The 113,247-nt window shown below is 66.5% G+C and carries 110 protein-coding genes and 2 pseudogenes (1 of these 112 running past the window's edge); 43 read left to right on the top strand and 69 right to left on the bottom strand.

Annotation, left to right across the window (positions count from 1 at the left end; all coding sequences use genetic code 11):
- Positions 1-53: 53 nt before the first annotated feature.
- A complete protein-coding gene (locus ACNQS7_RS02185; RefSeq protein WP_418011234.1) occupies positions 54-977 on the bottom strand; it encodes a class I SAM-dependent methyltransferase in 924 nt (307 codons plus the stop codon).
- Between the two features lie 107 nt (positions 978-1,084).
- On the opposite strand from ACNQS7_RS02185, the gene ACNQS7_RS02180 reads away from it, so the two are divergent.
- Positions 1,085-1,969, top strand: coding sequence for an HpcH/HpaI aldolase/citrate lyase family protein (locus ACNQS7_RS02180; protein WP_418011233.1), 885 nt, complete (start codon positions 1,085-1,087; stop codon positions 1,967-1,969).
- Here ACNQS7_RS02180 and ACNQS7_RS02175 read toward each other — a convergent pair.
- On the bottom strand, positions 1,959-4,241 hold the full coding sequence (locus tag ACNQS7_RS02175; protein ID WP_418011232.1) for a PPE domain-containing protein: 2,283 nt from the start codon (positions 4,239-4,241) through the stop codon (positions 1,959-1,961). The two genes, ACNQS7_RS02180 and ACNQS7_RS02175, sit on opposite strands and share 11 nt — an antisense overlap.
- A 211-nt stretch (positions 4,242-4,452) precedes the next feature.
- Between ACNQS7_RS02175 and ACNQS7_RS02170 the strand changes: the two genes are divergently transcribed.
- The gene (locus ACNQS7_RS02170; protein ID WP_055576672.1) at positions 4,453-4,683 is read left to right on the top strand and encodes a DUF167 domain-containing protein; all 231 of its coding nucleotides are present in this window, start codon (positions 4,453-4,455) and stop codon (positions 4,681-4,683) included.
- Positions 4,684-4,689: 6 nt separating this feature from the next.
- Here ACNQS7_RS02170 and ACNQS7_RS02165 read toward each other — a convergent pair whose 3' ends face one another.
- Together ACNQS7_RS02165 and ACNQS7_RS02160 are read right to left on the bottom strand one after the other, a co-directional pair.
- Positions 4,690-5,406, bottom strand: coding sequence for a GGDEF domain-containing protein (locus tag ACNQS7_RS02165; RefSeq protein WP_418011231.1), 717 nt, complete (start codon positions 5,404-5,406; stop codon positions 4,690-4,692).
- A 250-nt stretch (positions 5,407-5,656) separates the two neighbouring features.
- Positions 5,657-6,274 carry a cyclic nucleotide-binding domain-containing protein gene (locus ACNQS7_RS02160; RefSeq protein ID WP_418011230.1) on the bottom strand — a complete coding sequence of 206 codons (618 nt, stop codon included), beginning with the start codon at positions 6,272-6,274 and terminating at the stop codon, positions 5,657-5,659.
- 57 nt (positions 6,275-6,331) lie between these two features.
- Here ACNQS7_RS02160 and ACNQS7_RS02155 point away from each other — a divergent pair.
- The 4 genes and pseudogenes from ACNQS7_RS02155 to ACNQS7_RS02140 all read left to right on the top strand — a co-directional run.
- Positions 6,332-7,183: pseudogene (locus tag ACNQS7_RS02155) on the top strand (BadF/BadG/BcrA/BcrD ATPase family protein); the annotation flags it as partial.
- Positions 7,184-7,291: 108 nt separating this feature from the next.
- On the top strand, positions 7,292-8,182 hold the full coding sequence (gene murQ / locus ACNQS7_RS02150) for an N-acetylmuramic acid 6-phosphate etherase (RefSeq protein WP_418015851.1): 891 nt from the start codon (positions 7,292-7,294) through the stop codon (positions 8,180-8,182).
- A gap of 25 nt (positions 8,183-8,207) precedes the next feature.
- On the top strand, positions 8,208-8,465 hold the full coding sequence (locus ACNQS7_RS02145; RefSeq protein ID WP_418011229.1) for a hypothetical protein: 258 nt from the start codon (positions 8,208-8,210) through the stop codon (positions 8,463-8,465).
- Positions 8,466-8,551: 86 nt separating this feature from the next.
- A complete protein-coding gene (locus ACNQS7_RS02140) occupies positions 8,552-9,019 on the top strand; it encodes a glucose-6-phosphate dehydrogenase (protein WP_055576675.1) in 468 nt (155 codons plus the stop codon).
- Here ACNQS7_RS02140 and ACNQS7_RS02135 read toward each other — a convergent pair.
- From ACNQS7_RS02135 to ACNQS7_RS02110, 6 genes are read right to left on the bottom strand one after another with little or no spacing between them, the layout of a single operon-like run.
- Positions 9,016-9,648 (bottom strand): FKBP-type peptidyl-prolyl cis-trans isomerase, encoded by a 633-nt coding sequence (locus tag ACNQS7_RS02135; protein ID WP_418011228.1) that lies wholly within the window; start codon positions 9,646-9,648, stop codon positions 9,016-9,018. The two genes, ACNQS7_RS02140 and ACNQS7_RS02135, sit on opposite strands and share 4 nt — an antisense overlap.
- Before the next feature lie 32 nt (positions 9,649-9,680).
- The gene (locus ACNQS7_RS02130) at positions 9,681-10,280 is read right to left on the bottom strand and encodes a class I SAM-dependent methyltransferase (RefSeq protein WP_418011227.1); all 600 of its coding nucleotides are present in this window, start codon (positions 10,278-10,280) and stop codon (positions 9,681-9,683) included.
- A gap of 40 nt (positions 10,281-10,320) precedes the next feature.
- Positions 10,321-11,076, bottom strand: a complete 756-nt coding sequence (locus ACNQS7_RS02125) for a HugZ family protein (RefSeq protein WP_418011226.1) — start codon at positions 11,074-11,076, stop codon at positions 10,321-10,323.
- Between the two features lie 39 nt (positions 11,077-11,115).
- Positions 11,116-11,706 (bottom strand): zeta toxin family protein, encoded by a 591-nt coding sequence (locus ACNQS7_RS02120; protein WP_418011225.1) that lies wholly within the window; start codon positions 11,704-11,706, stop codon positions 11,116-11,118.
- Complete coding sequence (locus ACNQS7_RS02115; RefSeq protein WP_418011224.1) at positions 11,703-12,089, bottom strand: TA system antitoxin ParD family protein; 387 nt, start codon at positions 12,087-12,089, stop codon at positions 11,703-11,705. Before ACNQS7_RS02115 ends, ACNQS7_RS02120 begins: the two co-directional genes overlap by 4 nt.
- A gap of 47 nt (positions 12,090-12,136) precedes the next feature.
- A complete protein-coding gene (locus ACNQS7_RS02110; RefSeq protein WP_418011223.1) occupies positions 12,137-12,709 on the bottom strand; it encodes a hypothetical protein in 573 nt (190 codons plus the stop codon).
- A 208-nt stretch (positions 12,710-12,917) separates the two neighbouring features.
- Here ACNQS7_RS02110 and ACNQS7_RS02105 point away from each other — a divergent pair, with 208 nt between their 5' ends.
- Entirely contained in the window at positions 12,918-13,346 is a 429-nt protein-coding gene (locus ACNQS7_RS02105; protein WP_418015850.1) for a cellulose-binding domain-containing protein, read from the top strand.
- Between the two features lie 216 nt (positions 13,347-13,562).
- Positions 13,563-16,358 (top strand): PE family protein, encoded by a 2,796-nt coding sequence (locus ACNQS7_RS02100; protein ID WP_418011222.1) that lies wholly within the window; start codon positions 13,563-13,565, stop codon positions 16,356-16,358.
- 74 nt (positions 16,359-16,432) lie between these two features.
- On the opposite strand, the gene ACNQS7_RS02095 is transcribed toward ACNQS7_RS02100, so the two are convergent.
- Both ACNQS7_RS02095 and ACNQS7_RS02090 read right to left on the bottom strand, forming a co-directional pair.
- Positions 16,433-17,203: an NlpC/P60 family protein gene (locus tag ACNQS7_RS02095; RefSeq protein WP_418011221.1), complete on the bottom strand. Its 771-nt coding sequence runs from the start codon at positions 17,201-17,203 to the stop codon at positions 16,433-16,435.
- A 192-nt stretch (positions 17,204-17,395) separates the two neighbouring features.
- Entirely contained in the window at positions 17,396-18,658 is a 1,263-nt protein-coding gene (locus tag ACNQS7_RS02090; protein WP_418011220.1) for a L,D-transpeptidase, read from the bottom strand.
- A 51-nt stretch (positions 18,659-18,709) separates the two neighbouring features.
- Here ACNQS7_RS02090 and ACNQS7_RS02085 point away from each other — a divergent pair, with 51 nt between their 5' ends.
- From ACNQS7_RS02085 to ACNQS7_RS02075, 3 genes are all read left to right on the top strand, one after another.
- On the top strand, positions 18,710-19,531 hold the full coding sequence (locus ACNQS7_RS02085) for a hypothetical protein (RefSeq protein ID WP_418011219.1): 822 nt from the start codon (positions 18,710-18,712) through the stop codon (positions 19,529-19,531).
- A 111-nt stretch (positions 19,532-19,642) separates the two neighbouring features.
- Complete coding sequence (locus tag ACNQS7_RS02080; RefSeq protein ID WP_418015849.1) at positions 19,643-20,467, top strand: PE domain-containing protein; 825 nt, start codon at positions 19,643-19,645, stop codon at positions 20,465-20,467.
- A 100-nt stretch (positions 20,468-20,567) separates the two neighbouring features.
- Positions 20,568-21,431 carry a bestrophin family protein gene (locus ACNQS7_RS02075; RefSeq protein ID WP_055576685.1) on the top strand — a complete coding sequence of 288 codons (864 nt, stop codon included), beginning with the start codon at positions 20,568-20,570 and terminating at the stop codon, positions 21,429-21,431.
- Positions 21,432-21,557: 126 nt separating this feature from the next.
- Here ACNQS7_RS02075 and ACNQS7_RS02070 read toward each other — a convergent pair whose 3' ends face one another.
- The gene (locus ACNQS7_RS02070) at positions 21,558-22,649 is read right to left on the bottom strand and encodes a DUF2804 family protein (protein WP_418011218.1); all 1,092 of its coding nucleotides are present in this window, start codon (positions 22,647-22,649) and stop codon (positions 21,558-21,560) included.
- A 203-nt stretch (positions 22,650-22,852) separates the two neighbouring features.
- Here ACNQS7_RS02070 and ACNQS7_RS02065 point away from each other — a divergent pair, with 203 nt between their 5' ends.
- Positions 22,853-23,098 (top strand): hypothetical protein, encoded by a 246-nt coding sequence (locus tag ACNQS7_RS02065; protein WP_418011217.1) that lies wholly within the window; start codon positions 22,853-22,855, stop codon positions 23,096-23,098.
- Positions 23,099-23,379: 281 nt separating this feature from the next.
- On the opposite strand, the gene ACNQS7_RS02060 is transcribed toward ACNQS7_RS02065, so the two are convergent.
- The 5 genes from ACNQS7_RS02060 to ACNQS7_RS02040 all read right to left on the bottom strand — a co-directional run bounded on the left by ACNQS7_RS02060 (position 23,380) and on the right by ACNQS7_RS02040 (position 25,980).
- Positions 23,380-23,589 (bottom strand): hypothetical protein, encoded by a 210-nt coding sequence (locus ACNQS7_RS02060; RefSeq protein ID WP_418011216.1) that lies wholly within the window; start codon positions 23,587-23,589, stop codon positions 23,380-23,382.
- A gap of 261 nt (positions 23,590-23,850) precedes the next feature.
- A complete protein-coding gene (locus ACNQS7_RS02055; protein WP_418011215.1) occupies positions 23,851-24,189 on the bottom strand; it encodes a hypothetical protein in 339 nt (112 codons plus the stop codon).
- 696 nt (positions 24,190-24,885) lie between these two features.
- A complete protein-coding gene (locus tag ACNQS7_RS02050; protein WP_418011214.1) occupies positions 24,886-25,281 on the bottom strand; it encodes a PIN domain-containing protein in 396 nt (131 codons plus the stop codon).
- Complete coding sequence (locus tag ACNQS7_RS02045) at positions 25,278-25,568, bottom strand: type II toxin-antitoxin system Phd/YefM family antitoxin (protein ID WP_418011213.1); 291 nt, start codon at positions 25,566-25,568, stop codon at positions 25,278-25,280. The genes ACNQS7_RS02050 and ACNQS7_RS02045 overlap by 4 nt, the downstream gene beginning before the upstream one ends.
- A gap of 220 nt (positions 25,569-25,788) precedes the next feature.
- Complete coding sequence (locus ACNQS7_RS02040; RefSeq protein WP_418011212.1) at positions 25,789-25,980, bottom strand: hypothetical protein; 192 nt, start codon at positions 25,978-25,980, stop codon at positions 25,789-25,791.
- Positions 25,981-26,703: 723 nt separating this feature from the next.
- On the opposite strand from ACNQS7_RS02040, the gene ACNQS7_RS02035 reads away from it, so the two are divergent.
- The 4 genes from ACNQS7_RS02035 to ACNQS7_RS02020 all read left to right on the top strand — a co-directional run bounded on the left by ACNQS7_RS02035 (position 26,704) and on the right by ACNQS7_RS02020 (position 31,392).
- Complete coding sequence (locus ACNQS7_RS02035) at positions 26,704-27,444, top strand: TnsA-like heteromeric transposase endonuclease subunit (protein ID WP_011894084.1); 741 nt, start codon at positions 26,704-26,706, stop codon at positions 27,442-27,444.
- 123 nt (positions 27,445-27,567) lie between these two features.
- The gene (locus ACNQS7_RS02030) at positions 27,568-29,532 is read left to right on the top strand and encodes a Mu transposase C-terminal domain-containing protein (protein WP_005148662.1); all 1,965 of its coding nucleotides are present in this window, start codon (positions 27,568-27,570) and stop codon (positions 29,530-29,532) included.
- Positions 29,520-30,548 carry an ATP-binding protein gene (locus tag ACNQS7_RS02025; protein WP_005148661.1) on the top strand — a complete coding sequence of 343 codons (1,029 nt, stop codon included), beginning with the start codon at positions 29,520-29,522 and terminating at the stop codon, positions 30,546-30,548. Before ACNQS7_RS02030 ends, ACNQS7_RS02025 begins: the two co-directional genes overlap by 13 nt.
- Before the next feature lie 412 nt (positions 30,549-30,960).
- Entirely contained in the window at positions 30,961-31,392 is a 432-nt protein-coding gene (locus ACNQS7_RS02020) for a hypothetical protein (protein WP_225503056.1), read from the top strand.
- Between the two features lie 136 nt (positions 31,393-31,528).
- Here the strand turns inward: ACNQS7_RS02020 and ACNQS7_RS02015 are convergent, their stop codons facing one another.
- The 5 genes from ACNQS7_RS02015 to merA are packed head-to-tail and all read right to left on the bottom strand — an operon-like array spanning position 31,529 to position 35,315.
- Complete coding sequence (locus ACNQS7_RS02015; protein WP_005148659.1) at positions 31,529-32,377, bottom strand: cytochrome c biogenesis CcdA family protein; 849 nt, start codon at positions 32,375-32,377, stop codon at positions 31,529-31,531.
- Positions 32,374-32,928: a TlpA family protein disulfide reductase gene (locus ACNQS7_RS02010; RefSeq protein ID WP_005148658.1), complete on the bottom strand. Its 555-nt coding sequence runs from the start codon at positions 32,926-32,928 to the stop codon at positions 32,374-32,376. Before ACNQS7_RS02010 ends, ACNQS7_RS02015 begins: the two co-directional genes overlap by 4 nt.
- On the bottom strand, positions 32,921-33,211 hold the full coding sequence (locus ACNQS7_RS02005) for a hypothetical protein (RefSeq protein WP_005148657.1): 291 nt from the start codon (positions 33,209-33,211) through the stop codon (positions 32,921-32,923). The genes ACNQS7_RS02010 and ACNQS7_RS02005 overlap by 8 nt, the downstream gene beginning before the upstream one ends.
- Before the next feature lie 32 nt (positions 33,212-33,243).
- Positions 33,244-33,885, bottom strand: coding sequence for an organomercurial lyase MerB (merB, locus tag ACNQS7_RS02000; protein ID WP_005148656.1), 642 nt, complete (start codon positions 33,883-33,885; stop codon positions 33,244-33,246).
- 26 nt (positions 33,886-33,911) lie between these two features.
- On the bottom strand, positions 33,912-35,315 hold the full coding sequence (gene merA, locus ACNQS7_RS01995) for a mercury(II) reductase (protein ID WP_005148655.1): 1,404 nt from the start codon (positions 35,313-35,315) through the stop codon (positions 33,912-33,914).
- Between the two features lie 56 nt (positions 35,316-35,371).
- Here merA and ACNQS7_RS01990 point away from each other — a divergent pair, with 56 nt between their 5' ends.
- On the top strand, positions 35,372-35,761 hold the full coding sequence (locus ACNQS7_RS01990) for a heavy metal-responsive transcriptional regulator (RefSeq protein ID WP_005148625.1): 390 nt from the start codon (positions 35,372-35,374) through the stop codon (positions 35,759-35,761).
- A 138-nt stretch (positions 35,762-35,899) separates the two neighbouring features.
- Positions 35,900-36,541, top strand: coding sequence for a cadmium resistance transporter (locus ACNQS7_RS01985; RefSeq protein WP_079481877.1), 642 nt, complete (start codon positions 35,900-35,902; stop codon positions 36,539-36,541).
- Between the two features lie 372 nt (positions 36,542-36,913).
- On the opposite strand, the gene ACNQS7_RS01980 is transcribed toward ACNQS7_RS01985, so the two are convergent.
- Together ACNQS7_RS01980 and ACNQS7_RS01975 are read right to left on the bottom strand one after the other, a co-directional pair.
- Positions 36,914-37,351, bottom strand: a complete 438-nt coding sequence (locus tag ACNQS7_RS01980) for a type II toxin-antitoxin system VapC family toxin (RefSeq protein ID WP_418011211.1) — start codon at positions 37,349-37,351, stop codon at positions 36,914-36,916.
- Positions 37,338-37,583, bottom strand: a complete 246-nt coding sequence (locus ACNQS7_RS01975; protein WP_065137461.1) for a hypothetical protein — start codon at positions 37,581-37,583, stop codon at positions 37,338-37,340. The genes ACNQS7_RS01980 and ACNQS7_RS01975 overlap by 14 nt, the downstream gene beginning before the upstream one ends.
- Before the next feature lie 310 nt (positions 37,584-37,893).
- On the opposite strand from ACNQS7_RS01975, the gene ACNQS7_RS01970 reads away from it, so the two are divergent.
- Positions 37,894-38,442 carry a nuclear transport factor 2 family protein gene (locus ACNQS7_RS01970; protein ID WP_418011210.1) on the top strand — a complete coding sequence of 183 codons (549 nt, stop codon included), beginning with the start codon at positions 37,894-37,896 and terminating at the stop codon, positions 38,440-38,442.
- 1 nt (position 38,443) lies between these two features.
- Here the strand turns inward: ACNQS7_RS01970 and ACNQS7_RS01965 are convergent, their stop codons facing one another.
- Together ACNQS7_RS01965 and ACNQS7_RS01960 are read right to left on the bottom strand one after the other, a co-directional pair.
- A complete protein-coding gene (locus tag ACNQS7_RS01965) occupies positions 38,444-39,022 on the bottom strand; it encodes a carboxymuconolactone decarboxylase family protein (protein ID WP_418011209.1) in 579 nt (192 codons plus the stop codon).
- A 133-nt stretch (positions 39,023-39,155) separates the two neighbouring features.
- Positions 39,156-39,518, bottom strand: coding sequence for a hypothetical protein (locus tag ACNQS7_RS01960; RefSeq protein WP_418011208.1), 363 nt, complete (start codon positions 39,516-39,518; stop codon positions 39,156-39,158).
- A 103-nt stretch (positions 39,519-39,621) separates the two neighbouring features.
- Here ACNQS7_RS01960 and ACNQS7_RS01955 point away from each other — a divergent pair, with 103 nt between their 5' ends.
- Both ACNQS7_RS01955 and ACNQS7_RS01950 read left to right on the top strand, forming a co-directional pair.
- The gene (locus ACNQS7_RS01955; RefSeq protein WP_418011207.1) at positions 39,622-40,482 is read left to right on the top strand and encodes a hypothetical protein; all 861 of its coding nucleotides are present in this window, start codon (positions 39,622-39,624) and stop codon (positions 40,480-40,482) included.
- Positions 40,483-41,379, top strand: a complete 897-nt coding sequence (locus ACNQS7_RS01950; protein ID WP_418011206.1) for a hypothetical protein — start codon at positions 40,483-40,485, stop codon at positions 41,377-41,379.
- Here ACNQS7_RS01950 and ACNQS7_RS01945 read toward each other — a convergent pair.
- Positions 41,376-42,203: an acyl-CoA thioesterase gene (locus tag ACNQS7_RS01945; protein WP_418011205.1), complete on the bottom strand. Its 828-nt coding sequence runs from the start codon at positions 42,201-42,203 to the stop codon at positions 41,376-41,378. The genes ACNQS7_RS01950 and ACNQS7_RS01945 overlap by 4 nt on opposite strands.
- Before the next feature lie 36 nt (positions 42,204-42,239).
- Positions 42,240-43,253, bottom strand: a complete 1,014-nt coding sequence (locus ACNQS7_RS01940) for a CobW family GTP-binding protein (RefSeq protein ID WP_418011204.1) — start codon at positions 43,251-43,253, stop codon at positions 42,240-42,242.
- A 173-nt stretch (positions 43,254-43,426) separates the two neighbouring features.
- On the opposite strand from ACNQS7_RS01940, the gene ACNQS7_RS01935 reads away from it, so the two are divergent.
- From ACNQS7_RS01935 to ACNQS7_RS01905, 7 genes are all read left to right on the top strand, one after another.
- A complete protein-coding gene (locus ACNQS7_RS01935; protein WP_418011203.1) occupies positions 43,427-44,962 on the top strand; it encodes a Re/Si-specific NAD(P)(+) transhydrogenase subunit alpha in 1,536 nt (511 codons plus the stop codon).
- A gap of 29 nt (positions 44,963-44,991) precedes the next feature.
- The gene (gene pntB / locus ACNQS7_RS01930) at positions 44,992-46,413 is read left to right on the top strand and encodes a Re/Si-specific NAD(P)(+) transhydrogenase subunit beta (protein WP_055576698.1); all 1,422 of its coding nucleotides are present in this window, start codon (positions 44,992-44,994) and stop codon (positions 46,411-46,413) included.
- A gap of 468 nt (positions 46,414-46,881) precedes the next feature.
- Positions 46,882-48,534, top strand: a complete 1,653-nt coding sequence (locus ACNQS7_RS01925; RefSeq protein ID WP_418011202.1) for a PecA family PE domain-processing aspartic protease — start codon at positions 46,882-46,884, stop codon at positions 48,532-48,534.
- A 68-nt stretch (positions 48,535-48,602) separates the two neighbouring features.
- Positions 48,603-49,751, top strand: coding sequence for an AAA family ATPase (locus tag ACNQS7_RS01920; RefSeq protein WP_418011201.1), 1,149 nt, complete (start codon positions 48,603-48,605; stop codon positions 49,749-49,751).
- A gap of 61 nt (positions 49,752-49,812) precedes the next feature.
- A complete protein-coding gene (locus ACNQS7_RS01915; protein WP_418011200.1) occupies positions 49,813-50,421 on the top strand; it encodes a TetR family transcriptional regulator in 609 nt (202 codons plus the stop codon).
- A gap of 228 nt (positions 50,422-50,649) precedes the next feature.
- Positions 50,650-51,078 (top strand): MmpS family transport accessory protein, encoded by a 429-nt coding sequence (locus tag ACNQS7_RS01910; protein WP_055576702.1) that lies wholly within the window; start codon positions 50,650-50,652, stop codon positions 51,076-51,078.
- Positions 51,075-54,002, top strand: coding sequence for an RND family transporter (locus ACNQS7_RS01905; RefSeq protein ID WP_418011199.1), 2,928 nt, complete (start codon positions 51,075-51,077; stop codon positions 54,000-54,002). The genes ACNQS7_RS01910 and ACNQS7_RS01905 overlap by 4 nt, the downstream gene beginning before the upstream one ends.
- A 68-nt stretch (positions 54,003-54,070) precedes the next feature.
- On the opposite strand, the gene ACNQS7_RS01900 is transcribed toward ACNQS7_RS01905, so the two are convergent.
- Together ACNQS7_RS01900 and ACNQS7_RS01895 are read right to left on the bottom strand one after the other, a co-directional pair.
- A complete protein-coding gene (locus ACNQS7_RS01900) occupies positions 54,071-54,937 on the bottom strand; it encodes a hypothetical protein (protein ID WP_418011198.1) in 867 nt (288 codons plus the stop codon).
- Positions 54,934-55,332: a DUF1801 domain-containing protein gene (locus ACNQS7_RS01895; RefSeq protein WP_418011197.1), complete on the bottom strand. Its 399-nt coding sequence runs from the start codon at positions 55,330-55,332 to the stop codon at positions 54,934-54,936. The genes ACNQS7_RS01900 and ACNQS7_RS01895 overlap by 4 nt, the downstream gene beginning before the upstream one ends.
- Before the next feature lie 54 nt (positions 55,333-55,386).
- Here ACNQS7_RS01895 and ACNQS7_RS01890 point away from each other — a divergent pair, with 54 nt between their 5' ends.
- Positions 55,387-57,630 carry a molybdopterin-containing oxidoreductase family protein gene (locus ACNQS7_RS01890; protein WP_418011196.1) on the top strand — a complete coding sequence of 748 codons (2,244 nt, stop codon included), beginning with the start codon at positions 55,387-55,389 and terminating at the stop codon, positions 57,628-57,630.
- Here the strand turns inward: ACNQS7_RS01890 and ACNQS7_RS01885 are convergent.
- From ACNQS7_RS01885 to ACNQS7_RS01860, 6 genes are read right to left on the bottom strand one after another with little or no spacing between them, the layout of a single operon-like run.
- Positions 57,543-58,061: a cupin domain-containing protein gene (locus ACNQS7_RS01885; protein ID WP_418011195.1), complete on the bottom strand. Its 519-nt coding sequence runs from the start codon at positions 58,059-58,061 to the stop codon at positions 57,543-57,545. The genes ACNQS7_RS01890 and ACNQS7_RS01885 overlap by 88 nt on opposite strands.
- Positions 58,062-58,087: 26 nt before the next feature.
- Positions 58,088-58,954, bottom strand: coding sequence for a glyoxalase III HchA (hchA, locus tag ACNQS7_RS01880; RefSeq protein ID WP_418011194.1), 867 nt, complete (start codon positions 58,952-58,954; stop codon positions 58,088-58,090).
- A gap of 30 nt (positions 58,955-58,984) precedes the next feature.
- Positions 58,985-60,622, bottom strand: a complete 1,638-nt coding sequence (locus tag ACNQS7_RS01875) for a tetratricopeptide repeat protein (protein ID WP_418011193.1) — start codon at positions 60,620-60,622, stop codon at positions 58,985-58,987.
- The gene (locus tag ACNQS7_RS01870; protein WP_418011192.1) at positions 60,619-61,638 is read right to left on the bottom strand and encodes a zinc-dependent alcohol dehydrogenase family protein; all 1,020 of its coding nucleotides are present in this window, start codon (positions 61,636-61,638) and stop codon (positions 60,619-60,621) included. The genes ACNQS7_RS01875 and ACNQS7_RS01870 overlap by 4 nt, the downstream gene beginning before the upstream one ends.
- Before the next feature lie 7 nt (positions 61,639-61,645).
- Positions 61,646-62,545 carry an alpha/beta hydrolase gene (locus ACNQS7_RS01865; protein WP_418011191.1) on the bottom strand — a complete coding sequence of 300 codons (900 nt, stop codon included), beginning with the start codon at positions 62,543-62,545 and terminating at the stop codon, positions 61,646-61,648.
- Positions 62,542-63,345, bottom strand: coding sequence for an enoyl-CoA hydratase/isomerase family protein (locus ACNQS7_RS01860; RefSeq protein WP_418011190.1), 804 nt, complete (start codon positions 63,343-63,345; stop codon positions 62,542-62,544). The genes ACNQS7_RS01865 and ACNQS7_RS01860 overlap by 4 nt, the downstream gene beginning before the upstream one ends.
- 73 nt (positions 63,346-63,418) lie before the next feature.
- On the opposite strand from ACNQS7_RS01860, the gene ACNQS7_RS01855 reads away from it, so the two are divergent.
- Together ACNQS7_RS01855 and ACNQS7_RS01850 are read left to right on the top strand one after the other, a co-directional pair.
- A complete protein-coding gene (locus ACNQS7_RS01855) occupies positions 63,419-64,810 on the top strand; it encodes an NAD(P)-binding protein (protein WP_418011189.1) in 1,392 nt (463 codons plus the stop codon).
- Positions 64,811-64,822: 12 nt separating this feature from the next.
- On the top strand, positions 64,823-65,578 hold the full coding sequence (locus ACNQS7_RS01850; protein WP_418011188.1) for an acyl-[acyl-carrier-protein] thioesterase: 756 nt from the start codon (positions 64,823-64,825) through the stop codon (positions 65,576-65,578).
- On the opposite strand, the gene ACNQS7_RS01845 is transcribed toward ACNQS7_RS01850, so the two are convergent.
- Positions 65,575-66,549, bottom strand: a complete 975-nt coding sequence (locus tag ACNQS7_RS01845) for an aldo/keto reductase (protein WP_418011187.1) — start codon at positions 66,547-66,549, stop codon at positions 65,575-65,577. The two genes, ACNQS7_RS01850 and ACNQS7_RS01845, sit on opposite strands and share 4 nt — an antisense overlap.
- Before the next feature lie 30 nt (positions 66,550-66,579).
- On the opposite strand from ACNQS7_RS01845, the gene ACNQS7_RS01840 reads away from it, so the two are divergent.
- Both ACNQS7_RS01840 and ACNQS7_RS01835 read left to right on the top strand, forming a co-directional pair.
- Positions 66,580-67,881 (top strand): acyltransferase family protein, encoded by a 1,302-nt coding sequence (locus ACNQS7_RS01840; protein ID WP_418011186.1) that lies wholly within the window; start codon positions 66,580-66,582, stop codon positions 67,879-67,881.
- Between the two features lie 66 nt (positions 67,882-67,947).
- Positions 67,948-68,706 carry a universal stress protein gene (locus ACNQS7_RS01835; RefSeq protein ID WP_418011185.1) on the top strand — a complete coding sequence of 253 codons (759 nt, stop codon included), beginning with the start codon at positions 67,948-67,950 and terminating at the stop codon, positions 68,704-68,706.
- Between the two features lie 55 nt (positions 68,707-68,761).
- Here the strand turns inward: ACNQS7_RS01835 and ACNQS7_RS01830 are convergent, their stop codons facing one another.
- The gene (locus ACNQS7_RS01830; RefSeq protein WP_082658897.1) at positions 68,762-69,394 is read right to left on the bottom strand and encodes a TetR/AcrR family transcriptional regulator; all 633 of its coding nucleotides are present in this window, start codon (positions 69,392-69,394) and stop codon (positions 68,762-68,764) included.
- A 105-nt stretch (positions 69,395-69,499) separates the two neighbouring features.
- Here ACNQS7_RS01830 and ACNQS7_RS01825 point away from each other — a divergent pair, with 105 nt between their 5' ends.
- The 4 genes from ACNQS7_RS01825 to ACNQS7_RS01810 all read left to right on the top strand — a co-directional run bounded on the left by ACNQS7_RS01825 (position 69,500) and on the right by ACNQS7_RS01810 (position 73,678).
- The gene (locus ACNQS7_RS01825; RefSeq protein ID WP_418015848.1) at positions 69,500-70,639 is read left to right on the top strand and encodes a VOC family protein; all 1,140 of its coding nucleotides are present in this window, start codon (positions 69,500-69,502) and stop codon (positions 70,637-70,639) included.
- The gene (locus ACNQS7_RS01820; RefSeq protein WP_418011184.1) at positions 70,636-71,574 is read left to right on the top strand and encodes a fumarylacetoacetate hydrolase family protein; all 939 of its coding nucleotides are present in this window, start codon (positions 70,636-70,638) and stop codon (positions 71,572-71,574) included. Before ACNQS7_RS01825 ends, ACNQS7_RS01820 begins: the two co-directional genes overlap by 4 nt.
- A complete protein-coding gene (locus tag ACNQS7_RS01815) occupies positions 71,571-73,106 on the top strand; it encodes a bifunctional 3-(3-hydroxy-phenyl)propionate/3-hydroxycinnamic acid hydroxylase (protein WP_418011183.1) in 1,536 nt (511 codons plus the stop codon). Before ACNQS7_RS01820 ends, ACNQS7_RS01815 begins: the two co-directional genes overlap by 4 nt.
- 338 nt (positions 73,107-73,444) lie before the next feature.
- Entirely contained in the window at positions 73,445-73,678 is a 234-nt protein-coding gene (locus ACNQS7_RS01810; RefSeq protein WP_055580950.1) for a general stress protein CsbD, read from the top strand.
- 81 nt (positions 73,679-73,759) lie between these two features.
- Here the strand turns inward: ACNQS7_RS01810 and ACNQS7_RS01805 are convergent, their stop codons facing one another.
- From ACNQS7_RS01805 to ACNQS7_RS01780, 6 genes are read right to left on the bottom strand one after another with little or no spacing between them, the layout of a single operon-like run.
- Positions 73,760-74,443: an HAD family hydrolase gene (locus tag ACNQS7_RS01805; protein WP_418011182.1), complete on the bottom strand. Its 684-nt coding sequence runs from the start codon at positions 74,441-74,443 to the stop codon at positions 73,760-73,762.
- Positions 74,444-74,445: 2 nt separating this feature from the next.
- Complete coding sequence (locus ACNQS7_RS01800) at positions 74,446-74,823, bottom strand: hypothetical protein (protein ID WP_418011181.1); 378 nt, start codon at positions 74,821-74,823, stop codon at positions 74,446-74,448.
- A 9-nt stretch (positions 74,824-74,832) separates the two neighbouring features.
- Entirely contained in the window at positions 74,833-75,510 is a 678-nt protein-coding gene (locus tag ACNQS7_RS01795; RefSeq protein ID WP_418011180.1) for a UdgX family uracil-DNA binding protein, read from the bottom strand.
- Positions 75,494-75,907 (bottom strand): ChaB family protein, encoded by a 414-nt coding sequence (locus ACNQS7_RS01790; protein ID WP_418011179.1) that lies wholly within the window; start codon positions 75,905-75,907, stop codon positions 75,494-75,496. The genes ACNQS7_RS01795 and ACNQS7_RS01790 overlap by 17 nt, the downstream gene beginning before the upstream one ends.
- A 17-nt stretch (positions 75,908-75,924) precedes the next feature.
- Positions 75,925-76,479 carry a DUF1360 domain-containing protein gene (locus ACNQS7_RS01785; protein WP_418011178.1) on the bottom strand — a complete coding sequence of 185 codons (555 nt, stop codon included), beginning with the start codon at positions 76,477-76,479 and terminating at the stop codon, positions 75,925-75,927.
- A 23-nt stretch (positions 76,480-76,502) separates the two neighbouring features.
- Positions 76,503-77,123, bottom strand: coding sequence for a flavodoxin family protein (locus ACNQS7_RS01780; protein WP_418011177.1), 621 nt, complete (start codon positions 77,121-77,123; stop codon positions 76,503-76,505).
- A 50-nt stretch (positions 77,124-77,173) separates the two neighbouring features.
- Here ACNQS7_RS01780 and ACNQS7_RS01775 point away from each other — a divergent pair, with 50 nt between their 5' ends.
- Positions 77,174-78,634: an aminotransferase class I/II-fold pyridoxal phosphate-dependent enzyme gene (locus ACNQS7_RS01775; RefSeq protein WP_418011176.1), complete on the top strand. Its 1,461-nt coding sequence runs from the start codon at positions 77,174-77,176 to the stop codon at positions 78,632-78,634.
- On the opposite strand, the gene ACNQS7_RS01770 is transcribed toward ACNQS7_RS01775, so the two are convergent.
- Entirely contained in the window at positions 78,631-79,020 is a 390-nt protein-coding gene (locus ACNQS7_RS01770; protein WP_418011175.1) for a MerR family transcriptional regulator, read from the bottom strand. The genes ACNQS7_RS01775 and ACNQS7_RS01770 overlap by 4 nt on opposite strands.
- 140 nt (positions 79,021-79,160) lie before the next feature.
- Between ACNQS7_RS01770 and ACNQS7_RS01765 the strand changes: the two genes are divergently transcribed.
- Positions 79,161-79,580 carry an Hsp20/alpha crystallin family protein gene (locus ACNQS7_RS01765; RefSeq protein WP_418011174.1) on the top strand — a complete coding sequence of 140 codons (420 nt, stop codon included), beginning with the start codon at positions 79,161-79,163 and terminating at the stop codon, positions 79,578-79,580.
- Positions 79,581-79,684: 104 nt separating this feature from the next.
- Positions 79,685-80,347: a PAS and ANTAR domain-containing protein gene (locus tag ACNQS7_RS01760; RefSeq protein WP_418011173.1), complete on the top strand. Its 663-nt coding sequence runs from the start codon at positions 79,685-79,687 to the stop codon at positions 80,345-80,347.
- On the opposite strand, the gene ACNQS7_RS01755 is transcribed toward ACNQS7_RS01760, so the two are convergent.
- From ACNQS7_RS01755 to ACNQS7_RS01685, 15 genes and pseudogenes are all read right to left on the bottom strand, one after another.
- Positions 80,344-80,532, bottom strand: coding sequence for a hypothetical protein (locus tag ACNQS7_RS01755; protein ID WP_055580927.1), 189 nt, complete (start codon positions 80,530-80,532; stop codon positions 80,344-80,346). The two genes, ACNQS7_RS01760 and ACNQS7_RS01755, sit on opposite strands and share 4 nt — an antisense overlap.
- A gap of 39 nt (positions 80,533-80,571) precedes the next feature.
- On the bottom strand, positions 80,572-81,468 hold the full coding sequence (locus tag ACNQS7_RS01750) for a universal stress protein (protein ID WP_418011172.1): 897 nt from the start codon (positions 81,466-81,468) through the stop codon (positions 80,572-80,574).
- A 16-nt stretch (positions 81,469-81,484) separates the two neighbouring features.
- Positions 81,485-81,829: a ferredoxin gene (gene fdxA, locus ACNQS7_RS01745; RefSeq protein ID WP_418011171.1), complete on the bottom strand. Its 345-nt coding sequence runs from the start codon at positions 81,827-81,829 to the stop codon at positions 81,485-81,487.
- Positions 81,830-81,909: 80 nt separating this feature from the next.
- Positions 81,910-82,791: a universal stress protein gene (locus tag ACNQS7_RS01740; protein WP_418011170.1), complete on the bottom strand. Its 882-nt coding sequence runs from the start codon at positions 82,789-82,791 to the stop codon at positions 81,910-81,912.
- A gap of 163 nt (positions 82,792-82,954) precedes the next feature.
- Positions 82,955-84,498, bottom strand: a pseudogene (locus ACNQS7_RS01735) (DUF222 domain-containing protein).
- A 320-nt stretch (positions 84,499-84,818) separates the two neighbouring features.
- Positions 84,819-85,085 carry a hypothetical protein gene (locus tag ACNQS7_RS01730; RefSeq protein ID WP_418011169.1) on the bottom strand — a complete coding sequence of 89 codons (267 nt, stop codon included), beginning with the start codon at positions 85,083-85,085 and terminating at the stop codon, positions 84,819-84,821.
- Positions 85,082-85,702, bottom strand: coding sequence for an RNA polymerase sigma factor (locus ACNQS7_RS01725; RefSeq protein WP_418011168.1), 621 nt, complete (start codon positions 85,700-85,702; stop codon positions 85,082-85,084). Before ACNQS7_RS01725 ends, ACNQS7_RS01730 begins: the two co-directional genes overlap by 4 nt.
- Positions 85,693-86,760 carry an acyl-CoA dehydrogenase gene (locus ACNQS7_RS01720; protein ID WP_418011167.1) on the bottom strand — a complete coding sequence of 356 codons (1,068 nt, stop codon included), beginning with the start codon at positions 86,758-86,760 and terminating at the stop codon, positions 85,693-85,695. The genes ACNQS7_RS01725 and ACNQS7_RS01720 overlap by 10 nt, the downstream gene beginning before the upstream one ends.
- 10 nt (positions 86,761-86,770) lie before the next feature.
- Positions 86,771-87,295, bottom strand: a complete 525-nt coding sequence (locus tag ACNQS7_RS01715) for an OsmC family protein (protein WP_418011166.1) — start codon at positions 87,293-87,295, stop codon at positions 86,771-86,773.
- A gap of 72 nt (positions 87,296-87,367) precedes the next feature.
- Positions 87,368-88,204 (bottom strand): DUF3097 domain-containing protein, encoded by an 837-nt coding sequence (locus ACNQS7_RS01710; RefSeq protein ID WP_418011165.1) that lies wholly within the window; start codon positions 88,202-88,204, stop codon positions 87,368-87,370.
- 75 nt (positions 88,205-88,279) lie between these two features.
- Positions 88,280-89,350: an ABC transporter ATP-binding protein gene (locus ACNQS7_RS01705; protein ID WP_418011164.1), complete on the bottom strand. Its 1,071-nt coding sequence runs from the start codon at positions 89,348-89,350 to the stop codon at positions 88,280-88,282.
- 4 nt (positions 89,351-89,354) lie between these two features.
- Complete coding sequence (locus ACNQS7_RS01700; protein WP_418011163.1) at positions 89,355-90,185, bottom strand: carbohydrate ABC transporter permease; 831 nt, start codon at positions 90,183-90,185, stop codon at positions 89,355-89,357.
- Positions 90,172-91,104, bottom strand: coding sequence for a carbohydrate ABC transporter permease (locus ACNQS7_RS01695; protein ID WP_055580939.1), 933 nt, complete (start codon positions 91,102-91,104; stop codon positions 90,172-90,174). The genes ACNQS7_RS01700 and ACNQS7_RS01695 overlap by 14 nt, the downstream gene beginning before the upstream one ends.
- Positions 91,101-92,411 carry an ABC transporter substrate-binding protein gene (locus ACNQS7_RS01690; protein ID WP_418011162.1) on the bottom strand — a complete coding sequence of 437 codons (1,311 nt, stop codon included), beginning with the start codon at positions 92,409-92,411 and terminating at the stop codon, positions 91,101-91,103. Before ACNQS7_RS01690 ends, ACNQS7_RS01695 begins: the two co-directional genes overlap by 4 nt.
- 106 nt (positions 92,412-92,517) lie before the next feature.
- On the bottom strand, positions 92,518-93,408 hold the full coding sequence (locus ACNQS7_RS01685) for a sigma-70 family RNA polymerase sigma factor (protein WP_418011161.1): 891 nt from the start codon (positions 93,406-93,408) through the stop codon (positions 92,518-92,520).
- Between the two features lie 83 nt (positions 93,409-93,491).
- On the opposite strand from ACNQS7_RS01685, the gene ACNQS7_RS01680 reads away from it, so the two are divergent.
- A complete protein-coding gene (locus ACNQS7_RS01680) occupies positions 93,492-93,842 on the top strand; it encodes a DoxX family protein (RefSeq protein ID WP_418015847.1) in 351 nt (116 codons plus the stop codon).
- Here the strand turns inward: ACNQS7_RS01680 and ACNQS7_RS01675 are convergent, their stop codons facing one another.
- Both ACNQS7_RS01675 and ACNQS7_RS01670 read right to left on the bottom strand, forming a co-directional pair.
- Positions 93,843-94,637: a ketosteroid isomerase family protein gene (locus tag ACNQS7_RS01675; protein ID WP_418011160.1), complete on the bottom strand. Its 795-nt coding sequence runs from the start codon at positions 94,635-94,637 to the stop codon at positions 93,843-93,845. It lies immediately after the preceding gene.
- Positions 94,634-95,209 carry an isochorismatase family protein gene (locus ACNQS7_RS01670; RefSeq protein ID WP_418011159.1) on the bottom strand — a complete coding sequence of 192 codons (576 nt, stop codon included), beginning with the start codon at positions 95,207-95,209 and terminating at the stop codon, positions 94,634-94,636. Before ACNQS7_RS01670 ends, ACNQS7_RS01675 begins: the two co-directional genes overlap by 4 nt.
- A gap of 62 nt (positions 95,210-95,271) precedes the next feature.
- Here ACNQS7_RS01670 and ACNQS7_RS01665 point away from each other — a divergent pair, with 62 nt between their 5' ends.
- Entirely contained in the window at positions 95,272-96,264 is a 993-nt protein-coding gene (locus ACNQS7_RS01665) for a DoxX family membrane protein (protein WP_418011158.1), read from the top strand.
- Here the strand turns inward: ACNQS7_RS01665 and ACNQS7_RS01660 are convergent.
- The 3 genes from ACNQS7_RS01660 to ACNQS7_RS01650 are packed head-to-tail and all read right to left on the bottom strand — an operon-like array spanning position 96,261 to position 100,291.
- Entirely contained in the window at positions 96,261-96,761 is a 501-nt protein-coding gene (locus ACNQS7_RS01660) for a gluconokinase (RefSeq protein WP_418011157.1), read from the bottom strand. The genes ACNQS7_RS01665 and ACNQS7_RS01660 overlap by 4 nt on opposite strands.
- Entirely contained in the window at positions 96,758-98,767 is a 2,010-nt protein-coding gene (locus tag ACNQS7_RS01655) for a phosphotransferase (protein WP_418011156.1), read from the bottom strand. Before ACNQS7_RS01655 ends, ACNQS7_RS01660 begins: the two co-directional genes overlap by 4 nt.
- 18 nt (positions 98,768-98,785) lie before the next feature.
- The gene (locus ACNQS7_RS01650) at positions 98,786-100,291 is read right to left on the bottom strand and encodes a carboxylesterase/lipase family protein (RefSeq protein ID WP_418011155.1); all 1,506 of its coding nucleotides are present in this window, start codon (positions 100,289-100,291) and stop codon (positions 98,786-98,788) included.
- A gap of 78 nt (positions 100,292-100,369) precedes the next feature.
- Between ACNQS7_RS01650 and ACNQS7_RS01645 the strand changes: the two genes are divergently transcribed.
- Positions 100,370-100,993: a hypothetical protein gene (locus ACNQS7_RS01645; RefSeq protein ID WP_418011154.1), complete on the top strand. Its 624-nt coding sequence runs from the start codon at positions 100,370-100,372 to the stop codon at positions 100,991-100,993.
- Between the two features lie 57 nt (positions 100,994-101,050).
- Here the strand turns inward: ACNQS7_RS01645 and ACNQS7_RS01640 are convergent, their stop codons facing one another.
- The 3 genes in view from ACNQS7_RS01640 to ACNQS7_RS01630 are tightly spaced (at most 49 nt apart) and all read right to left on the bottom strand, a layout consistent with a single transcriptional unit that may run on beyond the window.
- Entirely contained in the window at positions 101,051-102,634 is a 1,584-nt protein-coding gene (locus ACNQS7_RS01640; protein WP_418011153.1) for a PE family protein, read from the bottom strand.
- A gap of 49 nt (positions 102,635-102,683) precedes the next feature.
- Entirely contained in the window at positions 102,684-105,224 is a 2,541-nt protein-coding gene (locus ACNQS7_RS01635; protein WP_418011152.1) for a PEP-utilizing enzyme, read from the bottom strand.
- On the bottom strand, positions 105,221-113,247 hold the 3' portion of the coding sequence (locus tag ACNQS7_RS01630) for a type I polyketide synthase (RefSeq protein WP_418011151.1). It continues 4,399 nt past the right edge of the window; 8,027 of the gene's 12,426 nt are visible here — the last part of the coding sequence; its start codon lies beyond the right edge, outside the window; the stop codon is at positions 105,221-105,223. Before ACNQS7_RS01630 ends, ACNQS7_RS01635 begins: the two co-directional genes overlap by 4 nt.

Raw genomic sequence — 113,247 nt, 5'->3', positions numbered from 1 at the left:
ATGCCCACTTCTGGCCGGAACTCAACACCGCGGGAGAGAGATGTGGTTTGCAGTCAGCTCAGTTCGGCGCTGATATAGCTGACGGTGTCGCGAAACCGCGCCAGAATCTCATTGTCCGGCAGCGCAAACCCGTACTGGGCGTACACCTGCTCGGTCGGGTAACGGGTGACTGACCAGCCGGCGGCGGTCAGGTAGTCCGCGGCCTGCTGACGCTCGCCCATCCATACCAGCTCGGCGACGTCGATATCCAGCCCGTGCTTGCGCCAGCCGGCACGCATGTTCCGGGCACGTTCGTCGGTGAAGACGCTCATGTCGCTGATGTTCTCCGTCGCCAGCCGGCTGCCCCGTGCACTGAGTGCGGTGATGTTGTCCAGCAACCGGTCCTGGGCTTCGGGCGGGAGATAGGGGAGCAGCCCTTCGGCGATCCACGCGGTCGGTTCAGTGGTGTCGAACATGTTGTCGCACAAGGCCTTCGGCCAGTCCTCGCGGAGGTCGATGCCAACCGGACGCCGCTCGGCGGCCGGTTCTTCGCCGATCTGGGCCAGGGTCAGGCTCTTGAAGGTGATGACCTCGGGCTGGTCGACCTCGAAAACCACCGTGCCCTCCGGCCAGGACAAGCGGTAGGCCCGCGCGTCGAGTCCGGCGGCCAAAATCACCGCCTGGCGTATGCCATCCCTGGTTGCGGCGGTGAAGAAGTCGTCGAAGAAGCGCGTGCGCACCGTCATCTGCTCGCGCCGCTGTTGATACGTCATCGGCATTTCGTCGTCTTCGAGCGGTATTTCGCCGTCCAGCATGCGGGTGAAGAACGGATGCCCGACGGCGCGCACCAGCGGTTCGGCGAATCGATCGTTCAGCAGGGGATCCGGTTCCCGGGAGGCCAGCGCCCGGGCGGCCGCGACCATGGTCGCGGTGGCCCCGACGCTGGAGGCGAGGTCCCAACTGTCCCCATCGGCGCGCGCCGAACCAAACGATGACATCCGCTGCTCCCGTCCCGGCCGGCCGTGTCGATACCCCGCTCAGCGTAGCCGCGGTGTGCCGACCTGGCAGTCCACTAGCGATGCCGGATGAAATGATGGACCGCACCATGGCACCGACACTGCGACCCCGCCGATCCGTTCTCTACTTGCCCGGCAACAAGAGCAGGGCCTTGGAGAAGGGGCGAACGCTGCCGGCGGACGTGTTGATCCTCGACCTCGAGGACGCCGTCGGCCCCGACGCGAAGACGCAGTCCAGGACCGCCGTGTGTGAGGCCGTCTTGTCCGGAGGTTACGAACCCCGCGAAGTTGTGGTGCGCATCAACGGTTTGGACACCGACTGGCACGATGACGACCTGGCCGCCGTGGCGCGCACCAATGCCGATGGGGTCTTGGTGCCGAAAGTCGAGTCACGCCAACAGGTTCACGATCTAGTCACCGCGTTGGGCACCCTGGGGGCGCCGGAATCGCTGCAGCTTTGGGTAATGGTCGAAACACCCAGGGCTTTCCTGCGGATCGAGGAAATCGCCTCGGCGAGCGATCGCTTGGCGGCCCTGGTAGTCGGCACCAACGACCTCGTGAACGAGTTGCACGGCCTGCACGTACCCGGTCGCGGTCCCGTACTGCCGGCATTGTCAATGGCTGTACTCGGTGCCCGAGCAGCCGGAAAGGTCGTCCTGGACGGAGTGTTCAACGACATCACCGACGAGGACGGCTTCGCGACGGAGGCTCGGCAGGGGCGGGAGATGGGCTTCGACGGGAAAACGTTGATCCACCCGTCACAGATCGCCCCGGCCAATGACGCGTTCGGCCCGTCGGAGAAGGAGCTGGCGCACGCCCGCAAAGTCGTGTCAGCCTACGAGGAGGCCCGGTCCGCTGGACGCAGCGTCATCACGGTTGACGGTCGCATGATCGAAAACCTGCACGTGCGCGACGCCCAGCGGATCCTCGCTCTGGCCGATCTGATCTCCGAGCTGCAGGCGACTAACGGCTGATGTGCAGCGGCCCGATCCCGATCAGGTGATCACCGGTCAATCCGATCCCGATGTTGTAGTTTCCGGTGTTGAACAACCCGGCGTTCCAGTTGCCGTTGTTGCCCACCCCGAGCAGGCCCAACAACGGCACCGGCAATCCACTGTTACCGGTCCCGACGTTGGCTATTCCAACGTTCTGCATCCCGTTGTTGGCGATTCCGAAGGAGCCGAAGGTACTCAACGGGTCGCTCGGGGTGAAGTGCGGACTCACATTGCCAATCCCGATATTTACACTGCCGGTGTTGAATGCCCCGAGATTGTCCAGGCCATTGTTGCCGATGCCGATCCCACCAAACAGGGTGATCGGATCGGTCGGGGTGAAGTGCGGGCTCACATTGCCGAACCCGACGTTCAGCGTGCCGTCATTGAAGAACCCGAAATTGCCCTGCCCGACATTGCCGTAGCCATAGTTCGGCAACGCCGCCGCCGCAGCCGCCGGCAAAGCACTGCTGCTGATATGCAGCGGCCCGATACCGATCAGGTGATCCCCGCGCAGCCCGATCCCGATGTTGTAGTCACCGGTGTTGAGCAGGCCCTGGTTGAAGTTGCCCTCGTTGCCGATCCCCAACAACTGCAACGGCCCCAAGGGCAGACCACTGTTGCCGATGCCCTGGTTGACCAGACCCAGGTTCAGTGAGCCGCTGTTCCAGGCCCCGACGTTCTGAAAGCCGGTGTTGGACAACCCGACATTCTCGATGCCCTCATTGGCGATCCCGAACCCCCCGAAGGTGCTGATCGGATCGGTCGGAGTGAAGTGCGGGCTCACATTGCCGAACCCCAAATTCAACGTCCCGGTGTTGAGTACCCCGATATTGCCCTCACCGACATTGGCGTACCCGAAATTCGGCAACGCCGCCGCCGCAGCCGCCGGCAAAGCACTGCTGCTGATATGCAGCGGCCCGATACCGATCAGGTGATCCCCGCGCAGCCCGATCCCGATGTTGTAGTCACCGGTGTTGAGCAGGCCCTGGTTGAAGTTGCCCTCGTTGCCGATCCCCAACAACTGCAACGGCCCCAAGGGCAGACCACTGTTGCCGATGCCCTGGTTGACCAGACCCAGGTTCAGTGAGCCGCTGTTCCAGGCCCCGACGTTCTGAAAGCCGGTGTTGGACAACCCGACATTCTCGATGCCGTCATTAGCGATCCCGAACCCACCGAAGGTGCTGATCGGATCGGTCGGAGTGAAGTGCGGGCTCACATTGCCGAACCCCAAATTCAACGTCCCGGTGTTGAGCACCCCGATATTGCCCTCGCCGACATTGGCGTACCCGAAGTTCGGCAACGCCGCCGCCGCAGCCGGCAACAGACCACCGGTCCTCGGTAGGTGCAACGGCCCGACGCCGATCAGGTTGTCGCCGGTCAGCCCGATCCCGATGTTGTAGTTGCCGGTGTTGAGCAGGCCCTGGTTGAAGCTGCCCGCATTGCCGATCCCGAACAACTGCAACGGACCCACGGGCAGACCGGAGTTGCCGACGCCGGTGTTGGCCAGACCCAGATTCAGCCTGCCGTTGTTCCAGGCGCCCACGTTCTGCGAACCGGTGTTGGCCAACCCCACGTTCTCTAACCCGCGGTTGCCGATCCCGAACCCGCCGAAAGTGCTGATCGGATCGGTCGGGGTGAAGTGCGGGCTCACGTTGCCGATCCCGAGGTTCAGCGTCCCCTCGTTGAAGAACCCGATATTGCCTTCGCCGACATTGCCGTACCCGAAGCTGGGCAGCGCCGCAGCGGCCGGCGACACCAGTTGCGCCACCGCCGCCGACGCTTCTGCGTGGTAGCCGACCATCGCTGCGACGTCTTGAGCCCACATCTCCTCGTACAGGCTCTCGACCGCCGCGATCGCCGGCGCGTTCTGGCCGAAGATGTTGGACAGGACCAGATTCACCAGTCCGGAACGGTTGGCAGCTACCGCCGCCGGATGCACTGTCGCCGCCAGGGCAGCCTCGAAAGAGCCCGCCACCGCCTGTGCCTGCGCCGCAGTGCCCGCCGCCTGCTCTGCCGCGGCGCTCAACCAACCCGCATACGGGGCGGCGGTTGCCATCATCGCCTGAGCCGCGGGGCCCTGCCAGGCATCCGCCGTCAAAGCCGACGTCAGAGACGAAAAGGACGATGCGGCGGAGTCGAGCTCCGAGGCCAGGGCGCTCCATGCGGCCCCAGCTTCCAGCATCGGAGTGGAACCAGCGCCCGTGAACATGCGCCACGAGTTGACCTCGGGGGGCAACACCGAAAAGTTCATCTACCTGTGCCTTTCTCGCCACTATCGGCCAGTCCGCGAGGCCGCTTTCGCTTGTGATGCGCGAATCTATCCGATGGCGAAACGCCTTACATGCGTTTTCGTATGCGATTTACCGATACATACGATCTGCTCACGTAGCCGTAAGGTTCCTCTCAGGTGCTCTAAGCTTTCTCTCAGATATGAGCCCTCCCGAGGACGGAGCTTTACGCGGATGACCGAGTCCGTGGTCGTCAAGGTCAAGCCCGGTAGCCGTAAAGGACCCCGCGTCGAAGTCGGGGCGGATGGGCAACTGACTATCTACGTCCGGGAGCAGGCGGTGGACGGCAAGGCCAACGACGCGGTCACTCGCGTGCTGGCCGCTTACCTTGACGTGCCGCGGAGCCGAATCGAGCTGGCCTCCGGAGCAACCTCCCGGCTGAAGCGATTCCGTGTCACCAGGTGAGGCCGGTCAGTCGGACGGCAGACCGCGAGCCCTCTTCGCCGCATACATGTGTTCATCTGCCAGACGCAGCAAATCGTCCTCACCTGCGGCGATACCAGCGCTGAACCCTACCGAGCCGCCGCGGTCGGCCCAGTAACGGCGAAGGCGCTCGACGACGTGTTCGGCCACGGTGCGATCGGCGCCAATCAGCATGAGCAGGAATTCGTCGCCGCCGATGCGGAAGACAATGTCGTCCTTGCGGACCGACCAACGCAGCGCATCCGCGAAGTCGACCAGAAGTTCGTCACCGGCTTCGTGCCCATGGCGGTCGTTGTAACGCTTGAACTGGTCAAGGTCGAGCAACACCACAGCCGATTCACTGGCGTGCATCGACAGCCGCGGCCCGAGTGTGCTCCGGTCGAGGAGTTGGGTCAGGGCATCGGTCTGTGCGATCTTCTGGAGCAGGGCGCTCTGCGCTTCGAGCCTGGCGATGAGCCAAGCAGGGACCTCCGCGACCAGTACCCACATGATCGCGGTCAGAACGACTTTCGGCAGGTCGGCCGGAAGATGCTTCGAGCCACCGATCACAAAAGCCACCACGCCCAGCGGGACGAGCGCAAGCGAACACCAGCGCCTGCAGGTGAGTCCGATGAAAGCGAAGGCAATGGTGATCGTTCCGGGGAAGTCGCGGGTGGCGTGCGAATCGATCACACCGGCCAGCACCGTGACAATCAGCGACGCCACCGACCATCCGAGGAGCAACCCGCGTCGTTCCCGCCCACCAAGCAACCACCCGGCCAACAGGGCAAGACCCCCGAGCACGGCCGCGCCGGCGAGCCACCAACGCAGCCGAGTACCAGCGCCGGCGGCGTAGATGGCCAGCATGGCGAGGTATCCCGCCAGACCGATGACATGCCAGCGCCCCGCTGACGGCTGAGGGTCCACCTGCCAGGGCACCTGCCAAGAATAAGTGCGGCGACGGCGCCGTACCCGACTATGCCTTGCTGTGCCGTTCGACCCATTGGGACAGTGCGTCCTCCGTCGCCGCCGGAACTCCGACGCCGGCAGCCTCGGCAGCCTGCTCGAACCGCTCGAGCACGTCGGCCGAAACGGTAACGTTCAGTTTCGAATGCGTCGGCCTGGGCTTGGCCGGCGGAGCCTCCGCCACGTGCCGCGCCGCCGTCGCGTCCATCGTTTCCTTCAGCGCGGGCAACTCTTTGACGAGACGCGCGAGATCGTCGCGGTCGATCCGCAACACCTCGGAGGGGCCGATTGTGGTGACGGTCGCAGAACGCAATTGCCCACGGCGAAGGACAGATTCGCCGATCACCTCACCAGGGCCCACCACCGCGACGCGGTCCTGACCGACATACACGCCGGCCTCACCGCTGAGCAGGATGAAGCAGGCGTCCGACGGCGTCTTCTCACGGATCAAGGGCCAGGGGTTGGACTGCGACGTGTGGCGTGCCGACCGGACCAGACGCTCCAGATCAGCATCGGAGAACTTCTCGAACGTACTGAATTCGCGCAGACGCCGGACATCTCGCTCGATGTCGCGCTGCAGTTCCTCGTCCTCGTCCTTCATTGCCGGCTCCTGATCGACGGTGATCATGACGTGGTGGAGCCTAACGCGATTTCGGCGCAATTCCGCCGAAGATGATCAGGAAAGATGGCCGAAAATAGGCAAGCGGCGGATCACAGTTTGAGCCGGCTGACGATCCGCCGCGTCCTATGGTCGAATTCCTCTGCGGTGGTGTGGGATTCGCCCTCAGCCCAAACCAAGGCAGGGAGGCACGTGAGGCAGCAACCGAATGGCGCGGTGATCCTCGCCGTTGACCTCGGCAAGACATCGTGCCGAGCTGCCGTTCGCGGCCGCACTGCCGTCGGGCCCGGCGCACCGGGGCTTTCGGCACCCGGCGGGGTGCGGGCCGCAGAGTCCGCGATCCTGGCGGTCGCTCGCGAACTGAGTCCGGTCGACGAGGTGGTAGTGGGTGCGGCCGGGGCGCTGACGGCACCAGATGCCGCACGGGCGTTGGCTTCCGCACTGCTGACCTCAATATCGGCGAAGCGCGTCACGGTCACCAGCGACGCCGTGCTCGCCCATGCCGGCGCGCTGAACGGCGCGCCGGGCGTCGTGCTGGTCGTCGGCACCGGTGCCGTGGCACTCTCCATCAGCGCCGACGGTACGCTGCGGACCGCTGACGGTTGGGGTCCGTGGTTGGGCGACGAGGGCGGTGGCGCGTGGATCGGCGCGGCCGGCCTACGGGCTGCGCTGCGCGCCCACGACGGTCGCGGACCGGCAACCATCCTGCTCGACGCCGCCCGCGCAAGGTTCGGCGCACCGCAGTCCTGGCCCGCGCAGCTCAACGACGCTGCAAGCCTGGCGTCCTTCGCGCCTGATGTTCTCGCCGCCCGCAGCGACGACGCCACCGCACTGGCGATTGTCAGCGCCGCGGCCGAAGCCCTCGCCGCGACCGCCCGCGCGGTCGGCGAGGGGCCGGTAGCGATGGTCGGGGGACTTGCCGGGTTCGAGTCATTGCGCGACGGGCTCGATCTTCAACCAGCCGCCGGTGACGCGCTCGACGGTGCACTGCGACTGGGCAAGATCCACGAACCGCATCTGGTCTCGATGCAGGCGGCCAGCGTCCGGCATACGCTCGACACGCTCAGCACCGAGGCTGCACAGCCTGGCCTGGACGACCTCGACACTCGGCCGATCGGCGAGGTCGTCGCGCTGCTCATCCACTCCGAAGGCGAGGCCCACAGCGCGGTCGAAGCCGCAGTCCCGCAGATCTCGGCGGCCGCCGAGATGATCGCCGCACGGCTGGAGAAGGGCGGCCGGCTGTTCTACACCGGCGCGGGGACACCCGGGCGGCTCGGTGTGCTGGACGCGGCAGAATGCGGACCGACGTTCGGCACCGACCTCGTGCGTGGCGTAATTGCCGGCGGGCCAAGGGCTTTGACGGACGCGATCGAGGGCGCCGAGGACACCTTCGATCCGGCCGATCTCGCCGCGCTGACAGCCGCCGACGCCCTCGTCGGGATCACTGCCTCCGGTCGCACGCCGTACGTGCTGGGCGCGCTCGGGTACGCGCGATCGCTTGGTGCGCTGACTGTCGCGGTGGTCAACAATCCGGGCGCCCAGGCGTCTGCCGACCTGATGATCGAAGTGCTCACCGGCCCGGAGGTGCTGGCGGGCTCCACGCGGCTGACCGCTGGAACTGCACAGAAGGTGGTGCTGAACGCGCTGTCGACGAGTGTGATGATCGCGCTTGGCAAGGCCTACGGACCGCGGATGGTCGATGTGCGGGTGACCAACGAGAAGGTGCGACGCCGTGCGGTACGAATGGTCCGCGACGCGGCCGGGGTCGACGAGGATGTCGCAGCGGTCGCCTTGGAGGCCGCCGGAGGTCACGCCAAGACCGCGATCGTCGCGCTATTGGCCGGCGTCGGCGCGGCCGAGGCGTCCATCCGGCTGAACCGGGCGGGTGGCCGTCTGCGCGATGCGCTCCGGAATTGAGACGAGGCTGGATAGAGTTACCGCCGTGAACAAGCTCACGGTTGCATTCCTGGCCACCGCCACCGCTGCGGCGCTGCAGTTGGCGGTCGCGCCCTCGGCTAGCGCGAACATCTGCCCCGCCGCCGAAAACGGTGCCTCGGTCAATCTTGCCGACTGCCCGATCGGCAGCATCGCTGCGGCGGACGCGTTGGACGAGGCGCGACAGCGCTGGCAGGGTCGGCCGCCGTGCTACACCCGTGAGGGTGTGCCGTACTACACACCTGGCGACGCACCCTGCGCCTGACGCGGTCAGCCCATCCCGACCGAACCCTGTACCCAGCTGAAACTTCGGCGCACAATTGGGGTGTCCGTTTGATCTGGGGAGCCGCGATGAGCGAGCCACTGTACGACTTTTTCGGCGAAATCTTCCGCCGGTATTTCATCCCCGCCATCGACACGTATCCGCGGAAGGGACGCGCCCTCGTCGGGAAGTTATTGTCGCTGACTGACGACGTCCCGGACCGGCTGGCGCAGAGCCGCTGCGCCGCAGTTGCGTGGGGGAGGGCCGAGACCCCTAACGCCAGAATCGCCTCAGAACTGTTCGTCACCACCCAGCACGGACTGATGTACGCTGCCCGGCTGACCGAGTCGCGGCGGGCGCTGTATTACCTGGCAACACCGCACGGGCTGTTCGATTCGTTCGTCGACCAGGTCGACACTGCCGAATTGCCATCAGAAACAACGGTTTTGGTGGACAACCGGATGGAGCGCGACCTCGCGTCGGCTCATCCGATGGACGCGGCACTGCGCCGGATCCTCGACGAGCACCTGGCCCTGCGGGTGGATCTGCCGGTCTAGCTCGAGGCGCTGAGGATCTTGATGGCGAAGATGAGCGTGTCGCCGGGCCGTATGCCGGCACTGGGCTGACCGTCCGGATAGCCGTCCGCCGACGTCATGGCGACGGCGACCGTCGAACCGACCTTCTGGCCCGCGATGGCCTTCTGGAAGCCGGGCACGACACCGGTGAGCGGGAAGTCAACCGGGGCACCGCGTTCGTACGTCGTGTCGAACACCGACCCGTCGCGCCCGTTGACGCCCATGTAGCAGACCGAAACCCGAGCCGTATTGGAGACCACCGGACCATCTCCGGCGCGCAGGGTGTGCACCTGCGTCTGAGCGACACTGAACGGCGCCGTGACGGTCACCCGCGGTGCGGTCGCATCCGTAGAACCGGTCACCGCGACGCTGCCGGTGGTGCCGGCCAACGTCCACTCGGGCGTGCCGCCATTCTGCGGCGCGACCGTCGGGCAGGCGCCGACGTTCGCCGCTGTGGCGGGCGCGGAGGGGCGCGTGTACAAGTCGGAGATCGACGCCGTACTCGACGACGAAGACGACGTGTTCGTGGGGGAGCCGCACGCGGTGACCGTCAGAAGTGAAGCGGCGCAGGCGGCGAACGCGAGGGTCGGAGACACCCGAGAAAGATTCACCGCTGCCACGGTACAGAAGTCGCCTTGAACGCTCACCGAAGGATCGCGACGAGGAAGTCCGAATCCTCGCCGAACGGTCGCAGGTCCCAGGTGGACAGCAACAGGTCCGGCGTCAATCCAGCTTCCTGCGCGTCGTCGAGGAATTCGCCGAACTCGTAGTTGCGACCGGCGCCGAAGCCGATCACCGCTCGCCCGCCACCTGCCAGATGCGCACGTAAGCGGGCCAGTACACGGACCCGGGTACTCGGTGCGAGAAAGGTCATGACATTGCCCGCGGAGACGATCACGTCAAACTTTTCGGTGATGCCGCGTGCGGGCAGATCGAGTTCGGCCAGGTCGGCCACCAGCCAGCGCGGCCCGGGATGGTCCTGTTGGGCAGCCTCGACGAGCACCGGGTCGACGTCGACACCGACGACGTCGTGTCCTAGCGAAGCCAGATACCCGCCGATGCGTCCCGGGCCGCACCCGGCGTCGAGGATGCGCGCGCCGCGCGGTGCAAGAGCATCGACGAGGCGAGCCTCACCGACCAGGTCATCGCCGGCGCGCGCCATGGACCGGAAGCGTTCGACGTACCAGTGCGAGTGCCCGGGGTCGGCCGCGACCTTCTGCATCCAGAGACTCTGATCCGTCATGCAGTCATTGTCTCAAGCGTCATCGGGGAACCGCCGGCGATCACCTGACTTGCGCGGCCCGCGCCAAGTCTGCTGTCGCCGAACGCAATTCATCAGGGGAGTTCAGTGGCGACGGAAATTCCACCCGAGCGCGCGCCTCTCCGCGCGCCGTGTGCACCCGCAGGTGCAGGCCGTAGCGGTCGATGCTGACGCACTCCGCGGATTCGGTGTCCGGATAGCCGCCGAAAGCTTGGGCCATGTGGACCAGGGCGTCTGCATGGTCGGCATTGAGATGCGCGATGGCACGCGCCGATCCGAGCGTTACCGGATCTGGCGAGGCAGCATCATATTGCTCGCCGGTGACCGACTCCATACGGCCGTATCCACCCACCCACCGCGCACGCTGGACTTTGAGCAGCCACAGCGTGAAATCGGTGAAGTCCACATAGGAGTCGGCGCCCGGCACCGCATCCAGGTATGCCTGGCGAGCCGCGTCCACTTCCGGAGCCGCGGGACGCGTGACCGTGCCGGCCAAGGTGACGCGGGCGCCGGCCAACGGGTCGTTGTCGCCGGTCGGCGCCACGATCGACAGGCTTGCCCTGGGGTCGGCGGCGAGATTGCGGCCGTGCTCGGCGAGGTCCGACACGCAGAGAACCGGTGTCCCCCCGAGTAGTCCATAGGCCACCAATGACGCCCACGGGTCGCCACCGGCGGTCAAGGTAGCCAGCGTCGCGGCGTTCGTGGCGGCGGCGATGGTGCGCGCTGCTTCCGCCGCCGACGGAGCACGTCCGGAGTCACCCAGCCCTCGAACGGTCACGGATGTGAGGTTACGCGTTCGAGCTCGCCGGCCGTCGGGTCATCGTTTGCCCTCCACCGGCCAACGGGCCAACAGATCCGGCGGTGCCCACCCGGGCCAGGTCGGGGCGCCGACGATGAACCCACCCGCCAGTTGTGCCACGATGCGCGGCCCCCGAATACCGCTGTTGTCGTAAAACGTCGCCGAGTCCGCGCGGGCCGCCGCCTGGGCGACCAGCGTCCAAAGTCGCTGATAGCGCTGACGAATCTTGACTTCGGGCACCGTGTGTCCGCCCGCTGCGACGCGGTGGTGTACCCGAAGTACGGCAAGTTCCTCGGGGATCAGCACCGCATGAACAACAACCGTATAGCCGCCGGCATGTGCGGCGTCGATCAGTTCGAGCTTGGATGGGTGCGAGAAGACGGTCTCAGCAATGAACGAGACGCCTTGTTTGATCAACAGCGCCCGCGTTCGTGCCGCGATCCGTGCGGCCTCATAGGCATGACCGGCTGCATCATCGGGCCAGCGCTGCTTGGCGATCTCATCCGCATTGACGACGACGCCGCCCGGCAGCAGGGGCGCCAGCGTCAGCTCGACGAAGGTGGACTTGCCGGCACCGTTGCACCCGACGACCAGGTCAAGTCGATTCACCGAGCGTGCAGCACCGTCGAAGTGCCATCGGGATGGTACTGCAGCAGCTCCCCGTCATCATTGAGCGCCACGGTGGTGATCCCGCGCGCCGCAAGCGTTTTGCCGTAATCGGTGCTTGCCAGATTCTCCTCGATGGCGGCCGCGATCTCGGCGTTGAACACCACGCCTTCTTCGGGGGTCAGGTCGCGCAACGGCGTATCACCGGCCAGCGCGGACTCCACCTTGCGGCGGGCCGCCGTCTGCTGAGCGGACACGGCTCGGCCGACGCGGGCCCAGTGATCGAGCTGCTGCTTGGCCGAACGGCTTTGACGCGCGCCCTCTGCTGCGGCGCTGTCCATCAGGTCGGCGGCAAAGCGCGTAACCCGGTCTGCGGAGTTAACCATGGCGGCACCTCACTCGTGTAGCAGTATGCAACTACCGTAGCAAATTGCTACCCCGCCGGTCGCACCGAGCGGCGGTCAGGCAACACCAGGAGAGCGGCCAGCAAGAAGCACAGCGCACCGACGAAGGTGCCGATGTTGGCCAGCCAGGCGTCCTCGGTGACACCCTTCTTGGTGATGAAGGCGCCGACTGCTGAGATGCCGAACGCGATCGAGCCGACCATGTTTGTCCACTCTGCCCACCATTCGCGCGACTTCGGTCGAAGAAATCCCATCGAAAGAGTTATCGCCGCAACGCCCAAGACGCCGCTTACCAGGAAGGCCACCGACCCCGCCGCATCGGGCCCCCAGACGAAGTGCCGGCGGGAGGGGAGTCGATGCGCCCACAACGCTGCCGCCGTGCTGACGTTGAAGCACAGGGTGCCCACGAACTGTGTTGCCGCCGAGAGCCATTCAGCTCGTATGGTCGGCGTCGCCCATGTCCGGCCCGCGGACGGTCGGCTGAGCCACAGTTGGATGAGCGCCGCGCTAGTGAAGAACCACGCGCCGACGAAACACAGCAGGTTGGTGGCTCCGGCGCCGCCCACCAGGGCGAATCCAGGTGCCGTGCCGATCGCGAACAAGGCCGAACCGATCGCGAACAACCAGCACTGGCTTCGCAGCAACTCAGACTTCACTGTGTTCCCGTTCGCACTCGTCGGCGGACTTCGCAACGGCTCCGCGCTGGCCTATCGAGGCGAAGATTTCATGACGGTTTCAGTTGAGCAAAGGTACCGCAGCTTACCCCGTGGCGAGGGCCGGCAAGGACCGGCGGGCTTTAGCGTTGACAGCATGGCCGGATTGGGCAATCGCGTGAAGCGTTGGCGCGCAGCGCTGCACGTGACCGTGTCAGCGCTGATGGTTGCCGTCGCGGCACTCGCGGTCGCCCCGACAGCTCATGCGGCCGCGGCCATGGCCACGCTGAGGGTGACATCGACGTGGCAGACCGGTTTCATCGCCAGCTTCACCATCACAAACATGAGCATGGCGCCGCTCTCCGACTGGAGGCTCGATTTCGACATGCCGGCGGGGCAGTCCGTCATCCACACGTGGAACAGTTCCGCTGCGCAATCCGGCACGCACTGGATTATCACCCCAGCAAACTGGAATCGCGTGATCGCACCCGGCGGTACGGCCACCGGCGGTATGCGAGGTGTGTTGAGCGGTACTTACACGGCGCCGTCGAATTGTGTTCTCAATGGCCAATTACCTTGCACCTGAGGCAACTTCCTACGGGGGGTAAGGCCGCCGGAAGCAACTTCATCTGGTTGTAGTGAGAAACAGGTTGGCCGGCGCCAGTGCGTCCGCGCGACAACTGTACGCGGGACCGACCGCCGCCAGACGACGTCCGATTAAGTAGCCGATTACTGAGGCCGGCCGCGCCGCACGGGCGGATGCTGGGTTGCGCTGGTCTCGCTACTCGATGGAAGGACGGTCATGCCGTACGTGCTGGCGGTTCCCGAGGTCGTGGCGACGACGGCCGCGGACCTGGCGACTATCGGTTCGACTCTCGAGGCGGCGCAACGAGCCGCGGCCGCGCCGACCTTAAGCGTGCTGCCCGCAGCCGGCGATGAGGTGTCCGCGAGCATCGCGCAACTGTTCTCTCGTTACGCGGAGGAATATCACCAGTTGGCGGAGCGAGCGGCGGCCTATCACGCCCAGTTCGCCCGCGGGTTGAGCGCAGCCGGCTCGGCGTACGCGGCCGCGGAGGCGGCCAATGCCTCGCCATTACAGTTCCTCGAGGACGCCATTGTCGGTGCGATCAACGCGCCCGCCAATTTGTTGCTAGGACGGCCCCTGATCGGCGCCGGTACCAACGGGGCGCCGGGTACAGGACAGGCCGGCGGACCCGGCGGGATCCTGTGGGGCGACGGTGGTAACGGCGGGTCGGGGGCGCCCGGACAGCCGGGCGGCCGCGGCGGAGATGCCGGGTGGTGGGGCAACGGTGGAATCGGCGGGGCCGGCGGGGCGGGCGCACCCGGGATGGCGGGTGGGGCAGGCGGCAGCGGTGGGAACGGCGCGAACTCCCCGTTTCTCACACTTCTCGGCCAATCTTTTGTGGGCGGCGCTGGTGGGGCAGGCGGGGCCGGAGGCAGCGGCGTCGGCTTTGGCATGGCCGGTGGCGCAGGTGGCACCGGTGGGACCGGCGGTGCGGGCAGGATTGGCGGGGCCGGCGGTCCGGGCGGGCTCGGCGGCGGCGGTGATGTCGGGACTGCCGCAGGGGCGCCCGGCGGGGTCGGCGGTGTGGGCTATGCAGGGGGTGCCGGGGGCGCCGGCGGGGTCGGTGGTGTCGGTACCGTCGCGGGCGGGGCCGGTGGTGCAGCCGGCCACGGCGGCAACGGTGGCGCCGGAGGTGCTGGTGGTTCCGGGGTGGGATTCGGCGTTGCGGGCGGGGACGGCGGCGCCGGCGGCGCCGGCGGCGACGCGGGTGTCGCCGGCCGCGGCGGCCAGGGACCAGATGCATCTATCGCGTTCCGCGTTAACGCCACGTATGGGCCGTCGGGCATGCCCTCCGCCGGCGGCGACGGCGGCACCGGCGGCACCGGCGGCGCCGGTGATCACGGCGCCAACGGCGGCGCCAGCATCAACGGCGGTCCCGGATTCGCCGGAGGACGCGGCGGCGACGGCGGTGCGGGTGGCGGCGCCGGACCTGTCCCAGACGAAGTTCCGGCAGTCCCGTCCGGAACGCCGGGTAACGGCGGGGTCGGTGGTACCGGCGGCGCCGGCGGTAGGGGCGGTAGTGGGGGCGCCGGTGATACCAGTGGCGGAATCGGGGGCAGCGGCGGCACGGGCGGGGACGGCGGGGACGCCGGTCTGGGCCACTATTATCGCTCGAGCCCTCACGCGATAGCCGGCAGCGGCGGCGACGGCGGCAATGGCGGTAGCGGCGGCACTGGCAGCGGCAGCGGACGCGGTGGTGATGGCGGCAACGCGGGCGCCGGTGGCACCGGTGGCGGCGGCGGTGACCGCTACTTCAACGCCGGCGAGGGAGGCACCGGCGGCGAGGGCGGCACCGGCGGCGAGGGCGGCACGGGGGGCATCACCGGTAACGGCGGCTCCGGCGGCGCCGGCGGCACCGGTGGCCACGGGGGCACCGGTGGTGACGCCTCGTTCGGCGCGGGCGGTGTCGGCGGCAGCGGCGGCGACGCCGGCCGTGGTGGCGATGCCGGCAGTGGTGTCAGCTGGGGCGACGGCGGCAGCGGCGGCACCGGCGGCACCGGCGGTGACGGCGGCAGCAGTGCCGACACCGGTGGTGCAGCCGGCGCAGGCGGCCGCGGCGGCACGGGCGGTAACTCCGGCGCCGGCGGAGTCAACGGCGCAAGCGGCGCTGGCGGCAACGGCGGGAACGGCGGCGACGCCACCTACTTCCAGGGCGGCACCGGGGGCAATGGTGGCGCCGGCGGCAATGCCGGCACGGCGGGCGCCGGGGGCACTTTCCTGAGCCCCGTCGGCGGTACCGGCGGGAAAGGCGGCAACGGCGGCCACGGCGGTGCGGGCGGAAACTACGCCAGTCCCTATAACGGCGATGAGAGCACTCGGTTAGCCGGGCCCGGCGGCGCCGGTGGCAATGGCGGCGACGGCGGTGACGGAGGGTCCGGCGACCTGGTCGCGACTGGGGGAGCCGGCGGCAGTGGGGGGAACGGGGGGACTGGCGGTCACTACAGTTCGGCCGGCGGCGGAGCTGGCGGTGCCGGTGGCATCGGCGGTACCGGCGGTTCCAGCACTGGTGCCGTCATGCTGAATACCGGGGGAGCCGGCGGCGGCGGCGGATTGGGCGGCGACGGCGGCGCAGGCTCTGACGGTACCGATTGGGCCGCAGCCCGTGGCGGCGGTGCGGGTGGGTCCGGAGGCCTCGGCGGGACCGGAGGCGCTGCGGGCGGCGCCGGGCCGACGGGTGGCGACGGGGGCATCGGTGGCACAGGCGGTCGCGGCGGAACCGGCGGCGACGCTGTATTCGGCTCCGTCGCCACCGCCGCTGTGGGCGGCACCGGCGGGCACGGCGGAACCGGCGGTGGTGGAGGCGACAGTACCGGCGGCGGCACCGGCGGCAGTGGAGCTGCCGGCGGCCAAGGCGGAGACGGCGGTAACGGCGGCACCGGACCTGCCGGCGGCGCCGGCGGACCCGGCGGCACCGGTACCACCGGCAACGCCGGCGACGGACCCAGCGGCCCCGCAGGCGGCGCCGGCGGCGACGGCGGCGACGGCGGCATCAGCGGCGCTCCGGGCTTATAGAGCCGTCCACGGGAGAAATATGGCCACCGTTGCGCGCCGGTTCGAGCCGTGTTTCGAGGACGTCGCGGGTGTCGTCAGCCGATCGGTCGCCATGCGCCGACAACCGCTTCCCGGTACCAGCCCGCCCGATCGCGGACCTGGACCCCGATCCGGTTTTGCGCGTTGACCCGGCTGTCAAGGATGTGTTGATCATCGATGTAGATCACCGTGTGCGAGGCATGGCCGGCATCTCCGTTGGGGTGCAGATATAGCAAATCCCCGGGCACAAACGGGCCCTCTTTGGGGATGCGGCGACCCATCGGGCCAGCCGTCCCGTCCGCCTGCCGGTGAACGTCACCGCCGAACTTGATACCGAGGCCGTAGTTGTAGACCCACGCGGTGAAATTCGAGCAGTCCAAGCCTTTTCCGGCATCCCACGCCGTTGGCCCGTGCGGGTCATCGGTGTCGGGATTGTCCGCGGCCGCACCGGTATACGTCGAAGCCGACGGGTCCCAACCGGGGATGTGATGGTGACGGTACTGCAGGCCCAGTGGGTTGCCGGGTGTGTAGATGTAGCGCATGGCGACGGCGAGAATTCGTTCCTGCTTCCACGTTGTGGAACCGCACTGCGCGCCTTCGGGGATTGCCGGTGTGGGCAAGGTGTCGGCTGCTGGTCCCCACCCGTGATTCAGGTAGTGGCCCTCGGCGTCGGTCCGATACCACTCGGCAGCAGGCTCGTGAGACTGGGGAAGTCCGTCTCGGGCGGCGAAATCTGCCGTCAATGAGGTCCACGTGCAGGAGAACGGGTATGACCACTCGCCGCCTCGGGCCAGGCCTGCGGGCAGACAGATTGCGGTCGCTGACATCGCGACACAAAGCGCAGCCCGTATCGAGAAGAAGAGTTTTCTCCGATGCTTCAACGGACCCTCTGCTTTGTCGAGCGATCACCTGACGAGCCAGATGCTAACGCGCAAAGCGATCCGCGCCTACGCGATTGCGGCTGCGTGAGGTTGGCGGCGCGCATTAGCCTTGCTGAATGAAGGCGAAAGGCGTGCGAACTACGACGATCGCGGCAGCGCGCTACCTTTGCGCCACTCGTCCCAGCTGAGCGTCCAGTCGCCGTTCTGCTCGATCTCCAGCGGCGGCCCACCCGTGTTGTGCACTTCCACGACGTCGCCCGGCACAGAGAAGCCGTAAAACCATTTGGCGTTGTCGCCGTTGAGGTTCAAGCAGCCGTGAGAAGTGTCGGTCTTGCCTTGAGCCCAGACCGTCGAATCGAGCTGATGCAGATAGATACCGTCAATACTGATCCTGGTGGCGTAATTGATCGTCTCGCGGTATCCGAGCCGGGAATTTCTCGGCAGACCGAACGTCGAGGAATCCATCACCACCGGATTTCCTTTGTCGAGCACGGTGTAGACACCAGGGGGAGTCCAGAACGACAAAGTCCGCCCACCGACGGTCTCGGTGCCGCCCATCCCCATGGAGGTGGGCATGGTCCGAACCAGTTTCCCGTTGTCGAATACGCTCACCAGCTTGGTCGCGTCGTCGGCAATAGAGACGTGCGCATCGCCGATGCGAAATGAAACCCGGCTGTCCTCCTGCCCAAATATGCCACCGCCCAGCGCAATACCGTAAATCTTGGCGTCGGCCGTCACCGTGGTGCCGGGCGCGTAGTAGTGTTCGGGCCGCCAGTGGGCATTTTGGGAGTTGACCCAGAACCAGGATCCCGGCACGGGGGGATTGGTGGTCACCGCCAGCTGACGTTCGGCGGCGGCCCGATCAGCGATCTGCTCATCGAAGTGCGCGACGAGGACTGTTCCGACCCCGTAGGTGCCGCCATCCCGCAACGTAGCCTCTGAGGTCGTCGTGAACGAGACCTTGGTCTGGTTGGACGGCCGTAACGTGGAGAAGGACGAAACTTGGGAGTTCTCAACGTTGTTGGTCCCGCGGCTGGTGACATTGAGGGTGTAGGTGTGGGCGTAGCCGAGCGGGCCCGTCGGTTTCCATACCGTGTTATCTGGCGTCATGACGCCGTCGACCGGCTTGCCCGCATCGTTGACCATGCGTACCGCGACCAACGTTCCCGTGTCGGCCTTGACCTGCACCGGCGTGGTCGGCTGGACATCATGCGCATCCGGACCCGGCGTGATCGTCACCTGCGCCGGCCCCTTCGGCGCGTCGCCCAGTGGATGGCGCGCAGAGCAGGCCGGCGCCGCGACGCCGAGCACTCCAAGCACGACGAGCACGGAAAGCAAGTGGCGCCGCCGCCGGCCAGGAAACATGTTGGCTGTCACCGCAAATGAATTAGCCAGCGGCATGGGGCTTCAAACCGTTGCGTAACTCACCCGAAGGCGAGGGATCATGGGCTGGTGCCCGACGACGAGCTGGAAAACCTGTACTGGGTCCCCCCGGATCAGTTCACTGCCGAACGCACAAAGTTGTCCGCAGCGGCTAAACAGCGGGGCGACGCCGCTGCGCGCAAACGGATCTCAGCGGCCCGCAAACCCACCACAGCGGCGTGGATTGTCAACCGGTTGATCATCGGAAGTCGGGAGGCACGGCTCCGCCTGGCCGAGCTGGGTGACAGTCTGCGCACCGCGCATGCCGCGATGGACGGCGGGCACATCAGGGAGCTGTCCGCCCAGCAACACCATCTCATCAACGAATTGACCGAAGCCGCCTTCGATGCGGCAGAGGTGACAAACGTGTCGTCGACGGTGCGTGACGACGTCGCGGGCACGCTGCAAGCCGCGATCGCCGACCCTGAGGTGAGGGCGCGCCTGGGCCGCCTGGTCAAGGCCGAACGTTGGTCAGGTTTCGGCGACGTCGGCGACAGTGCGGCGGTGTCAGCGACCGCCGGACCTAAGCGGACCGCGCCGGCGGCCAAACCATCCCTGTCGAAGACGCCGCAGCGCGACCAGCGAGCCGAGGCTGTCAGGCGGGAGCGGGAGAAGTTGACGGCAGCGGTAGCTGCCGCTGAGCGGGCAGCGACGCAAGCCGACAGTGTGGTCTCCGACCGGCGAGCCGAACGTGAGGCGGCCCGCACGCGCCGTGACGAAGCTGCGGCAGCCCTGAACAAGGCGGAGCGCGCGGTGGCCGACGCTGAGAGGAACTACGAAAAGGCCCGCCGGGCCGGCCACGAGGCATCGCAGGCGCTGAAAGAGGTCAAGGCCCAGTTGAAGCGGACGTAGCGCTCGCGTCGGTGCGATGCGCCTACTCAAAGCACGAACAGTCCGCGGTGGCCTCCACTACCCTGAGGGGTCATATCGGGCTGATCGATGGCAGGGGAGAAGTCATTGTCTGTGGTGAACCCGTCCCTCAATGTCGCGCCCGAAGTGGTGGCGGCCGCGGCCCAGGATGTGGCGGGCGTCGGCGCGGCGCTCGACCAGGTGTACGCGGCGGTGGCGCCGGCGACCACATCGGTGCTAGCCGCGGCACAGGACGAAGTGTCCGCGGCGATCGCCGAGTTCTTCTCCGGGCACGGGCAGGCCTTCGCGGCGCTCGGCGCGAAGGCTGCGTCGTTTCAGAACCTGTTCGTGCAGGCGCTGACCAACGCCAGCCAGCAGTACACGGCCGCCGAGACCGCGATCGTCGGCCACCTGCAGGCGGCCACCGCCGCGCTGCACCTACCACCGATCTTCGGCCCGCGGCCGGTGCCCTCCTCGGTGCCGGTCGACCCCTCGCTGTTCGCCGGCACCTACTACGAGCAGGGCAGTGTCAAGCAGTTCTTCTCGCTGGGCCTCGTCAACACGAAAGCGACGTACAGCCTCAACCCGGACGGCACGATCCGTGTCCAGAACTCGGGCAACTACTTCTTCAACGGCGGCCCGCTGTCGGCGATTACCGGGTCCGCGGTGCCGCTCAACGCAACCAACACGGCGCTGGACGTCAGCTTCCTGCCGTTCAAACTGCCGTTCAGTCTCAGCGCGCCGACGGGCAACTACATCATCGTCGCGCGCGCCCCGGACTACAGCTGGGTCCTGGTCAGCGATCCCACGGGATTCAGCGGTTACGTGCTGACGCGCAGCCAGTTCATTCCGGCCCCGCAGTACGAGCAACTGGTAGGGGAGTTGGTCTCCCACGGCGTATGGGGACCGATCACCCCGACGAACCAGTACGCATCCTGAGCGTCCGGCGTGTCACAGGTCAGGGAGCTCATCGTCCTGTGTCAAATTAACGCCGGAGATCGCCAACGAAACCACTAATCCCAACTACGCGAAATTGATTATGATTCAATACGATTCGCACAAATGGCTGGACCACTTTTTTGACATCCGCGGTTCGCTGGTCCGGGAGATCATCGGTCGAGTCTCCCTCTGCGTCGCCTGGTCGGCGGCGGTCGTCGCCTTTCACAACTATGTCGCACCAGTCGGCATGCCCATCCAGCTGCACACACTGATGGGCCTCGCCCTTGGTCTCCTTCTCGTTTTCCGCACCAGCTCCAGCTACGACCGATTCTGGGAGGGGCGCAAACTATGGGGGGGCATCGTGAATGAAACACGGAACCTCGTCCGCAGCGCCAGCGTATACATCACGGCGGATCCAGCGCTGGTCGCTCGACTCACCCGATGGACAGCCGCCTTTCCGTGGGCGGCCATGCACAGACTGCGCGGTACCGAAGGCCTCGGGCCACAGATCAACGAGCTTCCGCCCGCCGAGGCACAGGCGGCGATGGATGCACAGCATCCCGCTCTCGCTGTCGCCGCCAACATGTCCGGTTGCCTGCGGGAGGCGCGCGAGCGCGGCCTGATCTCTGACATCATGCTCACGTCGATGGACCAGAACGTTCAGCTTCTGGTCGACTATCTGGGCGGCTGCGAACGAATTCACAAAACGCCGATGCCCTTCGCTTACGCCGTTCACCTGCGCCGAGCGCTTGTGCTCTATTGCTTTACCCTCCCTTTCGCCATGGTCGATACCTTCGGTTGGACGACCATTGTCGACGTCCTGATCATCGCTTACACATTCTTCGGCATCGAAGAAATCGGCGTCGAGATCGAAAGCCCGTTCGGGGACGATGCGAACGACCTCCCCCTCGAGGACATCTGCGAGACGATCCACAAAAACGTTTACGCCCAGGCGGGCATCTGATCGCGGCGGAAGCATCCGGGCCCACGAACTATTCGCACCCGGCCAGCACCGCTGACTACGGCCTCCGAAGCGCCGTTGGACTCAAGCCACGTGCAGCGGTGGCGCCCACTCCCGCGCTGCCTTCATTCAAACGCGGATGAACTTCTGTTCGCCCATGCCGAACATGCCATCGACCGAAAGGTCGACATCGTCGGTGTGGATGCGTCCCTCGTACCAGCCGAAAGGGCCGTAATACTCGGCGAGCGAGCGGCGCGGGCCGGCGTGCAGCTCGGAGCGGACAGTCGGCGTGAACCGCACCTCGACCTGCCCCGACCTGTCGGAATCCCGCACCACCCAGGTACCCCAGGGCCCGTCGGGCCGCTCTACGTGGACGGCGGGCAGGCGGTGGACCCGGTCGCCGAGCCAGACCGCGTTCTCGTTGTAGCGCTGGGGGTCGCACACCTGGTTGTCGGTCAGGTTGAAACCCTCGATCCGGCCCTCATCGCTGCGGCGCACTGCGGTCACCCAGTCGTAACGCATAGGCGAGGGGTAGTCCCCGTGATGGTCGTCGAGGATCATGAACGAACGGTTGGGGTCGAGAACTGTCTGCTCGGCGCCGACGCGGAGCGTGCCGGCGAACGGCATCATCGTTTTGTGCGAGTACAGCGCACGATCGTCGGCGAAGGGGTGACAGATCACCAGGTGGCCCGCCTCTCCCGGTCCACAGCGCCCGGCGCCGTGCAGTTCCAGCGGCGGCAGCGCACCGCGCCCAGGGTGGCTGGCGTCCACCGCGACTAGGCCCGCGTCCATCTCGTTGGACACCTGCAGCGAGAAGCGTCCGACGTGACCGTGGGACCGGGTGTGGTCCAGGCCGCGAGCGACGTGCACCATCGAGGTCGGCACCTTCTGTTCCCACCGACGGATCGTGGCCGCCTGCTTGTCGACGACCAGCACTTGCAGCAGCGAGATCGACTTCGTGTCGTACACGGCGCCAAGCACGAATATCGAGTCGTCACCGAGCTGGAATGCCTCCCACTCCTTGAGGCGGGCGCTGCGCGCGGCGCGCTGCAGGCGACCAAGAGCACCGGTGGCCGTGACCACGTCCAGTGGGTTGATCCGTGCGATCCGGCCGTTGTAGGTGCCGAAACGGTAGCGACCGTCGAGCACCAACTGGTCGGGCGGCGGCTCGAACGTGCGCACCAGGCCGGACGGGTCGGTCGGCAGGGTCTCGTTGTCCACCGCCGGAGCGTACCGGAGGGCAAGCCCGCAGGATGCGTGGATCTGCCAGCCGATTATCGGTGGTCAGGGCGCACGACTCTGTGCTGTGACCGTTAGGGATCGTTACCGCAATCGCGACTTCGCGCTCTTATCTTTGGACATACGAGGAGCGCTCGACCCACCATCACGCCTATCGGCATCCGCAAGCCTGGGGGGCTGGAATTATGACCACCGCAATCGGCACGTACGACCCAATCGGGAAATACACGGCCTACGAGCATGAAGATTTCATCTCGGCGGTCGCAAGCATCAACGCAATTGGCTGTGAAGGGGACACCGTTCCCGCCGAACCGAAGCCGCGCTGGCGACTTACCGAAGAAGAGATCGTGCGCGCGGCGATCACCATGATTTTGGTATCCCTCGTAGCGCTGATGGGTCTCTCCGCGGGCGCGATCTTGACGATGGGGTGACGGCGCCCGGGCTTCGCCGGCGGACCGACGACGAAACCGATTGCGGCGTTCATCATTTGCTGATCCGGCGCATCGACACCACTGGCCGAGCACGCCTGCCGAGGCGTGCCACGGCCCAATGCCGCCAGCGCGCGCACCCCGGAGGGCTTTCGCCGCGGAGGCCGCAAAGCGCGGCGTGCGCGCCGCCCAGTCGTGAGCATGGCAATGAAACCCGTTGGGGCTGATGGCCAGATCGCCACCAGCGGCCGGACCAGATCTGGTTCCACCGCGTTGTGACGGGTTTACGCAACACTGCTGAAGATCGCGATAACCAGCCCGCCCAGGGTCAACACCCCAACCACTACTGCGGCGGCGATCGCCCGGTTCCGTCGGTGCCGCCGGGCGTCGTAGATCGCCATCGCGATAGCGGCCAAGATCAACCCCGCGTAGGCCGCCAGCCCCGCCGTCAACGCCGCCGTTGACGCGGCGCTAGCAAGGGTCACGCTGTACACGACCTGAGCCTACGGCGCGAACGGAAGCACCGGCCCGATTGTTCAGTTCCAACCGGGGCCAGCGCCGCGGTTCACACGCGTCTGATGAAGCGGGGCCGTGTCGTCTCAGTGACGGGATCCTCGCCGCGGTGACGGGTGCGGCTTTCTCCCCGACGCCGGAATGACTGGCCCGAAAGTGGCGGTCAATGCACCGCCACCTTCGGGAGGCGTGGTTTCCGTCATCATGGCAACGCTCGCCGGCGTTGAACTCGCAAATACGGACTACGGCGCGGGGATGCGCGGATCCACCGTGTAGGGGCCGCCCGGATCCTGGCAGTAGAACAGCCCGCAGTTGACGGCTGGACGCGACAGGTTCGCCAACGGGATGCCTGGCGGCGGCAGCTCACCTTCCCAGACGCCGTTGGACACATTCCCCGGTACGCCGTACACCCACCAATAGGTGTGGCAGACGTTCCAGTCCCAGTTGGGCCGGTAGGACCCAGAGCCGACGGAGGCCGGGTCCTGGCCGGGGCACCAGGTTAGGGGGCCCTTGGCGCTGCCGTCGGCGTGCGCGATTGCCGGAGTGAGGACGAGTCCAGCGACGGCGACGCCTGCCGACATCAGCGACCTGGCAAGTAATCTCCTGCGGCCGTGCGTAGTTTTTATGACTTTTCTGCTGCGCATCTCCGCTCCTCTTCTAGGTTGATACATCTGTGTCAGCAGCTATCTCATAGCTTGCAAACGAGAGCGTACTGGGGTCATCTTGGGAAATTCTTGCGCCGACCTTCCGCTTTTCGGGTGGGCTCGATCCCGCCCCTGGCCATCGGTTGTGAGCGCGGCGATCGACCATTACTCGCCCCAGTTCAACTCATTGGACGACGATGTCGTCCGTTTATCTATGGCCATGAAAAAGTACCACTGGTTGCCAAGTCGAGTTATCCGTTTTTGGCTAGCTCAAGTATCCACCCCGCGTTCTTCGTGTCGATCAGAAACTGCGGGTCCCGATGGTGACGGTGAAGGCGCCAACCAATCGCCATGGCGCCGCAAATATCAGCCCGGTTGCTTTAGCAGAATGATTGTCGGCGCAGCTGAGTAGCGAAAATCAGCGTGCCAAGGCAAAGGCGGCGTCGGCGGCTCGGGGGATGGGGCGGAAAGGGCGGCAACGGTGCGCTGCGCCACACGCCGGGTGCGCGCCTTCGAGGAAGCGGCGTGCAGTTGAGGCGTTGACGATTTCCGTCGAACTGCAACCTCGTGCCGCATGGCGGGTAAAGACACGTCACCTTTTTCGTCCGGGTGGGCTGGTGCCGGGTCCATTCATCAAAGTGCAATCACGTCAAGCACGGTTTCGAGCCCGGCGAAGTCGGTGGTGTTCCGGGTGGCTAGGGCCGCGTTGTTCGCGACTGCCACAGCCGCGATCATCACGTCTACTCGCCGCCGACCGCCAGGTGTACGTCCCGCTTTGACCACCGTGGCGCACAGTTCCCGGTACACGTCGGCCTCGCGTTGGGCGAACGGCAGGCCGTCTCCGTAGGCATTGCGCAATTTGATCAGATCGAGTGCGGCGCGAGCTGCGATTGCGGGGTCGGAATGTGTTGTGCCTTCGCTGAACTCGGCGAAGGCGATTGCAGAAACGAAGAGTTGATGGTCGCCAGGCGGCAGGAGTTCCCATCGGGGCCGCTGAATCAACAGATTGGTATCCAGGTGTATGTTCATCGATTGCCGATTCGGCCCGCTTCGTCGCGTCCGCGCTCGACAATTTCCAGGAGTGCCTGTTCGTACCCGGCCGGCCTTGGCTGGTCGTATACGCCGGACTTTGCGATTTGTTCGAGCGTGGCTCCGGTTCTTTGCTCAGGAGGCGCGGCGTGCGATTGCCTGGTGATGACCACACCTGTGTCCTTGCCATGGTTGGTGACGCGGTAGGTCGTTCCATTCTCGGCCGCCTCGATGACCTGCGAAGCGTTCTGGCGCAGTTCGCGGATCCCAACAGTCTCCATGCACATCAATGTAGCACATTTGTAGCACCTTGTGTGTTGTAGCGAAACCGAACTTCGGGGGCACCATCCCGACCCCGGATGGGCCGCTGCGTAGGTTGTTCGCCAACGATGTCGCAGTCGCCACGATTTCGCTTCCACCGCAGCCGATACCCACCCAGCGAGCGTTTCATCTATCGCGGAAAGACACCCGCTACGTGCCCGATGGGTTGATGAGCGGTGAACTGTGTTAGCAGATCCCCGCTGGGGCCGAGTACTGGCGCTTGGCCGGCACATTGGTGTACGCGACGGCTGGGAACGCAATAGTGCCCATCCACAACCTGCCGCCCGATTCGACGACACCGGTGACGACCCCGAAGTCCGGATGCTTGGTGCGGATGCCGCCGACTACGGTCTGCGCTCGATGGTCACGCGTCAGCACACTGGGACTTGACGGATTGCCGATTCAGCCATGACTGGTGATGCCTGGCCAACAGGGGGACCGCGCCCTGTCGACCGTTGCCTGGCATCACGATGCCGCGTAGCAGGGCTGGCACATATTCTCGGTATCGCTTCGACATGGCTACCTCTTTACCCAGAGCCCCGAATTTTCGACGGTAGTCCGGTTCATGGGGCGCCGCCGCCCCTATGCGGCCATTTTCGTCCAAGCAGATGGGCCAGGAGACGTATTCGCGCTACTTGCGATTACCAACTCACAACTTGACATAATGTCGCTTATCGGCAAAACGGGGAACTGGAGTTATCGGAGAGGCACGCGTGCGCGCCCCGCGCGAGCAGCTAATTTGAGCACTCTCGGCGTCGGACGCCGGTCGTCCGCGCCGCACTATGAAGGCGCCGAACCGCGCGACCAATCACCGCCGCCTATTACCCGTTACGTGCCTTCCCGTGCGGGGCTTACGCGGGCGCCCGGCCGGTGCCTGGCGATCGCCGCAATCTTGTCGCACCGGGGCGTCCACAACACTAAAACGTCACAGTGACGAATTAGGCCCGGCGCAGTTTTGCGCCTACCCGCTGCTGGCTGGCAGTCAGGTTTGAGAGTCACGCGCGTTGTCCGTTCTCATTGATTCTGGGGCATTCTCATTGAATCTGGGGTAAGTGCGTGTCTTTCTCATTGAATCTGGGGCACGAGGCTTAGCGTTTATGTGTGCTGACGTCGGCTGTTTCGGCTGGGCCAGGTGTAGCGAGTGCAGTGGACTTGGAGTTCAACACCCGCGAGGGATGCACGCGGCAATCGCTGGACCGATGTGCTGCAACCCGGTTTGAGTTGGACTGTTCACCAGTGCGGAATTTCCCCTCGTTTCGAGGTCAGCGTAACTTTCCCGGGCTGTGGTGGTTCGCCACAACCGGCGCACATGTAGGTCACGAGTCCTGGGTAGAACGTGACCAGTTGATGGCGTTGGATGCCGATCCGGATGTTGTTGGTGTTCTGTCGCAACCATTTTGGATTCATTGGCGTGACGGCACGCGGCATGCTCCTGACTACTTCGTGCGGCGCCGCGATGGATCTGTCGTCGTAGTCGACGTTCGTGAGGACGACCGGATCTCTGACGCTGATCGGGACGTGTTCGATCGGTCTGCCGCCACGTGCGCGATGGTCGGTTGGGATTACCTGCGTGTCGGTTCCCTCGATCCAGTGCTGCGGGCGAATCTACGTTGGTTATCGGGTTATCGGCATCCGCGAGTATTGAAGATCGGTTTGGCTGATCAACTGGCGGAGGTCTTCGCTCGGGTCCGTCCGTTGATGGCTGGTGTGCACGCGGTCGGGACTCCTTTGGTGGTGCTGCCCGTACTGTTTCATCTGCTCTGGCACGGCCGTTTAGTTGCCGATCTGCAAGGAGCGGCACTTGGCGACGACACGGCGATTGGCCTCGGGACCGGGTGGTGACCTGACGTGCGAACGGGTGTCGTCCGAGAGGGAGACGAAATCCGTTTATCAGCAGGTGTTTTCACCGTCGTAACCCTGTCGGGCGGATCAGCTCGACTGGTTGACGCTGTCGGCGAGCAGATTGTGGTGCCGCTCTCGCAGCTGATGGTTGATCCGGCATTGGAATTGGTGTCGGGGTCGCGACCGCCACTGTGTTCTGAGGAAATGCTGGCTGGCATTCCCGAGGCAGCCGTCGAGCAAGCACGGTGGTGGGAGCGCCACATCGTGGAGATCCTCAGCGGCCGCCCGCCTGGGACGGCCGCGGGCATTCGTCCCCGCCCAGAGTTCGACACGGCGAAACGATCTCTGCGGCAGCGTGAGCTGGCCAAGTTGGACGAGCTGCGTGCCGCCGGCCACGACGTGAGTCGGAATGCGTTGCAGCGTCGCCGATTTGCCTACGAACGGGACGGGCTCCTGGGAGTGGTTGACGGGCGCCATAATCGGCGGCGCGCGGTATTCGGCCGTGTGGACGACCGTGTCGTCGCCGCGGTGCGGGATGCGATCGAGGGCGAGACCGACCTGTCAACGGGAACGGTGCAGCGTCTGCAACGGCGGGTCGCCAAGACGCTGGTGGCCACCTATGGTGCCGACGACGCGCCCGCGATGCCGTCGCAGCCCACCTTCTACCGGCTGGTCAAGCGCCTCGCGGAAGGACGGCACACGTTCGGGTCAGCACGGACGCGGCGATCGCTGTCCAAGCAGCCCGATGGCCCATTCGGGTCGATCACCGTGGTGCGCCCCGGCGAGATGGTGGAAATCGATTCAACCCTTCTGGATGTACGGGTAGTGCTCGATGACGGCATGGTAGACCGAGTCGAGCTGACTGCGATGGTCGACAACGCTACGCGGTCCATCCCGGCCGCGGTGCTGCGACCGACGACCAAAGCAGTGGACGCGTCACTGCTCTTGGCGCGGGCATTGACGCCCGAACCGATGCGCCCGGGATGGGCCGATGCGCTGCGGATGTCCCGGTCGGTACTTCCGCACCACAGCCTGACCAGTGTCGATCAGCGCCTGGCCGATGCTGCGGCCAGGCCGGTGATCGCTCCCGAGACGATCGTCTGCGATCACGGGAAAGCGTATCTGTCCCAAACATTTCGGCAAGCGTGCTGCACATTGGGGATCAATCTGCAGCCGGCTCATCCCGACTGCCCGACCGATAAGCCGAAGATCGAGCGGACATTGCAGTCGGTGGGCACCCTGTTCGCACAGTACGTGGCCGGTTACGTCGGTTCATCGGTGGAGCGGCGTGGGAAAAACGCCGAGGACGACGCGGTGTGGTCGATGATTGAGCTGCAGGCGCTGCTGGACGAGTGGATCATCGCGGTGTGGCAGAACCGCCCCCACGATGGCCTGCGGGATCCGGTGACGCCGGGGAAAGCGTTGTCTCCCAACGAGAAATACACTGCCCTCGTTGAGGTGGCTGGCTATGTACCGGTCCCACTGGACGCCGACGACTATATCGAATTGCTTCCCGTGCAGTGGCGCACAATCAACAGTTACGGGGTCCGGATCAACCATCGCACCTATGACGCCAAGGCGCTCAACCCATACCGGCGCCAGCATTCCGGGGTCGATGCCCGTAACGGACAGTGGGAAGTGCACTACGACCCGTATGACGTGTCGAGGATTTGGGTGCGCAATCACCACGAAGACGGATGGCTGGCCGCGACGTGGACGCACCTTCGGTCCTCGCCGGTGCCGTTCGGCGAGACACTGTGGCGCCACGCCCGCTCCGTAGCCGACCGCAGAGGGGCCCAGAAGACCCAGGAAGCGGAGATTGCGGCCATCGCGGAGGACTTGCTGGACCGCGCCGCCGCTGGGCCGCAGCAGCAGACGAAAGCCGAGCGCCGAGTGACTGGACGGACCAGCGCCGCGAGCGCCGGCCGGGACTGGCCGGACCCGACGGAATCATCCGAACATCATGGCCCGTCACCGTCGGAACGGGCCGCCGACAACGAGACTTTCGACGATGACGGCGAGATGGCGGAGGTCATACCCCTGCCGGTGTTTGATGCACGCAAGGAGGCCCAAACGTGGCGACTGTGACCGAGATTGCGGCGGTGGGTCAGTTAGAGGATCGCCGCCAGCCGACCACGACGCTGGAGGGCTGGCGGCGTTTTGTTGATGCCGATCCGCCGGAGTTCACGTTGCTCGCCGACGACGAGTGGGCCAGCCTCGGTGAGGACGAGCGGACGGCCTACAACGAGGCCCGGGTTGCGCATCATTCGGAGCTGGTGGTGGTCACCACGTCGGCGATCGAAGCGATCACCCATCAGGGCCGGCTGTTGACATTGCTCAACCAGCGCGAGATCGGGGCCCGGCGCGGGCTGATCATCTCCGGCGGGGCAGCGACGGGGAAAACTACGGCGATCAAGCAACTGGGTCGGTTTCACGAATTGCGCACCCGTGCAAGGTTTCCCGGCGATGAGAGCCGGATTCCGGTGGTGTATGTGACGGCCCCGCCGAAAGGGTCGCCCCGCAAGTTGGCGATGGAGTTCGCACGGTTTCTGGGGCTTCCCACGCTCAATCAGCGGATGAACGTGACCGATATTTCCGATGCCGTGTGCCAGGTGCTCATCGATGCCCGTACCGACATCGTGGTGGTCGATGAAATCCACAACCTCAACCTCGACACCCGCGCCGGCGAAGAACTGTCCGACCACCTCAAATACTTCACCGAGCATCTGCCTGCGACATTCGTTTACGCCGGGATCGAAGTGGAACGCTCGGGGCTGTTCACCGGCACGCGGGGACGGCAGTTGGCCGGCCGTTGCGGGGTGATCCACACCAGCGCATTCCCCGACGCCAAGGAGTGGCGACAACTCGTCGCCGCCATGGAAGGTACCTTGCGTCTGCATCGACACGAACCGGGAAGCCTTGTCGCCCAGGCCCGTTACCTGCACCGCCGCACCGGCGGGATGATCGGCAGCCTGGCCCACTTGATCCGGGCTTCAGCAATCCAAGCGATGCTCGACGGCACCGAGCACATCACCCGCGAGGCCATGGACGATATTTTGATCGACTACGCCGCCCACACGGCCGCGGCCCGCACGGCCAGCTGACGTGGCAACTGTCAGGCCGTGGCCGCGCGGACCACGCCAGCGGCTCCCGCGAACGATCGCACCGTTCCGTTGGGAAGCCGTATCGTCCTACATCGACAGGCTGGCCCGCGCCAACCATATCGGCGTCTCCACACTGCGCGGCCATGTCGCCGAATCATGCGCAGCCCGGCCGCGACCGGACTGGTTGGCCGTCGTCAGCGGCCAACCTGAGCAGGTAATCCGGTCCCGTCTCTGCGGGCTTGCTGGCGACCCCACCGCGCTCAAGCAATATCTCCGCCGCCCTTTGTGTCAAAGATGTATGGCACGCAAGGGAATACACGAACCCGTCTACTGCTACCTGCCTGCACATGTCTCCGTATGCCACCGTCACCGACGCTGGATCGGTTCACCAACGCGCGTTCTTGACGACCAGGTGGATCTTCGTGACCGGCCCACGGTGCTCAGTGCCGGGCGCACGCATCGGCGCTTGGCCCGTCAGTATTCAGAGGTCGACCTTCATGACGCCTTGGGCGACGCCCGCCACATCCTGGTCTTCTGGGCTCACGCAGAGCGTCACGTGGCGGCGGGGATTCTGCAGAATGGCCTAGAAGCGCACGTGGTGGCCTACCCCGATGTGATCGCCGTAGCCGCAACATTGCTCACAGCTCGCCCTCGGGTTGAACAGCCCAGGACGCCAACGGAACCCGCCTGGCCGACGCTACTGCTCGACCGCATCAACGAACGCACCGGCGCCCACCATGCCGACGCCACCCCCGTCGAGCAATGGGCGCAGTACCGACGCCTATTCGCCACTGCCGTATTGACGACACGCTCAGACGGCGCAGAACTGGCGTGTCGCGCTTAGGGGTCGGCAGTCTTGAATGTGCCTTATCAGTAAGGCACTTGTGGTGTGCATCTGACTGTGTCCGACGGTTGTATCTATCGGCTTTCTAATCGTTAGGGACAGTGGTATCTGGCTGGGTGTATCGGCCGGTGAATCATCACCGGCGGCGCTGCTTGCCGGTGATTGGCCGGCGGTGGGTGGTCCAGTACGCGGCCACCGCGCTGACCACCACAGCGAAGGCGGCAATGACGCTGGCCGGGAGGGCGTGGTCCTGCAGCCATCCGGTCGCGGTGGCCGACCAGCCGGTGAGCAGGTTGCCGCCGCTGGCGGTGTGCCCGGTGGCCGCGGGCAGCCAGTACCACGCGAGGTAGGCGCCGGTGGCGATGAGGACAACGGCGGTGACGCGGGTCCCGTGGCGGGCGAGGATACCCAGATGCCGGGTCAGGGCCGTGCCGGCGATGGCGGTGCCGACGCTGACCAGCATCAAGATGGTGGCGGCACCGGCTGTGTATGCGGTGAACACTGCCAGCAGACCGCCCCATCCGCTGGTGGCCTGGGCCTGGGCGATCACCGCGAGCAGTACCCCGAAGGTGCAGGACAGTGACGCCAGGGCGTAGCCGATTCCGGCCGCGAGCACACCACCGGCTGTTGGGGAGTCCGGCCGATGACGCGTCCGGGCAGGCATACGCAGACCGATGGTGCGGCCGGTGAGCATGAAGCCGCCCAAGATGGCCAGGGTGAGCCCGATCGTGATCCCGAGCCAGGGAGCAGCCGTCACCAGGGTCCGGGCACCGGCACTGATCGCGATACCGGCGAGGGTGAGGGTGCCGGTGAACCCGATGGTCAGGACGGCCCCGGTGCGCAGTGCCCGGGCCAGCCGCACGAGCACCGCATCGGTGCCGCCGGTGGCGATGGTGCCGGTGATCCACGCCGGTAGCAGCGCGAACCCGCAGGGGTTGACCGGGGCGAGCATGCCAGCGGTAAACGCGAGCGCGAGCAGGTTCACCGTGCGGCGCTGCTGCCGAGGGCGGCCAGGATCTGATCCTGGGACGGGGCGTGGCCGCGGTAGCTGATCTGCCCGGACGGGTCGATGACGAGGGCGGTGGTCGGCGCGGTCACCTGGTAGCGGCTGGTCAGGGCCCCGTTAGTATCGACGACCGCGGGCAGGCTGGTGCCGCCGATCTGGTCCAGGAAGTGGCGAACATCGGCGGGTTTCTCGGTGGGGACGATGTCGACGGCTAGGAACTTGGCGCTGCCTCCGGCTTTCTCCACGGCCGCCCGAGCAGCGGCCAGGGATTTACCGCCGCCGACGCATTCGCCGCACCCGTAGGAGAAGAACAGGATCGCGGTCGGGGCGGCAGCGGGCAGTTCGACGGTTTTGCCGTCCACCGTGGTCAGTGTCGCCGCCGTCGCCTGGGTTGTGGCGTTGGCGTGTGGCGGTGAGGTCGGATTGCTGGTTGTGGCCGATTGGCCGCACGCGGTCAGCGCGCCCGCTGCCAGCATCACAGCCGTAACGCCCGCCCACCTGTGGGGTGTAAACGAACGCGTTTCAGACATTGTCGATGCTTCCTTTCGTCAGGTCGTCGAGCGTGTGCGTCGCGGGTGAATGGCTGTCGGCGGGACAGCAGTGATCGCCGCGTTGACCGCGGCGGGCGAAGGCGACCACAGCCGCCAGCAGCAGCGCGACGGCTGCCCCGATGACCCATGGATTCTCGAGCAGTCCACACACGGCGGCGAGCGCGCCGCCGGCGATCAGGACTGGCGCGGCGCAACACAGGGCCGTCACCAGCACCGCTGCCGCACCCAGCAGCACGGGATTTCTTCGTGGACGTTGATTCATTGATTTCTCCTCATCAGGTTGGGTGCGGCTGGTCAGCTGCAGCAGCCGGGGTGGGCAGTTGGCGGGGTATGGAGCTGGGTAAGGATTTGTGTGGTCAGGGCTGCGCCGAGTTGGTGGGCCTCAGCGACGCTGACGATCTGACCTTCGGGGTGCTCGGCGAGCCACGGCGCGGCGTCCTGCGCGCAGGTGAAGTAGTGCACCTGGTTGCAGAATGAGGACCGGATCGAGGTGAGGTCGTCGGGGTTGACCAGCGAGACCACCGCGGTCTCGGGCTGCACGCTGGTGACACCGTTTTCGCCGACCGAGACCCTGATCGGGTGCCCGCTGACGGGTGATTCGGATTCGATGCTGGCGGGCCGGTCCAGGATGGTGGGAAAGATGAGGGTGTCCAGGGCGCACCAGGTGTAGAGCTCTTGGCCGGCCACGGTGAATCGGTGGCGGGTCGGGCGCAGGGTCAGGCCCTGGCCGACGATGCGGCCCTGCTCGTCGTATTCGGTGTCGGGTACCGCGGCCAGACGCCGGGTCACCTCGTCAACCGGGAGGCCGACGGCCGCGGCGAGCGCCTCCACGGTGACCGGCTCGCCGGCGGCGAGCAGCCGCAGCAACGGCACCAGCATCGTCGGGTCGAGCCCGGACTCTTCCGGAATGGTCAGGCGGTCAAGGAAATTGGGCATCAGGAACCTTTCGAGTGAGCCATGCGTCAGGATGCGCAGCAGGACAGTCGGGACATATCGGCGCTGAAGGACTGGGCGGCGATTTTGATGCCTTCGGCCATGGTCAGATACGGGGCCCAGGACCCGGCGACCTGGTCGACGGTCATCGCGGCGTCGAGGATGTAGACCGCGGCGGCGGCGATCTCGCCAGCATCCTTGGCGACGGCGGTGATGCCGTGGATGCGGCCGGTGCCGGCGTCGGCGACGAGTTTGATGAAACCGCGGGTGTCTCGGTTGACCACCGCACGCGGCACATGTTTTAGCGGCAGCACCCGGCAGTCGCACCGTGTCCCGGCGGCGAGGAGCTCGGCCTCGGTCGTCCCGGCCGCACCGACCGCGGGGCTGGTGAACGTCACGCGGGGCAGATGGCGGTAGTCGACCCTGCGGCCGGCGTCGGTGAAGATGTTGTCGGCGACCATCGCGCCGTGATGGGCGGCGACGTAGACGAACTCGCGGTGCCCGGTCACGTCGCCGGCCGCCCAGATCCGTGGGTTCGACGACTGCAGCCCGTCGCTCACCACGACCTCGTTGTTCTCGCCGGTTTTGACCTGCACCGCTTCGAGATTCAGGCCGTCGGTGTTCGGACGGCGGCCGGTGGCGACGAGGACTTTCGCGGCACGGAACTGCTGCGTTCCGCCGGTGATGGTCGCGGTGACCGTGACCTGATCGTCGGCCTGCTCGACCTCGCTCACCGTGGCGCGGCGCACCACCCGGATGCCGTCGTCGGCGAACACCTCCAGCAGCGCCATGCCGACTTCCGGCTCTTCCTTCGATGCCAGCGTGGAGCGGACCAGCACCGTCACCGTTGACCCGAGCCGGGCGAACAGTTGCGCCTGCTCCAACGCGACGTAGCCGCCGCCGATCACCAGCAGCGACTCCGGGACCTCGGTGACTTCCATCGCGGTGGTCGAGGTCAGGTAGGCGACGCCCTCGAATGCGGGCGGGATGACTGGGTTCGCGCCGGTGGCGATCAGGTAGTGCTCGGCCTCGATGGTGGCATCGCCGACCTCGATGACGGGCGCGTCCGGGGTTCCGGCGAACCGCGCTTGGCCCTGAATGCGCTGCCAGCCATACGATTCGGCCACGTTGAGGTACTTCTCTGAGCGCAGCGACTCCACCAGATCGTGCGTGCCGGCGATCAGGGCCGCCATGTCCACCGGGCCGGCCGTGGTGGCGATCCCCGGGAACCGGGCAGTGTCGGCTGCGGTATGCCGGGCCTCGGCCGCTGCGATCAGGGCCTTTGACGGCACGCAGCCGGTGTTGACACACGTGCCACCGAAGATGCCGCGCTCGATCATGACGACGGACTTGCCGAGCGCGGTAGCGCGGATCGCCGCGGCCATCGCCGCGCCGCCGGAACCGATGACCGCGAGGTCCAATCCCTGACTCATGCACCCATCCTTGACCTTCAAGTAGGCTTGAAGGTCAAGTGTTCTGAGGAGACATCGTGAGAATCGGGAAGCTCGCCGAGGCGACCGGGGCCACCACCGCGACGCTGCGCTACTACGAAGACGAAGGCCTGCTCCCGCCCGCCGAACGTTCCCCGGCGGGATATCGCGACTATGCCGCCGACACGATCGCCCGGGTCGGCTTCATCCGACGGGGACAGGCCGCCGGGTTCAGCCTCGCCCAGATTCGGCAGATCCTCGACATCCGTGACAGCGGCCACGCGCCGTGCACGCACGTGCGCGACCTGCTCGACATCCGACTGACCGACCTCGACGAGCAGATCAGCGCACTGGTGGCACTGCGCGAGACCATCGCCCGGCTGCGGCAGGGCGCCGAAAGCGTCGACCCGGAATCATGCAGCGCCGATGACGTATGTCGATACCTCTAGGAGCCACCTCCGTGGCACCGGAGGCATGTATTTCGTCAAGTCCGTTGACCCCGGCAGTCGTCATGAATTTCCGCCCCACTGGAGGTCGTTGGTGCGCGGGAGCGCGGGGCCTGCTGAGCAGTAGGCTCACCCGATGCGGTGGGATTTCACTCGAAGCTGGTCGCATTGGCCGTGCTGAGCCCAGCCACACTCGTTCAGGCGATCGCCACCTTCGCCATCACCAATATCGACGACATCGTGGTCCTCGCGGTGATGTTCGGCCAGGCGCCCGGTCATCGTGGCGCAGCCATCCGAGTGACCGCCGGTCAGTACCTCGGCTTCACCGCCATCTTGGCAGTTTCGGTCGGCGGCGCACTCCTGGGTGCCACGCTGCTTCCTCCAGCCGCACTGCCGTACTTCGGGCTGCTGCCCATCGTGTTGGGGCTGCGGGCGGCATGGCTGGCCTGGCGGGATCGCCGCACCCAACCGGCGCCGACCGATGATCCCGCAACACTGTTGACGCCTGGCACCTGGCAGGTCGCAGTCATCACCTTCGCCAACGGCGGCGACAACATCGGCGTGTACGTTCCGATCTTCGCCGTCTCAACGATCGCCACCATCGGTGTTTACATCATCGTGTTCCTCATCGGTGTGGCCATCTGGTGCGCGGCCGGCCGATATTTCGCCTCCCACCCGATCATCGCCAAAGCACTCTCACGCTGGGGCCACATCGTTCTGCCCGTTGCACTGATCACAATCGGGGCCCTCATCCTCATCAAAGGCGGAGCGTTCGCCCTCTAGCTCGGAGCAACTTCACCACTCAGGGCCAGGAGGCGCTCCTGCATCGGCATGTGTTGGCGTTCAACCACTTTGGTGATGTCCCGGCCCGTATCCGCTATGACAATCTAAAACGGGCGGTGGCCAAGGTGCTCAAAGGCCGCAGCCGGCACCCGAACTACCAACACGAGCGAGCGCACCACAGAATCATGATCGTGTGTCACGAGAGACACGATCACAGTAGTTATACCGAAGACGTACCCGAGCCAACGGAATCGACAGGAGACCATTCCGGCTACCCTGCTGCGCTCGCAGCCGGGCGCGGAAGCAGGGTTGCCCCAGATTCAATGAGAAACGTCGCGATCGAAATTCTCATCCAATCTGGGGCAATGCAGGTCAGACTAGTAAATGTGCCCCAGATTCAATGAGAACGGACACGCGTGCACCGACCACTTCAATGTTGCAGACGGGACCGTGCGCGCGGGCTAGGCGCGCGTCCATCGTCAAGAGCGTCGCATCGAATGCCTCCGCCAACGCGATGTAAAACGCATCCCATCCCCGCACCGAGTCCTTCAGCCCCCATGCCCTTTCAAGCAACCACCGATGCCCAAAACGCTCGCCTGGCCAATCACGCAAGTCGGCTACCGCTTGTGCCGCGGCAGTGCCGTCGAGCCTGGACTGCAAGTACTGAGCGCGAATAACCCCCATCACTTCGACATCTACGATGTGCGGGGCAATTTGATCGGTATCGGCGGCCAGGCGCGCCGCGATGTCCGCCGCCCGTGGCGTATCCGCCACGACCTCGAATAGACACGAAGCATCAACGACCAGCATCGGGCCACTCGCCACGCCACTCGTCCAACGTCGCAAGCACCTCAGCAGTCGACACAGTCGACGGCCGTCGATTGATGCGAGACAACCACTGCGACACCGAAGGCCGGGCTGCCAGGCGCACCGCTTCGCGCCGTAACAACTCCGGCACGGTGATGCCTTCATCAGCGGCGCGGCGCACCAAGCCGGCGTACACCTCGTCGTCAATGTCCCGAATTTGGACAGTCTTAGGCATAATCGCATGTTATCATGCATCGTTGCATGAAGCGATGCAAACTTGCAGCAAGCCATCACGGTCTTGCCATAACATCGACTTGGGTGTGGAACGACTGCCAACGCTCGCCTCTTCGGCGCCGCCGCCCCGCGGAGACCGCGGACCGCGCTGACTCGACGCCCGCCTTCCGATCGCCTTCGACCAACCCCCCCACCTGCCGCCAACCAGAATCATCTGACAGGTTGCATCACGCCATTCGTCACTGTGACGCAATTGTTCTGCGCCGCTGCACCATTCGGCCCCGTAAGCAGAGTTCGGTTACCGTCAACGCATGCCGTCACCCGAAGATGTCCTTGCCGCGATCCTGGACGAGCACGCGCTGAACAAGCTTGTTCAGGCATACTGCCGCGCGGTCGACCGCGGCGATCTCGAGACGCTGCGCGACCTCTATCACGACGATGCTCAGGATGAGCACGGTGCCTTCTCATCCGGTCCGGTAGCCGACTTCATTCAGACACTCGCGGAGTCTCGCAGGTTCATTCGCTCGATGCAGCATCACGTCACCACGACGAACTTCGCGGTCAGCGGGAGCTACGCGGAGGGCGAGATCTACAGCATCGCTACGCATACCATCGCTATCGGCGCCGGAGATTCCGACGTGGTCATCGGCGGCCGCTATCTGGACAAGTACGAAAAGCGGCTCGGTGTCTGGAAAATCGCCGAGCGGCAGATCGTGACGGACTGGGTACAGGTGAACGATCCCTCGATTGCAGGAAGCTTCAGCCATCCAATGACCCGCGACACACCGACGGGCAGCCCGGGTCCAGATGACCCGTCCCACAAGTTCTTCACACTGATAGGGACGACCCGAGGCCGATGATTTAAAAGATGGGCTCTTCACGTCCGGGAACAGAGGCCTCAAAAGCGTTGAGCGTGACGGCAACCAGCGAAAAGCAGCCGACCAGAAAAGTTATCTCCGCGGCACCGGACTCGCCCAGCCGGGCGACGGCCGCCTGGTAGGTCGACTCCGGCAGTGGCCCTCCGCGATTCAGTGCGCGGGCCATGTCGTAAGCCACGCATTCGTCGGGAGTCAGATCGACCGGCCGTTCGCCGCCGGCGACTGTCGCGATCTTGTTCGGGGCGAGCCCAGCCTGGGCTGCGAAGTATTCGTGGCCGTACATTTCATAGCGCGCGCCGAATTTCGCTGCGGTCACCAGGATCACGAGCTGGTGAATCGGACCCGGCAACACCGCGTGTTCCCACAGCGACCTGTTCAGGGTCCAGGCCGGCCCACCGAAGTGTGGAAAATGAAGCCAGCCGTTGAATGGGCCGAGCAGTGCCCCGTCGCTGCGGCGTGCGACCAGATCACCAAAGTGCGCGTCAATGACTTCCGACATGTCTCGGTGCAGTTCACGTTGCTGGGTATCCAAATCGTCGGCTGGAATAGGACGAAGTCGCATCGGGATCTCCTGGTAAGGGAAGAGTTCGATAACCGAGTACCTACAGCCAAGCGCTACTCGAACGCTGCGTCTACGACGTAATTGTTAGGACTGATAAGTGCGGATTCGCACGAGTTCGTCGCCTCCCAAGCGATCAGCAGTCGCCCACCTGGTCGATGACTTTCCTCAACGGAGCGGCCGGCGTGACGCCTGGGATGTAGCCGGGATTGTCGGCCGACCAAGCGATCTTGGAACAGTAACCGGGTCCGGTCGGCTGGCCCGCACGCCAGGTATCGAGCGTCGGCCGGCAGTTATAGATGTCTGCTGGGTTGGCGAATATCGCGCGATCCGGCACGCCGGGACCGTGCTGCCAGATGATCAAGCCACTGGAGACCGGCAGATCACAAGGCAATTCGGGCACGGGAATCCGGATGATGTCGCCATGCGCAAGCGGCGCGACGGCCAGCCCACATGCGGCGAGCAAGGTAGCCGATACAGACCTCAGTGGAACGGACAATTGGACTGCCCTCTTTTCTGACCTGTCGGAAGTCACTCCGATTCCAGGTTAGACCCCGGACTTCACCAGCAAACAGCTATTCACGCGGGTTTACGATGACGCCGTGGCGGATGTGACGGTGGCGCTATTCACCTTCACCAGGAACGAAGCGACGGCGGTGACGGAGTTGCTGACTCGCCTCTGCGTCGACCTGCCGACGTTCGGAACCTCCATATGGGCGCCGGCCGGACCGGGCGACGAAGCGTTGGAGGGCCGCCTTTCTGACGGCAGGTCCGCCCGGCTTGAGCACCATGCCTTGAGCGCCCAGGGGAATGTCGTCGCCGCGGCCGCTCTCAGCAGATCGACCCGGGAGAATCGGGCCGACTACTACGTCTTCTACGGTTGCTGCGGAACCCTCGACCGCAGGCTGGTCGGCAAGGTATTCCGCGCGGAGAAGGTCTCCTACCTGTCGTTGGGAGTGGTGGCCGCTTCGGCCGAGGGTGAAGTCGTGCAGTTGCAGAACAAATGGATCGTGCGTACGCAACCTAGCGAGCAAGCCCCGCTCGAGGCCATCGAGTTGCGGGCAGGGGCAGCGGGCGCTCCCGGGTCCGTATGGGGGTTGGACGTTCCCGACGCTCACGTGCTCGCCACCGACAAAGTGATCAAGATTTCGCCGGGTCTCGCACCGGCGCCATTGAATTCGCCCTCGGGCAGCCCCGTCTACGCCAAGGAGAATTGGACTTACTCACTGGCGCTTGCGCTCCACTCGCAACTGACGGCCAAGCCCATACTCGTCGATATGGAGTCCTTCGGTATCGCGTCCACGATGCGCGCGCTGGGCTTGTGTGAGCGCGTGCTTGTCTTGCGTGTCGCATCGGATGCGTTGACCGACAAAGCAGATCAACGCGAGGAGGATCAGCTCGACTTTCTCAGGGCGGGTCTGCCTGACCTGGCTGCCGCGATTTCAACGATCCTGGGACTTTGAATGACGCCGGAAGATCCGCCGCGGACACTGCAGGACGAGGTGCGCAGATTGCGCGCCGGCATCGTCAAACACCTCCCGTTAACGCGCGACCCACAGGAGTCGGAGATGGTCCGCGTGGTCTCGGCCGCCTCGCTGGCCTGGGATGGCCAGCTCGACCGCGTCGACCGTTTCTCTCGTCCGCTGCTGCCGTCGGGCACGTTGACTGAACAGCGGGCGAACCCGGAGATGACAGCACAGCTCTTCCTGGAGCAGATGGCGTCCGACTATCGGCGAGTGGCGTCATGTTCACTTGACCTGCGCGAGGTGGAAGCGCGGCGTGATACGCCCCAAGGCAGGAAGATCCTCGAGTACGCCGGTGTCGCCAGCCGACCGGTGGCTCCCCTGGCAGTCGGCCAATACCTTGCGGCCGAGCATGCCTCGGACCTGGTGGATGCGGTGGCGCCTTGGCTGTTGCCCGCAGAGGATGCCGAAGCGCCGTACGCCGCGGCATTCGGTGATGTTCTCGGGCCCTTCGTGCAAGCGGCACTGAACAATTCGCGTTCCGCGCCGTCGATTCCGCCACCCGATTGGTCAACCCAGATGGGGCATTTGTGGTGCCAGAAGTTTCTCGCGGCGGGCGCCGAGATTTTGAACTGCCCGGCGCTGCTCACCCGTTCACACATCGAAAGCCGCGCCGCATCTCGGCAAAGCTCCGCTGATATCACCGAGACCACTAACACCGTCGTGGCGCTCGCCGGAAAATTCCGCCGCGTGTCGGACGTAAGAGTAAGCGCCACAGGCAATTTGCCACAGATAGAGCTCATCCTCGCCGGCGGCGAGCTTAGCGAAGACGAGTTGGACCGGTTCACACGGAGCGCGCAAAACTTACCCGCAGTGGTGACGATTCTGTACCGCTAACCCCGTCGCGCCGGAAAGTACATCTCCTGTCGCACCGTGCACACCAACTCGCCGTTGCGGTTGAACATCGTCCCGTTCGCCAACGCGAGCGAGTCGGCGCTACTCGGCGAAGACCGTTGCAGGAGAAGCCAATCCGACAACACCGCCGGCGAGTGGAACCAAACCGAATGGTCACGCTGGGACGACTCCCCGACTCCCCCGTGCGCGGCGAAGGCCGGCTCGGTCAGTGTCACCGCGGACAGGTAGGCCACCAGGCTGGCGGTCAGCACCGGATCGTCGGTAACCTCGCCATCCGGTCGCCACCACATCGCCGACCGCGCCGGCGGCAGATTCTCACTGTCGATGACGCGCCGCTCGAACCAGCGCAGGCTGGCGTACCGCCCCTGCGAATTCGGGTCGGACTCGGCGAGGTGCGGCGCCACCCAGGGCAACGTCTCCGGCTCGGGTGCCGGCGGCATCGGCGGCTGATAGGCGACCGCAGCGGACGCCGGATCAGCGACCTTGAACGACGACATCGCCTCCATAAGGATCTTGTCGTCCTGGCGTGCGGTCACCCGGCGCGCCGAGAACGTCCGTCCCTCTTGCAGATTCACCACCTCGAAGTCCACCGTCCGGCTGGCGTCACCAGAGCGCAGGAAATACGTGTGCACACTGTGCGGCGCGCGGCCCGGCGCGGTGTAGGACGCCGCCAACAAGGCTTGAGCCGAGATATGCCCACCGAGGATGTGGTTGTGCGGAGCAGGCAGCTGCCGGCCGGTGAAGAGCCACGGCTCGACGCGGGCCAGCTCCATGGTGGCAAGCACGTCGCCGAGAGAGGATGACATCGCCCCGTATCTTGCCCGATCGCCACCCGGCCAGGCTCAGCAGCTGAACTGGCGGTATCGCTGCAGCCGCCGCAGCGCCGCCGCCGACGCCGCAGCGGTGACAGGTTCTAACGCTCGGACCAGTTCGGCGCGCACTGCGGCGACGTCGAGATGCATGCCGATCGCCACCAGAGAGTTCCCGACGGCCCGCGGCGGCGCCTTCGCAATGTGAATGGCACTCCCGACGAGGTTGAGGACATAGGTTCGGGTCGACCGCCCGTGCCGCACCCCCACCACACCCTTGAGCCGAAATACCCCGTCGGGCGGCTGTTCGACCAGGTCAAACAGCGCATCGAGGTCGACACAGCCGGTACTGGTGACGGTAACGGCATCGGCGTGCACGTGGTCGTGGGTGTGCTCGGCGTCGAGCAACAACTCCCGAAACGACAGTTGCCCCGTCTCCTCCTGCGATTCCAGCGGGTCGAACAGCAACGTGGGGTCGACCCGGCCAGCTGTGGTGCCCACCACCTGAACCCGTGGGTTTCGTTGCGCCACACGTTCCCTGACGCGTTGCAGCACCGCAGACCGCTGCTCTTCGGGCACCTGGTCGAGCTTGTTGACCACCACCAGCGATGCCACGCCATAGCGCACCGGCGGCAGTTCGCCGCGGTCGATGGTGTCAAAGTGGTTGACAGCGTCGACGACATCGACCAGGCCGCCGCTTCGGACCCCGGCCAACTTGCTGAAGCCGATGATCCGCGCAATCGACACCGGATCGGCCAGCCCGCTGGCCTCCACGATGATGGCGTCCAGTCGACGGGCGGGATCGGCGAGCTTGGCGAGCGCATCGTCGAGCCCACCGTCGTCGGGCAGGCAGCAGATGCAGCCGCCGGCGATCGAGGCGGGCTCGTCGACCTGGCCGGCCACCAGCGCGGCGTCGACATTGAGTTCGCCGAAGTCGTTGACCACAACCCCGATCCGCGTACCCGGGCTGCGCAGCAAATGATTCAGCAGGGTCGTTTTGCCGGCCCCGAGATGACCGGTGAGCGCGATCACAGGTATCGCTGACACCACTCTCCCCCGACGTCGGAACCAGGTCATGCAAGGCTAACCGCAGCGCCGAACAGCCCGTTCGGTCTAGCCGTTTTCTTAGGTTTGGCTACCGGTGCCGTAGGCTTTGCGGCGATTTGTGAACGCAGACGCGCACCCCTTGGCGCTCAACCGACCGAACGGACTTCAAGCAAGTGATCATCGGAATACCGCGCGAGTCTCTCTCCGGTGAGACGCGTGTTGCCGCCACGCCGCAGACCGTCGGGCAACTCACCAAGCTCGGCTACTCGGTGGTCGTCGAATCCGAAGCCGGGGCCGCCGCGAGCTTCCTGGACAGCGCCTACGTCGAAGCCGGCGCCGACATCGGGTCGTCTGAGCAGGCATGGACCGCCGACATCGTCTTGAAGGTGAACGCCCCGAACGACGACGAGATCGCGGCCCTGCGCGACGGTGCGACCCTGGTCAGCCTCATCTCCCCGGGCCTGCACCCCGAGCTGGTCGAGAAACTGACCACCCGCAAGATCACCGTGCTGGCCATGGACGCGGTACCCCGCATCTCGCGGGCCCAGTCCCTGGACGTCCTGTCATCGATGGCCAACATCGCCGGGTACCGCGCGGTCATCGAAGCGGCCCACGCCTTCGGCCGGTTCTTCACCGGCCAGGTGACCGCAGCCGGCAAAGTGCCGCCGGCCAAGGTGCTCGTCGTGGGGGCCGGGGTTGCCGGCCTGTCCGCGATCGGGGCGGCCGGCAGCCTGGGCGCCATCGTGCGCGCCACCGACCCGCGGCCGGAGGTCGCCGATCAGGTGAAATCGCTTGGCGGCGAATATATTTCGGTTGACGACAGCGAAGCCGAGGTATCCGCCACCGGCTACGCCAAGGAGATGAGCGAGGACTACAAGGCCCGCGAGGCGCAGCTCTACGCCGAGCAGTGCCAAGACGTCGACATCATCATCACCACCGCATTGATCCCCGGCAAACCGGCGCCGCGGATCATCACGGCAGACATGGTGGCCGCCATGACCCCGGGCAGCGTGATCGTCGACATGGCCGCCGCCAACGGCGGCAACGTCGAGGGCACGGTCAAAGACCAACTCGTCCTCACCGACAACGACGTGACCATCATCGGTTACACCGACCTGGCCGGACGGCTACCTGCGCAGTCCTCTCAGCTCTATGGCACCAACCTGGTCAACCTGCTGAAGCTGATGACGCCCGAGAAGGACGGACAGCTCGTCCTGAACTTCGACGACGTGGTCCAGCGGTCCATGACAGTGGTCCGTGACGGCGAATCCACCTGGCCTCCGCCCCCGGTACAGGTCTCTGCCGCCCCCGCCGTGCCGGCGGCCGCGGCGCCGGCCAAGGAGTCGCACGCCAAGCAGCCGATGTCCAACAAGCGACGGCTGACGACGACTCTGATCGCCGCCGCGGTGCTGTTCGGCCTGATCGCGATCTCACCGGCCGCCCTGCAGGTGCACCTGACGGTGTTCGCGCTGGCCATCGTGATCGGCTACTACGTGATCGGCCACGTCCATCACGCCCTGCACACCCCGCTGATGTCGGTGACGAATGCGATCTCCGGAATCATCGTGCTGGGCGCCCTGCTGCAGATCGGAAAAGAGAACCTCCCGATCACCGTGGTGTCCTGTGCGGCGATCCTGCTGGCCAGCATCAACATCTTCGGCGGCTTCGCGGTGACGCGACGCATGCTGGCCATGTTCTCCCGCAGCTGAGCCTGCGCACCCAATCGGAGGATCATCCCTTGTTCACGATAGAAACCGCCGCCAAAGCGGCATACGTCGTCGCGGCCCTGCTGTTCATCCTGGCGCTGGCCGGGCTGTCCAAGCATGAAACGTCGCGGGCCGGCAACACTTTCGGCATCTTCGGCATGGCCGTAGCGCTGGCCGCGACCATCGCGCTGGCGATCAACGGGCACATCGAGTCGCTGGGCGTGGCCCTGCTGGCCGGTGCCGTGGCCGTCGGCGCCGCGATCGGCCTGTGGCGTGCCCGGGTGGTCGAGATGACGGGCATGCCCGAGCTGATCGCACTGCTGCACTCGTTCGTCGGTCTGGCCGCCGTGCTGGTCGGCTGGAACGGCTACCTGTTCGTCGAACACAACCCCGGCGGCGCCGAGGCGGCCACCCTGCGGGCGGAGGGCCTGGGTGGCATCCACTCGGCCGAGGTCGTCATCGGCGTCTTCATCGGCGCCGTGACGTTCACCGGCTCGATCGTGGCGAACCTCAAGTTGTCGGCCCGGATCAAGTCGGCGCCGATGATGTTGCCCGGCAAGAATTTCCTCAACGTCGGCGCGCTCGTGCTGTTCGGTGCCCTGACGGTGTGGTTCGTGATCAACCCGACGATCTGGCTGCTGGCCGCCGTGACCGCGCTCGCGCTGCTGCTGGGCTGGCATCTGGTCGCGTCCATCGGTGGCGGGGACATGCCGGTCGTGGTGTCGATGCTGAACAGCTACTCGGGATGGGCGGCGGCCGCGTCCGGCTTCCTGCTCAGCAACGACCTGCTGATCATCACCGGCGCCCTGGTCGGGTCCTCGGGTGCATACCTGTCCTACATCATGTGCAAGGCGATGAACCGCTCGTTCATCTCCGTAATCGCCGGAGGGTTCGGCATCGAGGCAGGTCCGGCCGAAGACAAGGATTACGGCGAGCATCGGGAGATCACTGCCGAGGGAGCTGCGGAGCTGCTGACTTCGGCCGATTCAGTGATCATCACCCCCGGATACGGGATGGCTGTCGCCCAAGCCCAGAACGCCGTGGCCGATCTGACCCGCAAGTTGCGCGCCCGCGGCGTCAACGTCCGGTTCGGCATCCACCCGGTCGCGGGACGCCTGCCCGGCCACATGAACGTGCTACTGGCCGAGGCCAAGGTGCCCTACGACATCGTGCTGGAGATGGACGAGATCAACGACGACTTCTCCGACACAGCCGTTGTCCTGGTCATCGGCGCCAACGACACGGTCAACCCGGCCGCCGCGGAAGACCCGAGCAGCCCGATCGCCGGCATGCCCGTTCTCACCGTCTGGGACGCCGATAACGTGATCGTCTTCAAGCGGTCGATGGCCTCGGGCTACGCCGGCGTGCAGAACCCGCTGTTCTTCCGGGAGAACAGCGCGATGCTGTTCGGCGATGCGCGCGACCGGGTAGAGGCGATCCTCGCGGCCCTGTAGCCTCACTCTTGCGGCCACGCCGGCGGCGTTTTGGCGCCGAGATTGCCGCTGCGGTCGCGGTTTGCCGACAAAGCACAACCACCACCGCCATGTCGCGGGACGAACTGTCTTCGCGCTGCGTGCGGCGGCGCCGGTCGGTCGGTCGGTCGGTCGGTCGGCGACATTGCCGCTGCGGTCGCGGTTCGCCGACAAAGGACAGCCACTACCGCCATCTCGCGAGACAACCGCACGGGCGCTGCGACGACGGCGCCAGCCGGTCGGCGAGATTGCCGCTGCGGTCGCCGATCGCCAACAAAGCACAACCACCACCGCCATGTCGCGGGACGAACTGTCTTCGCGCTGCGGCGGCGCCCCATCCGTGTGAGTATTCGATGTGATGACGAACCGGTGTGCCGAAAGCCCGGAAGCCGGGCGGGGAACTCGATACGCTTGGCGCACATCACCGGTGACTGACGCTTAGGGGGCGACGTGTCGTTTCTAGCCGTGGCTCCTGACTGGGTCACGTCGGCGGCAGCGGATCTGGAAAACATCGGCTCGGCGCTGAGCGCGGCCAACGCGGCGGCTGCCCTGCCGACCACGGGGGTTGCGGCGGCCGCCGCTGACGAGGTCTCCACCGCGATCGCGGCACTGTTCGCCGGGTTCGGTCAGGAATATCAGGCGCTGAACACTCAGCTCAGCGCATTCCAGCAGCAATTCGTGCTGTTGCTGGGCAGCTCGGCCGGGTCCTACGCCTCCGCGGAGGCGACGGCCGCGTCGGTGCTTGACCCGGTTTTCGGCGTAATCAACCTGCCCACCCAACTGCTGCTGGGACGTCCGCTGATCGGTGACGGGGCGGCCGGCACCGCGGCGTCGCCGAACGGCGGGGCCGGGGGCTTGCTGTGGGGCAACGGCGGGGCTGGGTACTCGCAGACGGTCGCGGGGGCAGGTGGCGCGGGCGGTTCCGCCGGGTTCATCGGTAATGGCGGGGCCGGCGGCACGGGTGCCAATGGTGGAGCTGGCGGTGCCGGCGGCAATGGCGGCTGGTTGTTCGGTAACGGCGGCTGGGGTGGCTGGGGCGGCGCGAACGGGGCAGGCGCCGGCGGGAACGGTGGCGCGGGAGGCGTTGCCTACTTGCTCGGGACCGGCGGCAATGGTGGTGCCGGCGGGCTCGGAACTAATCCAACGTTGCCACTCGGTTATGGCGGCACAGGCGGCCACGGCGGCATGATCTGGGGCGGTCAAGGCTTCAGCGGCGCTGGTTGGGACGGCAAGACCATTTCCATGCCGACCATCCAGACCACCGAACCGGTGGTCAACCTCTCCGTCAATGGCTACACCAGCGGACCGATTCTGGTCGACACCGGATCCGCCGGCCTGGTCATGCAGATCAAGGACATCGGCGGGCTACCGGGTCTGCTCAAGCTGGGCATCCCGCACGGAATCAACATCAGCGCCTACAGCGGCGGGCTGACCTACCTCTTTGCCAGCTACCCGACGTCGGTCGACTTCGGCAACGGCCTCGTCAGCGCGCCCTCCGCGGTCAACGTTGTGTTGTTCTCGATTCCCACGTCACCATTCGCCATCTCGGCCTACTTCACCGAGTTCCTGAAGAACCCCTTCGTCACCCCGTTCGACGCGTACTTCGCGACCGCCGGCGTGGACGGGGTCTGGGGCCTCGGCCCGAACGCGGTGGGACCGGGACCCAGCATCCCGAACCAGTATCTGCCGGGCAACCTCGGCCAGGGCGCACTCATCGACATGGCCGGCGGCAAGTTGCAATTCGGTCCGAACCCGGGAGTGCCTCAGTTCTCCATGAATGGCTCTCCCATCACCACCTTGTATGTAGAGGTGGGGGCCAATCCCGTAGTAGCCGTACCGTCAATCGTCGACTCTGGTGGCGTGCTGGGCACCATGCCGTCGTCGGTGATCGGCGGCGCGGGCAGCCTTCCGCCCAACACGACGATCAAGGTCTGGGCGGACCCCGGCCAAACCCAGTTGCTGTACCAGTACAACACCAACACCTACACGCCGACAGTCATCTCGTCCGGCCTGATGAACACCGGTTTCAAGCCTTTCTACGACCACCCCATATACATCAGCTACAGTCCCGGCGGTGTAGGAACTACGGTCGTTAACAACTAGCCCTAGCGAATCCCCCTGCCCCACAACTAATTTCACCCCTGTCACCCCCCGCCGCTAAAGTCGCGTCCATGCTCCAGACGATCGCCGTGCGCGGGTACCGCTCGCTGCGCGACATCGTGCTGCCCCTGGGCCGGCTGTCCGTCGTCACCGGAGCCAATGGCACCGGCAAGTCGTCGGTCTACCGCGCGCTGCGACTACTGGCCGATTGCGGGCGCGGCGAAATCATCGGCTCACTGGCCCGCGAGGGCGGCCTGGAGTCGGTGCTGTGGGCCGGTCCCGAGCAGCTCTCCGGAGCCCGCCGGGAAGGAAAAACCCAGGGCACAACCCGCACCCGGCCGCTGTCGCTCGAACTCGGTTTCGCCGCAGACGATTTCGGCTACCTCGTCGATCTCGGCATCCCGCAGATGGCCGGCTACCGTTCGGCCTTCTCGCGCGATCCGGAGATCAAGCGCGAGGCCATCTTCGCCGGCCCCGTCCTGCGGCGCGCCACCACCCTGGTTCGCCGAACCCGCGACTTCGCGGAAGTCAGCGGCGACTCCGGATTCGACGAGCTGAGCCGGACCCTACCGTCCTACCGCAGCGTGCTGACGGAATACGCACACCCGCAAGCACTTCCAGAGCTCGCCGCCGTGCGTGAACGGCTGCGCGGGTGGCGGTTCTACGACGGCTTCCGGGTCGACGCCGCCGCGCCGGCCCGGCTACCGCAGGTGGGCACCCGCACTCCCGTGCTCTCCGACGACGGCAAGGATCTGGCCGCCGCGATCCAGACGATCATCGAAGCAGGGTTCGATGACCTGAGCCGGATCGTCGCCGACGCCTTCGACGGGGCCACCGTCACCGTCGAGTTCAACAACGGCCTGTTTGATCTGCAACTGCAGCAACCCGGCATGCTGCGGCCGCTGCGCGCTGCCGAATTGTCCGACGGCACACTGCGTTTCCTGCTGTGGGCGGCCGCATTGCTCAGCCCGCAGCGGCCTTCGTTGATGGTGCTCAACGAACCGGAGACCTCGCTGCATCCGAGCCTCGTCGGTCCGTTGGCCGCGCTGATCCGGGTCGCGGCCGAGCACACTCAGGTCGTGGTGGTCACCCACTCCGACTCGCTGCGGGCGGCGCTCGACGACGGGACGCAGATCGAGCTGTACAAGGATTTCGGCGAGACCCGGATCACCGGACAGAGTTTGCTGACGACGCCGCCGTGGGACTGGGGCAAACGCTGACCCCGGGTGGCCTACACCTCGTTTTGCGTGCAAAGTGTGCAGTTTGTGCAAATATGTGCACATGGCGAATCACATGGGTCTGCGCGAGCGTCGCCGCCGGCAGACCAGCGCGGACATCCGCGGAGCCGCCGTGCGCCTGGCACAAGCACGCGGTTGGGACAAGGTCACCATCGAGGAGATCTGCGTCCAGGCGGGCATCTCGACCCGCACGTTCTTCAACTACTTCCCGAACAAGGAAGCGGCCATCGCCTACGGCCCCTCGGACCTGCCCGCCGAATTGGCCGATGAGTTCGTCGCCGCCGGCCCCGCGCCACTGTCGGTGGTCCTGGCGGATCTGATCACGCTGGCCGCACACCATCTGCGTGACATGCCGCCGCAGCGCGAACAGGCCGTTTGCATGCTGGACCTGGCCAAGACCACCCCGGCGGTGCTGGCGTCGTTCCTAGCCGAGTTGGAGCGCTTTCAGGGCCAGCTGACCGAGATCGTCGCCAAGCGCCAGGGCATGCCCTCAGACGACGAAATTCCGGCGCTGATCTCGGCGCTGGCGTTGACGGCCGTCCGGTCGGGCATCGAGCGCTGGTCCAGCAGCGAACCCCAGGACGCCGACGACACGCCGATGCCCTACGTCGAGCGGGCCGCCGCCCTGGTCAACAGCATTTTCACCAAGTGAACGGCGTGACCAGAAACACATAAACTTGCATGATCTGCAAAAAGTGCAGATTATGTATCCATGGTCCGGCGGCGGAACTCGACTATGCCTCGGTTTTTCGAGACATCCGCCCATGTCACGTCGGGCCGTTTTGCGCTGTACGGGGCACAGGCGTTCGATCCCCCTGCAGCGCAACGCAACTCGAGTCAGCAGATCGGATTGCCCAGCCGGGAAGGGATCGCGTAGCAGATGGCCAAGATAGTGCGTAACGCCTGGTTGCCGCTGTTGATCGTGGCCGTCGTAGCGATCGGCGGGTTCACCGTGCACCGGGTCAAGTCGTTTTTCACCGCGGAGAACGCGGACACGTTGACCAGCCCGAAGGTGGATGACTCAAAGCCGTTCAAGCCCAAGGTCGTCAAGTACGAGATCTTCGGCTCGGCGGCCAGCGCCAACGTGAACTACCTGGATCTCAGTGCTGAGCCGCGGCGACTCGATGACGCGCCGCTGCCCTGGACTCTGGTCCTGAGCACCACCGCCCCGTCAGTGTTCCCCAACATCTCGGCGCAGAGCGACGGCGATTACCTCGGCTGCCGCATCACGGTCGACGACGAAGTCAAGGACGAGAAAATTTCAAACGGTGTGCACGCCCTGACCTCCTGCCTGGTGAAATCCGCATGAGCACCACCCTCGAAGACAGACGGCCCGACAACGAAGACAGCCGGGCCGACACCGCCCCCATCCCGAGACACGCGGCGCGCCCGGCGATTCCGCGTTTCCTGCGGAAGTTCGCGGTGCCCGTCATCATCGGCTGGATCGCGCTGATCGCCGTCCTGAACACGGTGGTCCCGCAGCTCGACGAGGTCGGCAAGATGCGCTCGGTCTCGATGAGCCCCGACGACGCGCAGTCGGTGATCGCGACCAAGCGGGTCGGCGAGGTGTTCAAGGAGTACAAGTCCAACAGCTCGGTGATGATCGTGCTGGAGGGCCAGAATGCGCTTGGCGCCGACGCGCACGCGTACTACGACCAGATCGTCCGCAAGCTCGAGGCCGACAAGCAACACGTCGAGCACGTCCAGGACTTCTGGAGCGACCCCCTCACCGGCGCCGGCGCGCAGAGCAACGACGGCAAGGCCGCCTACGTGCAGGTCTATCTCGTCGGAAACATGGGTGAGACGAAGGCCAACGACTCGGTCGAGGCCGTTCAGCACATCGTCGACAGCGCCAAGCCGCCCAACGGTGTCAAGGCCTACGTCACGGGCCCCTCTGCCCTGGAAGCCGACCAGCACCTGGCCGGAGACCGCAGCCTGCAACTGATTACGGCGGCAACCTTCGTGGTGATCATCGCGATGCTGCTGATGGTCTACCGGTCGATCGTCACGGTGCTGCTCACTCTGGGCATGGTGGTGTTCGAACTGGCTGCCGCCCGCGGCGTGGTCGCCTTCCTCGGCTACCACCAGATCATCGGACTCTCCACGTTCGCCACGAACCTGTTGGTCACGTTGGCCATCGCGGCCGCGACCGACTACGCGATCTTCCTCATCGGCCGATATCAGGAAGCCCGGGCGGTCGGCGAGTCGCGAGAAGACGCGTACTACACCATGTTCCACGGCACGGCGCACGTCGTGCTCGGGTCGGGCATGACCATCGCCGGCGCCACCTTCTGCCTGCATTTCACCAACCTGCCCTACTTCCAGACCCTCGGCGTGCCGCTGGCCATCGGCATGGTCGTGGTGGTGCTCGCGGCCCTGACGCTCGGTCCCGCGGTCATCGCGGTGGCCACGCGCTTCCGTCAGACGCTGGAACCCAAGCGCGCCCAGCGAATTCGCGGGTGGCGCAAGATCGGCGCCGCCGTCGTGCGGTGGCCCGGCCCGATCCTGGTGATGACGATCGGCATCGCGCTGGTCGGCCTGTTGACGCTGCCGGGGTACCGAACCAACTACAACGACCGCAACTACCTGCCCGCGGATCTGCCGGCCAACGCCGGCTACGCGGCCGCCGACCGCCACTTCTCCAAGGCGCGGATGAACCCCGAGTTGCTGATGATCGAGAGCGATCACGACCTGCGCAACTCCGCGGACTTCCTGGTGATCGACAAGATCGCGAAGGCGATCTTCCGGGTGCCGGGAATCAGTCGGGTGCAGGCCATCACGCGCCCCGAGGGCAAGCCGATCGAGCACACGTCGATTCCGTTCCAGATCAGCATGCAGGGCGTCTCCCAGCAGATGACGCAGAAATATCAGGAAGACCAGATCGCGGACATGCTCAAGCAATCCGACGAGATGCAGACGACCATCAACAGCATGGAGCAGATGCAGAGCATCACCACGCAGATGGCCGCGGACATGCACGTGATGGTCGGCAAGATGCACGCGATGACGATCGACGTCGCCGAATTACGGGACCATATGGCCGATTTCGAAGACTTTTTCCGGCCGATCCGCTCGTACTTCTACTGGGAGAAGCACTGCTACGACATTCCGGTCTGCTTCTCGTTGCGGTCGGTGTTCGACGCCCTCGACGGGGTCGACACGATGACCGACGACATCCAGAGCCTGCTGCCGGTGATGGATCACCTCGACACGCTGATGCCGAAGATGGTTGCGCTGATGCCCGAGATGATCGCGAACATGAAGAACATGAAAACAATGATGCTGACCATGTATTCGACCCAGAAGGGTCTGCTGGAACAGCAACAGCGGGCGCAGCGCGACTCCTCGGCCATGGGCCGGGCGTTCGACGCGTCCCGCAATGACGACTCGTTCTACCTGCCGCCGGAGACGTTCGACAACCCTGAGTTCAAGAAGGGCATGAAGAACTTCATCTCCCCCGACGGCCACGCCGTGCGCTTCATCATCAGCCACGACGGTGATCCGATGTCGGCAGAAGGCATTTCGCACATCGACGCGATCAAGAAGGCCACTTACGAGGCACTCAAGGGCACGCCCATGGAGGGCTCCAAGATTCTGCTCGGCGGCACCGCGGCGACCTTCAAGGACATGCAGGAGGGCAGCAACTACGACCTGCTGATCGCCGGAATCGCCTCCATGTGCCTGATTTTCATCATCATGCTGATCCTGACCCGCAGCGTGGTGGCCTCGGCGGTGATCGTGGGCACGGTATTGCTCTCGCTGGGTGCGTCTTTCGGGCTTTCGGTGCTCATTTGGCAACACCTGATAGGCATCGAGCTGCACTGGATGGTGCTTGCGATGTCGGTCATCATCCTGCTGGCGGTCGGGGCGGACTACAACCTGCTGCTGGTGTCCCGGTTCAAAGAGGAGATCCATGCCGGCCTCAACACCGGCATCATCCGGGCCATGGGTGGCACCGGGTCCGTCGTCACCTCCGCGGGTCTGGTGTTCGCCTTCACGATGATGACGATGGCGGTCAGCGAGCTGATCGTGATCGGGCAGGTCGGCACGACCATCGGTCTGGGTCTGCTCTTCGACACCCTGATCGTGCGGTCCCTGATGACGCCGTCGATCGCCGCGCTGCTGGGCAAGTGGTTCTGGTGGCCGCAACGCGTCCGGCAGCGCCCGAAGCCGTCCCCGTGGCCAAAGCCCAGCGAGGATTCAGCCAAAACGGACGCGCTGACCACGGTCTGACGCGCCCGAATGGGAACCGCGCGACGCTTGACCGGCATGTCGCGTCGTGCGGTTCACACTCGCCCGGTTCAGCCCACGACGTCAAAGACCGCCGCTGCCGATGTGACGGCCTTGTCCCCGTTCCCCTCGTCGTGCAGCAGCATCCGCACCCCGACCCGTCCGGGTCCCCCGGGGTAGGCCGAGCCTTCCACCCGGAACGGGCCCACCTTGCCGCGGGACATGAACATCACGTGCCAGCTGATGACCTGCACCCGGCGCGTCCTGGCGACCTCGGCGGCGAGGTCGGTCGCGGCGGTCTCCAGCACGACGTGTTGCGGACCGATGTGCAGGGCGGCGTCGGGCGAGGCGTATTCGGCACTCAACGCGGGCAACACCCAGTGCCCGTCGTCGCGCTTGGACGCCCCGAACGCCGCCCACAGCGGCGGCAGATCGGGGGAATCCTCAATCACGAGTTCGGTGCCCGAAACATCCATCCGATCAAGGCCTTCCGGCGGGATGCCGATGATCGCGCCCTGCCCTTCGTTGAAGGCGATCACCCGGTCCGGGTTGTCGGCGTCGACGATCCTGCACCGGCCGTAGCCCATCGTGCGGCCTTGGTGGACGATGCCCGAACCCACAATCTCGACCCGGGCGACGTCGTAGCCCGGATCGATGATCTGCACCGAGGCGATCACCGGATTGGGCACCGCCACCATGTCGGTCTGGCACCCCTCCGGCGATGAGATGGCAAGCGGGGCAACCATGATGCCGCCGGCCTCGTTGCGCATGTCACGGCGGATGGTCACCGTGTTGTCGGCTTCGCCGAGGTTCATCGACGAGTGGTTGCGCCCGATGTACCGGTAACTCAACAGGCCCGTCCAGCGCCGATAGAGCTCGTCCCGGTAGGCGTCGGCGTCGCCCATCAGCTCCCGGATGTCTCGTGGTTGACCGCTCATTTTCCGGCCTTCTTCGACACGTTGTGCGCAACGGCGTCCCGGATGAGCGCCGTCAGCGCCTCGTCGTCAACCGTGTCGCCCTCGTGAAAATCGATGGCGCGACGAGTGTTTCCGTCCAGGCTGGCGTTGAACATGCCCGACGGGTCGTGCAGCGCAGCACCTTTGGCGAAGGTCACCTTGACCGCGTTCTTGTAGGTCTCTCCGGTGCAGATCATTCCGTCGTGGTACCACACCGGGACTCCCCGCCACTTCCATTCTTCGGTGACGTCCGGGACGGCCTGCTTGATCAGCGCGCGGATGTGCGCCAGCATCTCGCCACGCCAGTCCCCCAGTTCCGCAATCCGCGCATCGATCATCTTCGACGGTGAATCGGCCACGTAGCCCCCCATCCGCATCGCGATACAGTTGCAGGCACGATTGTAACGTCGGCGGTACTGTACAAAAGGACCATGGGACAACCCTCGGGTGACGCGCACACCGTGTTCACCTTCTGTCGTTACTGCCTGGCCTCATGCGGCATCGAGGTCAACGTCGAGGGCAACCGGGTGGCCAAGATCTCGGCCGACAAGCAGAACCCGCACAGTTGGCGCGACTTCTGCGCGAAGGGCCGCAACGCTGCCGCACTGGTCGAGCATCCGCGCCGGATCCTGACACCCATGCGGCGGATGGGTGACCGGTATGTCGAATCCACCTGGGACGAGGCCATTTCGGACATCGCCGCGCGGATGACAGCGTTGATCGAGGCCGACGGTCCCGATGCCGTCGGCGCCTATTACGGCAACCCCGCCGGATACTCGGCGTCGAATCTGATGTTCATGAACGGTTGGCTGGATGCGGTGGGCACCCAGAACCGTTATGCGGTGGGCTCAGTCGACCAGAATGCCGTGCACGTCGTAGCCGACGCGATGTACGGGTCCTCGATCATGGTGCCCGTATCCGACATCGACCGTTGCGACTTCTTCCTGCTGGTCGGCGCCAATCCCGCGGTGAGCGCCTGGAACTGGCTGGAGAGCGCACCCGGTGGCTGGCAGCGCGCGCTGGCCCGGCAGCGTCAGGGCGCCAAAATCGTCGTGGTAGATCCGTTGCGCACAGAATCCGCCGACAAAGCAGACGTCCACATCGCGGTGCGTCCCGGCCAGGACTGGGCACTGCTACTCGCGATGGTCAAAGTCATACTCGTCGAACACCTTGAACACGTCACCGACTGCACCCACCTGACTACCGGCATGACGGCACTGCGAGAGGTGGCCGCCGAAGCCGACCTGAACGACCTGGCTGCGCGGTGCGACGTGCCGCGCCACCAGATCGAAGACATCGCAAGAGAATTCGCCGATGCGCCGGCCGCCATGGTGGTGACGCGGACCGGCGTCTCGCTGCACCTGTCCGGCACGGTGGGCGAATGGCTCGGTCAGGTGCTCAACGTCATCACCGGACGGATGGATCGACCCGGCGGCCGGCGCTTCGAACCCGGCTACCTAGATGCGATGAAACTGGCCGGCGCCATCAAACCTTCGGGTCACCGCAGCCGACTGACCGGCCGCCCGATGGTGGCGGGTGTGCACGCACTGAGCGAACTGCCCGCCCAGATCACCACACCCGGTCCGGGACAGATCCGTGCTCTGCTGATCAACGCCGGCAACCCGGTCATCTCGGGCCCGAACGGGCCGGCCCTGGACCAGGCCCTGGCACAGCTCGACCTGTTGGTCGTCATCGACATGGTCCAGCGCGAAAGCCACCGCCACGCGCACTGGCTGCTGCCCGCGGTGCATTGGCTCGAGCGCGATGACCTGCTGGCGCTGACCAGCGGTCTGCATGACGAGCCGTATGTGCAGTACGGCCGGCGGGCGGTCGAACCCCCGCCGGGGGCGCGCGAGGCCTGGCGGATCTTCGTCGACCTGACGCTGGCCATGGACGTGCCGCTGTTCGGCGTCAGGGGTGTCAACGCGTTCATCTTCGCCAGCCGGCGGCTGGCCCGCCTCACCCGTCGCCCGGCTCTGCAATTCTCACCACGCTGGATCGACCGGCTGCTGATCAGCATGTCGCGAAAGGTCAACGGCCGCAAGCTGAAATGGCGCGATGTGGTAGCTAACGAGCACGGCATGGTGCTCGGCCCCCGGCAATACGGCCGCTTCGCGGACGCGCTGCGCACTCCGGACAAGCGCGTGCAGGTCGCGCCCGCCGCTCTGGTCGGGCGCGCTCGTGAACTGCTTGCCGCGCCGCCGCCTGAAACCCCGGACGGATACCCGTTCCAGCTTGGCAACCGCCGGCACCGCCATTCAATGAACTCGTTTCTCAACGACCTACCCGGGCTGCACCCTGGCGGCAAAGGCAGCGTGGTGCTCATCCACCCCGCCGACGCCGCCGGCCTCGGCATCGGAGAGGGCGATCTGGTGCGGGTGTCCTCCCCCGTGGGTGCGGTGCAGGTGCGGGCGTCATTGAGCGACCGGCCCCGCCGCGGACTGCTCGTCTTGGATCACGGATGGGGGTCGCGGGTCTTCGACCCGAAGGGCACGGCCGAGCCACAGGTCTTCGGGGTGAACCGCAATCTGCTGATCGACGCCGAACCCGTCGATCCGCTGTCTCAGACTCCCGCGCTGAGTTCCGGCTATGTGGCGGTGGAGCTGCTCTCCGCCGCGACGCCGACCGACATCACCGAGAGCCGGCACCCATCGGGCCCGGTGCGCCAGGCGTGATCGACACCCGTGACGACGGCGGTGTCACCGGCGGCCAGGGGATGCGCGCCGTCGTCCAGGAGCAGTTCGACCGAGCCGGACAGCACGAGATCGAGGTCCACGGTGTCGGTGTGGTGCATCGAAAAGGCCACGCCGGGACCGTAATCGATGATCTTCCAGTTGATGGCGCCGGGCGGGACCCCCAGGTCCAGGGTGTCGGCGCTGCGGCCCCCGTCCGATAAAGCGGGGGCCGACGGCGTCGCGTAGAGCACGGAGAACAAGATCCCCTCGAAACCAGGAAACCCGTCCAAGGTGACCGGACCGTCCTGCTCCGCGCACGACCGACCGGCGGCGTCGACGCCGGTGATCAGCAGCCGCCCAGCGGATGCGGACAGCGGGCCCTGCGACCCTTCCGGCAGCGATACGAAGTTGCGCGCTGACTCCTCTGACATGCGTAAGGACTCTAGCCGCAACAACTTCAGCTACCAGACGCCTCCAGCAGCGCATCGGCAGCGATGCGACCGAGTTCGTTCGCGGCCAGCGGGCTGTCGCCGGTGATCAGTCGACGGTCCTGGTAGGTCCTGCCGGTCATGTCGTCGTTGAGAATGGTCAGTCCCTGCTTACTCAGCCGGTCAGCGAGAAGCCACGTCAATTCGCCTGGCAGGTAACCCATGTCGATGTTCGCACCAGAGTCCAGCGCATCGGGGAACACGCACACGGAGTAGCCGTTGAACGGCGACTCCTGCTTGTCCAGCGCGGCCGCAAGCAGCGCCGCCGGGCCATGACACAGCGTGACGATGAATCTGTCGTTCGTCAGCGCCCATTCCAGCGCCTCCCCCACGGCGCGACTGTCCGGCAGGCCGACCATCGCGCCGTGGCCGCCGGGGATGAACACGGCAAGGTAGTCGGAATCCGGACCCAGCTCGTTGGCCACCACGTCGGAAAGTTTTTTCGGCTGCTTGAACTTTGGCTTGAGCGCCTCGTAGGTAGCCAGCACAGCTTCGTCCTCGCGCGGCATCGCCCACAGCTCGAGCTTGACCGGATAGCCGCTCACCGTCGCGACGTCGACCTCGAAACCGGTCTCCATCAGATGGTGCAGCGGAAGCAACGTCTCGACGGGATGATTGCCGGTGGAGAACATCGTGCCGTTCTTCAACAGGAGGTAACGCTCTTCGGTCGCGAGCACCAGCACCTTCCACCGGCCGCCGGTGTAAGCGCCCTGATGCTGCACGCCGTCGAAGTCGGTCTTGGGCTGGGTGTACTCGCTCAGCGAATACGGCGACGGAAAGAACGCGTTGTCTTCCGCCTCGTCGGGCGTGGGTTCTTTGCTCAAGTTGTCCGTCATGCCTACACAGCTGCCCCGGTAAGTCGCCGGCTAAACGCTGCCGAGTCTACAGGCACACGACGCACGGACCGGCACGTCTGCACGCGCGACGGCCAGGGCCAGCTGCTGGCCGATGATGGTCGCCTCGGCGGTATGCCCCAGCTTCTGCAGACACTCGTGATAGCCGTGCAGGCTCCACACGTTGCCCGGATGCTGGCAACACCGCGCCAGCGTGGGGTCCAGGCCGAGGTCGGCGGCGTACACCGCGGCCGCCTCGTCGACGTGACCCTGCTCGAGCAGCAGCGCGCCGTAGGCATGCCGGGTGGGCTGCATCCATCCCCACGGTTCGTCGTACGGCAACCCGTCGTCGAGCTCGATGGCGCGCCGTAGATGGGTGAACGCGTCATCGAAACACCCTTCGCGATAGGCGATTTCGCCATCGAGCATGGCGGCGGCGACCGCGAGTATGTCGCGGCTGGTGTTGTTGAACAGATAACGGGAGGCTGGGATCCGCGCGTACGCGTCGGCGAACGCGGCGCGCTCGGCATGCGCGCGGGAGAGTTGACCGCTCGCAGCGAAGGCGACGCCGCGCCCGTAATGGATCGTCGTCGCGGTGGTGCAGTACAAATCCGGGTCGGCCGGCAACGGCTGTGCGATCAGGTCTTCCCACCGGCCGAACCGCACCAGCACATGGGTTCGCAACGGAACGAACGCCTCGAGCCAGTCGGCCATCGGCGGCGACTCGATGGCGAGCAGTTCGGGTGTCAGCTGGGCGGCCAGCTCGTCGGCGGCCCGCAGGGCGATCTGCGACTGTCCTTGAAACATCGCCGAGTACACGATGAAGTGCAGGTCGTGCGCGCGGTAGAGCGAGTAGAAGTTCAGCGGGCCCGCACGCTCGACGAAGCGCCGATCCGCCTCTACCGCAGCACTGTTCGCCTCGATCGAGCTGCGGTAGTCGCCGCACAGCACGTCGATGTGGCTCGGCATGTGTTGCAGGTGGCCCGCGTCGGGCACCAGGCCGCGCAACAGATCCGCCGCCGGCAGGGCGACTTCAGGAGTCGACGACATCTCCATGGTGTGCAGGTACAGATGCAGGATCCCCGGGTGGGTACGGCCCTGCGGCCCGGCCAGCGCGCCCTCGAGAATCCGTCGAGCCTCCAGCGCCCGCGAGCCTTGGGCCGGCTGGCCGGTGGTGGTGTTCCACAGCGCCCAGGCGGTGACGTTGACCAGCGCGTCGGCGGCCAGGGCCTGCACGTCGATGTCGTCGGGAAACTCGGCGGCCAGTGCCGTCATCGCGTCGGCGTAGGCAATGCGCGCGGCGTCCAGGTCGTCCGAAAACCGCGTGCGCAGGGCCGAGATCAGTCCCTGCTCGACGGCGGTGGCCCGCCCTTGGGCGGCCAGCGCGAGTTCCGCACGCGCGCGCGACAGCGACGCCGCCAGGTCGACCGGGTCGAACGCCTCCCATGCCTTGTTGTAGTTCGGTCCCACCGAGTAGGCGATCCCCCACCGCGCGATGGCCAGATCGGGGTCGTGCTCGAGGGCACGCTCGAAGCAGCGGATCGCTTCCTCGTGGTTGAAGGCGTACGCCCAGACCAGGCCGCGGTCGAACCAGGTTTGTGCTTGCGCAGCAACGGTTTCCACCGGCCGGTGATAGCTGCCGAGGTCGAAGTAGGGCCGCTCGGCGGTCACGGGATGGTGAGGGCGATCTTGCCGACGTGCTCGCCGGCGCGCATCACCCGCAATGCCTCATCGAGGTTTTCCCAGTCGTAGACGTGGCTGATGTGCGGTTTGATCCCAGACTCCGCGATCACGTCGCACACTTCGCGGTGAGTACTGACGCTGCCGACGGTGATCCCGATGATGCGCAAATTGTTCAGCATCACTTCGGCAACAGCGATAGGCGTCGTGTCGAACCCGCTGAGAACCCCGATCACCGCGATCGTGCCGGCCATCCGCGTCGAGTGCAGCGACTGCGCCAACGTGGCGGGCCCACCGAGTTCGACGACCAGGTGGGCGCCGCGCCCGTCGGTGAGCCGCTTCACCTCCGCGTCCCACCCCGGAGTGGTGCGGTAGTTGATCAGATGTGTTGCCCCCAAGTCGGATCCGATCTTGAGCTTGTCATCCGAGGACGAAGTGAGGATCGTGATGGCGCCCAACGCCTGCGCGAGTTGCACGGCGAAGAGCGATACGCCACCGGTGCCCTGCGTCACCACCACGTCGCCCGCCCCGATATTGGCCTCCTTGAGCGCGGCCCACGCCGTCACTGCCGCGCACGGGATGGTGGCGGCCTCGACATCGGTGAGGTGCTCGGGCGTCGGAACCACACCGGTGGCATCGGCGACGCGGTATTGCTGCAGCCATCCGTCGCAGCTGTCACCCGGCAGGTCGCGCTTGTTGTCCGGGGTCGGCGGGCCGTCCTGCCAGCCCGGGTTGAAGGCGCCCATCACCCGCTGCCCGACGCGCAGATCCACGACGTCGGGGCCGACGGCGACCACCTCGCCCGCTCCGTCGCTCATCGGCACCCGCGGCCAAGGCCCGGGTAGCAGACCCATCAGGTTGACGTTGTCGTGGAAGTTCAGGCTCGAGGCGTTGACCTTGACCAACACCTGTCCGGGTCCGGGTTGGTCAACGGGCCTCTCCACGGCCACCGGCGCAACGCCGGGCCCGTTCATCACCATGGCCCGCTGACGGTCGGGAATGTTCATGAGCCGACTACCTCCTCCTCGATCCGGTTGCGCCACCGATCCGCTCGACAATAATCCGCCGCGCGGCACGGCCTTCCGGGGTGGGAGTCAACGGGTACACATGCAACAATCCCGGCTCCTCGTAATACTCCACGTCCACGCCCGCGGCAGCGGCCTTGTCGACCAGCAACCGCGAGTCCGGATTCAAGATGTCGCGGGTTCCGCTGAATACCGTCATCGGGCCCAACCCGGTCAGGTCGGCCATCAGCGGACTGACCCGCGGATCGTCGACCGGCAGGTCGCCGCGCCAGCCGTCGGCGAACACCCGCAGCGCTTCGCGCCCTAACCACGGGTCTGTCGACTCGACGGCTGCGATGGCCGGGTTGCTCAGCGCCGCATCCACCAGGGGCGAGATCAGCACCGTGCCCGCAACGTCCAGGCCGTGCTCGTCGCGCAGCAGCAGCGCCGCGGACAGGGCGATCTGACCGCCGGCCGAGTCGCCGGCCAGGTAGACATCGTTGTGCTGGGCCGCCATCTCGACGATTGTGGGTATGACGTCGACGGCGGTGGCGGACGGCACCAGCGGATAGATCGGGACGATCACCGTCGCACCGGCCTGGTGCGCGATCTGCGCCGCCAATTGCCAGTGCTGACTGGTGATTTCGTTGACCCAGCCGCCGCCGTGCAGGTAGATCACCGTGAGGTCAGGTGCCGAGGCGAGTGGTGTCAGCGTGTAGATCGGCCAACTCGACCGATGCTGCAGCGCAATGTCCACCTTGGGCCGCAACCGGGGCGGCGGCCCGAACGGCTGTGGGTGCGCGGCGCGCTGCTCGATGTGCGCGCGAGCGGCGTCGGCGCTGGCGTACGGGCGGTGCCTGCCGGTCAGGTGGAGCAACAGGGGCATGGCCCGGCTTCGGACGCTGGTCATCGGTCGCGCTCCTCTGTCTTCGACCCGCTCCACCGGGGCGGACGGCGCTGCACGAACGCCTCGACTCCCTCGCGTGCGTCCGGGCTGCCCATCACCCGGTGATGCAGCTGCGTCTCCAGGTCGGCGACCTGGCGAGGCGTGTAGCCCTTGCTCATCGTGTCCCAGAGCAGTCGCTTGCTCAGCGCCGCAGACATGGGTGCCACGTTGACGGCGATGTCACGCGCGATGGTCATCGCGTGCTGCAGCACCTGCGCCCCGGGCAACGCACGGGATGCGACGCCCAGAGCGACCGCTTCGTGCCCGTCGAAGGTGCGGCCGGTCAGCAACAACTCCGCCGCGACGGCACCACCCACCAGGTGCGGCAGCGTCCAGTGCGACATGCAGTCTCCGATGACGCCCCGGCGCACTTGGGCCACAGCGTATTTGGCGTCCTGCGCCATGATCCGGAGATCGGCCTGCAGGGCGATGGTCAGCCCTATCCCGATCGCATGTCCGTTGACCGCCGCGATCACCGGCGTGCGCAGTTCGAATGCCGCGGGATCGGTCGGCGACGCGGTGAACGCATCCCCCGATGGCGAATCGAAAGGGCTTGCCGCCGCGGCGAAGTCGGCCCCCGCACAGAACGCGTCCCCGGCACCAGTGAGCACGATCACCCGCACCCCGTTGTCGGCGTCACAGTCCCGGTAGGCCTGGTTGAGCAGCGCGCCCATCTGCGCGGTGTAGGCGTTGCGCCGTTCCGGCCGGTTGAGGGTGAGCAGCGCGACCCCATCGGCGACCGCGACGGTGAGATCGACTCCCATCCCAGCGAACTTACCGGGTTGATCACGGTCCATTTGACAGGCACTATCGTGGGCCCATGAGAGAGCAGCCGCAATGAGTGTCCACAGTTTGGACACCGACTACCTCGTCATCGGTGCGGGCGCCATGGGGATGGCGTTTACCGACACCGTCATCACCGAATCCGACGCGCGGGTCGTCATCGTCGACCGGGCCCATCAACCGGGTGGACACTGGACCACGGCCTACCCTTTTGTGCGACTGCACCAGCCGTCGGCCTACTACGGCGTCAACTCAAGGGCGCTGGGCAACAACACCATTGACTCCGTGGGCTGGAATCAGGGGCTCAACGAACTGGCCCCCGTCGGCGAAGTCTGCGCCTATTTCGACGCCGTCATGCAGCAGCAGTTCCTGCCCACGGGCCGCGTCGAATACTTTCCGATGTCCGAATATCTGGGCGACGGCCGCTTCCGCACGCTGGCCGGCGCCGAGTTCGCCGTCAACGTGCAGCGCCGCATCGTCGACGCCAGCTACCTGCGTGCCATCGTGCCGTCCATGCGCCCGGCCCCCTACGCCGTGGCCCCGGGGGTCGACTGCATTCCCCCGAACGACCTGCCCAAGTACGGCACGCGGGAGCGCTACGTGGTGGTCGGCGCGGGCAAGACGGGCATGGACGTGTGCCTGTGGTTGCTGCGACACGGCGTGGACGCCGGCCGACTGACCTGGATCAAACCGCGAGATTCGTGGTTGATGGACCGGGCGACGCTGCAGCCGGGACCGTCTTTCATCAAGCGGTTCCGGGACAACTACGGCGCGACTCTGGAGGCGATCGAAGCAGCCACATCGATCGAGGACCTCTTCGACCGGTTGGAGGCGGCCGGCACGCTGCTTCGTCTGGACCCCTCGGTCCGCCCGCGCATGTATCGCTGCGCGACGGTGTCAGAGCAGGAGTTCGAGCAGCTGCGCCGCATCGACGATGTGGTCAGGATGGGTCACGTCCAGCGCATCGAGCCCACCGCCATCGTGCTGGACGAGGGATCCATCACCTCCTCGCCGTCGGCCCTCTACATCGACTGCACCGCGGACGGCGCCCCGGAGCGACCCGCGGTGCCCGTCTTCGACGGCGACCGGATGACCCTGCAGGCGGTCCGTGGCTGTCAGCAGGTGTTCAGCGCCGCGTTCATCGCGCACGTCGAGTTCGCCTACGCCGGGGACACGCTGAAAAACGAACTCTGCCCGCCGATTCCGCACCCTGATCGCGATGTCGACTGGCTGCGCCTGACTCATTCCGACCTCCGCAATTTCGCTCGCTGGCTCGACGACCCGGAGCTGACCGACTGGCTCAGTTCGGCACGATTGAATCTGCTCGCCGAGTTGCTGCCGCCGTTGTCACACAAGCCACGGTTGCGTGACCGGGTGGTGTCGATGTTTCAGAAGAAGCTGGACACGGCCAGTGAGCAGCTGGAAAAGCTGCTCAGTGACGCCTGAGAAGGAGAACCCGTGCCCCACAACCCTGAGGCCGATGAGCCGCTGGTGGCAGTCCCCGACGAGGGTTACGTCTTCCAAACCGGTTGGCGGCTGGCCACATCGGATATCGACGAGCACCGTCGACTGCGGCTGGACGGAGTCGCCCGCTACATCCAGGAGGCGGGCGCCCTGCATCTGGCCGATGCCGGGCTGGCCGAGGTCCATCCGCACTGGATCGTGTTGCGCACGGTGATCGATGTTCTGGAACCTATCGAAATCCCGAGCGAGATCACCCTGCGCCGCTGGTGCGCGGGACTGTCCAGCCGATGGTGTGATATGCGGGTGCAACTCGAGGGTGACCAGGGCGGGCGCATCGAGACGCAAGGTTTCTGGATCTGCATGAACAAGGACACGTTGACACCGTCGCGGCTCACCGATGACTGCGTCGAGCGCTTCGGCAGCACCACCGACAATCATCGGCTCAAGTGGCGCCCGTGGATCGCCGAACACGTCCAGGCCGGTGCCGAGACTCCATTTCCGCTGCGCCGCACCGATATCGACCTTTTCGAGCACGTCAACAACACCATCTACTGGCATGGCGTACACGAGGTACTCGCCGAGTTCCCCGAGCTGGAGAACAACCCGTACCGCGCGGTGCTGGAGTACCGCAGTCCGATCAAATACGGCGAGGCGCTGACCATCCGTTCCGAACGCAGCGGTGACGCCGTGCGCATGGATTTCACCGTCGGTGAGGACGTACGCGCAGCGGCCCTGGTCCGCAAGATCTAATCGCGGTCAATCCATTGCAGCTGCGCCGCGCTGTGGTGCTCACCCGCCGCCGGTGTGAGAGCGTCGAGCCTGCCCAGCTGTTCCGCGGACAGCTGCACAGCGTCAGCACCGACGTTCTCCTCAAGGCGCGCAACGCGTTTGGTTCCCGGGATGGGCACGATGTCGGGCCCTTTCGCCAGCAGCCAGGCCAACGCGACCTGCGCCGGAGTGGCCCCGACGTCGTCGGCGATGCTCCGTAACTCGTCGGCACTGCGCAGGTTGTGGTCGAAGTTCTCCCCGGTGAAGCGGGGATTCGTCTTGCGGAAGTCGGTGTCGGGTATCCCTTCGGCGGAACGGATTGCCCCGGTGAGGAACCCACGTCCCAGCGGGGAATAGGCCACGAACCCGATGCCCAGTTCGCGCAGTGCCGGGAGTACCGCATCTTCGGGATCGCGCGTCCATAGCGAGTATTCAGACTGCACGGCGGTGATCGGGTGTACCGCATGGGCACGCCGGATGGTCCGCACACCTACCTCGGAGAGCCCGATATGCCGGATCTTGCCGGCTTGCACCAACTCTGAGAGAGCCCCCACCGTGTCTTCGATGGGAGTGTCGCGGTCCAGGCGGTGCTGATAGTAGAGGTCGATGTGGTCGGTCTGCAGGCGCTGCAGTGAACCGTCAACGGCGATGCGGATATTGGCGGGACTGCTGTCGAGGCCGTTGCGGCCGGTGTGCGAGATCATGCCGAACTTGCTTGCCAGCACCACCGCGTCCCGGCGGCCCTGCAACGCCCGTGCGAGCAGTTCTTCGTTGGCATAGGGGCCGTACACCTCGGCGGTGTCGATCAAGGTCACCCCGAGGTCCAGGGCGCGGTGAACGGTGCGGATCGACTCGGCTTCGTCGCTACCGGCCCCGGCGTACGCCACGGACATCCCCATGGCGCCCAGCCCGAGCCGTCCGACCGTCAGATCTGCAAGGCGCGCGGGTCTCATGCGCTCATTGTGCCGGGTAACCTCGCGCTGATGGACCATCGGGATGCCAATCGACCCGCCCGCAATGTCGCGGTCGACTTCCTGCGGGCATCCGGGGTCATCCTGATCGTGCTGGGGCACTGGCTGGCGTCCTCGGTGACCTACCACGACGGACGGTTCGGCCGCCAGAACCCGCTCGTCGACCAGCCCTGGACGCAATGGTTGACGTGGGGTTTCCAGGCCGTGCCGACCTTCTTCATGGTGGCCGGCTACGCCACAGCGGTGTCCTGGGCGCACCGGCGCGGCGACGAGGGCTTCTCGCGCCAGAACTGGCTGCGGCACCGGTTGGCGCGAGTTCTGGGTCCGACGGCGGTCTACGTCGGCGTGATTCTGACCGTGGTGGCCGTGCTTCGGATGACCGGCCAGGCCGGCTCGGTGGTGCAGTACGCGGGCTGGGCCGTGGCGATGCAGTTGTGGTTCCTGGCGGTCTACGTGGTGGTGGTTTCTTCGACACCCATTGCGCTTGCCGCCCAACGGCGGTGGGGCCTGTGGGCAGCGGTGGCGTTGGCCGCCGCGGCCGTCTTGGTCGACGTCGCCACGATGGCGTACCACGTTCCGCACATCGGACTGCTGAACTACCTGTTCTGCTGGGGGGCGTTTTATCAACTCGGAATCGCCTGGCAGGCCGGTCAGTTGGCGGGCGTGCGGCCGGTATTGCTGGCCGCCGGGTCAGGCGCCGTACTCGCGCTCCTGGTGTGGCGGGGGCATTACCCGGTCAGCATGATCGGCGTGCCCGGCCAGCAGGTGCAGAACACGACGCCACCGACCGTGGCGTTGCTCGCGTTCGGTTGCGCGCAGATAGGCATTGGCACCGCGCTGGTTCCTGCCCTCAACCGGGCACTGCGCCCCTCGGGAGCGCGGCGGGTGGTGGCTGTCGTCAACAACAACGTGATGGCGCTGTACCTGTGGCACATGGTGCCTGTCGTGCTGGTGGCCGTCGTCGGTTATCCGGCCGGACTGTTTCCGCAGCCAGCCGAGGGAACGGCGGACTGGTGGCTGTTCCGTCTCGAGTGGATCGCCATCCTGATCGTCGTGACCGGTGCCGAAATCACGCTGTTGTTCTGGGGGCGAAGATTTTTCGCCGCCGCCCTGCCCGTGCTGACCGTGCCTATCCCGGAACGCTGGGCCGAACCCCTGCTGCTGGTCGGAGCGGCGATGACCACCTATGCCCTGGCGTGCTTCGCGGCGGACGGCTTCGCTCCCGACGGACGCTTTCCCTGGCTGCGCGCGCTGGTCTTCGGCGTCGGAGCCGCCCTGGTCGCCGTTAGGGCCAGAAGACCACTACATCAGTGACCAATGGCCCATCCGCGGACGTCATCGGATACCTACCCTCCGAGGCGAAGCGGAAGGAGCGGTGGCATGGCGGACCGCGGTACGCATCTCGGGATCGTCGTGGGTGTCGACGGCTCGCGCGGCTCCACCATCGCCGTTCAGTGGGCCGCCCACGACGCGGCGCTGCGGGAGGTACCGCTCACCCTGGTTCACGCCGCGCGGACCCGCAGCCAACGCCAGCGCGGGCAGGAGGTGCTCGACCAAGCTCTGCAAACCGTCGGCACCGGAATTCGGGTTCGATGCGAAATGCCCTGCGCCACGCCCGTATTTGCGTTGGCCGACCTGTCGGAACACGCCGACCTGGTAGTGGTCGGCTGCCCCGGGATTAGCGCAACACCGGAAAACCAGCTGTGCTCGGTCAGCTCGACGCTGGTCCACCACGCGCACTGCCCGGTCGTCGTCATCCACGATGACGTCCAACTCAGCCCGGAAAGTCTCGCGGCGCCGGTGCTGGTGGGCGTGGACGGATCGCCGGAGGCGGAGTTGGCTATGGAGATCGCAGTCTTTGAAGCGTCAACGCGCGGAGTGGGATTGATAGCCGTACATGCCCCTGAAGGCTCTCATGGTCTCGACGAGACTCTGGCCGCGCTTGCCGGATGGACCGAACGGCATCCGGACATCACGGTGCAGCAGGTGCCCGCGCTGGCCGATCCGGCGCCGGAGCTGGTGGAGCACGCCACGAAAGCTCAGCTTGCGGTGGTGAGCAGCCAGGTCACCGCCGGATTAGCTGTGACGCGCGTGCCGATCATCGTCATCAAGACGTCGCCGGCCAGAGCGCGCACCTGATCCAATGCCGAATCGCCAATTGCGGTCTCGCGGGTCGGCCTAGGAATCGCGCTGACTAATCCGCGGCGAAGTCCGGCAGCGGCCGTTGACAGACGGCGTGCGCCTCCTCGGCGGTCATTCCGAACAGCCGCAGCACGTTTTCGGTGGCCGTGTCGGCCGCCAGTGCCCCGTCCCGCTCCGGGTCGTTGCGCAACAACGCCCCGAGGCCCAGCAGCGCACCACCGGCGATGGCCAGCGAGAATTCCGGATCGTCGGTCTGGAACCGGCCGGCGGCCGCAGCGGCCTTGATGTCCCGCAGCGCCCGGGGCGCCAGACCGCGATCCGACCACAGCAGCGTCGGTCCGTTCGCCAGCAAGATCTCGCTCTCCTGCGGACGCTGACGGAAGAGCCGGCCGGTGAGCCGGAAGCTGGTCGCGAACGTCTCCGCCGGATCCTCGATGGACTCGGTCAGCCGGTCCAGCAGCGCTCCGTGGGCGTCCAGCACGTCGGCCACCGCGGCTTCGAACAGCTGCTCCTTGCTGTCAAAGTGGTTGTAGAACGAACCCATTCCGACGTCGGCGGCCTGAGTGATCTCCAGAACGGGCACGTTGACTTTGCCCTCGGCGATCAGTCGTTGCGCAGCTTTGACCAGTGCCGAGCGGGTGCGTTGTTTGCGTCGCTCCAAGCGGCTGGAGCCGTCATCTGACATCCCCACCTCAGCAGTATGCCTCAGATTTGATGATTTCGTCAGAAATCCTTGACTCCGGGCCTGTGCGTATGTGACGATTTCGTCAGTTACTTATGAGAGGCGGTGATGGATGTGCTTGGCTCCCCGGCGGAAGCGCACCGCGACCTGCACAGCGAGCAAGGTGCCCGACCCGACGAGCATTGCGGCCGATCCCGCAACCCGGTGATCAAGGTCGCCGACCTCGCGTGGCTGGAGTTCGAGAAGCCCGACCTCACCCGTTGTGAGGCCTTCGCGCGTGCCTTTGGATTCCAGACCGCACACCACGGACCCGACGAGATCACGTTGCGCGGCACCGACGCAGGCGCACCGTGCGTGATCGTGCGACGCGGCCAGCGGTCACGATTCACCGCCGTGGCATTTCGCGCCTGCGACGAGGTGGATGTGTTGCGACTTGCCGACAAGTCCGGCGCCGCCGCTCATCCGTTGCCGGAAGCCATCGGTGGCATGTCGGTCGATCTGTCGGACCCCACCGGCACGCGAGTGCGGGTCGTAGCCGGGATGCACGAGCTACCCGAGCTGCCCGGCCAACAGCCTCCGGTCTTCAATTTCGGTCGCGAATTATTGCGCACCAACGCAACTCAGCGTCCGCCCCGGGTGCCGGCACGGATACAACGGTTGGGACACCTGGTGCTGCAGTCGACGAAGTATCTGCAGTCGCTGAACTGGTACCTGGACAACCTGGGGATGATCGTCAGCGACTTCCAGTACTTCCCCGGGCAGCGTGACCGGGGGCCGACCATGAGCTTCATCCGGTGCGATCGCGGGTCGACGCCGGCCGATCACCACACGCTGGCGTTGGCACTCGGCCCGGTCAACCGCTACCTGCATTCCGCTTATCAAGTCAGCGATCTCGACGCGCTGGCCGCCGGCGGCGAGTTCCTCAAAGAGCGGGGCTACCTGCGCTCATGGGGAATAGGCCGGCACATCCAGGGCAGCCAGATCTTCGATTACTGGCGCGATCCGGACGGGTTCCTGGTCGAACACTTCACCGACGGAGACATGTTCGACAACACCCTGGAACCGGGGTGGGCGCCGTTGACCGCTTCGGGATTGGCCCAGTGGGGACCTCCCGCCACCCGCGACTTCCTGGGCACCGACCCGAAATCGGCTCGCCACGAGGTGACTTCGATGATCGGCGCGCTGCGTCAAAGTAATGAGTTCGACTTCAACCGCCTGATCGGCCTACTGAAAGTGTCTGTCTCATGACCATCTCCGTACTGCACACCACCGACGGCTGGTGGGTCGAGACTGCGGCCGGTGCCGCCAAGATCGCCACCGACGCCACCACCACCGCGCAACTGCTCTCGCAACGGGCCGCGATCGAGGCCGCAGCGGCTGCCGCCGACCGCGTTCCCGTGGACACCCTGGATCTGCTCTCACCGGTGACGAGGCCATGCCGGGTGGTCGCGCAGATGACGAACTTCGAGTCCCACGTCAGAGATGCGGGCATGGACCCCACGTCGATTCCGCTGACTTTTTTCCGCAAGGCGTCTGCGTCGATCTGTGGTCCGTTCGCCGACATCGTCAAGCCCGCGCACGTGCAGTTGCTGGACTACGAGGTGGAGATCGGCTTGGTGATCGGGCGCCCGATCACGATCGGCACCAGCATTTCCGACGCCAACCTCGCCGACTTCGTCGCCGGTCTGGTCGTCACGAACGACGTGTCGGCGCGCGACATCCAGCTGCCGCAGACGCAGTTCTACGAAGCCAAGTCCTATCCGACGTTCACCCCGGTCGGCCCGCGGCTGGTGCTGCTGGACGCCGACGAGCTGAAGCGCTTCGGGGATCTGCGACTGCGGCTGCGGGTCAACGGTGCGGAGCGCCAGAACGCGCTCGTCGAGGGCGACATGCTGTACCGGCCACTCCAGGCACTGCAGTCGCTGACACAGTTTCAGGAACTGGCACCCGGCGACCTGATCCTCACCGGAACACCCGTGGGCACCGCGCTGAGCGCACCGCCGAAGCCGGTGGAGATCATCGGAAACCTGTTGCCGCCGGCCGTCAAATGGAAGGCCTTCTTCAAGCGTCAATCCGGCAACCCGAAGTATCTGCGGAATGGTGACGTCGTCGAAGCGTCGGTCGCCACCGATGACGGGTCCATCGACCTGGGGACGCAACGCAATTCCGTTCGATACGCATGAACGCCAACGCCATACGGCACATCCCCGTGGTGATCGTCGGGGCCGGGCCGACGGGCATCACCGCCGCCACGCTGTTGGCACAGTACGGAGTCCAGAGCCTGATTCTCGAACGCTGGCCCGGGGTGTACCCGCAGCCGCGGGCGGTGCACCTCGACGACGAGATCTTCCGCGTTCTCGCACGCCTGGGCATTGCCGAGGAGTTCGCGGCCATCTCTCGACCGACGCTCGGACTTCGACTGCTGGACAACAAGTTCAACGTCTTCGCGGAATTTCATCGCAATCCCGATCACAGCGCGCACGGGTACCCCCAGGCGAACATGTTCGACCAACCAGAGCTCGAAGGTTTGTTACGGGCCAACCTCAAGCGCTACCCGAACGCGGAGTTACGCGGAAATGCCGACGTCACGGCGATCTCGGCGCGCGGCAACGGTGCGCGTATCACCTACACCGACCGGACCGACGGAACCATTCACCAGGTCGATGCCGACTACCTGTTGGGCTGCGATGGCGCGAACAGCGTCGTGCGACGCCACATCGGCTCTGCCATGCGCGATTTGAAGTTCGAACAGCGGTGGCTGGTCGTCGATGTCGCTACCGAGGCAGACCTCAGGCAGTGGGAAGGCGTCTATCAGATATGCGACCCGGCACGGGCCGGCACCTATATGCGCATCGGAGAATCCCGCTACCGCTGGGAGTTTCGATTGCTGGACGGGGAAAGCGCCCGCGACTTCGACACGCTGGGTGCGCTTCGTCCGCTCATCTCGCCCTGGACCCGTCACGTCGACGACAGTGAACTCGATCTGTTGCGCGTCGCCGAGTACACCTTCCGGGCCCAGATCGCCGATCGATGGCGCCGTGGCAACATCTTCATTCTCGGTGACGCCGCACACCTCACTCCCCCCTTCATCGGCCAGGGCATGGGCGCTGGTCTGCGCGACGCGATGAACCTCAGCTGGAAGATCGCCGCGGTGTGCCACGGCACGCTGTCGCCGGACGTCCTGGACAGCTATCAACAGGAGCGTAAACCGCACTGCCGCGCCTTGATTCGCTTGGCGCTCACCGTCGGCTGGTCGATGACCGGCGGAGGCCGGCTTGGCGACCTCACCCGGCGCACGGTCCTGCCCCGGGCCGGACTCATTCCCGGGCTGCGCAACAAGATCGTGGATTCCGCCACGCCCGCGCTGCGCCGCTCCGCTCTGATACACAAATCCCGCCGTCCCCGGCAGCTCGCCGGACAGCTCTGCCCGAATCCGTTGCTGCCCAACGGTAAACGCTTAGACGATGCGGCCGGTGCCGGGTTCTCGGTGGTCACCCGCGCTCCGTTGCCGCCGGTTACCGGAAAGATGCTGCGCGAGCGAAACGTGCCCGTCATCGAAGCCGACCCGGGCAGCGAACTGGCGGCGTGGCTGCGCGACGGACACGCCTGGGCCGCGCTCATACGTCCGGATCGGACGGTTATGCGCGCCGGTCGCGACCCGGCACTGGTGACGGCGTCGGCGGTAGCACTGCCAACACAGCAAAGGCGTCAGTAGCCGGCACGTCTTTGGGATATCCGGCGCGCGCGAAATTCGCAATCCTCGCCATGGTGTGGCGGCCGGTGATCATCCGTCTCTCCTCGCGTCCTGGCAGCACCAGGGTATGCCCGTTATATCTGGGCTCAAACATGAGCGAAATCCCTAGACGCTAAACGAAGTTCGCGCTGTGGCGTGAGCCAGCCCACAGGTTTGAGGAGTCGGTGGTTCGGAAACTCTGACGCTGCGGGGGGTTCTTTGGAACGACGCGGTAGTTGGTCCTGACCCCTGTTGGCCGAGCGCAGCAGAGCGTAGCGCGAGGTCGCCATGCAAGCGAGCAAGTTATGCAGGAGGAATTCATGTCGGACAAGAGTGGCCCGCAAGAGGGCGTCGAGGGCGTCGTCGAGGGCGTTAAAGGCAAGGCGAAGGAAGTCATCGGTGCAGTCACGGGCCGAGACGACGTGAAGCGCGAGGGTCAGGCTCAGCAGGACAAGGCCGACGCTCAGCGTGACGCAGCCAAGAAGGAAGCCGAAGCGGAAGCCGCCCGTGGCGGTGCCGAGGCAGCCGAGCAGCGCCAGAAGGCCAACCAGTAGCTTGATGCGAGAATGGGCCCAGACCGGTTACGGACTGGGCCCATTCGCTTGCCCTCGACAAGATTGACCGCTGCGCCGCGACTACTCCCCCGCCAGCGTCGCGATCCGCGTCTGCTCGATATTGGCAAGCAACTTCTCGGCGTTCTCAAAAACCTGCGCCGCTCCGGCATCGTGCAACTCCGAGGCCGACACTCCGCCGCTGAGCACCCCGATGCAGGACAGCTTCGCGCGTGAGCAGGCCTCGGCATCCCAGATGGCGTCCCCGACGAAGACGGCGCGCTCCGCGGTGACGCCGCCACGTTCCAGCGCAATTTCGATGATGTCGGGCTTGGGCTTCGCGGTGTCCACATCGGCTGACGACGTGACCGCGGCAACCAGATCGTCACAGTCTAGGACCTTGCGCAGCAACTCCAGTTCATCGTCGGGCGCCGAAGTCGCCAACACGACCTTGAGTCCCAGATCGGCGACCCGGCGCAGCAGCTCGCGGGCGCCAGGCAACGGATGCAACAGTGACGCGACTTCCCGGTAGTAGCGGGAATGCAAGTCCTTCAACCGTTTCTGGGTCTCCTCCGGCGCATTGTCGGACAAGGACTTCACCAGCGTCGAACCATCCATGCCGATGGATCGGTGAATCCGCCATGTCTCTACGTCGATGCCGACTTCGCCGAACGCGCGCTGCCAGGCGTCGATGTGCAGATAGTTCGAATCAACCAGGGTGCCGTCGATGTCGAACAACACCGCGCCCTGAAGCTCGTTGGCGCTCAACGTCAGAACAAGATCGCGATAGTAGCGAAATCGGCCGCCAGCAGGGCGAGCGCGACCACGGGAACGATCCAGCCACGGCGCCGCAGCGCGGTGAAGAAGGAGGCGATTATCGTCAACCCGGCGATCACGGGAGCGCCGTAGAAGAGCACCCCGTACACCACGCCGTCCGGCCCCAGGTCGGGGCACTGTGCGGTGCTACACGCGGCCATGCTCATCGCCGCGCCGACCGCGAAGATCATGACCAACGCGGCGGCCGGCACGGTCAGCGCCGCCAGTATCCAATTCACCACACCCCGGCGACCCCGGCCGTGAGTAGGTTCAGCCACCGGAACAGGTGTTGCACTGTCCACCTGGCTGGTTTCTTCGCTGCGCACACTCATCAGTTGCGACTACCCCGGCTGGTTTTCCCGAAACATAGCCGCCGGACCGGTACTTGCCAGGCGCAGGTCCTCGACGAACGCGTCGTAGTTCTCCTTGCGCCGGTCGCTGCGATCACGCAGCAGCGCCGACGGGTGAATCGTCGCCATCAGCATCGGTTCGGGCTCCACCTGCAGCGCCGCAGGCAATCGCAGCCATTCTCCGCGCTGCGTGGTTACACGAAATGTGCTGCCCAGCAACGATTGTGCGGCAGTGGCACCAAGGCACAGGACGACCTGCGGCCGTACCGACTCGATCTCGGCGATCAACCATGGCCGGCATGCGACGACCTCGATGCGGCCCGGCTTCTCGTGTATGCGCCGCTTGCCCACTCGCTTGAACTTGAAGTGCTTGACCGCGTTGGTCTGGTAGGTGAACGACGGGTCGATCTCGGCATCGCGCAGGGCTTGAGTCAGCAACCGTCCCGCAGGTCCTACGAATGGCACTCCCTGCTGGTCTTCATAATCGCCTGGCTGTTCGCCGACCAGCATCAGAGGCGCTTCGGGTTTGCCTTCGCCGAAGACGGTCTGGGTGGCGCTTTCGAACAGTGTGCAGCCTCGGCATTCGCCTGCCGCCCGCTGTAGCGAACTCAGCCGCCGGTCAGCCGGCAGATACTGCTGTGCGCCGGGCTGCTCAGCGCCTTTGCGCACGGCGATTGTATTTCTTGATGGCTTCCACCAGTTCCGATTTCGTCATCGTCGACCGGCCGCGCACATCAAGCCGGCGCGCGATCTCCATCAGGTGTTGCTTGCTGGCGTTGGCGTCGACACCCTCCTGCGTCGGCACGGGGTTGTTCAGGCCGCCGCGTTCGGCGTGCGCGTCAGAGGGACCCTTCTCGTCCTTGGCTTCCCAGTGGTCGCCGACCTTTTCGTAGCTGTGCTTCACAGCGGCGTAGGCGACGCGGTGAGCACGCTCCTCGCTGCCGTACTGCTCGGTGGCCGCGTCGTGGGCCTTGGCGAAAGTACGTTGCGCCTTTGCGCTGGAACGCCGCAGCGTGCCAGGCAACTCGTCCTTCTTCGCGGCACCGCTCTTGGTCGTCTTCGGCATGACATCACCTCCGGACTTTAGGAACCTCGGGGATTCTGGGCCCACTGTTGGGCTATCGCGTAACCGAGCTGGAGGAAATCGGCGCCGGTCAGTGCGGTGAACGTGCCGGCGACCAGGCGGGTGAACCGGGGCGCGAAGACCAATCCGATCACAAACACCGTCGCCACCCACATATCGAGGCAGAAGGGGCATGTGAGCAATTCGCCCATGCTGTGCCGGAACTGGCTCTCGTTGCGCGTCTCCTCGTGCACCTCGGCGGGTCCGCCGGTACCGGCATACCGGGTGAAGGGCGCCCGTAGCGGGCTGGTGACGGCGTCCTTGGTCAGGGTGCGGGACAACTTATGGGTGCCCAGCGTCACGGTGAGCAGATCCTGCACGTTCCACCGCACGGGTAGCCGGCGCCCGGTGACCACCGCCACCAGCGTCGTGGCGCCTACCAGCGCGCAGTAGATCACCAGTACGGCGAAGTATCCACCCAGCGGGCGCGGATTGTCGCCGCGGTATTCCGCGGCTTCCTGCCGAGCGCGGTCCGCCACTCCCGCGCCGTTCTTTTCCTTGGTCAATTCGGTCATGAAACTCCTTGCGGCTGAATGCTTCAGGCTTCGTATGGCGGATAGCGCGTTGTCCTGAGCGTGCGGGCCAGATGAGCAGCATTCCGCGCGGCAGCAGCAGTGGCAGAGGCGATTTGTTCAGGCACCTCGTCGAGGTCGCTGTAGTCGGTTGACTCCATAGCGGCACCCACCCAGTAGGTGCAACCTTGCGCAGGGATGCTGAAGCCAATGTCGTTGAGTCCCTGGAAAAGATCCGCGACCACTTTGTGCGCGCCGTCTTCGTTGCCGACCACGCTGACAATGGCCACTTTGCCGACCATGGCGGGCGTCCCGTCGTCGTCGGTGTTGGACAACTCGGCATCCAGGCGTTCCAGCACGCGTTGGGTCACGCTGGACGCATGCCCGAGCCAGATCGGGGTGCTGATCAGCAGGATGTCCGCGTCGAGCACCTTGCGCCGAATGTCGGGCCATTGGTCACCGGCACCCATGTCGTCCTCGACGCCCGGAGCGATGTCGTAGTCGACAGCCCTGATCAGTTCGCACTCGACGCCGGCCTTCTTCAGTTCGCCGACAACGTGTTCGGCGATCAGAGCGCTGCTCGATGGCGATGAACTTGGTTTGAGGCTGCACACCAGGCCGACGGCACGCAGGGACTGATGGCTCATGGGAAATCCATACCCGGCATAGGGACCGGTAAACCGGGTATGCGGCGCGGATGGACCAGTCTCAGGCTCCGATACTGGACGCGCTGCGCGACTATCACCGTCGTGACCGTTACGGTTTCACGCCGCCCGGCCACCGGCAGGGGCGCGGCGCCGATCCCCGCGTCCTCGATGTGCTGGGAAGCGAGCCATTTCGCGACGACGTTTTGGCCAGTAGCGGTTTGGATGACCGGCAGTCCCGCGGCGGATTCCTGGCCCGGGCGGAGGAACTGATGGCCGATGCGGTGGGCGCGGACGCGGCCTTCTTCTCCACCTGCGGCAGTTCCCTTTCGGTGAAGGCGGCGATGCTGGCGGTAGCGGGTGGAGCGGTGGGCGGCCTGCTCGTCCCCCGCGACAGTCACAAGTCGATCGTCGCCGGCCTTGTCTTCTCCGGTGTACAGCCTCGATGGATCACCCCCCGCTGGGACCGGGAACGGCACTTTTCCCACCCGCCGTCGCCCCAGCAGGTCCGGGACGCCTGGGAGCGTTATCCCGATGCCGCAGGGGCGCTGATCGTCAGTCCCAGCCCCTATGGCACGTGCGCCGACATCGAGGCCATCGCCGATGTCTGCCACGCCCGGGGCAAACCCCTGATCGTCGACGAGGCGTGGGGTGCGCACCTGCCCTTCCATGAAAACCTGCCGACGTGGGCCATGGACGCGGGCGCCGACGTGTGCGTGGTCAGCGTGCACAAAATGGGAGCCGGGTTCGAGCAGGGTTCGGTGTTTCACCTGCAGGGCGATCTGGTGGACCGCGACCTGTTGTCGTCGTGCGCCGACCTGCTCATGACCACCAGTCCCAACGTCATGGTCTACGCGGCCCTGGACGGGTGGCGACGGCAGATGGTCGAGCAAGGCCACGATCTGCTGGGCGCCGAACTCGAGTTGGCGGGCGACCTGCGGGCACGGATCGCCGAAATCCCGGATGTGCGGGTACTTGGAGACGAACTGCTGGGCGAGGAGGCATCCTGCGACCTGGACGTCACGCAGGTGTTGATGGACGTTTCCGCGACTGGGACGTCCGGCTATCAAGCGGCGGACTGGCTTCGGGAGAACTGCCGACTCGACCTGGGCTTGAGCGATCACCGGCGAATCCTCGCCACCATGTCGTTCGCCGACGATAAGGCGAGCGCCGACCGACTCGTGGCGGCGCTGAGTCAGTGGCGCGAAGCCGCCGACGACTTCGACCGGCCGCCGGCCATCCAGCTGCCCTCGCCCGCCGAGCTGCAGCTGGAAACGGTGCAGCTGCCCCGAGACGCGTTCTTCGGACGCACCGAAATGGTGCCTGCGGCCAGGGCCGCGGGCCGGATCGCTGCTGAGCAGATCACGCCCTACCCGCCGGGCATTCCGGCGGTGGTCCCCGGTGAACGCCTCAACGGTGCCGTGATCGACTACCTGCGGTCCGGCGTGGCCGCGGGGATGACGCTGCCCGATCCGGCCGACCCGACCGTGCGGCAATTCCGGGTAGTGGCCTAGCCCTTGCGCGCTTTTCGCGCCGAGGTCTTCGAGTTCTCTTGCCCAGCAGTATGTTTCACGGCGCCACGTAGGGTTCGGTTGGCAGACTGAAGATCGCTGTTGGCCGCCGAGAGCTCCGCGTTGTCGTCCTCCAGGCTGAGGATACGGGCGATGCCGGCGAGGTTGACGCCGGCCTCGACCAGCGCGCTGATACGGCGCAGGCGCGCCAGGTCATCTGCGCTGTAACGCCGTGTACCCCCGTCGCTGCGAGCCGGTGTGAGCAGCCCATACCGCTCGTAAAGGCGAAGTGACTGCACCGCGACGCCAGAGAGTTCCGCCGCCACCGAGATCCCGTACACGCCCTGATCAGACGCCGGCGGGTCTACGTCGCCTGAACGATCGGTCATCGGGCATCTCCTCGGCTGTTACTAGAAAACCTATCTACCACACTTGCACTGAACTGTCGACAGTGTTATACAAAATCTATGTCCTTAGACATAGGAAACCAACCCCTCAGACAGAAGATTGGAGATAAGAGGTGACTGCCATGCTGATGCGTACCGACCCGTTCCGCGAACTGGACCGATTCGCCCAGCAAGTGCTCGGGACCGCCGCACGCCCAGCGGTCATGCCGATGGACGCCTGGCGCGAAGGGGAGGAATTCGTCGTCGAATTCGACCTGCCCGGTATCGAAGCCGATTCGCTGGACATCGACATCGAACGCAATGTGGTCACAGTCCGCGCGGAACGACCGGGGGTCAACCCCGACCGGGAGATGCTGGCCTCGGAGAGGCCACGGGGAGTGTTCAGCCGCCAGTTGGTGCTCGGCGAGAACCTCGACACCGAACGAATCGCCGCATCCTATGACGAGGGGGTCCTGCGGTTGCGGGTGCCGGTGGCCGAAAAGGCGAAGCCCCGCAAGATCTCCGTCGGTCGCAGCGAGAACCGCGAAGCCATCAATGCCTGACCGGCGGTGAGCGGGCGGCGGCCGCGGCGGTGCTGGAATGTGCCGCGGCCGTCCGCCTCGCACCGCGGTAAGCAACGGGACCTACCCGAGGAGGCCGATGCACGATGAACTGGGATCTCGACGGCCAGACGGCCGCCGTCGAAGAAGCCCTGGCCGGCGGTGCTCCGCAACGGGTGGGATCGTTTCGGTTCTATTTCGCCGATCAGCGTTGGGAGTGGTCTGAGCAGGTCGAGAAGATGCACGGGTATGAGCCCGGCAGCGTCACACCGACCACCGAACTGGTGCTGACGCACAAGCATCCCGATGACCGCGGTCAGGTCGCCGCAACGATCGACGACATCCTGCACACCCACAAGGCCTTCAGCACTCGTCACCGCATCGTCGACACCGCTGGGCGGGTGCACCACGTGGTGGTGGTCGGCGACCGCATCGTCGACGATCACGGATCCGTCATCGGGACACACGGCTTCTACGTGGACGTGTCGGCCACACCCGATCAGGACGCGGTCACCGAACGTCTGGCCGAGATCGCCGAAAACCGCGCTGGGATCGAGCAGGCCAAAGGCATGCTGATGCTGGTTTACGACATCGACGGCGACGCCGCCTTCAAGCTTTTGAAGTGGTTGTCCCAGGAGTCCAACGTCAAGCTGCGGCCGCTGGCCGAACAGATAACCGAGGATTTCCGCGCCGTGCGGCACGCCGTTGCAGCGCAGCCGGAGTTCGACCAGTTATTGCTGACGGCGCATACCCGGGTGACCGGGCGCTAGTTCGACGTACCCTCGGTGTCGTCGAAGAACGCCCAGTCCCCGTCGGCGTTCACTTCCATGCGCCAACCGAGCTCGGAGTTGTCGGCACGGGAGTCGACGAACCATGCGTGCGCATCCTCGGCGCTTTCAATCTCTTTGGTGGCAACGACTTCGCCCCGTGGGTCGATAACTCTGTATTCAGCCATGGGTCCTGGGTTTCCCCGACGGCCGTTTTTCAACCCCCGCTAGGCGCGAGCGACGATCACCGGCATCCGGACCGAGTGGACGATCGCGTTGCTGACCGAGCCGAGCAGCATGCCGGACAGGGCGCCCCGACCGTGGCTGCCCACCACGACGAGCTGCGCGGACTCGGATCGCCCGACGAGCTGCCGTGCCGGGCGGTCACAGACCACCACGCGGCAGACCTTGACGTCGGGATAGGTTTCCTGCCAACCCGCCAAGCGCTCGGCGAGGGTGATCTCGGCTTCCGCTTTCACCTTGTCCCAGTCCAAACCGGGCAGCTCAACAACTTCCAGGTCGCTCCACGCGTGCAGTGCGATGAGCTCCACACCGCGGCGCGAGGCCTCGTCGAACGCCACTGCGGTGGCGGCCTCGGACGCTGGTGAGCCGTCGATGCCCAGCAGCACGGGAGCCCGTAACGGGTGGGGCATCAACGGGTCCTCGTCGTGGACGATTGCCACCGGGCAGTCCGCGTGCCGTACCACGCTGGCACTGACGGACCCGAGCAGCAGCCGCGCCACCGCTCCCCTACCGGCTGAGCCCAGCACCAGAATGGCTGCGTCCTTGGACATCTCGATCATCGCGGACACCGGAGTGGAATGCACCAGCTCAGTCTTGATGGTCAGTTTGCGGTCGGTCAACACCGCCTCCTCGGCGATCTTCACCGCCTCGGCGACGACCTTGCGTCCCTCGTCTTCCTGCCATACCGCCCAGGTCTCCGGGAACGGCATCGGCGGCCAGGTAGCCACGTCCGTATTCACCACGTGAGCGACCGTCAGTGGGAGGTGCTTCATTTCGGCGTCCCGGGCCGCCCAGACGACGGCAGCGTTGGAGGCCGGTGATCCGTCCACGCCGACTAGGATGCCCAGGTTCTTGTCGGCTCCTGTTGCTGCTGAAGTCATTTCGCCCTACCTCCGGTCAGGAGCAGTTTGCCGGCATTGCCGCGATCAGCGGGGTGTCGACGCCGATTCGCCCGAGAGCGCTTGCGCCGCCCGGGGTTCCCAGCGGCGCGTCCCGGCCCGGGAGTTTCTGCTGGAAGAAGGCGGCGTTCTCGTCGAGGAACTGCAGTTCGTCCTCCGGGAGATCGCCTTCCCAGTGGATGGCGTCAACGCGACATGCCGGTTTGCATGCGCCGCAGTCGACGCACTCTTCCGGGTTGATGTACATCGTTCGGTCGCCCTCATAAATGCAGTCAACGGGGCATTCCTGCACGCAAGACTTTTCAGCCAGGTCCAGGCATTCCTTGCCGATCACATAGGTCATGCGTCCACGCTATAAAGCGTGCGCCACCGTTAGCGTCGGTCGAAAGCCACTTTCCGGCAGGGACCAAAGGCCCTTGTCGCCTACGAACGCACCACGATCACCGGGACTGTGGCCGAATGGACGACCGCGGAGCTGACCGAACCCAGCAGCATGCCGGGGAACCCCCCGCGACCCCGACTTCCGACGACCACCAATTGCGCCTGATCGGACGCCTCGAGTAGCCATTTCGCGGGCGTGTCACACACCAGCGACCGCTGCACGTGCACATCCGGGTATTGCTCCTGCCAGCCGGCCAGGCGTTCAGCGAGCACCTCTTGTCCCTGGTTTTCCCGGTCCTGCCAGTCCATCCCGAGTACCGGAAACACTCCGACGTCACTCCAGGCATGCAAAGCGATGAGGTCGACACCTCGCCGCGAGGCCTCGTCGAACGCCCAGGCCGTGGCGGCTTCCGATGCGGGTGACCCGTCGATACCTACGACCACCGCTTTACCGGCGTCGGGGACGGTGTCCTCTCCCGAACGGATGACGGCTACCGGGCAATGAGCGTGCTGGACGAGTGCCGAGCTGACCGAGCCCAACAGCAGGCGGCCCAGCGCGCCGATCCCCTGGCTTCCCACGACCACCAGCTGCGCCTGCTTTGACGCTTCGATGAGTGTGGAAACCGCGTTGGCATAAGCCAATTCGGTGCGCACCTCGGGAGCATCGGAGCCCTCGGCACTTTCCGACGCCTTTTTGCGGGCGTGCGCAAGGACGCTGTCCGCGATGTCTTGCTGCCAGTCCGGCATGTCTTTGTACAGTTGCCCGACCGGCCAGCCGACCACGATCGGGGCGACAACATGCAGCAGGGTGAGCGGCACCCGGTGCAGAGCGGCCTCGTGGGTTGCCCAGGTTATCGCCGCATCAGATTCCTCTGAGCCGTCGACCGCCACCAGGATTCCGTATTTTGTTGGTTCCGCTGACATTCCATGCTCCTTGCCGTTGCAGACCTCATCCTACGAGTCGTTACGTCGTCGGTGTAGAGGTCTAAAGACTCTACGTTTTGGGTTGGGCATCGCGTGTCGCAGGGCGCCGCCGTATGAGATCTAGCTGGTAATACACTGGCGCACAATGTGTTTGGTTGATCCACTAGAACGGCGGCGGGTCTTCGGGCGAGGGTGGGCGCTGGGGTTGGGGGGCCTGGGCGGTCGTTTCGGGCTTGGTGAGTTCTGCGAGGTTGTGGGCCCGTTCGGCGTTGATGCGGGCTTGGCGGGCTTGGGCGCGGGTGCGGGTGCGGGTAGGCATCATCAGAGTGCGGGATTGACACTGCGGTGGTGTGGGGCTGGCCGGCAGAGGTACGTCGGGTCCACTGAGGGTGGGATAGAGCAGTCGGCTGCCGGGACGAGTGGTGTAGGTATGGCCGGTGGGCGCCGTCCAGATGATGGTGCCGTCAGGTAGTTGGCGGTCGCGCCAGCCGCGGAGGCCGCCCCAGAATGTTTTGAGCAGGTGGTGTTTTCGACACAGGCAGCGCAGGTTGGCCCGGTGAGTGGGCCCGAACGGGTAGGCGATCGCATGATCGATGTCGCAGAAGTCGGCGGGGCAATCGCATCCCGGGAAGCGGCAGGTCATGTCGCGGGCGCGGATGAAGCGGGCCAGCGCCGCACTGGGCCGGTAACCCGGGGTGGGCTCGGGGCAGTAGTCGAGGTCGGCAGTGCGGGCTCCGGCGGCGATGAGCGCGGCCAATTGGGCGGCCGGGATGGTGTGTCCGCCCAGGATCTGGGCTGGGGGTAGGCAGATAGCCGGCGGGTCGGGGTCGGGCAGCTCGCGCAGCGGGTCCGCGGGGTCCACCCGCCGGGGCTCTTCCCCGTTGAGGCAGTTATCCGGTGGGGCGTCAACGGTGGCGGGCTCAGCGATCACGTGGATAACCACCGCACTGGCGCGAGCATCAGGAACCCGAGCGGCGCAGCCGGGGTCCGGGCATTGGCAGGCCAGGTGAATCCCGCCGGCGGCCAGGGCACCCAGGGCGTCGGCGCGGCGCTGAGCGACCGTCCGCGGATCTGCGTCACATACCCGGCGCGCATCTCGGAAAGCCGGCGATCGAGCACCGCGGCATCGGTGCCCAGCAGCGTGCCCCACAACTGGGCGGTGCCAGAGCCGTCCTCGGCGGGAGTGATGACCACGTCGCGGGAGCGTGCGCCGGTCCGGGCACGCCGCACCGCGGCGGGGTCGTAGCGCTCGATCAGGGCATCGATGGCGCGGGCGGTTTTGGGCTGCGACAGCGCCCCATAGCGAAGGGCGTCGTTGGCCAGCAGGGCGTCGACCACCCGCATGACGGCGGGGTCCTGGATCAACTCGGTGTGCCAGATGATCGTGGTGACCAGCCGCAAACTCAGCCTGCCCTGGGCGAACAGAGCTGAAACCGCGGGCAGGCGCTGGCGCAGGGCCACCGCCTGATACATCTGATGCGACGCCAGGTTGTGGCTGATATTCAGCGCCGCCGCGACCTGAGCGGCGATGGCGTCCCAGTTGTCGCACGACCAGCGTCCGCGGTCGGTGGCGCCCACCGCGTGGCGAACGACCAGCTCGGCGATCGCGGAAAATCGGCGTGCCGCGGCCACAGCCTCATCGCGGGTGGCCGCAGCCACGAACGCCACCACCGCTGCGTCGTCAGCCTGTGCCACATCGTCGAACATACTTTCGAATTCTAGTCGCCGGCATCGACGCCCGCCGCACGGAAAGGCCGACCTGTGGACAAAGCATCAACTGTGGATGAAGGCAGCGTCGTCACCATCACGGTCCAGCTTGGGTGCAGACGGCAAGTCCCCCGAGGAATGTTGTAACGCCCATCGGCGGCCGCCGCTTTGCAGTTCGCATAAGGCGGGTCCGCTTGGGCCGTGGGCGCGCCGACGGTCACGCCGAAGCCGGCTCCGAGCACACCCAGAGCGGCCACGACGGCGCCGAGCTCTACGGGCAGGATTGCGTGAAATCTTCGTTTACTGACCCAGTTTTCGACTCATGCCTCACCGTCGCGAAACGTCGTGACCGCATCGATCACCCCGGAAATCTGGCCCTCGCTGAGTTTTTCGCCATCGAAGACGTGGTTCAGCAGAACCTTCAGGTCGAGCATCTGCTGCAGGTACACCAGGCATGGCGGGCAGTCTTCGAGGTGTTTGGCCACGATCGCTCCCCACTGCTCTGGGTCGGACTCGACGAGTTCGTCCACCAGCCGGACAAACTCGACGCAGTCGATGGCGGGAACGGTGTTGTCGTAGACGGTCATTGTCGATACCGCCTTTCCAATTGATTTCGCAGGTTTCCCCGGGCGCGGTACAACAACGCCCGCTGTGCGTCCGGGGAGAGTTCCAGAACCTCTGAGGCTTCTTCCGACGACATGCCGATGAGATCGCGCAGGATGATCAGTTGTCGCTGCCGTGCCGGCAGCGCGTCCAGGGCGGCGCGCACGTAGCCCACCAATTCGCTTGCCACGGTGTGGTCTTCCGGGAGGAATCGCTGCGACGGCGGCACACTCCAGTGCCCGGCATCCGGGTGGCCGGGCGGATGCATCCGTCCTGCCAGCGGGTCGGCGTCTCCGGTGGCCAACACTTCGTGTTCGCGAATCCGCGACTCGCGGCTCCGGTGGCGCGAAGCCGTGTTCTTGACGATCCCGAACAGCCAGGTCGCCACCGAGGATCGGCCCTCGAAAGCCGCGGAGGACCTGAGCACCTGTACCCACGCCTCCTGTACTGCCTCCTCGGCCATCGCCGGTGAATTCACCATCGTGCGAGCGAAATTCACCATCGGAAGGTGGTAGTCGCGGACCAACGCGGCCAACGGAACCCCACCAACCAGGTGCTCGGGCTCCGCACCCTCGAACGACGCCAATGGCGTCAAGCGCATCCGCCTAATTCCCAACGCAATTGGGCTTCCGACGGCGACTGCACTGGGATGAACGCCGCCTCACGGTAACGGCGGCTGGCCGGCGTCTTGCTCGCGTATCCCTTGCCGCCGGCAGTGCGAACTTCCAATGCGGCGCTGGCGCTGGCGATCTCGGCCGCAGTCAGCCGCAGCGACAGCAACTCCTTCTTAGCGGGCGGCTGCTGTCCCCCGACCGCGCCGGCCAGACGCGCCAACGTGGTTTGCGCCCAGACCAGCCGCTCCGCGATCTTGTCGACCTCAGCAGCGAAAACCGAGTTCACACCGGAGAGTCCAGCCCTGGCCTGATTCACTGTCGTCTCGGCCAGGCCGACGCACATGGCCGATTGCAACACAAGGAAAGTGGGCCGGACCGCACCGAGAAAGCCTTCGAAGTCGGTGGACAACACCTGCCCGTCGGGGACGAAAACGTCCTTCAATTCCAGATAGGACGAAGCCGTGCTGTCCATCGCCAACAATTTGAAGTGATCACCCACAGTGACCCCGGGGCTACTCAAGGGCAGTGTCACGATCACCTTCGCGCCGTCTTCGGTAGCGGCCGCAGTGACCAGCAACGAATCGTCGTACAGGTTGGACGCCCACCGGATCGGACCGCTGATCTTGTAGCCGCCCGGTGCCGGGGAAGCGGTCAATTCCAATTGACCGCAACCGGCCAACGTTTTGAAGGCGGCCGCCATCCCGGTCACCCCCAACGACGTCCCGGCCGCTAGCGGCTCCGCCGCTGCGAGACTGAAAGGTGTTGCGGCGGTGAGCAGATACTCCAAAGCCATACGATTCGCCCAGACCGCGAAGCCGGTGCTCATGCACTCCCCGGAAATCAGCCTGATCACGTCAGCCATCTCGGCGAGTCGGCCGTCTGCGTTGCCGGGGGCGCCGACACCCAACAAACCCGCGGCCCCCAGACCGGGGAAGCTACGGCGGGCCGTGGCCTCGCCGCGGTCCAAAGCACCGGCGTGGGCACGAATATCTGTTATCAGCTCCGAATCGAGCAAGCCGATCACGGCATCGGTCGTCGTGGTCATCTTGTCCTGCCTAGCCGATCGACAGTGCGGAGTCGACAGTTACAGGACGCGTGAATGTATTGACCACCGGCGACCATGCGACAGCGTTGTCGTGGATTTCTTTCAGCGTCGCGTCGTCGGCGTCACCGGCCAGAGCCACCTTGCACCGCACGGCGGTGAAACCGAGGACCTTTCCGTCCGGGGTGTCGCCCACGCCCCACACCGCCGAGATGTCGATATCGCCTTCCATCTCGACCTCGATCTTCGTCAGGGTCACGCCGCGATGGGTGGCGTTGGCCAGCAAGCCGACCGAAATGCACGATCCCAGGGCGGCCAGGCAGGTCTCAGAAGGGTTGGGCGCCGAGTCGTCACCCAGCAGCGCCGGCGGCTCGCCGACCAGCATCGGTGCAAGATCACGCACATAGGTCATGTTGCGGAAGCCGGACTCACACACGGTCTTGGCCTTGACGGTCTTCTTGCCCGTGGCGGGGTCGGCCTTGGCGTTACAAGACAGCCGGTCCAGGCCCTGAGCGTCGATGACGAGCGCGTCGGTCATGCACTTCCTCCATTTCTCCGAAGATTCGGTCAAGGAGTTAGTGCGACTGCGCCGACAAACGTGACGGTGACCTCAGTCACACGGTTGAGTGACGAAGTCGATCAGTTCCTCCACTCTGCCGATCAGCGCGGGTTCCAGGTCGTTCCAGTCGCGTACCTTCGACCGGATCCGGCGCCACGCCGTGGCGATGTCGGTCTGGTTGGCGTGCGGCCAGCCGAGGGCAGCGCAGATGCCGTGCTTCCATTCGATGTGCCGCGGCACCGTCGGCCAGGCTTGCAGGCCGAGCCGCTGTGGCTTGACGGCCTGCCAGATGTCCACATAGGGATGCCCGACGACGAGGGTGTCCGCTCCTCCGGGCCCCTTGCGCACCGCCTCGGCGATGCGCGACTCTTTCGATCCGGGAACCAGGTGGTCGACCAGCACCCCGAGCCGGCATCCCGGTCCGGGCCGGAACTCGTCGACGATCCCTACCAGGTCGTCGACTCCGCCGAGATGCTCGACCACGACGCCCTCGATCTTCAGGTCGTCACCCCAGACCTGGGCGATCAGCTCGGCGTCGTGGCGGCCTTCCACATAGATCCGTCCGGCGCGGGCGACCCTGGCCCGGGCACCGGGCACGGCGACCGATCCCGACGCCGTGCGTGCCGGGGCAGCAGGCCCCGATCGGCGCGGCGGGGTGAGGATCACCGGCTGACCGTCGATCAGATAGCCGGGTCCCAGCGGGAACGGACGGGTCTTGCCGTGCCGGTCTTCCAGCTCGACGCGCCCATATCCGACGCGGACCACCGCACCCACGTAACCGGTCTGCGCGTCCTCGACGACCATCCCCAGCTCTACCGGGTGCTCTACCGAACGAGGCTTGCGCCGCCCGCCGCCGGCCAGGACATCGGTTCCATAGCGATCAACCACCCGGCCATACTAGGGAGCCGGCACCCGGATCAGCTGCGCGGCGCGCCGCTGACAACGCACGAAATTGGTTGTCCATCAGGATATTCGGTGGCCATCGACACTGAAGAAATGCAGGTGCCCGGGCTGTGGATGCAAGTGTACCCGGCTGCCCTTCCCGGGCGGGTCGTTGCCGTCCGTCCGCGCGATGATGGGCTTGCTGATCACCGTGTCGGCTCCGGTGATTCGGCCGTACAGGTAGGCGTCGGCGCCCAACTCCTCAACCACGTCGACCTCCATCTCGACGCCGACACTGCCCAGTTCGAAGTGTTCGGGTCGAACCCCGACGACGATTTCCGCAGCAGTACCGGCGATCTCACGTGGCACCGGGATGTCCCAATCACCCAGCGAGACAGCGGAATCGACGACCGGAAGGGTGAACAGGTTCATGGCCGGCGACCCGATGAATCCCGCGACGAACACATTGCCGGGGTTGCGGTAGAGCTCCCGTGGCGTCGCACACTGTTGCAGCAGTCCGTCCCGCAGTACCGCGACGCGGTCCCCCATAGTCATCGCCTCGACCTGATCGTGGGTGACGTAGACCGTGGTGGTGCCCAGTTGGCGCTGCAGTGCCGCTATCTGGTTGCGGGTCTGTACCCGCAGTTTGGCATCCAGGTTGGACAGGGGTTCGTCCATCAGGAAGACCTGCGGGCGACGCACGATCGCCCGTCCCATCGCCACCCGCTGCCGTTGCCCACCGGAGAGATCTTTGGGCTTGCGTTCGAGATACTGCTCCAGATCGAGCATGCGCGCCGCCGCCAACACCCGTTCGCGGATCTCGGTTTTCGGTGTCTTGGCCACTTTCAGCGCGAAGCCCATGTTCTGCGCCACTGTCATGTGCGGATACAGGGCATAGTTCTGGAAGACCATCGCGACGTCGCGATCCTTGGGATCGAGGTTGGTGACATCACGGTCGCCGATCCGGATGCGCCCGGAGTCCAGCGTTTCCAGCCCCGCCAGCATCCGCAGCGACGTCGTCTTCCCGCACCCGGACGGTCCTACCAGGACCATGAACTCGCCGTCGCCGACCACGAGGTCCAGGCTCTCCAGAGCGGCCCGATCGCTGCCCGGGTAGCGTCGTGTGGCCCGCTCGAAACTCACCGAAGCCATTGCGCTAGCCGCCCATCCCGGTCACGGCGATGCCGCGGACGAACGACCGCTGGGCGAAGGCATAGATGACGACCAACGGCAGCAGGATCAGGATCGAGGTCGCCATCAGCACCGGCCAGCGGGCGACGTATTCGCCGCGCAACCGGACCAGACCCAGCGTAAGGGTGGCCAGGCTGTTGCGCTGGATCATCAACAGCGGCCACAGGAAATCGTTCCAAACACTGACCCAGGTCAGCACGGCGAGCACCATCACCGCCGGCCTGGCATGCGGCAGCAGAATGCGCCAGTAGATCTGCCACGGCGAGCATCCGTCGAGAATCGCCGCCTCCTCGAGATCGGTCGGCAGGGTGCGGAAGAACTGCCGCATCAGGTAGGTGCCGAACGCGCTGCCGAACAAACCCGGCACGATCATAGCCCAGGGCGTGTCCACCCATCCCACGGTTCGCATCACGATGAACTGCGGGATCACCGTCACCGTCAGGGGCACCATCAAGGTGCCCAGATACAACAGGAACAAGGTATCGCGGCCACGAAAATCCAAGCGCGCGAACGCATATCCGGCCAGTGAGCAGAACATCACCTGGCCGGCCGTGACGCATCCGGCATACAGCACGGTGTTGAAGAACATCCGCCAGAACGGCATGAGGTCGAACACGGTGGTGTAGTTGGACCACCGCGGGCTGGACGGCAACAACCGCGGTTCGCTGATCTCGCCCTCCTTCTTCAGCGATCCGGAGATCGCCCACAGGATGGGGAACAAGGCGCACCAGGCGACGAACACCAGCGCTGCGTACGACGCGGCGGCGCGGAAGACGGCGCGCTTACCCGAGACCACGGGAGGACTCCCAGGTACGGCGGCGGGTGATACGCAGCTGCAGCACCGTCAACACCAGCAGGATGGCGAACATCACCCACGCCAGCGCGGAGGCGTAACCGAATTCCAGGAACGAGAAGGCGTGCTGGAAAAGCATGATACCCAGCACGTAGGTGCCGGTTTCGGGTCCGCCGTTGGCGCCGGTCAGCACGTAGACGAGATCGAAAGACTGGAACGCGTGGATGATCGAGATGACCACCACGAACGACATCGCACTACGGACCAGCGGCACCGTGATGGACATGAACTGCCTAATCTCGCCAGCACCGTCTATTCGGGCCGCCTCGTACACCGTTTCCGGGATGCCCTGCATCGCCGCCAGCAGGATCACCGTGGCGAACGGGACGCTGCGCCACACGCTGACCATGCACAACGACACCATGGCCCAATGGGGTTCGACCAGCCACGGTATCGGGCCGATTCCGACCCAGCCGAGCATGATGTTGAGCAACCCGTTGTCGGTGTTGAACACGAATTGCCACACCACCGCCATCACGACCGACGAAATCGCCAGCGGCAGGAAGACGATCGTGCGAAAGACGCCGATCCCCTTCACTTTCCGGTTGAGCACACCGGCTACGACGAGGCTGATCAGCACGGTGGGCAGCACGGTCCCGACCGTGTAGATCACCGTGTTGCGCATGGCGATCAGAAACAGTGGGTCGGAGGTGAACAGCTGATTGAAATTGGCCAGACCGACGAACTTGGCCGGGGTGAACACGTCCCATTTCTGCACGCTCATGTACAGCGAAAAGCCCAGCGGGAACAGCATGAACAGCAACACCGCGGCCAGGTTGGGTGCGACGAAAAGCCTTCCGGCCCAGGCTCGTCGGCGCCACGGGCGGGTCGGGGACGGGGCGGGTGCGGATACTGCGCTCATGGATTCCGCAGCACCTCGTCGATCGAATGCGACAACCCGGACAGTGAGGTCGCCGGCCGCGCGCCGCGCAGTACCGGTCCGAAGCTGCGATCCATCAGGGCGACCACCTTCTCCCAGGCCGGCGTGATCGGCAGGCCTTCCGACACCGCCGGCCCGTCGGTGAGCACCGCGAGGTTACCGACCCTGCGGTGCGCCGCGGCGAATCCGGGTGAGGTGATTGCGGATCTCAGCACCGGCACGAACAGTCGGGATTCGCCGATCAGGGCCTGGCCGACGGGTCCGCAGGCGAACTTGAGGAACTCCCACGCCTGCTCCTTGCGTTTGCTGGTCGCCGCGATTCCAAGGCCCGTAACACCGATGTTCGAGCAGGCGGTATGACCGCGGGGGCCGAGCGGCAGCGGCGCAACGTCGAAGTCCAGGCCTTCGGCCCGGTCGAAAGTCTGGTAGCGCCAGTGCCCGCCCAATGCGATGGCGGCCCGGTTCACCGAGAAGAGGTCGGCGTTGGACATGGATTGCTGGTCGGAGGCGCCGGGTGAGACCTTGTGCTTGTTGATCAGGTCGGCGTAGAACTGCACGGCCTCGACGAAGGCGTCGTCGTCGAAGTTCAGGTGGGTCGGATTGGTTCGCGGAGACGACCAGCGCACGCCGTTGTTCATCGCGAACAGACCGGCCGAGTAGAACGACACCCAGGCATTGACGAATCCCCACTGCGTGACCCGCCCCGACGCCTCGCGCCGGGTGAGAGCCCGCGCCGCATCCAGGAATTCGGTGAAACTCCAACTCTGCTGCCAGGTGCCCGGCGGCGGACGCACCCCGGCCGCCTCGAACATGGCCTTGTTGTAGAAGAGGTAGTTTCCCGACCACTGCTCCGGAAAGGCGTACTGCCCGCCGTTATAGGTGAACGTCCGATACAGCGCGTCGATGCTGTCCGCGTTGAGTTGTGCGGCAAACACCTGTTCGCGGGCCAACATCGGATTGAGGTCCAGCAACACGCCGCGGTCAGCGAGTTCGGCGTAGGTGAGCTCCCATGTCATGAGGACGTCCGGACACTTGCCGCCCGCGCAGAACGTCGACAGCTGCTGCATCACGCCGGGTCCCGACAGCAGCGCGCGGACTTTGATGTCGGGGTGCCGGCGCTGGAATTCGTTGACGACCCTCATCCGTGGGCGGATCTCGTCCGGATTTGCGGCGAAGAAAAAGGTCAGCGCGTCGTCGTCGTCAGAACCGCAAGCTGCAGCCCACGGTGTCAGCGCTAGCACCCCGGCGCCCCGCAGCAGGCTGCGCCGTCCAAACGGCCTGTCGATCATCGTGCTCCCGGAACCAACCCGTTGCCACCCTCCCGAGTGTCTGATGTTCTTCATAGCCGACAGTCCTGTGCTCTGCCTGGGATGCGCGACTTCCCTGAGCTGATTCTCAGGACGGCAGGGCGGGCGGCAAGGTCAGGACGGCGTTGCCGAGCCGTTCGGGGTCAGCGGTGATGTCGATGACCTGGATCCGGTTGTCCGCATCCAGGGCGATGCGCAGCAGCGCCACCAGCCGCCCGGCGGGGGCGAGGGCGATGCCCGGATGCCCGTCGATCAGCACCACAGCCCCTGCGCGCGCCCGATTGGTGAACCGCCGGGTCTCCTCCGCAACGGCTCTGGCGCCGCGCATTTCGGCGGGCACATCGGCGGGTACCAGGGACGGGTCGACCGTGCGAACCACGTCCGGAGCCAGCAGTTTCACCAGGGCATCGATGTCACCACCGCGGGATGCCGCCAGAAAAGCCCGCACCACCCTGAGGTGCTCAGCGGTTTGCGGCGGGGCTGCGGCGGGCGCCGGGTGCAGCCGCCCCCGCGCCCGGCTGGCCAGCTTCTTGGCGGCCGCCGGTGAGCGGTTCAGCAGGTCCGCGATCGTCTCGAAAGGCACGGCAAAGACGTCGTGCAGCACGAAAGCGACGCGTTGCGCGGGCGGCAGCCGATCGAGCACCACCAGCAGCGCTCGGCTCACCGACTCCGCCAGGATCGCGTCTTCGTCGGCAGCGGCCACTGCGAATCGGTCGGCGACGCCGGCCTCGTCCAGGGGTTGTTCGGCCCGGCGCTTACGGCTGCGCAGTTGGTCGAGCGCCTCACGTGCGGTGATCGTGGTCAACCAGGCCGTCAGGTTGGCCACGGCGGTGTATTCGGAGCGGCTGGCTTTCAGCCAGGCGGCTTGCACCGCGTCCTCGGCGTCCGACAGCGAACCGAGCAGCTGGAAAGCCACCGACTTCAGACGCCCACGATCCGCCTCGAAGTGCTGGGCCAGATCGACAAGGTTCACGTTCATGGGGTCACCTTTCCCGGGCAGAAATCGTCAAGAAGCTGACCGCATCTGTTCGACCTGCGAAGGAGACCTTTGCCATGACTCTAATGCACACCGCCCACGTGGCGGTCGTCGTCACGACCATCGCCGCGACCGCGGCCATCGCCGTACCCGATCTGGTCCCCGCGCAATTCGTGCTGGCGAATTCGGCCCGGGTCGGTGTGCCCCGCTCCTGGCTGCCGACGCTGGCCGTGCTCAAGCTGGCCGGGGCCGGGGGGTTGCTCGTCGGACTTCTTGGCTTGCGCCACATCGGAATTGCGGCCGCCGTCGGGCTGGTGCTGTACTTCGTGGGCGCCGTCATCGTGCATGTACGGGCACGCGTGTTTTCCAACATCGCCTTCCCCGGCGGCTACCTGCTGCTGTCCGTTCTGTCGTTGGCGCTATCTGCGGCCCACTGATCAGGCGGAGAAGTAGCGCACGGCGTTGATCTGGTTGCCCCGCCAGGCGACATCGGCGAATACGATGCCCCGTCCGTGACCGGAGGCCACCGACACCACAACAGTGGATCCCGCGGCGATCACCTTGGCCCAGTTGGCACCGCGCAGGTGCCCGCCGAGTTCGGCGACCGTCAACGGTTCGCTGTCGCCCAAAGTGATTGTGGCAGAGGGCGATAGACTCCCGCTGGCGGATTCATCGCCGCGGCCGGCCGCCCGGAGGAACCCCTCCACCAATCTCTTGTGCCGCGCACCCACCCGGCGGAACCCGGCCATGAAGCCGAGTGCCCCCCGGGGACCCTGGTTGCCGAGTAGTCCCTTGCCGAGTTGAAGTCCGGGCGGCAACGCCCGGGAGCCGGTTTTCAGGAACTGCACCATCATGGCCGGCAACTCCCAGTAGGCGCGCAGGTGCGCTACCTTCCACTCCCCGCCGACCTCACGCAGGTCGTAGCGCAGGAACGCCGGTATGAACATCGTCACAGCGTCTCCCATCGCGACCTCGAGTTCGAGGTCGCGGAGCACGGTGGTACCCGACACGATGTCGACGTCGCGGTGGAAGGTGATGCCGCGGGGGCCGATGAAGGTGTCATAGAAGCGGTAGATTTCGTCATGCCCGACGTGCGGGCTCGAGCCCACCGGGTCTTCGACGCGGCCGTCCTGAGTGAAAACCTGGACCCATCCGTCGCGGTCGTGCAGCGAAACCGCTTGCGGTGAGCGTTCTACCGCGGCCAGCAGGTCGTCTCTGTGCGATGTCTTCATGGGCGCTTTCCGATCACCTCGATATTGGCGGTCCGCATCTCATCCAGTGCCTGGGCGGTGGACTCGGCGGATACGCCGGCCGTCAGGTCCAGCAGCACCCGGGTTCCCAGGCCGGCCCGGGCCGCGTCGTGTGCGGTGTGCCGCACACAGTGGTCGGTGGCCACGCCCACCACGTCGACCGTGTCGACCTCGTGTCGGCGCAGCCAGTCCAGCAGCGACGTACCGTTCTCGTCCACCCCGTCGAACCCGCTGTACCCCGCGCCGTAGGCGCCTTTGCGGAAGACGGCTTCGATCTTGCCGGCGTCGAGGCCCGGGGCGAAGTCCACACCGGTGCTGCCGGCTCGGCAGTGCGGCGGCCAGGACGAGCGGTAGTCGGGGTCGGGCGCGAAGTGGCCGCCCGGATCGATGTGAAAATCCGTGGTGGCCACGATGTGGTGGTAACCGGGATCACTGGCCAGATAGTCGTTGATCGAGCGGGCCAGGGCCTGCGCACCGTCGACGGGCAGCGCGCCGCCCTCACAGAAATCTCTCTGCACGTCGACGATGATCAACGCTCGCACGCCGTCCACCATATCGCCGAATTACCGAGGATCCGGCGGGTTTGTGTGCTGTCCGGCCGGGGAACACAGCGGCCATGTTGATCCGCAGAATCGCCCGACCCATGTTGTCAGCTGTCTTTATCGGCCAGGGAGTGGACGCCCTGCTCAACCCGAAACCCGCAGCTCAAGCGGCACAACCGACGGTGAGCGGCCTGCAGTCGCTGCCGGATTCGGTGAGCAGCAACATTCCTGCCGACGCCGAGACGTTCGCTCAGATCAATGCCGCCGTTCAGATCGGCGGCGGGGTGCTGCTGGCCGCCGGCAAGCTGCCCCGGCTGGCCTCGGCCGCGCTGGCGCTGACGGTGATCCCGGGAAACCTTGGCACACATATGTTTTGGAGCGAACCCGACCCGGAGCGCAAGGCCGAGAAGCGTCGCGCATTCCTGGCCGACGTGAGCCTGCTGGGCGGACTGCTCATCGCGTCTGCCGACACCGCGGGCAAGCCGTCCCTGGGCTGGCGTGGTCGCCGCGCCGCCGAGCGACTCTCCGACAAGGTGTCCGGGGCGCTGCCGGGTTCCTCGCATGACGTGCTGGACTCCGAACTGGGCGAAAAGATCGTGCACGGCCTGCACGCCGGCGCTGAGCGTGGTCGCGAACTGGCCAGCACCGCAGCCGAGAAGGGCGCCCCGTACGCCGAAGCAGCCCTCGAACGTGGGCGCGAACTGGCCAGCACGGCAGCCGAACGCAGCGCGCCGTACGCAGAAGCCGCGCTGGAACGCAGCCGCGAACTGGCCACCACCGCGGCCGAGAAGAGCAGGCCGTACGCCAAGAAGGCCCGCAAGCGCGGCGAGAAACTGGCTCACAAGGCCGCCGACCGAAGTGCCGACTACGCCGAACTCGCGCGCAAGCGGAGCGAGAAGCTGGCCGACACCGCCCGCGATCGGGGTTTGGAGCTCGCCGAAACCGCACGTGAACGCGGCTCCCGGCTCGCCGACACGGCGGTGACCCGCGGCAACGAGCTGGCCGAGACGGCGCGCGACCGCCTCGACGACCAGCTCACCAGCACCCGCAAGCGCTGGGGACGCTAGCCGCCCCTTAAGCCGCCCCAGTTCAGGAAGGCATCGACGACCGCGTCGACACTGCGGTCGTCGATGTCGACGGCGGTGCCGGGCTCGTCGGCGCCGAGCGGTTCCAGCGTGTCGAATTGCGATTGGAGCAGGGTGGCGGGCATGAAGTGACCGGACCTGGCGGCCAGGCGCGCGGCGATGACGTCAGGACGCCCGCGCAGGTGCAGGAAGTAAGCCGACGGGCTGTGCCGTCGAAGCCGGTCCCGATATGCCCGCTTGAGGGCAGAACAGCTCATGACACCGCTGGGGTGCGCCGCCAGCCATCCGCCGACCTTGTCCAGCCAGGGGTAGCGGTCGTCGTCGGTCAGCGGTTCGCCGGCCGCCATCTTGGCGATGTTGGCCGGCGGATGCAGGTGGTCGGCGTCCTGGAAGGGCACGTTCAGGCGCCGGGCCAAGGCGGCACCGATCGTCGACTTGCCCGACCCGGACACCCCGATCACTACGATCGCGCGGGTCACTGACCCTGGTCGACCTGACTGCGGTTCCATTCCATCCAGCCGACGCCTGTGCGCCCGTCGGTGGTCGTGACGTCGACCCAGGCCCGGGGAAAGTGGCTCACCCGCCCGTCGGCGCCGACCAGCCGAACCGGCGCGTGTGCGCGGATCCGCACCTCAGCGGTGATCTCAGCCGGGGTGAGTTGCAGGGTCTGATTCTCGGGTAAACCGTTGACGCTGAACGCTTCCCGGATTTCCACCGTTGTCAGATCCGCGATATCGCCGGCACGGTCCTGGGCGTAGCCGATGCTGAATGCCGGAGTGTTCGGAATCTGGATCCGCACGCCGTGCAGATGAGTGCCGTCCTGCAGGTGCAGCGCGGTCCACATCCAGTCCATGGACCACCAGTCGCGCACCCCCCACGAGTGATCGCGCTGACCCGGTACCGAATTGATCTGGTAGCGGGCATGTTTGACGGTGACCGTGCCGGACACCGTGCAGGGGATCTCATAGCGGGTGGTCAGCCGGTACTGATATGGGATGCCGTCGGTGGACCACACCAGGTTCATCGCGAGGTCCACCGGCTCGCCCGGTTCGCCACGCAGCAGCGCCGAAGGGTCTTGGTAGGACTGGGCTTTGGCCTTGATGTCGACGTGGTAGGTCTGCAACGCTGCGTCGCTGGCGTGAGCGAGTTCGAGGCCGTCGGCATGCGCTGCCCAGGCATCCGCCGGCAGCGGTACCTGGTAATCGGCGACGACGGTCGCCTCATCTGGTCCGCAGATCAGCGCGTGGATCCAGGCAATCTGCTGGTTGGGCATCAGGCCGATGCGGAACCAGCCGCCCAATCCCTCTGCGGCGTCCACGAAGTCGGCGTACCAGCTCTCACTCCAGAGCGGTTCGTCGGTGGACGGATGAGCTCCTTCGTCCTCGGGTGAGGGCCGCAGCGGTTCCGGTGCGGCGGCGTCCGGCAGAATCGCCAGTGCGTCGATGTCCAGCACATGCTGGCAGTGGCGTTCGAGCATGGTCATGAACAACCGGTCGCCCCGCTCGGTGCGCTCGACCAGCATCGACGACACGATCGCCATCATCACCCCGAAGAAACTCTGGTGCCGCACCCCGTCCCGGATGTCGGCCAAGCTCACCGGAGCCTGCGGCCCGAGCGCTTGATGATAGGCCTGCAGCAACCCGTCGTACTGGTCGCGCCGGTCTGCCGCCGGCAGCGCACAGCCCAGGAAGTACGCCAGGTCGGTGAACGCGGGTCCCCAGGACACCGTCTGCCAGTCCACCACCGTGAGTGCCCGGCTGGCGCCGGCGGCCCCGAACAGCAGGTTGTCCAGGCGGTAGTCCCCGTGAACCAGCCCCTCAATGCCACCCCGGGTCGCCTCTAGCGCCAGATAGCCGTCGAATGCGCCGATCAGGCGCTCACAGACGGCGCGATGGGCAGGGGTGATCCGGTCGGCGTACCGCTCGATGAAGCCGGCGTACAGCGGGGTGATCATCGCCTGGTTGAGTGGCGATTCCCGGTTCAGCCACGGCGCGTCGGCCAGTGCCGTGTCGCCCAGCAGGGGGCCGTGCAGGCGGCCCAGCCCGGTGACCGCGAGTAGCGCCTGTTCGGTTGTGGCGCCTGCGATTTCGTCGCCCACCGTGGCGGGTCCGGCGTCGTCGAGCAGGAGGTCGAAGACGCCGGTCGAGATGTTGATCGCGGCGTGGTAGCACGGTGCGATCGCTCCGCCCAGACGGGGCGCGATGTCGTGATAGAAGCGGACTTCACGCTCGTAGAGACCCAGCGCCAGTCCCGTCTGCCGGCTCACCGGGTCGGTCGCGGCGACCTTCAGCACCACCGACGACGGGCGGGGCTTGGATTCCGGTTCGGCGTAGTTCAACCCGATGCGGTAGCACTCGCTCATCTGGCCGGTGCCGATGCGTTCGGCGGTGAAATCCGAGACGGTGCCGGCTCTGACGGTTGTGGTGAGCCACTCGGCGGTGAGGTCGCCAGGGCGCTCGACGGCCTGGTCGGTGTTGGAAACCATGAGGGTCAGCGTGCCAGGTCAGCGCGCGAGGGTGAAGCCGTCCCAGGCCAACCGGCGATGCTGATGCGGGTCGAACTCGATGCGCGACTTGCGGTCGAAAACCATCACCGCGCGTTCGTCGTGCGTGTAGACCGGCCAGTCGTCACCCGGCACGCCCGAGCGGCTGAACGAGCGCCACCGCCGTTGCACGTCGTTGCTGACCCGCAGGGCCGGCCCCCGGTCGGCCGCCGCCGTGAGCAGGGCGCCGAACCGGGTGCGGTAGATGTCGAAGACCGCGAACAACTCGGTGGCATGGGTGGCCCCGAAGCCCGACCACTGCAGGGTCCGCGGGGCGTAGTCGTAGCGGTAGAGGTAAGTCGGCGCGTGGTGGGTGTGCGCCTCGGCGATCTGCCAGGCCGCCGCGCTGAACGCGAAATCGCCGCCCAGCTGGATGCAGGCCTCCGGCTTCGGGTACTTCGGGTAGGCCGCCGTAATACGTTCGCGCGCCGCGGGTTCCACCTCGGCGAGCAGCGCTTCGACCATCGCCTTGTTGGTGGGCAACATGCCCAGGAAGCGGGTGAACAGACGCCCTTCTTCGGCGTTCGTTCCGACGATGAGCGGTACCTGGTGCGCCCGGCCGGTCCGCATCGCCTCGACGGGGTCGATCGGCACCACGTCGTCACCGAAGACGGGGCCGATCGGGAAGGCGCCCAACCGCTTCTGCATGCCCTGGTCGATCAACTCATGCTGGGCCTCGATCAGTTGGGCCGCCGAGGCCTTCATGACGGCGTGGGCGGCGTCCCTGCTGCGCGCGCCGAGCAGTTCGGCGAACCGGGCGGCGAATTCGGCGGCCACTTCCGTGGACCGGGTCATCCCGGCCGCCGGGCTCTCCGAAATCGCCCGGTGGAACAGGCCCGCCGCATCGGGCACGGCCAGCAGCGTGGCGGTGATGTGCGCGCCGGCGCTCTCACCGAAGATGGTGACGTTGTCGGGGTCGCCACCGAAGTTGGCGATGTTCTCCTTGATCCAGCGCAGCGCCATCACCAGGTCGCGCAGGTACAGGTTGCCGTCGATGGTGACGTCCTGGGTCGACAGCGACGACAGGTCCAGGCAGCCGAGCGCGCCGAGCCGGTAGTTGACCGAGACGTACACGCAACCGCGGCGGGCCAGCGCGGCGCCGTCGTACAGCGGCGTGGCCGAACTCCCGAGGATGTAGCCACCACCGTGGATGAAGACCATGACCGGCAACGGCTCGGCGGCGCCGGATTCGGGGGTGACGACGTTGAGGGTCAGACAGTCTTCGCTCATCGGCTGATAGCGCCCGACCCCGAGCATCGTGTAGCGGCGCTGCTGAGGGGCGCAGTTGGCGAATCCGTGGCAGTGCCGCACGCCTGACCAGGGCTGGACGGGCTGCGGGGCGCGGTAGCGCAGCGGACCTACCGGCGGCCTGGCATACGGGATCGAGCGCCACCGATTCACCCCGTCGCGGGTGAAGCCTTCGACGGTTCCGGCGGTGGTGCGGGCGCGGACGATGCGCTCATGCATAACTCGACGTTAACCGACGCACCGACGGGACGGCGTGCGCAGCGCCAAAATCCGATTCGCGGCGGCTAGCCTGACGGGATGCGGATCGCCGCGCTGGTCGCAATCCCGTTACTGGTTGCCGGGTGCTCGCACACCGTCGGCGGCCACGCCGGGCAGTCCCACGCGACGTCCAGCACGGCAGCGCCGCCGCAGGCATCCGGCGCCCCGGCCGCCGGGGCCCCGATCGCCGCCGTCATCACCTGGATAGAGGCAGCTCATCCCGCCGACCCGGCGCGCTATCATCTCGACGCGAATGTCGCGTTCAGCGCCTCCGCCGGCAAGGCGAAGTGCACGACGGACGCCAAGCACACTGCCGGGCTGCTGTCGTGTCTGGTCGACCTGACCAATCCGCCGCCCCGGCCCGAAACTGCCTACGGCGAGTGGAAAGGCGGCTGGGCGGACTTCGACGGCACCAATCTGCAGGTGGGCTCAGCCCGCGCCGACCCGGGGCCGTTCCTGGCCGGCACCGGAACGCAATTGGCCGACGGGGACTCGTTGTCTTTCGGCGACTTTCGCTGTCGCGCCGACCAGGCGGGCCTGTTCTGCGTCAACTATGCCCACCAGTCCGCTGCCCGGTTCAGCGCGGCCGGTGTCCAGCCGTACGGATGCCTGCGCCCGGTGCCGCCGCCCGACGGCGTCGGCATCGCATTCAACTGTCCGTGACCGACGCCGCGCTCACCAACTGACCGGCAGCTCTTCGGCCGCTCTGAGGTTTTCGGGTCAGCCGGCGGTGCCGTTGCTGCCAAACAGCAGTCCCCCGAGACCGCCGGCGCCACCGGCTCCGGGCGAACCGTCCGGAGTCCCGGGCCCGCCGTTGCCGCCGCTGCCGCCGTCGCCGCCGGTCCCGATCAAGGTGGTGGATCCGCCGGCACCGCCGGGCCCGCCGTCCCCGCCGGGGCCGGTGGCCGCCGACCCGCCGGCACCGCCGCGCCCGCCCGCCGCACCGTTCCCGAACAGCCAGCCCCCGGGCCCGCCGCGGCCGCCCCCGGCTCCGTCTCCCCCCGCGTCGCCGGCGCCGTCGGCCCGTCCCCCGGACCCGCCCGCCCCGCCGACGCCGCCGTCGCCGAACAGCCTTGCGCCACCCCCATTTCCGCCCGCCCCGCCGGCGCCGCCGGCACCGACGGCCTGGGCCAGCGCGCCACCGCCCGCCCCGCCCGCGCCGCCGTTGCCGAACACCCAGCCCCCGGCGCCGCCGTTGCCACCGGCTCCGCCCGTCTCGCTGAAGTGACCGCCGCCCAGACCGCCCGCTCCGCCCGCTCCGCCGGCGCCGATCAGTCCGGCGTTGCCGCCGAACCCGCCGGTGCCGCCGGTGCCGCCGGCGGCACTGGATCCGCCACCACCACCGCTGCCACCATTGCCGAACAACAGCCCACCGTTACCGCCACCCCCACCAGTGCCGCCGAGTCCGCCGGTCGCGGCCGCAGCGGTGGCTGCCGCGCCCTGCCCGCCGGCTCCGCCGTCCCCGATCAGCCAGGCGTTACCGCCCGCGCCGCCGACCCCGCCGTTGCCGGCGGTGGCCGCACCGCCGCCGGCACCGCCGGTGCCGCCGTTGCCGGCCAGCAACCCGCCCCAGCCGCCCGCGCCGCCGTTACCACCGCCGGTGGCACCGAGCCCGCCGGCGCCACCGCCCCCACCCGCGCCCAGCAGGATTGCCTGACCGCCTGCACCGCCGAGGCCGCCGATACCAGTCGGCGCGTCACCGCCGGCACCGCCCGCCCCACCGTTGCCGAAGAGCCAGCCGCCGCTGCCCCCGGTGCCGCCAACCGCGCCCGCGGCACCGGCACCTCCGGCTCCGCCATTGCCCAACAGCCCTGCGGCGCCGCCCCTTCCACCCGCGGGGTGGGCGCCACCGCCAGATCCGCCGGATCCCCCGTTGCCGAACAACAAACCACCGGCCCCACCGTCCGCGCCGGTTCCCGCGGCGCCATCGGTGCCGTTTCCGATCAGCGGGCGGCCCAACAACAGTTGGGTGGGCAGGTTGATCAGGTTGAGCAGATCGTCTAGGGGGCTCAGGGCAGCCGCGCCGGCGGCCTCGGCACCGGCATAGCTTGCCGCGCTCGCGGCAAGGGCCCGGACGAACTCGGTGTGCAAGGCCTGCGCCTGCGCCCCCAGTGCCTGGTAACCCGACGCGTGGCGGCCGAACAGTGCGGCGATCGCGGCAGACACTTCATCAGCGCCGGCGGCGAGAATCTCGACGGTCGGGACTGCGGCAATTGCGTTGGCGGCGTTGACCGCTGACCCGATGTTCGTCAACTCTGTTGCCGCCGAGGCGATTATCTCCGGCATGACCAGTACAGACGACATTGCGCACCTCCCCCGGGCCCGGCCCGATGTGAAGGACAGGGTAGCGCGGTCAGGGCTCCAGCAGTCGGATTTCGCCGGTGGCGCCGTCGACTTCGACCAGTGCCCCCTGCGGCAGTGACCGGGTGGCCCCCTGGACGTCGACCACACAGGGAAAGCCGAACTCGCGGGCGACGACGGCGGCATGGGACATCGGTCCACCGAGTTCGGTGACCACCGCGGCGGCATAGCAGAACGCGGCCGTGTACCCGACGTCGGTGACCTCGGCGACCAGGATTTCACCGGGCAGCAGGTCGTCGATGGTCTCGGGTCGCACGATCCGCACCCGGCCGCGTACCCGCCCGCCGCACACGCCGACGCCACGCAGGGTGTCGCCGCCGCCCAGGACCACCGGAGCCGACGTGGTGGGCTCCCAGTGGCCGCTGAACACGGTGGGCGGGACAACGGCCACCAGTCGGCGCTGTTCGGCGCGGCGCCGGGCGATCAGCTCGGAAACGTTGGCGGGCAACGCGTCGAGTTCGTCGACCAAAAGGTAGAACACGTCGTCGACAGCCGCGAACACGCCAGAGTCGGTCAACCGGCGGCCGTACTCGCGCAGCAGTCCGCGTAGCACCCAGATGGCGCGCACCATCCGGTCGCGCCGCACCTCCCGGTCGCGTAGTTGTCGCGCCGCCAGCAACGCAACAAGTTTGGCGCGCCACGGAATCGGAGAATGACGCGGCTCCGGGGCCGGCGGGGCGCTCAGCGCCTTGGTGACCATGCGGATCAGCAGCTCGGGATCGTCGGCGTAGCTGGTCGACAGCATCTCCACTTCGGCCGGACCCCGGTGTCCCATCAGTGCCAGTTCGTCGAGCACCGCACGATGAAACTCCGGCGCCTCGACGGCGAGCTTGTCCAGGCGCTCGCCGGGTTCGGCGAGCACCCGCAGCACGGTCGGGTCCCGGCGCGCCGCCAGTGCCAGCCGCTGCATGGCTTCCACTGACCGGGCACTCACCAGTTCCGGTCCGGCCGACGGAGCCGTCTCGCGCCCGCACAGCCCGCGCAGCAGGACGTTGAAGGCCGCGCACAGCATGAATGATCCCGACGCCAGCAGCCACCCGTGCACCACGTGGTCGCGCGCCAGCAGGATCAGGCTCAGCAGCCGGCCGTCGTCCAGTCGGTTGAGGTCGTCGCCGACGAGTTGCTCGAGTCGTTCGATATCACCGCGGTAATCGCCGGTGTCGAGCGGAGAACCGGCGCTCAGGCCCACCAGATTCACCCCGAAGACGCCGATGTTGCGGACGGTGCGCAGCCGCCTGCGGACGGGGTTGGTTTCCGAAGGCGGACGTTCGTCACCGAAGATCGGCAGCGACGCCATGCTGGGACCGAAGAACCCGCTGTTGCTGACGATGGTCGCGGGCTTGGCGAACGGCACCGTCTCGGCCATGAAGTGTGCCGAGGTGATGGCGCCGTAGAGTCGGTGGGCGAACACCGCGACCGTGCGCATCGCGATTTCTTTCTGCACCACACCGCCGGGTCGCAGCCGCTCGGCGATGCCCACTCCGCCGGCGCGCAGGCCCCGCACGGTGACCGACGCCGACGACGGCGAAAAGGGGCCAGGTAACGCCTCGGAGAGGTTGGTGGCCAGGAAGGTCGGGAAGCGCGGGTCGATCGGAGTGTCGAATTCGCCGTTCTCGGCTTCGGGCCCAGCCAGTTTCGGCTCGACGCCGTCGTCGGCCGGAGTGTCGACGGCGGGCAGATCCTGGATCGGGGCCAGCCGCCAGGGCACTGCGAGCACCCGGTTGCCCAGTCCGACCCGCCCGCGCACCGCGAGTGAGAAGTCCTCCAAGCATTCCTGCGCGGTCCAGGCCGGTTCGAAATGCCACTCGTCGCGCAGCCGCGCGGTGTCCATCAGTGGACCCGCACACCTGGGCCCGACCGGCACCATCGGTCGCCGCAGCGCCGCCGCGACCTGCCGCATGGTGGGCGCCCCCGGCGCGGCGAGATTGACTGCGCCACTGATGATTTCGTCTTGCAGAATAGCCTGGTTGAGGAGCCGCAGTGCGTCGTCGGTGTGCACGACCTGGATGCGGTGATCGGCGGACCTTGTGAACAGCACCGGCAGAGCCGCCCGAGTCCGCAATCGGTTGTCGACGCCGCGGCCCACCACGAGCGGTAACCGGACGGCTACCCATTCGAATCCGGAGTCCGCCAGCATCCGCTCCACCCGGGCCGCGTGCAGCCCGTCGGACGTCGTGGGGCTCAGCGAGTCGTCCTCGGTCGCCGACCGCGGCGCAGCGCCGTAAACCTGCGAGCAAGAGGTGAAAACGATTCGGCCGCCGCCGTTTTCGGCCATCGCCGCGAGCACGTTGGCGGCTCCCCGGATGTGGTCGTCGCCCCGTGCCGCAACGCAGTGCGCCACGACGTTCGCACCGGTGATCGCACGGCCGACCGCGTCGGCGTCCCGGATGTCCGCGGCGACGAAACGGGCGGCGCTCGGCCAGCTCTCGGGGCGCCGACGGGCGATACCGGTCACCTCGTGACCCTCGCTGAGCAGCCTGGCAACCAGGCCGCGGCCGAGCACGCCGCCCGCGCCGGTGACGGTGATTCTCACTCGTCGTCGTCCATGAAGGCGGCGTTGACCAGGTCGTCGAGGTCCATGTCCGCGAGGTCCTTGCGGGCCGACTCGTCCTGCGGCGCGCCGGCAGCGCCGTTGCGGTCGCCGTCGCTCTCGTTGGCCAGCGCCAGCAGCAGCTCGAGCACGCCGGCCTGCCGCAGCCGCTTGACCGGGATGGACGCCACGACGCGCCGCAGCTCCTCTTCGCCGGGTGCCGCCGCGGGCTGTGCATCCTGGTGTGCCGCGCCGAGCAGTTCCTGGTGGAAGTAGCCGGCCAGGGCCGCCGAGTTCGGGTAATCGAAAATCAGCGTCGGCGAAAGCCCTAGCCCCGTTGCGGCTTTGAGCCTGTTGCGCATCTCGACCGCGGTGAGCGAGTCGAAGCCCAGTTCCTGGAACGCCCGGTCGGGGTCGATGGCCTCGGGTGTGGTGTTGCCCAGCACGGTGGCGATGTGCGACCGCACCAGATCCAGCAGAACGGCGTGCTGTTCCGCCTCGTCGAGGCCTTCGAGCCGTTGCAGCAGTGCCGATTTGGACTTGGCGGCAGCCAGCGAGTCGTCCACCTGACGGCGCGCCGGCGCGTTGATCAGGTCGACGAACATCGGCGGCAACGTTCCGGCGTCGAACTTGGCGCGCAGCGCCACCAGGTCGATGTGCGCCGGGAGCAGGAACGGCTCGTCGACAACCAGAGCGGTGTCGAGCAATTCGAGCGCTTCCTCGGACCCCATCGCCACGATCCCGTCCCGTGCGAATCGGGCGAGATCGGCCGCGCCCAGCGCTCCGGTCATGCTGCTGGCCTGATCCCAGAGTCCCCATCCGAGCGAGACGGCGGGCAGCCCGTGTTGTTGGCGGTGCAGGGCCAGTGCGTCCAGGAACGAGTTGCCCGCTGCGTAGTTGGCCTGACCGGAGGCCCCGGCCAGTCCCGCGATCGACGAGAACATCACGAAAGCCGACAGTTTGAGGTCGCGGGTCAACTCGTGCAGGTTCCACGCCGCATCCACTTTGGCCCGCATCGCCGCATCGACGCGTTCGGGAGTCAACGACGTGACCACCGCATCGTCGAGCGTTCCGGCGGCGTGGATCACCGCTGACAACGGATGCTGCGCCGGGACATCGGCAATCACCTTGGCCAGCGCTGCCCGGTCGGCCGCGTCACAGGCGACCACACGAACGTCGGCGCCGGCGGCCTTGAGTTCGGCGGCCAACTCCGCCGCGCCCGGGGCATCCGGGCCACGACGACTCACCAGCAGCAGCCGGCGCACCTGATGCCGGTGCACCAGATGCCGGGCCAAGGCCGATCCGGCCATCCCGGTGCCGCCGGTGATCAGCACGGTGCCCTCGCCCACGCCCGAGGTCATGCTCATCACGACCTTGCCGACGTGGCGCGCCTGGCCGAGGTAGCGCAGCGCCGCCGCCGCCCGGCGCACGTCGAACACCGTGGCCGGCAACGGCTTCAGCACGCCGGCGGCGAAGAGTTCGGACAGTTCGGCGAGCATCCGCTGGATGTGGTCGGGCCCGGCTTCGAACAGGTCGAAAGCGCGGTAGCGAACCCCTTGTTCGGCGATTTCGGCCGCGTCGCGGATGTCGGTCTTGCCCATCTCGAGGAACACCCCGCCCGGTGCCACCAACCTCAGGGAGGCGTCGACGAAGTCGCCGGCCAGTGAGTCCAGCACCACGTCCACACCACGCCCACCGGTGGCGGCGCGGAAAGAGTCCTCGAAGTCCAGGCTTCGCGAATCGCCGATGTGTGCATCGTCAAAGCCCATGGCACGCAGCGTGTCCCACTTGCCCTTGCTGGCGGTCGCGAAAACCTCGACACCCCAGTGCCGGGCCAGCTGGACGGCCGCCATACCCACGCCCCCGGCAGCCGCGTGCACCAGCAGCCGCTGTCCGGGCTGCACATCCGCCAGCACCTTCAACGCGTAGTAGGCGGTGGCGAAGACGACCGGCGCGGTGGCGGCGTCGGTGTCCGACCACCCGGCCGGAACCTTGATCAGCAACCGCTCGTCGGTGGTCGCCACGGCCCCGGTGCCCTCCGGGAACAATCCCGTGACCCGCTCCCCTGCCTGGAAAAGACCGGCATCCGGGGCCGTTTCGATCACCGTTCCCGACGCTTCGACACCCATGGCCGCGGCTTCGTCGGGATAGAGGCCGAGCGCGATCATGACGTCGCGGAAGTTTGCGGCCATGGCACTGGTCGCGATGCGCACCTGCCGCGGGCCCAGCGGGGCGTCCGCGTCGGGAATGGGCTCCATCCGCAGGTTCTCGAACGTACCCGGGCTGCTCATGCCCAGTCGCCACGGAACGTCGCCCGGGGGCGCCAGCAGGCCGCGCACCGCGCGGCTGCCGTGCACGCGCGCGATGTGTGGAGTGCCGTTGCGCAACAACACCTGTGGCTCACCGACCGACAGGACCGCTGCCGCCTCCTCTTCGGCGATGGGCACATCGGTGTCCACCAACACGATTCGGCCGGGATGCTCGGTTTGCGCCGAACGCACCAGACCCCAGACCGCGGCTCCGGCCAGGTCGCTGATGCGCTCGCCGGTTAGGGCCATCGCGCCGCGCGTGGAGACCACCAGGACTCCCGAGTCGTGCTCAGCCAGCCAGGCCTGCACGGCGTCCAGCGCACGATGGGTGGCGGTGTACACCGCGGCCAAGGTGTCGCCCGCGACGGGTTCGGACGCGAATACCTGGTAGGGCGGGGTTCCACCGGTGCCGAGGGCAGGCGCAGGCGACCAGTTCACCTCGAACAGCCGGTCACCGGCCGAGCCCGACAGCGCGGCCTTGAGCTGTTGCTCGGTCACCGGACGCGCCACCATCGAGGCCACCGACAGGACGGGCAACCCCAGCGCGTCGGTCAACTCCACCGACACCGACGACGGTCCGGTCGGCGTGATGCGGGCCCGCACCGCCGACGCGCCCGCCGCATGCAGGCACACGCCCTGCCAGGCGAAGGGCACCAGCACGCCGTCGGCGCGCTCCAGACTGTCGTTGGCGCCCACGATGATCGCGTGCAGTGCCGCGTCCAGTACGACTGGGTGCACGCCGAACCCCGTGGGCGACAACCCCGCCGTATCTGGCAGATTCACCTCCGCATAGAGGTCGTCGCCGCGACGCCACATGGCGGTCAGTCCCTGGAAGGCCGGGCCGTAGCCGTACCCGCGCTCGGCCAGCCGCTCGTAGGTTCCGGTCACGTCTACCTGGGCGGCGCCGGCCGGCGGCCAGGTCGACAGATCCGTGACCGGTTGTGCCGGAGCGGAACTGACGGATCCTTCGGCGTGCAACAGCCAGCCGCTTTCGGCCCGCGAGAACACCGATACGCCGCGCGAACCGGATTCGTCGGCGGCATCGACGACGACCTGTACTGCGACCGACCCGGATTCGGGCAAGATGAGCGGGGCAGCCAGGGTGAGTTCGTCGACGGTCGTGCAGCCGACTTCGTCCCCGGCACGGATGGCCAGCTCCACGAATCCCGCGCCCGGGAAGATGGCGACGCCACCCACCGCGTGGTCCCGTAGCCAGCCGTGCGTCGCCGCCGACAGCCGGCCGGTCAACACCACCCCGCCCGAGGACGGCAGGTCGACAACCGCCCCCAGCAGGGCGTGCTCACCGGGAGCCAGGCCCAGGCCCTCGGCATCGACGGCGGCGTTGCCGCTGGACAACCAGAATCGGCGTCGTTCAAAGGCATACGTCGGCAATTCGACGAAGTTCGCCTGTCCCAGGACGGCACGCCAGTCCACCGCCGCACCCGCGACGTAAACCTGAGCCACCGCGGTGGTCAGCGTGGCCGGTTCGGGCCGGTCCTTGCGCAGCGCGGAGGCGGTGGTGATCGCGACGTCGGGCAGCGACTCCTCGATCGACGCCGTCAGGCCGCCGTTCGGACCGACCTCCAAAAACCTTGTCGCGCCGGCTGACTGCGCGTAACGGATGCTGTCGGCGAAGCGCACCGCTTCCCGGACGTGACGCTTCCAGTAGGCGGCCGAGGCGAAGTCGTCGCCGGCCAGTTGCCCGGTCAGGTTCGAGATGACCGGAATCGCGGGTTGTCCGATCGGCAGTCCGGCCGCGACCGAGCCGAATTCGTCGACCATGGGATCCATCAGCGGGGAATGGAAGGCGTGCGAAACGGCCAGCTGATGCACCCGGCGGCCCTCGGCCCGCAGGCGCTCGGAGACCTCGTGCACCGCCTGCTGCTCACCCGAAATGACCAGCGACGCCGGGCCGTTGACAGCAGCGATGCTGACCTCGGCGGTCAGCAGCGGCCGCACCTCCTCCTCGGTGGCCTGTACGGCGACCATCGCGCCGCCGGTCTCCAGCCGCTGCATGAACCGGCCCCGGGCGGCGACCAGGACCGCGGCGTTCTCCAGCGACAGCACGCCGGCAACGTGCGCGGCCGACAGCTCGCCAACGGAGTGCCCCATCACGAAGTCGGGCCGCACTCCCCAGGATTCCAGCAGCCGGAACAACGCGACTTCCACCGCGAACAGCGCCGGCTGGGCGAATTCGGTTGTGTTGAGCACGCTTTCGTCGTGGCCCCACATCACCTCGCGCAGCGGCCGCAGCAGGTGGCGGTCCAGTTCGCCGACAACGGTGTTGAAGGCCTCGGCGAACACCGGGTAGGTCGCGTGCAGGCCCATGCCCATGCCCAGCAGCTGGGAACCCTGGCCAGGGAAGACGAAGACGGTCTTGCCGCCCGGTTGTGCCACACCGCGGACGACCGTGCGGACATCGTCGTTGTCGGCCAGCTCGGACAGCCCTGCCAGCAGCTGGTCCCGGTCGTCGCCGATGACGACGGCGCGGTGCTCGAAGGATGATCGGCCGGCCAGGGACCAGCCGACGTCGGCGGCGTCAAGTTCGTCGTGCCGGCCCAGGTATTCGGCCAGCCGGCCCGCCTGGGCACCTAACGCCGGGGCGGACTTGGCGGAGATGACCCAGGGCAGCACCGCGGGTTTCGGCCCCGCAGTTTCGACTGCGGGCGCGGCGGGTCCGGCTTCGATGATCACGTGGGCGTTGGTGCCGCTGATCCCGAACGACGAGACTCCGGCCCGCCGGGCACGGGCGGCCGGCTCGGCCGGCCACGGCTGCGGCTCGGTCAGCAGCGCAACCGATCCCGTCGACCAGTCCACGTGCGGGCTCGGCGCGTCGACGTGCAACGTGGCCGGCAACACCTGGTGACGCATCGCCTGCACCATCTTGATCACTCCGGCCACACCTGCGGCGGCCTGCGTGTGGCCCATGTTCGACTTGATCGACCCCAGCCACAGTGGTTCGGTGCGGCCCTGCCCGTAGGTGGCCAGCAACGCCTGTGCCTCGATCGGGTCGCCGAGCATCGTGCCGGTGCCGTGGCCCTCGACCACGTCGACCTCGGCGGCCGTCAGGCCCGCACTGGCCAGCGCGGCGCGCACCACCCGTTGCTGGGAGGGACCGTTGGGCGCGGTCAACCCGTTGGACGCGCCGTCCTGGTTGATGGCCGACCCGCGCACCAGAGCCAGCACCGGGTGTCCCAGCCGCTGCGCATCGGAAAGCCGTTCCACTACCAGCATCCCGCCGCCCTCGGAGAATCCGGTGCCGTCGGCGGCGCCGGCAAATGCCTTGCACCGACCGTCGGCCGATAGGCCCCGCATGCGGCTGAATTCGATGAAGATGTCGGGCGTCGCGTTGATTGTGACACCACCGGCCAGCGCCAGGTCGCACTCCCCCGACCGCAGCGACTGCACCGCCATGTGCAACGCCACCAGCGAGGACGAGCATGCGGTGTCCACTGACACCGCAGGCCCTTCCAGCCCGAGCACATAGGCGACGCGACCCGAGGCGACACTGGACGACTGCCCGGTCAACCGGAAGCCTTCCGCCGCCTGCGCCGCGCCGATGCCGTAGCCCTGGGTGTACACCCCGGCGAACACTCCCGTGGCGCTGCCCCGCAGCGAGCCCGGCTCGATGCCGGCCCGTTCCAGTGCCTCCCAGGACAATTCGAGGTACAGGCGCTGCTGCGGGTCCATCGCCAGCGCTTCGCTGGGCGCGATTCCGAAGAAGGCGGGGTCGAAGTCGGCGACGCCGTCCACGAAACCCCCGGTGCGGGTGTAGCAGGTGCCGGCGATGTCGGGATCGGCGTTGTAGAGCCCGGCCAGGTCCCAGCCACGGTCGGCCGGGAAATCCGAGAGCACGTCGCGGCCCTGAATCACCATGTCCCACAGGTCTTCGGGCGAGTACACGCCACCGGGGTAGCGGCAAGACATGCCCACGATCGCGATCTGGTCCTCACCGGTGACCCGCACGGCCGGTACGTCGGTGACCTCCTGCGGCAATCCGGCGAGTTCGGTCCGGATGTAGGTGGCCAGGCCGCTCGGCGTCGGGTAGTCGAAGATCAGCGTGGGTGAAAGCGAGAGTCCGGTGGCGGATTTCAGCCGGTTACGCATCTCGACGGCGGTCAGCGAGTCAAAGCCCAAGTCCTGGAACGCTTTGTCGGGATCGATCGCTTCGGGCGCGACGTTGCCCAGCACCGTGGCGATGTGGGAGCGCACCAGGTCCAGCAGCAGGGCGTGCTGCTCGGCCTCCGGCAGCCCGTGCAACCGGTGCGCGAGAGCCGATTTCGACTTCGCCGCCGCCAGCGACTCGTCGACCTGTCGCCGTGTCGGTGCGTTGACCAGGTCCCGGAACATCGGCGGCACCGCTACGGCGTGGGCACGCAGCGCGGCGAGGTCGATGCGGGCGGGCGCCAGGAACGGCTCGTCGACGATCAGCGCGGTGTCGAACAGTTCCAGTGCCTCGTGCGACGACAGGGCCAGGACGCCTTCGCGCCCCAACCGGGCCAGGTCCGCTTCGTCCAGTCCGCCGGTCATGGCGCTGGCCTGGTCCCACAGTCCCCAACCCAGCGAGATTGCGGGCAACCCGTGTGCCCGGCGGTGTGCGGCCAGCCCGTCGAGGAAGGAGTTGGCTGCCGAATAGTTGGCCTGTCCCGAAGAGCCGACCAGGCCGGCCATCGACGAAAACATCACGAAGGCAGAGACATTCAGGTCCCGGGTGAGCTCGTGCAGGTTCCACGCGGCGTCCACCTTGGCCCGCAGCACCGAATCGATGCGGTCCGGTGTCAGCGAGGTGACCACCGTATCGTCCAGCACGCCGGCGGCATGAATCACGGCGGAAAGCGGGCGCTGCACCGGGATGTCGGCGATCACCTTGGCCAGCGCCGGGCGGTCGGCAGCGTCACAGGCCGCCACCTGCACCTGCGCACCCGCGGCCTCGAGTTCAGCCACCAGCTCGGCGGCACCGGGTGCGTCCGGGCCGCGGCGGCTGAGCAGCACCAGATGCCGAACGCCGTGCTGGGTCACGACATGGCGCGCCAGCGCCGAACCGGCCATGCCGGTGCCGCCGGTGATCAACACCGTGCCGCGGGCCCACAGGCCCGGCAAAGTCATGACGACCTTGCCGATGTGGCGGGCCTGGCTGAGGTAGCGCAACGCCGCCGGCGCGCGCCGGATGTCGAACGTCGTCACCGGCAACGGCCGCAACACCCCGGCGTCGAAGAGTTCGGCGAGATCGAGCATGTACTGGTGCATGCGCGGACGCCCCGGCTCGAACAGGTCGAAGGCGCGGTAGCGCACACCCGGGTATTGCTGGGCGATCACCCCGGGGTCGCGGATGTCGGTCTTGCCCATCTCCAGGAACACCCCACCGGGGGCGACCAGACGAAGGGAGGCGTCGACGAATTCGCCCGCCAGCGAATCCAAGACGACGTCCATGCCCGCCCCGCCGGTCACGGCGCGGAACTTCTCCTCGAAGTCGAGGCTACGCGAGTCGGAGATGTGGTCGTCGTCAAAACCCATGGCGCGCAGGGTGTCCCACTTGCCCTTGCTGGCGGTACCGAACACCTCCAACCCGAGATGCCGGGCCAGCTGGGTGGCCGCCATCCCCACACCACCGGCGGCGGCGTGGATCAACACCCGCTGCCCCGGCTTGACGGGTGCCAGGTCCATGAACGCGAACCAGGCGGTGGTGAAAACCGCCGAAATGGCCGCCGCTTCGGCGT

This window comes from Mycobacterium sp. 23, from assembly GCF_048287075.1.
Classification (GTDB): domain Bacteria; phylum Actinomycetota; class Actinomycetes; order Mycobacteriales; family Mycobacteriaceae; genus Mycobacterium; species Mycobacterium gordonae_B.
Note: the sequence above shows the minus strand (reverse complement) of the source record. Positions and strands in the feature narration are given on the sequence as shown.

Bases quoted from the DNA above. Each gene is read 5' to 3' on its own strand.
- ACNQS7_RS02105 (WP_418015850.1), top strand. From the start codon at position 12,918: ATGGCCGGATTGGGCAATCGCGTGAAGCGTTGGCGCGCAGCGCTGCAC.
- ACNQS7_RS01645 (WP_418011154.1), top strand. From the start codon at position 100,370: ATGCGGATCGCCGCGCTGGTCGCAATCCCGTTACTGGTTGCCGGGTGC.
- fdxA (WP_418011171.1), bottom strand. From the start codon at position 81,829: ATGACCTATGTGATCGGCAAGGAATGCCTGGACCTGGCTGAAAAGTCT.
- ACNQS7_RS02095 (WP_418011221.1), bottom strand. From the start codon at position 17,203: ATGTCAGCGACCGCAATCTGTCTGCCCGCAGGCCTGGCCCGAGGCGGC.
- ACNQS7_RS02090 (WP_418011220.1), bottom strand. From the start codon at position 18,658: ATGCCGCTGGCTAATTCATTTGCGGTGACAGCCAACATGTTTCCTGGC.
- ACNQS7_RS01740 (WP_418011170.1), bottom strand. From the start codon at position 82,791: ATGTCAGCGGAACCAACAAAATACGGAATCCTGGTGGCGGTCGACGGC.
- ACNQS7_RS02185 (WP_418011234.1), bottom strand. From the start codon at position 977: ATGTCATCGTTTGGTTCGGCGCGCGCCGATGGGGACAGTTGGGACCTC.
- ACNQS7_RS01840 (WP_418011186.1), top strand. From the start codon at position 66,580: ATGGACCATCGGGATGCCAATCGACCCGCCCGCAATGTCGCGGTCGAC.
- ACNQS7_RS01905 (WP_418011199.1), top strand. From the start codon at position 51,075: ATGAGCACCACCCTCGAAGACAGACGGCCCGACAACGAAGACAGCCGG.
- ACNQS7_RS01785 (WP_418011178.1), bottom strand. From the start codon at position 76,479: ATGACCGAATTGACCAAGGAAAAGAACGGCGCGGGAGTGGCGGACCGC.
- ACNQS7_RS01715 (WP_418011166.1), bottom strand. From the start codon at position 87,295: ATGACCGACGCGCTCGTCATCGACGCTCAGGGCCTGGACCGGCTGTCT.
- ACNQS7_RS01750 (WP_418011172.1), bottom strand. From the start codon at position 81,468: ATGACTTCAGCAGCAACAGGAGCCGACAAGAACCTGGGCATCCTAGTC.
- ACNQS7_RS01980 (WP_418011211.1), bottom strand. From the start codon at position 37,351: ATGCTGGTCGTTGATGCTTCGTGTCTATTCGAGGTCGTGGCGGATACG.
- ACNQS7_RS01890 (WP_418011196.1), top strand. From the start codon at position 55,387: ATGGGACAACCCTCGGGTGACGCGCACACCGTGTTCACCTTCTGTCGT.
- ACNQS7_RS01920 (WP_418011201.1), top strand. From the start codon at position 48,603: ATGCTCCAGACGATCGCCGTGCGCGGGTACCGCTCGCTGCGCGACATC.
- ACNQS7_RS01830 (WP_082658897.1), bottom strand. From the start codon at position 69,394: ATGTCAGATGACGGCTCCAGCCGCTTGGAGCGACGCAAACAACGCACC.
- ACNQS7_RS01755 (WP_055580927.1), bottom strand. From the start codon at position 80,532: ATGGCTGAATACAGAGTTATCGACCCACGGGGCGAAGTCGTTGCCACC.
- ACNQS7_RS01720 (WP_418011167.1), bottom strand. From the start codon at position 86,760: ATGACCACGACGACCGATGCCGTGATCGGCTTGCTCGATTCGGAGCTG.
- hchA (WP_418011194.1), bottom strand. From the start codon at position 58,954: ATGACGGACAACTTGAGCAAAGAACCCACGCCCGACGAGGCGGAAGAC.
- ACNQS7_RS01965 (WP_418011209.1), bottom strand. From the start codon at position 39,022: ATGCGACTTCGTCCTATTCCAGCCGACGATTTGGATACCCAGCAACGT.
- ACNQS7_RS01835 (WP_418011185.1), top strand. From the start codon at position 67,948: ATGGCGGACCGCGGTACGCATCTCGGGATCGTCGTGGGTGTCGACGGC.
- ACNQS7_RS01800 (WP_418011181.1), bottom strand. From the start codon at position 74,823: ATGAGTGTGCGCAGCGAAGAAACCAGCCAGGTGGACAGTGCAACACCT.
- ACNQS7_RS02180 (WP_418011233.1), top strand. From the start codon at position 1,085: ATGGCACCGACACTGCGACCCCGCCGATCCGTTCTCTACTTGCCCGGC.
- ACNQS7_RS01705 (WP_418011164.1), bottom strand. From the start codon at position 89,350: ATGGCTTCGGTGAGTTTCGAGCGGGCCACACGACGCTACCCGGGCAGC.
- merA (WP_005148655.1), bottom strand. From the start codon at position 35,315: ATGAGTCAGGGATTGGACCTCGCGGTCATCGGTTCCGGCGGCGCGGCG.
- ACNQS7_RS01760 (WP_418011173.1), top strand. From the start codon at position 79,685: ATGAACTGGGATCTCGACGGCCAGACGGCCGCCGTCGAAGAAGCCCTG.
- ACNQS7_RS02175 (WP_418011232.1), bottom strand. From the start codon at position 4,241: ATGAACTTTTCGGTGTTGCCCCCCGAGGTCAACTCGTGGCGCATGTTC.
- ACNQS7_RS01790 (WP_418011179.1), bottom strand. From the start codon at position 75,907: ATGCCGAAGACGACCAAGAGCGGTGCCGCGAAGAAGGACGAGTTGCCT.
- ACNQS7_RS01825 (WP_418015848.1), top strand. From the start codon at position 69,500: ATGGATGTGCTTGGCTCCCCGGCGGAAGCGCACCGCGACCTGCACAGC.
- ACNQS7_RS02055 (WP_418011215.1), bottom strand. From the start codon at position 24,189: ATGTCGGCAGGCGTCGCCGTCGCTGGACTCGTCCTCACTCCGGCAATC.
- ACNQS7_RS01780 (WP_418011177.1), bottom strand. From the start codon at position 77,123: ATGAGCCATCAGTCCCTGCGTGCCGTCGGCCTGGTGTGCAGCCTCAAA.
- ACNQS7_RS01810 (WP_055580950.1), top strand. From the start codon at position 73,445: ATGTCGGACAAGAGTGGCCCGCAAGAGGGCGTCGAGGGCGTCGTCGAG.
- ACNQS7_RS01775 (WP_418011176.1), top strand. From the start codon at position 77,174: ATGGACCAGTCTCAGGCTCCGATACTGGACGCGCTGCGCGACTATCAC.
- merB (WP_005148656.1), bottom strand. From the start codon at position 33,885: ATGCCCAATTTCCTTGACCGCCTGACCATTCCGGAAGAGTCCGGGCTC.
- ACNQS7_RS02170 (WP_055576672.1), top strand. From the start codon at position 4,453: ATGACCGAGTCCGTGGTCGTCAAGGTCAAGCCCGGTAGCCGTAAAGGA.
- ACNQS7_RS01730 (WP_418011169.1), bottom strand. From the start codon at position 85,085: ATGACCGTCTACGACAACACCGTTCCCGCCATCGACTGCGTCGAGTTT.
- ACNQS7_RS01945 (WP_418011205.1), bottom strand. From the start codon at position 42,203: ATGTCATCCTCTCTCGGCGACGTGCTTGCCACCATGGAGCTGGCCCGC.
- ACNQS7_RS01910 (WP_055576702.1), top strand. From the start codon at position 50,650: ATGGCCAAGATAGTGCGTAACGCCTGGTTGCCGCTGTTGATCGTGGCC.
- ACNQS7_RS01665 (WP_418011158.1), top strand. From the start codon at position 95,272: ATGTTGATCCGCAGAATCGCCCGACCCATGTTGTCAGCTGTCTTTATC.
- ACNQS7_RS01675 (WP_418011160.1), bottom strand. From the start codon at position 94,637: ATGAAGACATCGCACAGAGACGACCTGCTGGCCGCGGTAGAACGCTCA.
- ACNQS7_RS02050 (WP_418011214.1), bottom strand. From the start codon at position 25,281: ATGAACATACACCTGGATACCAATCTGTTGATTCAGCGGCCCCGATGG.
- ACNQS7_RS01950 (WP_418011206.1), top strand. From the start codon at position 40,483: ATGACGCCGGAAGATCCGCCGCGGACACTGCAGGACGAGGTGCGCAGA.
- ACNQS7_RS01820 (WP_418011184.1), top strand. From the start codon at position 70,636: ATGACCATCTCCGTACTGCACACCACCGACGGCTGGTGGGTCGAGACT.
- ACNQS7_RS01655 (WP_418011156.1), bottom strand. From the start codon at position 98,767: ATGGTTTCCAACACCGACCAGGCCGTCGAGCGCCCTGGCGACCTCACC.
- ACNQS7_RS01680 (WP_418015847.1), top strand. From the start codon at position 93,492: ATGCACACCGCCCACGTGGCGGTCGTCGTCACGACCATCGCCGCGACC.
- ACNQS7_RS01900 (WP_418011198.1), bottom strand. From the start codon at position 54,937: ATGAGCGGTCAACCACGAGACATCCGGGAGCTGATGGGCGACGCCGAC.
- ACNQS7_RS01650 (WP_418011155.1), bottom strand. From the start codon at position 100,291: ATGCATGAGCGCATCGTCCGCGCCCGCACCACCGCCGGAACCGTCGAA.
- ACNQS7_RS02130 (WP_418011227.1), bottom strand. From the start codon at position 10,280: ATGACGGATCAGAGTCTCTGGATGCAGAAGGTCGCGGCCGACCCCGGG.
- ACNQS7_RS02160 (WP_418011230.1), bottom strand. From the start codon at position 6,274: ATGATCACCGTCGATCAGGAGCCGGCAATGAAGGACGAGGACGAGGAA.
- ACNQS7_RS01670 (WP_418011159.1), bottom strand. From the start codon at position 95,209: ATGGTGGACGGCGTGCGAGCGTTGATCATCGTCGACGTGCAGAGAGAT.
- ACNQS7_RS01725 (WP_418011168.1), bottom strand. From the start codon at position 85,702: ATGCGCTTGACGCCATTGGCGTCGTTCGAGGGTGCGGAGCCCGAGCAC.
- ACNQS7_RS01860 (WP_418011190.1), bottom strand. From the start codon at position 63,345: ATGGGAGTCGATCTCACCGTCGCGGTCGCCGATGGGGTCGCGCTGCTC.
- ACNQS7_RS02065 (WP_418011217.1), top strand. From the start codon at position 22,853: ATGACCACCGCAATCGGCACGTACGACCCAATCGGGAAATACACGGCC.
- ACNQS7_RS01870 (WP_418011192.1), bottom strand. From the start codon at position 61,638: ATGAACATTCCCGACCGTCAGCGGGCCATGGTGATGAACGGGCCCGGC.
- ACNQS7_RS01855 (WP_418011189.1), top strand. From the start codon at position 63,419: ATGAGTGTCCACAGTTTGGACACCGACTACCTCGTCATCGGTGCGGGC.
- ACNQS7_RS01690 (WP_418011162.1), bottom strand. From the start codon at position 92,411: ATGATCGACAGGCCGTTTGGACGGCGCAGCCTGCTGCGGGGCGCCGGG.
- ACNQS7_RS02115 (WP_418011224.1), bottom strand. From the start codon at position 12,089: ATGGTTAACTCCGCAGACCGGGTTACGCGCTTTGCCGCCGACCTGATG.
- ACNQS7_RS01815 (WP_418011183.1), top strand. From the start codon at position 71,571: ATGAACGCCAACGCCATACGGCACATCCCCGTGGTGATCGTCGGGGCC.
- ACNQS7_RS01685 (WP_418011161.1), bottom strand. From the start codon at position 93,408: ATGAACGTGAACCTTGTCGATCTGGCCCAGCACTTCGAGGCGGATCGT.
- ACNQS7_RS02100 (WP_418011222.1), top strand. From the start codon at position 13,563: ATGCCGTACGTGCTGGCGGTTCCCGAGGTCGTGGCGACGACGGCCGCG.
- ACNQS7_RS01640 (WP_418011153.1), bottom strand. From the start codon at position 102,634: ATGTCGTCTGTACTGGTCATGCCGGAGATAATCGCCTCGGCGGCAACA.
- ACNQS7_RS01865 (WP_418011191.1), bottom strand. From the start codon at position 62,545: ATGACCAGCGTCCGAAGCCGGGCCATGCCCCTGTTGCTCCACCTGACC.
- ACNQS7_RS02075 (WP_055576685.1), top strand. From the start codon at position 20,568: ATGATTCAATACGATTCGCACAAATGGCTGGACCACTTTTTTGACATC.
- ACNQS7_RS02045 (WP_418011213.1), bottom strand. From the start codon at position 25,568: ATGTGCATGGAGACTGTTGGGATCCGCGAACTGCGCCAGAACGCTTCG.
- ACNQS7_RS01895 (WP_418011197.1), bottom strand. From the start codon at position 55,332: ATGCGGATGGGGGGCTACGTGGCCGATTCACCGTCGAAGATGATCGAT.
- ACNQS7_RS01695 (WP_055580939.1), bottom strand. From the start codon at position 91,104: ATGAGCGCAGTATCCGCACCCGCCCCGTCCCCGACCCGCCCGTGGCGC.
- ACNQS7_RS01970 (WP_418011210.1), top strand. From the start codon at position 37,894: ATGCCGTCACCCGAAGATGTCCTTGCCGCGATCCTGGACGAGCACGCG.
- murQ (WP_418015851.1), top strand. From the start codon at position 7,292: ATGCAGGCGGCCAGCGTCCGGCATACGCTCGACACGCTCAGCACCGAG.
- ACNQS7_RS02140 (WP_055576675.1), top strand. From the start codon at position 8,552: ATGAGCGAGCCACTGTACGACTTTTTCGGCGAAATCTTCCGCCGGTAT.
- ACNQS7_RS01915 (WP_418011200.1), top strand. From the start codon at position 49,813: ATGGCGAATCACATGGGTCTGCGCGAGCGTCGCCGCCGGCAGACCAGC.
- ACNQS7_RS01845 (WP_418011187.1), bottom strand. From the start codon at position 66,549: ATGAGACCCGCGCGCCTTGCAGATCTGACGGTCGGACGGCTCGGGCTG.
- ACNQS7_RS01885 (WP_418011195.1), bottom strand. From the start codon at position 58,061: ATGTCAGAGGAGTCAGCGCGCAACTTCGTATCGCTGCCGGAAGGGTCG.
- ACNQS7_RS02005 (WP_005148657.1), bottom strand. From the start codon at position 33,211: ATGAATCAACGTCCACGAAGAAATCCCGTGCTGCTGGGTGCGGCAGCG.
- ACNQS7_RS01975 (WP_065137461.1), bottom strand. From the start codon at position 37,583: ATGCCTAAGACTGTCCAAATTCGGGACATTGACGACGAGGTGTACGCC.
- ACNQS7_RS01770 (WP_418011175.1), bottom strand. From the start codon at position 79,020: ATGACCGATCGTTCAGGCGACGTAGACCCGCCGGCGTCTGATCAGGGC.
- ACNQS7_RS02010 (WP_005148658.1), bottom strand. From the start codon at position 32,928: ATGTCTGAAACGCGTTCGTTTACACCCCACAGGTGGGCGGGCGTTACG.
- ACNQS7_RS01765 (WP_418011174.1), top strand. From the start codon at position 79,161: ATGCTGATGCGTACCGACCCGTTCCGCGAACTGGACCGATTCGCCCAG.